Below are 114990 nucleotides of genomic sequence, written 5' to 3'. Positions count from 1 at the left end.
CCGCTGCCCGCCCGGATCGCCGCGCGCCCCGCCATGTTGCTCAACCTGCTGGGGGATCTCTGGCAAAACGGCACGCCTGACTGGGCCGCCCTGCTGGTACTGCCCGGCGTGCATCTGCACCTCTACGGCAAGGGAGAGCCCCGCCCCGGCCGCAAGATGGGCCATGTCACCATCACCGCCGCCGACTGGCCAACGGTGGAAGAGACCTGCCAGCGGGTGCGCCAGCTGTTGGGGCTGCCGCTACGCTGAGCCATGAGCCGCGCACAAAAAAAGACCCGGGCCAGGCCCGGGTCTTTTCATTGCTTGCTGCGGTAAGAAGGTGATCAGGCCCGCTCCACCGATACCGGCGCCGGCAGGCGGATGGTGAGGGAGAGCACCAGCGCCACCACCAGCAACACCAGGATCAGGTTGAAGGTCGCCATGAAGCCGCCGAACAGGGAGGCGACGATGGAGCCGATGATGCTGCCCAGACCAAAGCCCAGATAGATGACGCCGTAGTTCTTGGTCAGGTTGTTGAGACCGAAGAAGTCGCTCACCAGGGAGGGGTAGACGGTGATGGTGCCACCGAAGCTGAACGCCACGCAGGCCACCGCCACGAAGAAGAGGTTGGCGTTGAGCGGCACGAACAGCAGCAGCGCCATGCCCGCCAGGGTAATCAGCTGGGCGATGGTGATGACCCGGATGCGGGACATCTTGTCGGAGAGGATGCCCAGCACCAGCCGGCCACCCAGGTTGGCCATGGCGATGATGGCGACGGCGTTGGCGGCGACCACGGCCGGCAGGCCCACCATGTTCTCGCCGATGTCCTTGGCCACGCCGATGACGTAGAGACCGCTCATGCAGGCGGTGAGGAACATCAGCGCCAGCATCCAGTACTGCGGCTTGCGCATCGCCTCGGCCAGGGTGAAGTCGCGGCTCTCGCTCTGCTGCACGGCGGTGGCCTGCTTGGGCGCATCCTTCATCAGCATGCCGCCCACCAGTACCATGGACATGGCGATCAGCCCCCACAGCTGGAAGGTGGTCTCCAGGCCGTTGCTGGAGAGCAGCAGCAGGTTGATGTACTTGAAGCCCAGGCTACCGAGGCCATAAGCACCGATGGAACAGGCGGAGATCAGTCCCTTGCGCTCCGGGAACCACTTCACGCAGTTGGAGAGGGTCATCAGGTAGCCGGTACCGTCGGCAAAACCGACCAGGATGCCGGCGCAGAGGTAGAGCATCGCCAGGTTGCTGGCGTGGGCGGTGAGGAAGAAGCCGATGCCGAGCAGCACGCCGGCACCCAGGGTGACGTTGCGCACCCCGAACCGCTCCTGCAGCTTGCCCGCCAGGGAGGAGGCCACCGCCAGCGAGAGGCTGAGCAGGCCGAAGGCGAAGGCAACCTGGCTGACCGGCTCGTCCAGCTTGTCGGAGAGCTGGGCGTTGAACAGGCTCCAGGTGTAAACGGATCCCAGCGCGAACTGGGTGATGATGGTCCCCAACAGGGTGAGGTAGCGGGTGCGATTCATCTCTTTGGTCATGATGCGTCTCGGTCAATGGCCTTAAGGAAACTGGGGCCACTATAGGCAAGACGCCACTCCCGCCGACCGATTAAGGCATGAAATGCAGAGCGGCGGGAATGAATGACAATCAGAGCCGCATCAGCTGACGGAACGCCTTGATGTTGCTGCGGCTGACCGGCACCTCGAACGGCAGATCATGGAGCCGGATGAGATAGGTGCTGTTGAACCAGGGCACTATCTCGCGGATCTTGTTGATGTTGACACAGTAGGAGCGATGGCAGCGGAAGAAGCCCTCCGCCGGCAATCGGCTGACGAACTCGCTGAGGGTCATGGTCATCACGTAACGGTCATCGCGGGTGTAGACATAGGTGAGCTTCTCGTCGGCTTCCGCGTAATAGATCTGCTCGCAGGGGGTGACAATGATGCGCTCCCCCTTCACCAGATTGACGGTGCGATTGTGTGGCGTGCCCGGCTCGCTCCCCTGCCCCGTCTGCGACTTGCCCGCCAGCTCGAGCTTTTGCAGCAGGCTGATGAGGCGCGGCTCGTTGTAGGGTTTGAGGATGTAGTCGAACGCCTCCAGCTCGAACGCCTCCACCGCAAACTCCTTGTAGGCGGTAACGAAGACGATGTGGGGCGGATGGCTCGACTTGTGCAGATTCTTGGCCAGCAGCAGGCCGTCGATGGAGGGGATCTGGATATCCAGAAACACCACGTCCACCTCGTGATCCTGCAGGTATTTGAACGCCTCCAGCCCATCCTCGAAGCTCGCCACTATCTCGATCTGGCTGTGCTGATTCACCAGATAGATGAGCTCCTCGCGGGCCAGGTATTCATCTTCCACTATGATGGCTTTCAGCATGGCATCGACTCCTGATCCGGCAGATAGAAACTCACTTCGGTACCCGGCTCCAGCCGCTTGAGGTGCAGGCCATCGCCATAGAGCAGCTTGACCCGCTGATGCACGTTCATCAGGCCGATGCTGCGGCTCTCCACCCGCCCGGCGGCAACCCCGTCGATCACCTCCTGGCTGATGCCGTAACCCGTATCCCGCACCGCTACCCGAATGCCGCCCGCCAGCTGTTTCACCTCGATGGTGACCCTGCCCGGCGCACTGCGGGGCTGGATGCCGTGCAGGATGGCGTTTTCCACCAACGGCTGCAACAGCAGGCTCGGCACCTGGATATGCACGTCGTCCACCTCGAACACCACCTCCAGCTTGTCGCCGAAGCGGGCCTGCTCGATGGCCACGTAGTCGCGCACCTGCTGCAGCTCCTCCTGGATGTCGATGAGGGTGTCCCCCTTGTTGAGGTTGTAGCGCAGGTAATCCGCCAGATTGGCAATGAGCTGGCGTGCCTGCTGGGGACGGATGCGGATCAGCGACGAGATGGCATTGAGGGCGTTGAACAGGAAGTGGGGGTTGATCTTGCTCTGCAGCGCGGTGAACTCCGCCTTGCGGGTCATCTCCTTGAGCTGCTCGATGCGCGACACCTCCATCTGGGTGGAGATGAGCTGGGAGAGACCCACCGCCATCTCCTTGAGGGAGCTGGTGATGCTGTGGGTGCGGCGATAGTAGATCTTGAGGGTGCCGCTGACGGCGCCGTTTTCCCGCAGCGGAATAATGATGACCGAGTGGAAATCGGAGAGGTGATACTGGCGCAGATCGTTGTTGATGATGATCTGGTCCAGCAGCACCGCTCTGTGGGTCATGTCGCTGATGGCGTGGTGCTCGTCCAGCTCGTAGTAATCCTTGCCCACCCCCACATAGGCCAGCACGTCGCGGGTATCGGTGATGGCCACCGCATCGGCGCTGATCTCGCTGCGAATGATGCCGCACACCTGGCTCAGGGAGTGGCGATCGATGTTCTGGAAAAACGGCAACGTCTTGTTGGCGATGTCGAGCGCCAGCTTGGCCTGCTTGGCGGCAATCAGCTCCTTCTCGTCGTCCAGGTCCTGCACCAGCTTGATGATGAGCCCGATACAGAGCGCACCGGCGATCATCGGGTAGGCAATATGACTGACTATCTCCACACCTACCGCATGGGGCTCGGTCAGTTGCCAGATAAGCAGCATGGTCAGCCCCTCGCAGGCCATCCCCGCCAGGATGCCATAGAGCCAGAGCCGCGACTTGCGACAGCGCAGGTGCAGCCAGGTGGCGAGCAGGCCGGCGATGATGCTGGCGATGAGACAGGGAATGGATGTGTGGCCATCCATGTCGATGAGGTAGCGGTGCAACCCCGAGATGACCCCGGCCGGAATGCCGACCCAGGGGCCGAACAGGATGCCGCCCGAGATGATGGCGATGATCCGCACGTTGATGAGGGCCCCCTCCACCGGAATGCCGGTGTAGGTGCTGAACACCGCAAACAGGCAGAAGATGGCCGCCACCAGCACCAGCTCGGCCGGGGTGTGGTCCCGCTTCTGGAACAGCCGCTGGAACGGCCGGGTACGGGTCAGGAAGAACAAGGTCATCAACATCAGCGCCGCCCGTTCGAACACCGCCAACAACATCATCTGATTTTCGAGCATGAGACCATCCGACCGATTGCAACCAGGGAACACAACTGAATTATCTCTCGCCATGACACGTGGAAGGCAAGCATGAGGGACTGATCCCCTCATGATAAAGCGCAGTAGTTTACCCCAGCCGACCGGATAGGGAAGGCCGCGACTCCCCCGGACGGGTGTGGCCCCTTGTCGGGGTCAGGATGACAGCGTGGCCAGCCTGGCGGCGAAGCCCATGAAGAAGAGGCCGATGAGGCCGTTGCCGAGTCTGGCGAGGCGTACCTTGCGCGCAAAGAAGCGCGCCATCAGGGTGCCGCCGAAGATCAGCAGGGTCAGATAGACGAAGCTCATGGCCTCCAGCATGCTCGCCAGCACCAGGTAGGAGAGCCAGGTGTGGGCGTAGTTGAAGTCGACAAACTGCACGAAGAAGGAGACGTAGAACAGGATCGCCTTGGGGTTGGTGAGGCTTAAGGTGAGCGCCTTGGAGAAGTAGCGCTCGCCATGCTCAACCACGGGCGCCTGCCCTTCCCGCCTGGCGATAAAGTTGGCATGCAGGATCTTCACCCCGAGATAGAGCAGATAGAGGGCCCCCAGATAGCGCACCAGGGTAAACAGCAGCGGGGTGGTGCGAATGAGGGAGGCGATGCCCAGATAGGCGCAGAAGATCAGGATGGCGTCGCCGACGAAGACCCCGAGGGCCGCCTGGTAGCCCGGGCCGACGCCGCGGCTCGCCCCGGTACGCAGTACATAAATCGAGTTGGGCCCCGGCGCTATGATGATGAAGAAGAGCCCCACCAGATAGGTCCAGACATTGATGACACCCAGGCTCTCAAACATGGCGCGCCCCTCTGGACTTGGAAAAGAGCCCGCTCAGGCAGGTCCAGACGTTGATGACTCCCAGGCTCTCAAACATGATCCCTCCATGGCGGGTGGCGACCCACATAATGCGACGACGAGGTTTCTATACTAATCCTCCGCCCGCCGAGCACAAGCACCGAGCAATGATCCGTTCGTCTCTGGGCAACCCATCCCCGCACTCACCACTTTGTGGTGTCCAGACGCGTCGGGATCAGGCATGTTAAGCCATATCCAGATTCACAGAACCCGCCCCCATGGAAAAGAGCCTCAGTACCGATCAACCACTCGCCGCTGCTGCCGCGCACGATGCCTTGAATCGCACCAGCTATCCGGTGATCGCCGCCATCAGCTTCTCGCACCTGCTGAACGACATGATGCAGTCGGTGTTGCTGGCCATCTATCCGCTGCTCAAGCTCGGCCTCAACCTGTCGTTCGCCCAGATCGGCCTCATCACCCTCACCTACCAGTTCACCGGCTCGCTGTTGCAGCCGCTGATCGGCCTCTACACCGACCGCCGGCCCATGCCATATTCATTGCCGTTCGGCATGGGATTTACGATGATCGGGTTGCTGTCGTTGTCGCAGGCGGCCAGCTTCGGCTCCGTGCTGTTGTCGGCCATGCTGATCGGTATCGGCTCGTCGGTGTTCCACCCGGAATCTTCCCGGGTCGCCCGCATGGCGGCCGGCAGTCAGCCCGGGCTGGCGCAGTCGCTGTTCCAGATCGGCGGCAACCTGGGGTCGGCCATAGGCCCGCTGCTCGCGGCGCTGATCATAGTGCCACGGGGCCAGGGCAGCGCGGCCTGGTTCTCGCTGTTCGCCCTGGCCGGCGTCATCGTGCTCAGCCTGGTCGGACGCTGGTCCAGCCACCACGCCGCCAACTTCCACAAACGGATGAAGGCGCACCTTGGTCACGGTCTGAGTCGCCGTCAGATAGGCTGGTCGCTGATCATCCTCGGCCTGCTGATGTTCTCCAAATTCTTCTACATGGCCAGTCTCAGCAGCTATTACACCTTCTACCTGATGGACAAGTTCAGCCTGTCGCTGGACAGCGCCCAGCTCTACCTGTTCGCCTTCCTGTTTGCCGTCGCGGCAGGTACCGTGCTCGGCGGGCCGATCGGCGATCGCATCGGCCGCAAGCGGGTGATCTGGATCTCCATCCTCGGCGTCGCCCCCTTCACCCTGCTGCTGCCCCATGTCGACCTGTTCTGGACCTCGGTGCTCTCGGTCATCATCGGCCTGATTCTGGCCTCGGCCTTCTCTGCCATCCTGGTCTACGCCCAGGAGCTGGTGCCCGGCAAGGTCGGCACCATCTCCGGCCTGTTCTTCGGTATCGCCTTCGGCATGGGGGGCATAGGGGCGGCTCTGCTCGGCCAGCTGGCGGATGCCACCAGCATCGAAACCGTCTACCAGGTCTGCGCCTATCTGCCGCTCATCGGCCTGCTGACCGTGTTCTTGCCAACCCTTAGAAAGGGATAGCGGGCCACCCCGCGAGGAATGCAACCCATAAAAAACGCGGCCTGAGCGGCCGCGTATGACGTGGATGAGAGCAAGGGGTAGTCAGCAGTACTGGCCAGCCACCCAGCCGGAGGACCAGGCCCACTGGAAGTTGTAGCCACCGAGCCAGCCGGTCACGTCCACCACCTCGCCGATGAAGTAGAGGCCGGCCACCTTGCGCGCCTCCATGGTCTTGGAGGAGAGTTCGTTGGTATCCACCCCCCCTAAGGTCACTTCGGCGGTGCGATAGCCCTCGGTGCCGTTGGGCAGGATCTGCCAATCCCCCAGCAGGGTGGCCACCGCCTCCAGCTCCCGCTCGTTGTACTGGCGCATCGGCTTGCTGACCAGCTGGCCCAACTCCACCAGCTTGTCGACGAAGCGCTTGGGCAGCTCGCGCCCCAGCACGGTTTTCAGCTCCTGCGCCGGATGGGCCTGGGCCCACTCCCTGAGGGTGGCGGCGATATCGAGCTCCGGCAGCAGGTTGATGTGGATCTTCTCCCCCGCCAGCCAGAAGGAGGAGATCTGCAGGATGGCCGGGCCGGAGAGGCCGCGATGGGTGAACAACATGGCCTCCTTGAAACAGGTGCCATCCTCGGCGGTCACCGCCACCGGCAGGCTGACCCCGGCCAGATCGGCGAAGGCCTCTTTATCTGCCTGATGCAGGGTGAAGGGCACCAGCCCGGCACGGGTCGGCAGCACCTTGAGGCCGAACTGCTCCGCCAGCTTGAAGCCGTAGGGGGTGGCACCGAGCTTCGGCATGGAGAGGCCGCCGGTGGCCACCACCAGCGAGTGGCAGGTTATCTCACCCTGACTGGTGGTCAGCACGAAAACCTCGTCGTTCTTGCTGACGGTGAGGATCTCGGTCTGGAACTGCAGGGCCACGCCGGCCCAGTCGCACTCGGTCAGCAGGATGTCGACGATCTCCTTGGCGCTCTCGTCACAAAAGAGCTGGCCCAGGGTCTTCTCGTGATAGTTCAGGCCGTGCCGGTCCACCAGCTCGATGAAATCCTGCTGGGTGTAGCGCGCCAGCGCCGACTTGCAGAAGTGGGGGTTGGCCGAGAGAAAGGCGTGGGGGCCGGCCTGATGGTTGGTGAAGTTGCAGCGGCCGCCGCCACTGATGAGGATCTTGCGGCCCGGCTTCTTGGCATTGTCGAGCACCAGCACGGAGCGGCCCCGATAACCGGCCTGGGCCGCACACATCAAACCGGCCGCCCCGGCGCCGATCACCACCACATCAAACTGCTTCATCATCACTCACTCATCCAAAGAAAAACGGCCCCTGTTCAAACGAGAGACCGTCATTGTACCCGGCAGACACCAGCCCAGCGGTTGCAGGAGATTTGCAACAGAAAACGGCCCCAGTTAAGAGGGGCCGTCATTGTACTGGCTGAACACTAAGTGTCCACGACTATCAGGCGTTGCCATCCATGATGCTGGCCGGGGCGCCCTTGGCCAGCTCGGCCAGCTCCTTGTCGATGAAGTAGAGGCCCTTGCCGTCTTCACCCACCAGGCTCAGACGATCGACGATGCTCTTGAACAGCTTCTCCTCTTCATGCTGCTCGGCCACGTACCACTGCAGGAAGTTGAAGGTGGAGTAGTCCTGGGTGGTGAACGCCACGTGAGCCAGGCCGTTGATGCACTTGGTGATGTGGTATTCGTGTTCGAGGGTGGTGCGGAAGATGTCGCCCAGGGACTTGAACTCGTGGGGAGGGGCATCGATGGCACCCAGCAGTGGCATGGCACCGGTCTCGCTCACGTAGGTGAACAGGCGCTCCATGTGCTGACGCTCCTCAACGGCGTGCTGGCGCAGGAAGGTGGCCGCCCCCTCGAAGCCCTTGTCCTCGCACCAGGCGCTCATCTGCAGGTAGAGGTTGGAGGAATAGAATTCAAGATTAATCTGCTCGTTCAACTTCTCGATCATGGCTTTGGCCAACATGATGATTCTCCACTGTGATTTGGTCACGATTGTCGCCACAGTTGCTGCCCGACGCAACCAGATAGCGCAGCCGAAGATCCCAGTTGTGACAGCTTTTCGCCTCATCCTATCCCCCATACGGTTATAGAGAAGCAAAGAAACATGGTGTAAGCGGATTCAGCCATTATGATGGCGCCAGTGGTCGGGGAAAGGATTCAATGAGATTCATAATGGCACTGGCACTGCTCTGGATGACCCAGTTGCAGGCAGCTCCCTCCTTGCTGAAAGAGGCTGAATTGCAGGCGGCGCGCGATCCCGTCGGCTATCTGCAGCGCCTCGACGCCAGTCCCCAGCAGGATATGGAACTGTTCTACGCCAGGTCCCTGGCCCAGGCCGCGCTGGGGCGCTATCCACAAGCCCTGCTCGACAACGCCCGGGCCCGCGGGCTGGCCAGCGCCCAGCAGGAGACCCTGCGCCTGCTCGACTTTCGCTTGCAGCAGATCGCCCTCACCCTGGATACCGAGGCACCGGATCAGGCGCTCACCCTGCTGGAGCAGCTCAGACCCGCCGTCGCTGGCCATCCGCAACAGACCTCGGAGTGGCACGCCCTGAACGGGCTCGCCCTCTACCGCACCCAGCAACTGAGCCCGGCCATCGCCGAACTCAAGACCGCCTTTCGCCTCAAACAATCGGTACCGGACTCCCCCATCGCCAGCTTGCAGTGTGCCCGCCTGCTGATGACCCTCGGCAACCTCTATGCCGATCTGAACCTGGCGCGGGAAGCCGAAGGCTACTATCTGGAGGCGCTGCAACGCATGGTGCAGCTGGGCGAGCCCAACAGCCAGATCATCATTCGCGCCAACATGGCGCGGCTCTACATCGATACCGATCGACCCACCCAGGCCAGGCGGCTGCTGGACAACCTGCTCAGCAACCCGGATCTGGCGCCGGATTACCGAGCCATCATCCTCGGCTATCAGGCCATGGCGCTCAACGCCCAGCACGACTGGGCCGGCGCCCTGCGCACCCTGGACGAGGCACAGGCGTTGTATCGGCAGCTGGGCTACCCGGAAGCCGGCACGCGCCTGCAGGAGACCCGGGCCCGGGCGCTGCAGGGTAGCGGCGAGAAACAGCTGGCGCTGCAGGTGCTGACCAGCCAGAGGAGCACGGGAGCCGCCAGCAAGGCGCTGCAGGCCAGCCTGCTGGCGGATCAGGGGCGCTACCCGGAGGCCTACCAGGCACTCAGCGAATACGTGAGCGACTACAAGCAGCACTTCAACCAGACCCTGAGCCAGCATGCCGCCGCCTTCCAGGCCGAGATGGATCTGGCCCGCAGCGAGGCCAGCAACCGGGTGCTGCAGCAGGAGAACGAGAACAAGCGCCAGCAGCTGCTGCATCAGCAGAGTGCCCGCCACTACCAGCTGATGCTGGTCGGCCTGCTGGCCGGGGCCCTGCTGCTGCTCGGGCTCACCACCCATCGACTGCACCGCAGCTCACGCCACCTCTACAAGCTGGCCACCTTCGATCAGCTGACCGAGTTGCCCAATCGCCGTGCCCTGCTGGAGCGGCTGGCCAGCCGCTGGCAGCAGGAGGGGCCGCTCACCCTGATCATCATCGACATCGATCACTTCAAGCAGATCAACGACCGTCACGGCCATCAGGCAGGGGACAGGGCTATTCAGCGGCTGGCGCGGGAGCTGAGATCCTGGGCGCCCGACCTGCAACTGGTGGGGCGCTGGGGTGGCGAGGAGTTTCTGGTAGCGGTGCCGCTGCCGGCGGCGGATTGCTGGTATCTGGCGGAGCAACTGCGCCAGCGCATCGGCCAGATCGAACAGCCACGCATGACCATCAGCATCGGAGTGGCCGGCCGCTCGGCCACCGATGACGGGCTGGGCCAGCTCATCCACCGGGCCGACATGGCCATGTATCAGGCCAAACGCCAGGGCCGCAACCAGACCATACTGGCCGCGGAGCCTGGCAGCCCCGAAGAACCGGAGGCACTGGCCAGCAGCGTGGCCTGAGCCGCAACCTCCCCTGACTCAGGGCAGCAGCTCGGTGAGGGAGGCGACATCCACCGGCTCGCCATAGTCCACCCCCGCCAGCTCGAAGCCGTTGAGCTGCATGAAGTCCTGCCGCAGCCCGGCAAAATCCCCCAGCGCGTGGAAGTTGTCCGGCGTCACCTTGGACCAGAGCGCCGAGACGGCGGCCTGCACGGCCGGGTCGAGCTCGTGGTCATCCATCCGGATCAGCCGGTTGCCATCAGCCACCACCCCTTGCGGGCCGTACATCTTGCCGGCGAACAGCCGCTGCATCTGCTCGATGCAGCCTTCGTGCACCCCGCGCTCCTTCATCACCCCCATCAACAAGCCCAGATAGACAGGCAGCACCGGAATATAGGCGCTCGCCTTGGTCACCAGCGCCTTGCAGACCGACACCCAGGCGTGGCCACCGATCTCCGCCAGCTGCAGGTTGATGGTCTCGGCGGTGGCGTGCAGGTGCTCCTTGGCATAGCCGATGGTGCCGTCCCGATAGAGGGGGTAGGTCGATTCGGGGCCGATATAGGAGTAGGCCACCGTCTGGGCGCCGGGCGCCAGGCAATCCGCCTGCTGCAGCGCCTGCAGCCAGAGCTGCCAATCCTCGCCCCCCATCACGCTGACGGTGTCGCGGATCTCCTCCGGGGTGGCCGGGTCCAGCGACTGCTGCACCAGGGTGTCCTGTTCCAGATCCAGCCCCCAGCCGCGAAAGGGCTGCCCGGTGGTCTTGAGCACGGAGCGCACCTGAGTACCGTCAGGCAGTACCCGGATGCCGCTCGCCAGCGAGTAGATCACCAGATCCACCTGCCCGAGCTGCTGGCGGATGACGTCGATGGCCTGCTGACGCATCTGGTCTGAGAAAGCGTCACCGATCAGGTTGATGGCCACGCGGCCAGCCTGTTCCGCCTCCGTGCGAAACCAGATGTTGTTGTACCAGCCGGCGCTGCCCAGCCCCTTGTCGGAGGGGCCGCGCTCGAACGACACGCCAATGGTGTCGGCGCCGGCCCCGAAGGCCAGGGCGATGCGCGACGCCAGCCCGAAGCCGGACGAAGCGCCCAGCACCAGCACCCGTTTCGGCCCGTTGAACGGGCCCGCCGCCCGGATCCGCGCGATCTGCTGCAGCACGGCGGCGCGGCAGCCGATGGGGTGACAGTTGCGGGCGACGCAGCCCTGGATTTGTGGATGAATGATCATCAAGGAGTCTCCGGGAAAGGAACACGACAGCAGGAACGGCCGTGGGACGCAGCGGCGCGCCACGGTTTGCCAAGGGAACTGGCTACAGCATAACCAAGCGGGGCGGGATTACCTTGATGTCGGGCGGAATATCGGCGGGAAGAGGGCAGAAAAACAAAAGGGAGCGCGAGGCTCCCCAAAGCGGTATTCAGATGCTTTTTGTTGTTTTGTGTTCATTGCGAAACACGGGCACATCCTATGCCTGTCACCGGCTACGGGCAAGCCGGCGGGTGTGACCTGCTTCAAACTCCTGTTCGATTTATCGCCAGTTTATTGCCCATCATCGACAGCAAGCTCCATAGGAAACTCTTTTAAATCCCAAAACTGTGCCGGGGACACCATTTTAGTTTCAGCAGACATTGGTATAGTGGACTCAGGATCAGTGAGGAGAACTCCCATGAATGGAACCTATTACAAACACATACTGGCCGCGATCGACCTGTCGGAAGACAACCGCAAGGTGATCGAGAAGGCGGTCGACCGGGCCCGCTCCAACGGCGCCAAGCTGTCGGTGATCCATGTCGATGTGGACCTCAAGGATCTCTACACCGAGATGATCGATATCGACATCGACAACGTGCAGGACCAGGTGATCGCCGAGGCGAAAGAGAAGCTGGAAGCCTTCCTGGCGTCGGTGGACTACCCCATCGAGAAGAAGCTGGTGATCTGCGGCGATTTGAGCGAGCGGGTCAACCAGGCGGTCAGGGATTATCAGATAGACCTGCTGGTGTGCGGCCACCGTCAGAGCTTCTGGAGCCTGCTCACGTCGAGCGCGCGTCAGCTGATGAATACCGTGCCCTGCGATCTGCTGGTCGTCCCCTTGCAGAAGTGATCAAACAGGCGTAGTTTGATTTGCCATGAATATGACCTCATTCAATCACAACTACTGGTGGTGCTGCTCTTAAACAGGCGGCACTGCTTTTCTATGTAAAATTTCCCAAAGAAAACACCGTGACCGCCGAGAGGCGGTCATTGTTTTCATCCCTTTGTCGCCTCCCGGCTCACCCAACTGGAGAGAGTGACATGCACAACCCCGTTATCCTGACCGGCGACCGTCCCACCGGCAAACTGCACATCGGCCACTACGTCGGCTCGCTGCGCCAGCGCGTGGCCGCCCAGCACAATTACCGCCAGTTCGTGATGATCGCCGATCTGCAGGCGCTGACCGACAACGGCCACAACCCGGCCAAGGTGACCGACCACGTGCTGGAGGTGATGGCCGACTACCTGGCCGCCGGCCTCGACCCGGCCAAGACCACCTTCTGCCTGCAGAGCGCCCTGTCCGCCCTCGCCGAGCTGACGACCTATTACCTCAACCTGGTCAGCGTCGCCCGGCTGGAGCGCAACCCCACCGTCAAGGCGGAGATCCAGCAGAAAGGGTTCGAGCGCAGCCTGCCGGCCGGTTTCCTGATCTATCCGGTCAGCCAGGCCGCCGACATCACCGCCTTTCGTGCCACCCATGTGCCGGTGGGCGAGGATCAGCTGCCGATGCTGGAGCAGACCAACGAGATCGTTCGCCGCTTCAACTCTCTGGTGGGCAAAGAGGTGCTGACCGAGTGCCAGCCCATTCTGAGCGACACCGGCCGCCTGCCCGGCATCGACGGCAAGGCCAAGATGTCCAAGTCTCTCGGCAACACCATAGAGCTCGGCATGTCGAGCGACGAGATCAAGCAGGCGGTGTTCGCCATGTATACCGACCCCAATCACCTCAAGGTGAGCGATCCGGGTCAGGTGGAGGGCAATACGGTGTTCGCCTATCTGGATGCCTTCCACCCCGACAAGGCACTGGTGGCCGAGATGAAGGCCCACTACCAGCGCGGCGGGCTGGGGGACATGCGCTGCAAGCAGGTGCTCAACGACTGCCTGCAGACCCTGCTCGCCCCGATGCGGGAACGGCGCGAGGCGGCCATCGCCGACAAGCGCCAGCTGCTGCGCCTGTTGCAGCAGGGCACCGAGCAGGCGCGCGCCCTGACCGACGAGGTGCTGGCCGAGGTGAAGGGAGCGATGGGGCTCGACTACTTCGCCGGATTGAACTGATCCGCCCCGCGCTGCGCCGGGCTGCCGAGCGCATCCGCGCCGTAGCGCTCGAACGCCAGCCGGTGCAACAGCCCCTTGAACCAGCCGATCGCCTCGTCGTGAGCGGTGAGCGGGTGGCCCGCCATCAGATAGACGATGGGGATGGCGGGGTCCAGCTGGTGCAGCCGCAGCGGATAGTAGCGGCAGAAGTGGCGCCCGATCATCTCGGGCACCACCACCAAATAGCGGCCGGTGGCCATCAGCGGCGGCACCGCCATAAAGCTCGGCAGGCGGACACCCAATTCCCGCTCCACCCCGAAGCGGGCCAGCCAGAGATCCACCATGGCCTGGCTGTGACCCCAGCTGGAGGTGTGGATATGGGGCCGGCTGACCAGATCGTCCGGCCCCAGCACGTCCGGCAGCTCACTGCCAAGGGGCGACAGACAGACCAGCGGGTTGTTGAACCAGGGTTCGCGCCACAGCCGGGGCGAGAGGTGGTTGGCATCGGCGAAGCCGATCACCAGATCCAGCTCCCCCTTCTCCAGCTCCCGCTCGTAGTCGCTATTGGCCAGCTCGCACACCTCCAGCCGGCAGTGAGGGGCATGCCGGTGCAACCGCTCCACCAGCGCCGGCACCAGGCCGTGTTCCACCGAACCCGGGGTGGCGATGCGAAAGATCCGCCGCGCACTGGCGGGATCGAACCCCTTGGCCTGCCGCAACCCCTGCTCCAGCATGGCCAGCGCCTGGCGCACCGGGCCAGCCAGCGCCTTGGCGCGCTCGGTCGGCATCATCTCGCGCCGGCTCATCACGAACAGGGGATCGTCCAGCGCCGTACGCAGCCGCCCCAGCGCATGACTGACGGTGGACTGGGAGAGGTGCAGCCGCTCGGCGGCACGGGTGACGTTGCGCTCCTGCATCAACATGTCGAACACGGTGAGCAGGTTGAGGTCTAGGCGGGAAAGGGGCAGTTCCATCGATATTGGCCATGGTTGAATGACGACAATTCATTTTTGGCATAGTAGCAGATTGCATAGAATGCGCAGGCGAATTACATCGGAGATTAAAATGCGTAGCTATCTGTTGTTGCTGGCGATTGGCCTGTTGTGGGGCTCCCAGTTCATTTTCATGCATCAGGCCGTGACCGAATTGCCCCCCATCATGGTGGCAGCCGGTCGCGCCTTGTGTGGCAGCCTGACCCTGGGTCTGCTCTGCCTGTTCATGCGTCTCAAGAGCGAGCACACCCCGTGGCGTACCTACATGTTGATCGCCCTGCTCGATGCCACCCTGCCCTTCATCATGGTGGCCTGGGGTCAACAGTATGTGGATAGCGCCATCGCCGCCGTGGTAATGGGTTGTATCCCGTTTGTCACCATCCTGATGGCACCCTTGTTGGTTTCCGGTGAAAAAATCACCAAGGGCGGTCTCGTCTCCGTGATCATCGGCTTCGTCGGCGTACTGGTGCTGTTCTGGCCGAAACTGGCCAGCGGCATGAATGCCGGCCTGCTCGGCGCCATGGCCATCCTGTTCGGTGCCAGCTGCTTCGCCATCGGCCTGCTGATGATCAAGCGCTTCGCCAAGGACCACCCGGTGGTCGTGGCACGCAACATCCTGATCTCCTCGGCCATCCAGCTGCTGCTGGCCGCACCGTTCGTCACCGATCTGAGCGCGCTCACCCTGCCGAGCCAGCAGGCCATCGGCGCCGTCGCGGTGCTCGGGGTGTTCTGTACCGGTCTGGTCTACTTCCTCTACATGGCGCTGATCCAGAAGGCGGGCCCGACCTTCGCCTCCTTCAGCAACTACCTGGTGCCGCTGTTCGGCGTCATGCTGGGTGCCCTGTTCCTCGGCGAGCAGATCCAGTCCACCACAGGTGTGGCACTGGCCCTGATCCTGGGCTCGGTCGCCCTCAACCAATGGGCCCAGCAGCGCCGCGTCCAGCGGGAGGCTGCCCTATGTCAGGCATCCTGACCACGCTCTGCGGCGGCCTGGTGGTGATCGCCGGCTGGCAGTATCGCCGGCGGCTGGTAGGTCTGCTCGGGCTGTTGATGGTGCTGCTGCCCTGGTTCTTCGACAGCAAGCTGCAAGCCATGCTGAGCTATGCGTTGAGCGCCTGACGTCTGTTTCTGAATGTGTGACGAGAGTGTATCTCTCCTGTTTTTGGGACCGTTTTAAAAAAACCTCCGATTTGTCCCCTCTACCGGCGCTCTGCGCCGGTTTTTTTATGCCTGCCGCCCTTCACACCCGATAGCGATAACTCAGCCGCTCGTTCTTGCGCGGACCGGTGATCTGCCAGCCGAGCAAAAAACCGCCCTCGGTCGGCGTCAGCTCGGCGCTGTAGTGATCCTGGCCACACAGATGGGGTTCGGCGGTAAGCCAGCGACCATCCGTCTGAGGCAGCAGCTCGAACAGCACCACCGGCTGTTCATAGCGCAGATGAGAGAGCCGGATCCCCTGCTCGCCGCGCTGCCACCAGAAGCGGTTGTGCATGGTCAGCACCCGGCCATGGGGCGTGGTGTAGCGACCCGTCTCGACAAACAACCAGCCGCCCTGGTGATCGGTCACCACCACCTCCCCCTCGCCGCTGCCGCACCAGTCGGTGGCGGAGCCTGCCCCGTTGCTCGCGCTAAAGGCAAATGCTCCGATCTGTGGCAACTGGCGCCATAAACGCTGGATCACGGCTTCCTTCTCGGCCATCATAGCCCCCTTCAAAATTGACAACTGACGACAAATCAACCACATGAACTACTTGATAGGGGTTACCCTGCTCTGGTCATTCTCCTTCAGCCTGATCGGGGTCTATCTCGCCGGCCAGGTGGATGCCTACTTTTCGGTGCTGACCCGCATCGTGCTCGCCAGCCTGGTGTTCCTGCCCTTCCTGCGCCGCCGCTGGCTGCGGCCCGATCTGGTGGCCAAGCTGATGGCCCTCGGCGCCACCCAGCTCGGCATCATGTATCTGTTCTACTACCACTCCTTCCTGCTGTTGACGGTGCCGGAAGTGCTGGTGTTCACCATCTTCACCCCCATCTACGTCACCCTGATCCACGATCTGCTAGAGCGGCGCTTCAAGCCGGTCTATCTGTGGGGAGCACTGCTGGCGGTGCTGGGGGCGGCCGTCATCCGCTTCGACGGGCTGACCGAAAGCTACGTGCTGGGCTTCCTGGTGGTGCAGGGTGCCAACGTCTGCTTCGCCCTGGGTCAGGTGGGCTACAAGGTACTGCTGGCACGGGAGGAACAGCAACCGCCGCAACTGGCGGTGTTCGGCTGCTTCTATCTGGGCGCCCTGGCCGTGGCCCTGCCCGCCTGGTGGCTGCTCGGCACGCCGCAATACCCCACCAGCACCCTGCAGTGGGGCATATTGCTGTGGCTGGGGATCGGTGCCTCTGGCCTTGGTTACTTCCTGTGGAACAAGGGGGCGACCCAGGTCAGCAGCGGCGTGCTGGCAATCATGAACAACGCCCTGATCCCGGCGGGCCTGCTGGTCAACCTAGTGCTATGGGGCAAGGATACCGACCTGCTCAGGCTCAGCCTGGGCGGCCTGCTGATGCTGGCCTCCCTCTGGGTATGCCAGCGTCATGGGGTAAGTGAGCGCTGACTAAAAATCAGCCAACGACTGTGTTGTGCTCCCGTCTGGCCTGACCGTGACAGGTGGCCAGCCGGGCCAGCAGGTGATCGATCTGCTCGCCGGCCTGACTCTGCACCAGCCCGATGCTGACGGTCACCGGCCGCTGCGGCAACAGGCTGGCATCTGCGATCTCCATCCGCAGCCGCTCGGCAATCTCGAGGCCGCTCAGCCGGTCGGTCTGGGAAAGCATCAGGATGAAGCCGTCTTCGTCCCAGCGGGCGAAGGGGTCTTCCCGCCGCAGTTCATGGCGCACGATGCGGGCCAGCTTGGCCAGCATGGCGTCGCAGGCCGCCTCGCCAAACAGCTGCTGGATCTTGGCCCTGTGATCGACGGTGAATTGCAGCAGGCTGAAGCTGCCACTGGCGCTGGCCAGTCGCTCATCGAGCAGCTGTTCGAAGCGGCTGCGGCTCTCCAGCCCAGTGAGGGGATCGGTACCGTGCCGCTCCTCCACCAGCACCGCCTGCGGTTCGAGCAGACGCACCACCCCCAGCACCTGGCCGTGGACATCGCGCCTGGCTCGCTCTTCCAGCCGAACATAGTGGCCATCGTGATGCAGGATCCGGTATTCGAGCCGGATCTGGGCCACCCGCCCGCTCTGGCAGGCAAGCTGCGCCTCCTGCAGGCTCCCCAGGTCGTCGGGGTGCACCCGCTCCAGCCAGCCGAGATCATCGAGGCCGGCTTCGTTCAATCCCAGCAGCCGCAGACAGGAGAGATCCCGCTGCACGCCCTGCTGCGGACTCCAGCTCCAGAGCCCTGCCTCCAGCAAGGCGATGGCATCCGCCATCAGCGCCAGATCAAACCGGGTAATTGCCTCCCTGAGGGGAGCCTTGAGCATGTCCATCGAGCGCCTCGACACCGAATCTGAAGACCTTCTCAATAAGTAACATTGGCTCTCGCGCCGAGCAACAGGGTCAGCTCGCTTTTCCTTGATAGCCGTTCATCAGGGCCTGCCAGTTCTCCGGCACGAAATGAAAACTGGTATGCAGCTGGGACTCCTTGTTGAAGGAGCGCAGCAAGCGTTCCAGGTTGGCCTGCTGCCAGTTGCCGGGCGAGCGGATGGCCCCCTTGTCGAAGTCGATCACCCACACCTTGCCCTCCTTGTCGAGCAACAGGTTGTGGCTGTTGAGATCGGCGTGATAGACCCCGGCATCGTGCAACTGGCGCACCGTCTGGCCCACCTTGTGCCACACCTCGCCGGCGATCGGCCCCTGCTTGAGCAGGGCGACCAGATCCTTGGCGCCGCGAATGCGCTCGATCAGGATGTCGGCCCGGTAGAAGGGGCCCTGTTTGGCCATGCGGGCGGCAAACGGGCGCGGCACCGGCAACCCCTGGGCGCTCAACTTGGCCAGCAGGCTGTATTCGGCCATGGCCCGACTCGACTCCACCCCCTCGAACCAGAAGCGATCCCGCACCACCTTGCCCACCATGCCGCCGCGATAGTAGTGACGCAGCACCAGGTGGCGCGACTCGTCCTTCACGAACCAGGTCACGCCGCGGCCGATGGAGGTACCCACCACCTGCCGGTTGTTCTGCCACCAGGCCGGATCAAACAGCTCGGGAGAAGGGTCGCGAAACGCCCCTTCGGCATACCAGCAGATCTGGTTGTGTTCGGTCTGAATTTGCATCTTGGTCATTCCGGTCGGTCATCGCTACGGGTTGGCGCTCAGGGCCAGGGCAACAGGGGCCCGATGGGGCCGGCTGCCAGTCGTGCGCAATTTTACAATCCACAGGGGAGTTTGCATAATGCCATCCATCCATTTTGCCATCGTTGCGCCACATCATGCCGCTGTTCCAAACGCCGCCCTCCTCCATCTGCATCCTGCGGCTCTCCGCCATCGGCGACTGCTGCCACGCGCTGGCGCTGGTGCGCGTCATCCAACGGGCCTGGCCCCAGACCCGTATCACCTGGATTACCGGCAAGATTGAGGCGACCCTGTTCGCCGATCTGCCCGGGATCGAGGTCATCCCCTTCGACAAGAGCAAGGGCTGGCGCGGCTATCGCGAGCTCTGGCAGGCCCTCAGGGGGCGCCAATTCGATGCCCTGCTGCACCTGCAGGCGGCCATGCGGGCCAGCATCGCCACCCTCGGCATCAAGGCCAAGGTCAAACTCGGGTTTGATCGGGAGCGGGCCAGCGACGGTCAGTGGCTGTTCACCAACCACAAGGTGCCATCCCCCGCCTCGCCTCACGTGCTGGACGGTTTCCTCGCCTTCGCCAAAGAGCTTGGCATCCAGGATCTGACCCCGGACTGGCAACTGCCCATCAGCGCCGAGCACCAGGCCTGGGCGAAAGAGAAGATCGGCGGCAAGCCGACCCTGCTCATCTGCGCCGCCGCCAGCAAGGCCTTCAAGAACTGGACTGCCGCCGGCTATGCCGCGCTGGCTGATCACGCCGCCAGCAAGGGGTTTCAGGTCTATCTGTGCGGCGGACCGGCCAAGCTGGAGCGGGAACTGGCTGCCAACATTCAGCGCTTAAGCCACAGCAAGCCGATGGATCTGGTGGGGCAGACCAACCTCAAGCAGTTGCTGGCGCTGATCAAGGAGGCCAGCCTGGTGCTGGCTCCCGATACCGGCCCGGCTCACATGGCCACCCTGGTGGGTACGCCGGTGCTCGGCCTCTATGCCCATCACAACCCGGATCGTACCGGCCCCTATCTGTGCCGCGACTACGCGGTCAGCGTCTATCAGGAGCTGATTGAGCAGGAGACCGGCAAGCCGCTGGCCGAGCTTGGCTGGCGCACCCGCCTCAAGGATCCGGACGCCATGGGCAGAATCACCAGCGAACGGGTCATCGCCGCCTTCGACCGGCTCTGCGCCGAGCGCCAACTGCCGCGCTGATGATGCGCGCAACTCGGAAATCCCGAAGCCAGCGGCAGGGATAATCTGCTGGCCCGACCCCGCAACGGCAGGCAGAATGAGGGCTGATGTGGGTTACGCTCCCGCAGCAAGCTACGAATACTTTGATCGGCTGGAATATGATTCCGGCCGTTTTTTTATCCGCCGCCTTCTGTTAAAATTCGCCGCCTTTACATCCCTCTTCTTCAAGAATTTTCCGCGTTTCGGATTTGGCTGTCTCCCTTTCGGGCACAAGACGGCGGCCTCTGCTACAACCAAAACACGGGTTTAGATTAAAGGTACAGACATGGCGCAACAAGGCACTCTCTATATCATCTCCTCCCCGAGCGGAGCGGGTAAATCCAGCCTGCTCAATGCCTTGCTGACCCAGCACAACAGCGCAGGCAAGATGCAGCTGTCGGTCTCCCACACCACCCGCGCCACCCGTCCCGGTGAAGAGCACGGGGTGCACTACCACTTCGTCAAGGTGGAAGAGTTCAAGGCGCTGATCGAGCGTGGCGACTTTCTGGAGTGGGCCGAGGTGTTCGGCAACTACTACGGCACCTCCCGCGCCGCCATCGAAGCCTGCCTGGCGCAGGGCATCGACGTCTTCCTCGACATCGACTGGCAGGGTGCCCGCCAGATCCGCGAGCAGATGCCGACCAAGTCCATCTTCATCCTGCCCCCCAGCCGCGAAGAGCTGGAGCGCCGCCTGATCGGCCGCGGCCAGGACAGTGCCGAGGTGATCAAGGGCCGGATGGATAAAGCCATTGCCGAAATGGTGCACTACGACGAGTATGACTATGTCATCATCAACGAAGACTTTGAGCAGGCGCTGTTCCAGCTCAGGGCCATCATCGAGTGCCAACGGCTGGAATTGCGCCAGCAGCAGCAGGCCCAACAAAACTTGCTGCAACAGCTACTGGCAGAATAGGCCAAAAACAAGTAAACTTTTGCGTCATTTTTAAACACCGCTTTTTTAAACCGAGAAAGCCCAAACACTGGAGTCCTGCATGGCACGCGTTACTGTAGAAGATGCTGTAAAACAGGTAGGTAACCGTTTTGACCTGGTGCTGGTCGCCGCACGCCGCGCCCGTCAAATCGCGGTTCAAGGCAAAGATCCCCTGGTTGACGAAGAGAACGACAAGCCGACCGTGATCGCCCTGCGTGAGATCGAACTGGGTCTGGTGAACAACCAGGTGATGGACACCCAGGACCGTTACGAGCAGCAAGAGCAGGAAGCCGCCGAGCTGGCTGCCGTTGCTGCCATCGCCGAAGGCCGCGGTTAAGTCAGCTGTTTCCTATAGTCGGCGCCCGTCCGGGCGCCGACTGTTCTCCCCCATTTACAACCGCTCGAAAACCTCGCAAACTCAGGACTATACCCTCTATATCCACGGATTGCCGTTTCACCGCTGCGGGGACTGTCTTGTATTTATTTGAAAATCTTAAAGAAATAGCCAGTTCCTACCTGCCCCCCGAGCAGGTGGAGAAGCTCAGGCAAGCCTATGTGGTGGCCCGTGATGCTCACCAGGGACAGATGCGTTCCAGCGGCGAGCCCTACATCACCCACCCGGTTGCCGTTGCCCGTATTCTCGGCGACATGCGCCTCGATCATGAAACCCTGATGGCCGCCGTGCTGCACGACGTCATCGAAGATACTCCTGTCACCAAGGCCGACCTGGCCGAACTGTTTGGCGATGCCGTCGCCGAGCTGGTATCAGGCGTCTCCAAGCTCGACAAGCTGAAGTTTCGCGATCGCAAGGAGGCCCAGGCCGAGAACTTCCGCAAGATGGTGATGGCCATGACCCAGGATATCCGGGTCATCCTGATCAAGCTGGCCGACCGCACCCACAACATGCGCACCCTGGGCTCGCTACGGCCGGACAAGCGCCGCCGCATCGCCCGGGAAACCCTCGAAATCTTCGCCCCCATCGCCAACCGCCTCGGTATTCACACCATGAAGAACGAGCTGGAAGAGCTGGGCTTCGAGGCGCTCTACCCCATGCGCTCGCGGGTGTTGCGCGAATCGGTACGGCGCGCCCGCGGCAACCGCCGCGAGATCATCGACTCCATCCAGAGCGAGATTGAAGGCCGGCTGCGGGAGGCTGGCATCGAATCCCAGGTCAGCGGCCGCGAGAAGAACCTGTTCTCCATCTACAACAAGATGGAGAAAAAAGAGCTGCAATTTCATGAGGTAATGGATATCTACGCCTTTCGCGTGAGGGTGAAGGACATAGATACCTGTTACCGGGTGCTGGGCCAGATGCACAGCCTCTACAAGCCCCGCCCCGGCCGCTTCAAGGATTACATCGCCATCCCCAAGACCAACGGCTACCAGTCGCTGCACACCTCCTTGGTGGGGCCGCACGGGGTGCCTGTGGAGGTGCAGATCCGCACCGAATTCATGGACCAGATGGCCGACAAGGGCGTCGCCGCCCACTGGGCCTACAAGCAGGATGGCGACAGCTCGGGCACCACGGCCCAGATCCGTGCCCAGCGCTGGATGCAGAGCCTGCTCGAGCTGCAGCAGAGCGCCGGCAGCTCCTTTGAATTCATCGAGGGGGTCAAGACCGACCTCTTCCCCGACGAGATCTACGTGTTCACGCCGGAAGGGCGCATCATGGAGCTGCCCGCCGGGGCCACTCCGGTGGATTTCGCCTACACGGTGCACACCGACATCGGCCACGCCTGCGTCGGCTCGCGGGTCGACCGCCACCCCTATCCGCTGAGCAGCCCGCTGCACTCCGGCCAGACGGTGGAGATCATCACTGCCCCGGGGGCCCGCCCGAACGCGGCCTGGCTCAACTTCGTGGTGACCACCAAGGCCCGCTCCAAGATCCGCCAGTTCCTCAAGAACCTGCGTACCGAAGAGTCGGTGGTGCTGGGTCGCCGCCTGCTCAACCATGCGCTCGGCGCCAAGAACATCGAAGACATCCCCGAGCCTCGCATCAAGCAGGTGCTGGCCGACACCAAGCACGAGAACCTGCAGGGCCTGCTGGCCGACGTGGGCCTTGGCAACGCCATGAGCGTGATGGTGGCGCGCCGCATGCTGGGGGATGAACTGCCGCCGGAAGAACAGCCAAAATCCAGCAGCAAGAAGATGCCGATCAAGGGTGCCGACGGCATGCTGGTCACCTTCGCCAACTGCTGCCGCCCCATCCCGGGGGACGCCATCATCGCCCATATCAGCCCGGGCAAGGGGCTGGTGATCCATCAGGAAGCCTGCCGCAACATCAAGGGCTACAGCAAGGAGCCGGACAAGTACCTGCCGGTGCAGTGGGAAGTGGACAAGGAGCAGGAACAGGAGTTCCGTACCGGCATCAGCATCGAGATCGTCAACCACCAGGGCGCCCTGGCGGAGCTGGCCAACGTGATTGCCGCCACCGGCGCCAACATTCACGCCATCAGCACCGAAGAGAAGGATGGCCGGGTCTATCTGGTCACCCTGCTCATCACCACCAAGAGCCGGATCCACCTCGCCAACATCATGCGCAAGATCCGGGTGATGCCGAACGTGCTCAAGGTGAGCCGGCAGAAAAACTGAACACAGGCGGCGCAAGCCGCCTGCTGCTTTTCAAGAGACATGCTGGCCCGGCGCCGGCCCGATTTGACCCTGTGCATGCAAGCGATGCGCGCACCAGCCTCACCCGATAGAAACTGACATGACACCTGAACGCTTCAAACGAATTTCCGACATGCTGGCCCAGCGCCAGCTCGATCTGACCGTCTGCATGGAAGAGGTCCACAAGCCGCACAACCTGGCCGCCATCGTGCGCACCGCCGATGCCATCGGCATCCACCGGGTACACGCGGTCTGGCCCAAGAGCTGGATCCACAAACGCAAGGGTACCGCCCGCGGCAGCCAGAACTGGGTGGACGTGAAGTTGCATCCGGACATCGGCAGCGCGGTGGCCGAGCTCAAGGCCTCCGGCATGCAGATCCTGGCGACTCACCTCTCCGACAGCTCGGTGGATTTTCGCGCCATCGACTACACCAAACCCACCGCCATCCTGGTGGGCCAGGAGAAGCACGGCATCGGCGAAGAGGCGCTGGCCCTGGCCGATCACCATATCGTCATCCCCATGGTGGGCATGGTGCAGTCCCTCAACGTCTCGGTGGCCGCCGCCGCCATCCTCTACGAGGCCCAGCGCCAACGCGAACTGGCCGGCTGTTATCAACGCGGCTGCCCCTTAAGTCTGGAAGAGCAGAACAGCATACTGTTCGAGGGGGGCTATCCCATCTATGCCCAGCTCTGCAAGGAGAAGGAGATGCCCTATCCCCAGCTCGGCCCGGCCGGTGAGATCCTGGCTGACGAGCAGTGGTGGCAGCAGATGCAGCTGACCCGCAAAGGCTGGGCAGCACAGCAAGATGAGCAATTACAGGAGCAATAAGAATGAATAGTCCCTTTGGCAGCTGGCTGGAGTCCCAGGTAATACGGGATCATCTCAGCAACCCCAATATCGAGGCGGGCGACTACAGCTACTACTCCGGCTACTACCATGGCAAGACGTTCGAGGATCACTGCGTACGCTATCTGCTGGGTGACGGCTCGACTCGGGAGACCTGGGAGAGCGGCATCTGGGGCGAGGTGGATCGCCTGCTTATCGGCAGGTTCTGCTCCATCGGCTCGGGTGCCACCTTCCTGCTGGCGGGCAATCAGGGCCATCGCATGGAGTGGGTATCCACCTTCCCGTTCGATCCGGGCACCTTTGGCGACGGGGTGCAGAGCGGCTTCCAACGCAAGGGGGATACCCGGGTCGGCAATGATGTCTGGATCGGCTCGGAAGCCATGATCATGCCCGGCATCACCATAGGCGATGGCGCCGTTATCGCCACCCGCGCCGTGGTCACCCGGGATGTGGAGCCCTACACCATAGTCGGCGGCAACCCGGCCAAGCCGATCCGTCGCCGCTTCGGCGATGAGCAGATTGCCCTGCTGCAAGAGATGCGGTGGTGGGACTGGCCGCTGCCGCGCCTGCAGGCGGCCATGCCGCTGCTCTGCTCGGGCGACATCGAGGGGCTTTACCAGCACTGGCAGCAAGAGTCGGCATCATGAAGCTGATGTCGCCCGCCCTGCTGGCCCTGACCCTGTTTTCCGCCGGAGCCCTCGCCGTGAACAATCCCTACCAGCTGACGCCGGAAGCCGACGTCGCCACCCTCCATCAACAGACGCTCCCCGACTTCTGGCGCCAGCACGCCGTCGAGAGCGCCTTCAAGGACAAGGATGGCGTCACCATCCGCTATGCCGCCCTGCGCCAGGCCAAGGTCGATCGCGCCATCCTCATCGTCAACGGCCGGGTCGAAAGCTACCTCAAGTATCAGGAGCTGGCCTGGGATCTGTGGCGTCAGGGCTACAGCCTCTACCTCATCGACCACCGCGGCCAGGGCTTGTCCGATCGGCTGCTAGCCGACCCGGAGAAGGGATATGTCGACCAGTTCGACGATTATGTGCTCGATCTCAAGCAGTTTCATGACGAGGTGATCACCCCGGACCAACCCGCCAAGCTGTTCCTGCTGGCCCACTCCATGGGCGGCGCCATCTCGGCCCGCTATCTGGAGCGCTGGCCCGGCGACATCGAGGCGGCCGTGCTCTCCTCCCCCATGATGGGCATCAATCTGGGCGGCCTGCCCAAGTGGCTGGCCAAGGGGCTGGCGGCCACCATAGGCACGGTCGGCGGCTGGCTGGGCGAGCCTCCCTACGGCCCGGGTCAGGGCCCGTACGAGAGCCACGCCTTTGCTGACAACGGTCTGAGCCACAGCGAAGCCCGCTATCAGGCCTTCCGCGAGCTCTATGAGCAGCGCCCGCAGATCAAGCTGGGAGGTGCCACCGCCCACTGGATCTATCAGGGGCTGACGGGGGCGGACGCCGCCGTGGCCGAGGCCGGCGCCATCAAGACGCCGCTGCTGCTGCTGCAGGCCGGTGACGACGGCGTGGTGGACAACGCGGCGCAGGATGCCTTCTGCGCGCTCGCTCGCTGCGAAGGGGGCAAGCCGCTGCGTATCGAAGGGGCCTGGCACGAGCTGTTCATGGAGGCCGATCCCCAGCGCCAGGCCGCGCTCAACGCCACCCTGGCCTTCTTCGCGCGCTACTGACGGCTGGTTATTTTTTGTATCCCTAAATAAATGGGGTCGCGGGAGCGGTTGCTGTAAACTGCTCCCGCTTTCATTCGTAACCCCGAGGTGATGATGTATAAGGTCGTTGTATCTGATCTCGATGGCACCCTGCTCAACGGGCAGCACCAGATCTCCCCCCGCACCCGCGATACCCTGCACCGTCTGGTGGATCAGGGAGTCAAGTTCGTGGTGGCCACCGGCCGTCACCATGTGGATGTGCGCAGCATCCGCGACACGCTCGGGCTCGACATCTATCTCATCACCTCCAACGGCGCCGTGGTGCACGACAAGCAGGATCAGCTGATCTTCAACCAGGCCCTGCCGGACAGCGTGGCGGCCGAGCTGATCGCGCTGGAGCGCGACCCCTCCATCCACATCAACCTCTACTACGGCGACGAGTGGCTGGTGGAAGAGGAGATGCCCTGGCTGCTGCAGTTCCATCATGAATCCGGCTTCAGCTATCGCCTGACCGATCTCGCCAGCCACCCGCTGGACAAGGTCAACAAGGTGTTTTACATCGGCGAGCACGAGAAGCTGCTGCAGATAGAGGCAGAGCTGAACCAGCGTTATGGTGATCGGCTCAACGTCACCTTCTCCCTGCCGGACTGTCTCGAGGTGATGCACGCCGGGGTGCACAAGGGCAATGCGGTGCGCGCCGTGCTGGAGCAGCACGGGCTGGAGATGTCCCAGGCGGTGGCCTTCGGCGATGGCATGAACGACTTCGAGATGCTGAGCATGGTCGGCCGCGGCGTGGTGATGGGCAATGCCCACGACCGGCTCAAGCTGGCGCTGGCCAACCACGAGCAGACCCTGAGCTCCGACGAAGACGGCGTCGCCGTCTATCTGGAGCAGCTGTTCGCCCTGCAGGGCGTCGACGTCGCCTGAGACAAGGCGCCATGAGCCACGCTGCGGCTCATGGCGTGCTCCCGCCCGGATAACCTTCCGAACGAGCAGGCCGGCAACCCCTCAGGTGGCCGGCTTGAACTGCTCCTTGTCGAGCTGGTGCTTCTTCATGCGCAGGTAGAGCTTCTTGCGCGGGATGCCGAGGTACTGGGCGGCGTCGGTCACCCGGCCGGAGAAGAGAAACAGGGTATCCTCGATCACCCGTCGCTCGAACTCCTCCACCAGATCGTCCAGCGGCTCCTTGCCGCTGGCCAGCGGCATGGCCCGCTCCGCACCGGCCAGCTTGACGATCCCCACCGCATAGAGCTCGGCCACGTTGCGCAGTTCACGCAGATTGCCGGGCCACTGATGCCGCTTGAGCGTCTCTAGATAGGCCCGATCCACCGCCGGCACCGGCCGGCCGATGCGCTTGCAGCCCTGTCGCAGAAAGGCCCGGAACAGGGGAATGATGTCGCAGCTGCGCTCCACCAGCCGCGGCAGCCTGAGCCGCACCTGGGAGAGGAAGTAGTAGAGCTCAGGCATCAGCTGCTGGCGCTCCACCAGCGCCTCCGGCGACTCCTCGAACAGCGCTATGGTGCGCAGCGACTTGCCTCCCTTGCGCTCCTGATCCAGCAGGTGGTTGCCGAGCCAGCGCTGGCAGTCGGCACTCAGGCGGGCCGGGGATTGCAGCACCAGGGTGCCCTGATCGGCCTGCGCCAGGCTGGCCTGCACCTCGGCCAGATTGGGTGCCGACCCGCAGTCGTGCAGCTGGAAGGCCTGCTCTCGCCGGGCGCTGATCCTGTGCAGCAGCCGGGCCAGGGTGTGGCGGCCAGAACCGGCCGGCCCCTCCAGCAGCAGATCCTTGTCGGTCTGCGCCAGCTGGTTGAGCTGGCCGCGGATCGCCACTATCTGCGGGCTGGTGCCGATCAGTTCGTCATCCACCGTCGCCTGGATCTCGCTGCGGCGCGCCAGCACGGCGCTGCGCTGCTGGCAGGCCCGCTCCAGCAGGCCCAGCAAATCCTGGGGATGAAGCGGTTTCTCCAGAAAGTCGAACGCCCCCTGTTTCACCGCCTTCACCGCCAGCGGGATGTCGCCATGGCCGGTGATCATGATGACCGGGATCTCGGCATCTATCTCGTGCACCCGGGCCAACAGCTCCATGCCGTTCATGGCGGGCATGTAGATGTCAGAGACCAGCACCCCGGGCCACTGGCCGGCCAGCAGCTCCAGCGCCTCGTGGGGGGAGGTGGTCGCCCTCGGCTGGTAGCCGGAGAGCCGCAACAGGTGGCAATAGGACTCCAGCACGTCCTCGTCATCGTCCACCAGCAGCACGTTGGCGGGACGGTTAGCGGGCAACAGCATAGATGGCACTCTCCTCGTTCTGATGGGCGTTCGACCCGGCAGGGTCGGCCACCGCCAATTCCACAATCACCATGGCGCCGCCAGTCAGCGCCGAGCCCAGCATGATCTCGCCGCCGCAGCGGGCCAGCAGGGAGCGGCAGATGGTCAACCCCAGTCCCAACCCGACCTCCTTGGAGGTGGTGAAGGGGGTGAACAGCCTGGGCAGGATCGCCTCGCCGAAGCCGGCGCCGCTGTCGACCACCGCCAGTCGCAGCCGGGCTTCGTTTTGTTCCAGCAACTGCAGCCGGATCTCCCGCCGCGCCAGCCCGGCCACCGCGTCCAGCCCGTTAACCAGCAGGTTGACCAGCACCTGCTCCAGCAGCACTGGGTCGGTCTCGAGCCAGAGCCCCTCCGGCAACTCGTTGCAGAGGGTGCAGCCATCGCGTTTCGCCCGAGTCTCCAGCAGCAACATGGCCTGTTCGGCCAGCGCCCCCAGCTCGAGCCGGACCCGCACCTCCTCCGCCGGCGACTTGCGGGCGAAATGGCGCAGCGCATTGATGATGCGGCTCATGCGCCGCCCCAGCTTGTCGAGCTTGCCCAGGTCCTGGTCCAGCGCCTGCAGCTGGCCGGCGGCGAGGGCCGCACGACTGGTGTAGAGGTAGGTCATCATCGCCGACAGCGGCTGGTTCAGCTCGTGGGCCAGGCTGGTCATCGCCTGTCCCACCACCGCCATCTTGGCCGCCTGGATCAGCTCATCCTGGGTCTGCAGCAGGGTGCGCTCCGCCTGCTGGCGCTGCACCACCTCCTCCGCCAGCAGCCGGTTGTTCTCGGTCAGCTCGCGGGTACGCTCCGCCACCCGCAGGCTGAGCTCCCTGGCCGTTAGCTCCTGGCGGGTGACATCCGTGATGGTGATGATGAATCTGTACCCGCGCCCCTGTTCGAAGCGGCGCAGGTTGAGATGCAGGAAACGGGGCGTCTCATCCTGATCGCAGGCCAGGGTGCACTCGCTGTGGCCGAGCCGGTGCAGCGGCTGGTCCGCCCCGAACTGCTCCGCCAGCATCGCCCTCGCCTCTGCCGGAAAGGCCTGCCACAACGGCCGACCCGGCTCGACGCCGGTCTGCCGGAACAGGGTGAGCGCGCTCGGGTTGACCGACTCTATGGTGCCATCAGGATGGCAGGTGATGAGGCAGGCCTGGGTGTTGTTGATGAGATTGAGGGCATTGGCCCGCTCCATCTGCTGCAACTGCAGGCTGAAGTGGCGCAAACTGTCGCCCAGTCGGCCGATCTCGTCCCGGCCGCTGGTGCTGACCGGCACGTCCAGCCGGCCTGCCGCGACCCTGTCCAGCTCCTGCCCCAGCAGATCGAGCCGCTTGATCAGCCGGCGGCCGATCAGCACCACCAGCACGAAGATGCTGAGCAGCAGGGTGAGCGCCAGCACCACCAGGATCACCAGCTTGCCGGTCGCCACCTGCTGGCTGCTGTCCTCCCCCAGTGCGCTGAGGGAGCGGTTGGCGTCGCTCACCATCAGGCTGACCTTCTGGTGATAGCGCGACACGGCGTCGTCCAGCCGGGGGCGCAGGGCCGTCAGCTGCTGATGGGTCTGCACATCCGCCAGCAGCAGCCGGTGCAGCGGGCCGTCCGGCTTCACCAGGGTGATGATGTCCTGCAGGATCTGGCGGTAGCTCACGGTCGAGGGGTACTCCGCCAACCGCGAGGTCAGCTCGTCTATCTCGTCGATCTTGTAGCCGATGAACAGGAAGGCGCTCTCCAGATCCTGCTGATAACGCTGGGCGATCACCTCGCCGACCAGGGACTGCAGCTCGTTCTCCTTGAAGGTGAGATCCTGCAGGGCGGAGAACTCCTTGATGACATTGCCAAACTCGCTCATGTCGTCCGGGCTGGCCACCATGCCGGTCAGGTGCCACTCCACCTCCTGCAGCAGAGGGGCGGCATCGTCCACCAGATCCTGATGCAGCCAGTTGCTGCGCTTTTGCAGTTGCTGCAGGGTTTCGGCGTGCTCGATCTGCTGCTTGAGGTAGCGCCCGTGATCCGCCACCAGCGCGCTCAGCTCCTCGAACGCCTGGCGTTGCGAGGGTGTCTCCTGATCCCCCGGGGTGCCCAGCCGGTAGGCGCGCTGGATGTCCCCCAGGGTGGTCGACACCGAGTGGGAGAGGCGCTGGTACTGCACCGGATCCCGGGTATCGCGCAACTGGGCCAGCAACAGCAACAGGCGGGAACTGGCCCGCTCCAGCTGATAGGCGTTGTCGATGGCGGGCAGGCTCTCCTCCACGATGAGGTGGATCTGCCGGCCCAGCCGATCCCACATCACATAGGCGGCCATGCCCATGGCGCCGGTCAGGGCGGTGATGGCCACGAAGGCGAGGATGAGCCGCCGCCCCAGGCTGCGCGGCATGGCCAGCAGGTGCCCCAGCCGGCTCATGGCCTGGCCGCCTGTTCGACCAGCCGCTGCGCCTCGTTCAGGCGCGCCTCGGTCGCCTGGCGCCACTGGTGCATCACCCGCTCCGCCTGCGGATTGCCCTGCTCCCGGTCATAGAGGCCGTCAAACAGCGCCAGCAGGGCCGGGTCCTGCGCCTCCTGCTCGCTCAGCGGCGGCATGCTCGCCTTGGCGACGGCCTGTTCCAGCAGTGCAACCCGCCAGGGCTCGCCATGGGTATTCAACCCGTTGATCCCCTGCCAGGTCATCTTCAGCCTGGGCAGCTGCTGGGTGATGGCCTGCTCGAACAGGGCCTTGAGCAGGCCTGCCCGTCGATAGAGCAGCGTCTTGTCGGTGACGTAACGGGTCTGCCTGGCCAGCCCGGGCTGGCTCAGGGTGGCCTTGGCCATGCCGGGTGTGGCGAGGATCCCCTGCCCCTTGTCGGAAAGCAGGTACTGGATGAAGAGGGCGCCACTGTGCGGATTGTCCGAGCGACGGGGTACCCCCAGATAGGTCGGCAGGATCACCGAGTCGGGCATGATGTTGAAGCCGACGTGATCGAAGCGGGCCTGGCTGGTGAGGGCGTAGCTGTCGATCACCGGGCCGGCCCCCGCCAGACCGCGGCTGATGCCGTCGCTCACCCCGAAGCTGCGCGCCGTGATGGCCGACAGGTTGCCACCCAGCCGCATCAGCAGGGCCCAGCCCTGCTGCCAACCATATTGCTGCAGCACGCTCTCCACCATCATGTGGGTGGTGCCGGACTGGGAGGGCGAGCTCATCATCACGTGCCCCATGAAGATCGGGGACGCCAGTTGCTGCCAGTTGGTGGGCTGCGGCAGCTGATATTTGGCCAGATAATGGCGGTTATACATGATGCCACTGCTGGAATAACCGACCACGGCCACTTTATTGCCCAGCCCCAGGGTATGGGGAGCGAGCCATTTGGGCGGCATAGTTTCATTTGGCAAAGCCGCCAACAAACCGGCTTTGTCCAGCGTGTTAAAAAAAGTCGGCGAAGAGGACATGATAATATCGACTTGCGGTGCATCGGCTTCCGTTAATAAGCGCAAGGAGGGAATGGTGCGCCGATAAATAACTTCGACCCGGATCCCGGGATATTGTTCGGCAAAACCCTCGATCACCGCCTTGACCGGCGCCTCCGAAAACGAGGTGAGCACCGTCAGTGAAGCGGCCTGCAGGGTGCTGAATGGCAACAAAACGCAGCCCATGAACAGGGCCAGCCGGCGGCAAAAGAGGTGCATGACTATCGGTCGACTCGCGCGTTAATTCAGGAATATGTGCAGTACATCTAATATTCGGCACATGCCGTAATTTTTATTTTCACGAGGATGAGCCAGTTCTGACTCATTATGCCTCGGCACGCGGCTATTGTTATTCATCGAATATCAATAGGACAGTTCAAATATGTCATTTTTGACTCATGGTTTTCCCATGATTGAGTCAGAGTTGACCCATATCCGGCTTTTTGCCGGCTGAATTTCTCCCTTCATATGATGGCAGCCGCTATCAGAGCTCCCTCTGAAACCATGCTGCCAAAATAGAAACGGAGAACCCCATGTTCAACTTCTTCAAGACGCGAGCCGACCTGCCGGTCATGGATGCCTCGCCCGATAAAATCCGCTCGATTTACCGCAAGTACCAGTGGCAGGTCTTCCTGGGGCTGGTACTGGGCTATGCCATGTTCTATGTCGTGCGCATGAGCCTCAACGTGGTCAAGAAGCCTATGCTGGACTCCGGCGTGGTAACCCTGGAGGAGCTGGGGGTCATTGGCTCCGCCTTCCTGTTCACCTACGCCGTCGGCAAGTTCTCCAACGGCTTCCTCTCCGACTACGCCAACATAGGCCGCTTCATGTCGGTCTCGCTGGGGCTCTCGTCCATCTGCACCATCCTGATGGGCATGAACACCGCCACCTTCTTCCTGGTGCTGATGTGGGGCCTGAACGGCTGGTTCCAGTCCGTCGGCTCCGCCCCCTCCTGCGTCTCCATCTTCCAGTGGTTCTCCCCCAAGCAGCGGGGTTCGGTCTACTCGGTCTGGGGTGGCTCGCGCAACATAGGGGAAGGCATCTCCTGGATCCTCACCGCCACCATCGTCAGCTACTTCGGCTGGAAGGCCGGCTTCATCGGCGCCGGCATCGCCTCCCTGATCGCCGCCCTGTGCATGTATCTGGTGCTGAAAGATCGCCCGCAGACCTATGCCCTGCCGGAGCCGGCCGTCGCCTTTGGTGAAGCCCCCGAGATCGCCAAGAAGGTGGATCCGGCCGAAATCCGCCGCGCCCAGCTGTTCGTGCTCAAGCAGCCCGTCGTCTGGCTCATCGCCGCCGCCTGCGCCTGCATGTACATGTCCCGCTACGCCATGAGCTCCTGGGCCGTGCTCTACCTGCAGGAGCAGAAGGGCTACAGCCTGATCGACGCCGGTTTCGCCATGTCGGCCTACCCCATCGCCGGCTTCCTCGGCGCCATCCTGGCCGGGATCATCTCCGACAAGGTATTCAACGCCAACCGCCACATCCCCACCCTGCTGTACGGGTTGGCCAACGTGGCCGGCATGTGCCTGATGTTCTGGGGCCCGCAGAGCCGCATGATGGATGCCGTCGCGCTGGCCCTGATCGGCTACGCCATCGGTGGTCTGGTGGTGTTCCTGGCCGGCCTGACCGCCTGCGACCTGATGCCCAAGACGGCGGTCGGTGCCGTGAAAGGCTTCATCGGCCTCTGCTCCTACATCGCCGCCTCCATCCAGGAGCTGGTCTCTGCGGCCCTGATCAAGACCAGCGAGATAGACGGCGTGACCCACTATGACTTCAGCAGTGCCCAGTACTTCTGGCTCGGAGCCTCCGTGGTCTCCATGCTGCTCGCCATGACGGTGTGGAACGCCAAAAAAGTCGTCAACTACTGATCCCCGTTCACCGGGACACGCCAAAAAACAATGCCAGTCAGTTGATGCTGACTGGCATTGGCAATCCGGGGTTACTTTCTTCGAAAGCGCTGGTTGTCGCCCCCATGGCACTGCCAGAGGATCAGGGGAGTACCATTGGCACTGCCATCCTTGGATACATCCAGACAGAGGTGACTGCTGCGGCTGACCAGCCGATCCCGCTCCCAACGCCACTGCTGATTGCTGCCGCCATGGCAATCCCAGGCGATCACCCTGGCCCCGGTGTCGCGATCGCCACCGGCCACATCCAGGCACTTGCCGCCGACCTTCACCGCCTTGCCATCCAGACGAAAGCGCTGGTTCTCTCCGCCGTTGCAGTCCCAAAGCTGCAACTGGTTGCCATTGCGCACGCCGCCGGCAATGTCGAGGCATTTGCCATTGGCTGCCAGCAACTGGCCCCCCGACTCTTCTCGCTTGCGGGCTTCCTTCTTCTCCTGCTTGTGGTCGTAGTAGGCGGCAGCGCCTATGGCACCGATCACCACGGCCCCCAGCAGAAAATCCGAAGAGTCCAGACTCTGGCACCCTCCCAGCGAAAGCGAGAGACAGGCGGCAATCAAAGGAGATGGACGCATCACTCAATCCCCCCGACCAGAAAGCTCTGATTGGCACCGCCATAGCACTCTGCCAAACGCAAGGGTGTATTCGGGGTATGACGCCGCCCCGCGACATCCAGACAACGGGAGGCCTTGTTGTTGAACAGCTTGTCCTCCCGCCACACCCACTGGGCATGACCATCGCAGGGAGCCAGGATCAGCTCATTGCCGCTTCTGGCCTGCAAGCATGTCTCCTGCATCTTCAGCTCTCCCAGCGCCCACTCAAACGACCAGGTGTCTTTGGCACCGCACACCTGGGTGACGGCCTGCTGCCCGGCAACACCGACACAGAAGCCGTTGTAGGTCAGCAAGAGGGAGGAGGCAGACTCGCTCTGCGATTGGGAGACCATGGAGTTCATCACCTCATCCATCGGCGGCTTGAGGGTACAACCGCCCAGCAGCAGGGCGGCCATGACTGCGGGTCTGCAGGAGAAAATCGAGATTTTGTTATTCATAAAAAAGCCTGAAAGAGGTCTGTGACATCCGGTCACCAAGGACTCCAGCTGGCAGGATAACTGAAGGGGGGACAAGACTGCCCGGATAGAGTGTAAACAAACGTTACAGCGACGCGGCAAGCCGGGATGATAGGCAAGGCTGAAAGCAAAAAACCCCGCCGAAGCGAGGTTTTTCAGAATGTGGTCGGTGATAAAGGATTCGAACCTTTGACCCTCTGGTCCCAAACCAGATGCGCTACCGGGCTGCGCTAATCACCGAGAATATTTTGATTCTACAAAAAACAAAGACGACCATGCGGTCATCCTCGTTATACAGCAAGTATGGTGCGAAGAGAGGGACTCGAACCCTCACACCCGGGGGGCACTAACACCTGAAGCTAGCGCGTCTACCAATTCCGCCACCTTCGCGTACCTGACAAGCTGTAAAATGGGGTGGCTGATGGGGCTCGAACCCACGACAACCGGAATCACAATCCGGGACTCTACCAACTGAGCTACAGCCACCACAGCTGTTTTCGTTCTTCAACTCGCCCGTTTAACCGGCGCACTTTTGATGGTGCGCCCGACAGGATTCGAACCTGTGACCTCTGCCTCCGGAGGGCAGCGCTCTATCCAGCTGAGCTACGGGCGCTACGCTGTCGAACGGGGCGCAATATTAATGATGAGGGCCCACCTTGTCTACCCTTTTTTTATCAAGCCGAATCAACCGCTTGTTTTTCCATCGCTTCTGGCTTTTTTTAAGCGATTTTGTGTTATTCAGGCCGGTTCCGGCCCCTCCCCGCTACTTTTGACCCCCACCATCTTGCTGACAACGGTGGGCAAAACTTGACTTGCCTCAAAGCCTCCCTAGAATGAATGAACGTTCATTCAGTCGTTGTGATCATCCAATCATGAACAAGAAAGAACGCATTTTCGATGCGGCTCATGAAGTACTCGGCGAACAGGGTTTCCACGGCCTCTCCATTGCCGTGGTGGCCAAGAAAGCCAGAGTGGCGGCAGGCACCATCTATCGCTATTTCAGCGACAAGGATGACTTGATCCGTCAACTCTATCGGCACACCATCCTCCAGTGTCATCCCCTGGTCATGGAAGGTGTGCAGACAGAGGAGGTATCGTTCGAACAATTTCGGCGGCTGTGGCTCAACATCCACGCCATTTTTATAGACGAACCAAACGCGCTCAAATGCAAATTGCAGTATGAAACATCCCCGCTGGGAGCGGAGCTGGAGCAGGACCCGGTCATTCAGGCCGCCTGGGCCCCGCTGGATCGCTTCTACGAACAGGGGCTGGAACAGGGTCTGTTTATCGACCTGCCCGTCCGAGTACTGCAGGTGCTGAGCCTGGACTGTGTGGCAAATCTGGCGTTTCAACGCCAGGTTCACCAATTCGAACTGACGCAAGAGCAGCTGGAAGCCGTGATCCGTGCCAGCTGGCGAGCCATTTTGACCCCTTAAACATTGCACTCATATCTCAGGAGCGAGAGTTCATGAAAAAGTGGATGAGCATCATGTTGCTTATCGCGCTGGCCCTGTTCGGCAGCGTGATTGGCTTCAACCTGTTCAAGCAAAAGATGATAGCCAACTACATGGCCAACATGCCGGAGCCCGAGTTCCCGGTCACCACCCACAAGGTGGAGACCCGCGACTGGGTACCGACCATCGAGGCGATCGGTTTCATCGAACCCAACCAGGGGGTGACCCTGACGACTGAGCAGTCCGGTACCATCGACAGCATCTCCTTCGAATCCGGCGCCACCGTCAAGCTGGACCAGCTGCTGCTGAGCCTGGACGCCAGCGTCGAGAAGGCCAACCTGCGCGCCTCCATGGCCAAGCTGCCGGCGGCCAAGGCCAAGTACGAACGCTACCAGAACCTGTTTACCAAGGGTTCCATCTCCCGCGACCAGCTGGATGATGCCGAGGCGACCTATCGTTCCCTCGAGGCCGATATCGAGAGCCTGAAATCGACCATCGCCCGCCGCGAAGTGCGCGCACCGTTTGCCGGCGTGGTCGGCCTGCGCAACGTCTTCCTCGGCCAGTACCTGCAGCCGGGCACCGACATAGTGCGGCTGGAAGACACCAGCGTGATGCGCCTGCGCTTCACCGTGCCGCAGACCGACATCTCCCGCATCAGCCTGAATCAGGAGATCCGGATCAACGTGGATGCCTACCCGAACCGCCAGTTCAAGGGTCACATCAGCGCCATCGAGCCGGCCGTCAACTACCAGAGCGGCCTGATCCAGGTGCAGGCGAACATCCCCAACAACGACGGCCTGCTGCGCTCCGGCATGTTTGCCCGCGCCAGCATCCTGCTGCCGGCCCAGAAGGACCAGATAGTGCTGCCGCAGACCGCCATCACCTTCACCCTGTACGGCGAGAACGTCTACCTGGTCAAGGAGCAGGACGGCGTGAAGCGCGTCGAGCAGGTGGTGGTCAAGGTGAGCGAGCGCAAGGGCAACGATGCCCACGTGGTCTCCGGCATCAAGGCGGGTGACGAAGTGGTCATGTCCGGCCAGGTACGCCTGAGCAACGGCGCCAAGGTAAAAATCGTGCAGGACCAGGGTCTGAAGGTTCCTGACCAGGCTCCCATGCTGTAAAACGCGGAGAGACAGATGCGCTTTACCGACATATTCATCAAACGGCCCATCCTGGCCATCTCGATCAGCTTCCTGATCGCGTTGCTGGGTTTGCAGGCCGTGTTCAAGATGCAGGTGCGGGAATACCCCGAGATGACCAACACGGTCGTCACGGTCAGCACCAGCTATTACGGCGCGAGTGCCGACCTGATCCAGGGCTTCATCACCCAGCCGCTGGAACAGGCCATCGCCCAGGCGGACAACATCGACTTCATGACATCGTCCACCCAGCTCGGCAGCTCCACCATCACCGCTTACATGAAGCTCAACACCGATCCCAACGCCGCCCTGTCCGACATTCTGGCCAAGGTCAACTCGGTGCGATCCCAGCTGCCCAAGGAGTCGGAAGACCCCTCGGTCACCATGTCCACCGGCTCCACCACGGCGGTGCTCTACATCGGCTTCACCAGCCCAGAGCTCAACGCCAGCCAGATCACCGACTACCTGGAGCGGGTCATCAAGCCCCAGCTCTTCACCGTCGGCGGCGTCTCCAAGGTCGACATGTACGGCGGTACCAAGTACGCCCTGCGGGTATGGCTGGATCCGGCCAAGATGGCGGCGTTCAACCTGACTGCCGCGGACGTGATGAACGTGCTCAACAGCAACAACTATCAGTCCGCCACCGGCCAGGCTACCGGCTACTTCACCCTCTACAACGGCAACGCCGAGACCCAGGTCAACACCACCGAGGAGCTCGAGCGCCTGGTGGTCTCCACCCGTGACGGCAAGGTGATCCGCCTGGCCGACATCGCCAAGGTGACCCTGGAGAAGAGCCACGACACCTATCGCGCCACCGCCAACGGCCGCGAGGCCGTGGTACTGGCCATCAACGCGGCGCCGACCGCCAACCCGATCAACATCGCCCACGACGTGCTGGCGATGCTGCCGAGCCTGAAGAGCAACATGCCGAGCACCATGGAGGCCAACGTCCTCTATGACTCCACCGTGGCCATCAACGAATCGATCCACGAGGTGATCAAGACCATCGCCGAGGCAGCCGCCATCGTGCTGGTGGTGATCACCCTGTTCCTCGGCTCGTTCCGCGCGGTCATCATCCCGATTATCACCATCCCGCTCAGTCTGATCGGCGTGGTGATGGTGATGCAGATGTTCGGCTTCTCCATCAACCTGATGACCCTGCTGGCCATGGTGCTGGCCATCGGCCTGGTGGTGGATGACGCCATCGTGGTGCTGGAGAACGTGGATCGTCACGTCAAGGAGGGAGAAGATCCGTTCCGTGCCGCCATCATAGGCACCCGCGAGATCGCCGTGCCGGTCATCGCCATGACGGTCACCCTGGCCGCCGTGTACGCGCCGATCGCCCTGATGGGGGGCATCACCGGCTCCCTGTTCAAGGAGTTCGCGCTGACCCTAGCGGGCGCCGTGTTCGTCTCCGGCATCATAGCCCTGACTCTGTCGCCCATGATGTGCGCCAAGATGCTCAAGGCCAACGAGGAGCCGGGCAAGTTCGAAAGCACGGTACACCACCTGCTGGAGCGCATGACGGTGCGTTACGACGCCATGCTGCACGCCGTGATGCAAAAGCGCATCGTGGTGGTGCTGTTCGCCGTTATCGTGTTCGCCAGCCTGCCGATGCTGTTCAAGTTCATCCCGAGCGAGCTCGCGCCGAACGAGGACAAGGGCGTCATGGCCGTGCTGGGGACCGCCCCCTCCAACGTCAACCTGGACTATATCCAGGGGACCATGGAGCAGGTGAACAAGGTGCTGGACTCCCAGCCGGAAGTGGCCTTCTCCCAGGTCTTCTCCGGGGTGTTCAACGCCAACCAGGCGTTCGGTATCGCCTCCATGGTGCCGTGGAGCCAGCGTGAAGCGAGCCAGAAAGAGGTGCTGGACCGGGTGGCCGGGCTGGTGAAAGACGTGCCCGGCATGTCCATCACTACCTTCCAGTTCCCGGAACTGCCAGGCGCCTCGAGCGGCCTGCCGGTGCAGTTCGTCATCACCACGCCGAACAACTTCGAGAGCCTCTATCAGGTGGCCAGCGAGATCCTGACCGCAGCCCAGGGGAGCGGACGCTTCGTCTACTCCGAGCTGGACCTGCAGTACGACTCCGCCACCATGAAGATCAAGATCGACAAGGACAAGGCGGGTGCCTACGGCATCACCATGCAGGACATCGGCATCACCCTGGGCACCATGATGTCGGACGGTTACGTCAACCGCATCGACCTGGATGGCCGCTCCTACGAGGTGATCCCGCAAGTCGAGCGCAAATACCGTCTCAACCCCGAGTCGATCAAGGGCTACTACGTACGGGCGGCCGATGGCAAATCCATCCCGCTCGGCAGCCTGATCAGCATCGAGGTGATCGGTGAGCCGCGCTCCCTGCCCCACTTCAACCAGCTCAACTCCGCCACCATAGGTGCCGTGCTGATGCCTGGCACCACCATGGGTGACGCCATCAACTGGCTCAACACCACGGCGGACGAGAAGCTGCCGCAGGGCTACCGTTACGACTTCATGGGCGAGGCCCGCCAGTTCGTGACCGAGGGCAGTGCCCTGTACGCCACCTTCGGTCTGGCGCTGGCCATCATCTTCCTGGTGCTGGCGATCCAGTTCGAATCGGCTCGTGACCCGCTGGTGATCATGGTCTCCGTGCCGCTGGCCATCAGCGGGGCACTGATCGCCCTGGCCTGGGGTGCCGCCACCATGAACATCTACTCCCAGGTGGGTCTGATCACCCTGGTCGGCCTGATTACCAAGCACGGCATCCTGATCTGTGAAGTGGCGAAGGAGGAGCAGCTGCTGCACGGCCGCAACCGGATAGAAGCCGTCATGACTGCCGCCAAGGTGCGTCTGCGCCCCATCCTGATGACCACGGCCGCCATGATCGCCGGTCTCATCCCGCTGCTCTATGCCACGGGGGCCGGGGCTGCCCAGCGCTTCAGCATCGGCATCGTGATCGTGGCCGGTCTGGCCATAGGTACCGTGTTCACCCTGTTCGTACTGCCGGTGATCTACACCTACCTGGCCTCCGAACACAAACCGCTGCCGGTATTTGATGAATCCATTCCGCCCAAGGCGAAAGGGAGTCATTAAAAACCTTTTTGAATCAACAAGGCCCCGTTTCGGGGCCTTGTTTTTATCACGCGAACGAAACACGACATAAGTGCATGAAGCAGTTAAACTAAATGGCAATATATCCAGACCGCAAGGACGCCATGTCAGGACTCTTCTCCAAGACCGCTAGGGCCGTCGGCCGTAACGGACTCTCATACCGCCTGCTCTCCTACATTCTGGTGTGCAGTACCGTATTGGCGATGATCATTACGGTGTTGCAGCTTGCCTGGGATTACCGCAAGGACGTGGCCGTCATCGAGGACAGCATCGGCCAGATCGAGGCCTCCTTCCTGCAGCCCATCGCCGCCAGCCTGTGGAACCTGGATGAAGAGCAGGTGAAGGTGCAGATCGAGGGCATCATGAACCTGCCCAACATGCAGTTCGTGATGGTGAAGGAGATGCTCGGCAACTCGGAAGTGCCGCTGCTGACCCAGGGGGTGGAGCGGGAAAGCTACGACATCTCCCGCGAGTTCAACCTCACCTATCAGGGCGAGGTGGTGGGCAAGCTATTCGTCGCCGCTTCGCTGGAGCAGATCTACCAGCGCCTCATCGAAAAGTCCGTGCTGATCATGGTCAGCCAGACCATCAAGACCCTGGTGGTCTCGTTTTGCATCCTGATCATCATTTATTACCTGGTGGTGCGTCACCTCAACCGCATCGCCCACTACGCCCAGAAGTTGAATCTGGACCGGCTCACCAACGAGCTGACCCTGGAGGGGCGCCAGCTGCCCCGCAAGAAACCCGACGAGCTCGACACCCTGGTCGCCACCCTCAACCAGATGCGCACCCGGCTGCTCGACGAATTTGCGGCGCGCCATCAGGCCGCCGAACAGCTGCAGCAGGAGCGGGACTTCTCCGCCACCCTGATCAACTCCGCCAACATGGTCATCTGCTGCATGGAGCCGGACCTCAACATCGCCAGCATCAACCCGGCGGCCATCCTGCTGACCGGCTACCACCAGCAGGAGATACTGCAGCACAACTGGCTGGATCTGTTCGTCAGCAAGGAGCAGCGCGACCAGCTGGCGGCCACCCTGGCCGATCACGGCTCCATCGAGGACAAAGAGGTCATGATGCATGACCAGCAGGGCCACGAGCTGGTGCTGCAGTGGACCTTCGCCCCCTTCTACGAAGGGCCCAACCTCAAATACCTGATCGGCTTCGGCTACGACATCACCCGCCTCAAGAAGGTGGAGCGGGAGATCATCCAGCTCAACGAACAGCTGGAGGGCAAGGTGGTGGAGCGTACCCGCAGCCTGAGCGATGCCAACGACCAGCTGGGCAAGGCCTACGACGATCTGAAACAAGCCCAGCAGACCCTGGTGGAGTCGGAGAAGATGGCCTCCCTCGGTTCCCTGGTGGCCGGCGTGGCCCACGAGATCAACACCCCTATCGGCATCAGCGTGACCGCCTCCTCCTACCTGCAGGAGCGGGTGGCCGACTTCAAGCAGCACATCGACTCCAAGCAGCTGTCGCGCTCCTATCTCACCGAATTTACCGTCAATCTGGATGAATCCATGCAGCTGTTGCAGGGCAACCTGCGCCGCGCCTCCGAGCTCATTGCCAGCTTCAAGCAGGTAGCGGTGGACCAGTCGTCCGAGGCGCGCTACAACTTCAGCCTCGCCGACAACCTGCATCAGGTGGTGGTCTCCCTCGGTCACAAGCTGAAGAAGGCCCAGTGCGAGGTGGATATCCAGTGCGATCCCAAGCTGTCGATCTTCTCCTTCCCCGGCAGCTTCACCCAGATCTATTCGAACCTGATCCTCAACTCAATCAACCACGGCTTCGACAACTGGGACAAACCCAAGAAGATCACCATCAAGGTGGAACAGCAGGGTGAAGAGCTGCTGATCGACTACAGCGACAACGGCCGCGGCATCCCGCCCGAGATACTGCCACGCATCTTCGATCCCTTTGTCACCTCCAAGCGGGGCCAGGGCGGCAGCGGGCTCGGCACCCACATCATCTACAACCTGGTGGTGCAGCTGCTGCGCGGCCGCATCAACTGCATCAGCGAACCGGAGCAAGGCGCCCAGTTCCATATTCGCCTGCCGATCCAACATAACTGAGTGCTGGCTCTTGTGAGCCAGCCGCTTTATCCCCATCATGCTGTGATTGCATTCTTAATGAGCGGAGAACCTCGCAATGGCACAGCATTTTGACTATATCGCCATCGGCGGCGGCAGCGGCGGCATCGCCTCGGCCAACCGGGCTGCCATGTACGGTAAGAAAGTTGCCCTGATTGAAGCCAAAGAGTTGGGTGGAACCTGCGTCAACGTCGGCTGCGTGCCGAAGAAGGCCATGTGGTATGCCGGCCAGATCGCCGATGCCCTGAAATATGGCGCCGACTACGGCTTCGACACCACTCTCAACCACTTCAGCTGGGCCAAGCTGGTCGAGTCCCGCCAGGCCTATATCGGCCGCATTCATCAGTCCTACCAGAACGTGCTGGGCAAGAACCAGATCACCGTCATCAAGGGCTTCGCCCGCTTCGTCAGCAGCAACACCATCGAGGTGAATGGCGAGCAGTACAGCGCCGATCACATACTGATCGCCACCGGCGGCCGCCCAGAAGTGCCGGCCATCCCGGGTGCCGAGCTGGGCATCGACTCCGACGGCTTCTTCGAGTTGCAAGAACAACCCAAACGGGTTGCCGTGGTGGGGGCCGGTTATATCGCGGTGGAGATCGCCGGCGTGATGCAGGCGCTCGGCTCCGAGACCCACCTGGTGGTGCGCAAGCACGCCCCGCTGCGCAACTTCGACCCCATGATCCACGAGACTCTGGTGGAGATCATGGCGCAGGAAGGACCCAAGCTACACACCCACGCCATTCCGAAAGCCGTGGTCAAGAACGCCGACGAGAGCCTGACCCTGCAGCTGGAAGATGGTCGCCACCTCACCGTCGACTGCCTGATCTGGGCCATCGGCCGTGTCCCGGCCACCGACAACCTCAACCTGGCCGCCACCGGTATCACGCTCGACGAGAAGGGCTTTATCCCGACCGACAAGTTCCAGAACACCGCCGTCGCCAACCTCTATGCTGTGGGTGACAACACCGGCCGCATCCAGCTCACCCCGGTGGCCGTCGCGGCGGGCCGTCGTCTCTCCGAGCGGCTGTTCAACAACAAGCCGAACGAGCACCTCAACTACGATCTGGTGCCGACCGTGGTATTCAGCCACCCACCCATCGGCACCATAGGACTGACCGAGCCGGAAGCCGTCGCCGAATATGGTGAAGATCAGGTCAAGGTCTACCGCAGCCAGTTCACCGCCATGTACTCGGCGCTGACCCAGCATCGCCAGCCCACCCGGATGAAGCTGGTCTGCGTCGGGCCGGAAGAGAAGGTGGTCGGCCTGCACGGCATCGGCTTCGCCATGGACGAGATCCTGCAGGGCTTCGGCGTCGCCATGAAGATGGGTGCCACCAAGGCGGACTTCGACAACTGCGTTGCCATCCATCCGACCAGCGCGGAAGAGTTTGTCACCATGCGCTGAGGGAGCTAGGGCATAGAGGTCAAACCGGCCACTGCGTTCCCACTCCCCATCCCACCAGCGCGGAAGAGTTTGTGACCATGCGATAAGCATGTTTGAAGCTGGCCTATCACTATCAGGTCAGCCTCAGCGACTTGCAACCAAACCCGGCTCAGGCCGGGTTTTTCGATCTTTCCCCTCCCCCAAATAGCGCCCACACCTGCTTTTTTACGCCGATTTTACGCCTGCCAAATCCGGCTTTATGGCGCCTTTACGCCGGTTATTCCTACCATTTGGTCGTCAATTACACCAATGGAGTCGATATGAATTGGCTATATCTGCTGCTGGTCCTCACCCTCGCGGGCTATCTGCTGCGCGCCCTTGCGCGCACCCATGAGTGAGGAACCGGATATGTGGCAAGAGATCATCTATCCCGTCGCGTTCGTACTGCTGGTGCTGCTGCCGGCGCCTCTGCTTGGCAACTACCTGTATCGGGTGTTTGAGGGCAAGAGTCGCTGGCTGGCTCCCGTCGAGCGCGCCACCCTGGCCTGCTGCGGCACGGACGGGCGCGAGCAGGACTGGAAGTCCTACGCCCTCAGCCTGCTGGCCTTCAATGGCGCCGGCTTTGGCCTGCTGTTCCTGATCCTGCTGGCGCAGGGGCTGCTGCCCCTCAACCCGCAACAGCTGCCCGGGCTGAACTGGCAACTCGCCTTCAACACCGCGGTCAGCTTCATGACCAACACCAACTGGCAGGCCTACTCCGGCGAGGCCAGCCTCTCCTACTTCAGCCAGATGGTGGGGCTCACCACCCAGAACTTCGTCTCCGCCGCCACCGGCGCCGCCGTTGCCATCGCCCTGTTCCGCGGCATCGCCCGCCAGCAGACCACCCACCTCGGCAACTTCTGGCAGGATCTGGTGCGCTTCTGCCTCTACGTGCTGTTGCCGATGGCATTGATCCTGGCGCTGCTGCTGGTCTGGCAGGGGGTACCCCAGAGCCTGTCAGCCTACCTGCCGTTCCACGCGCTGGAAGGCCAGGAGCAGCTGTTGCCGCTCGGCCCGGCGGCCTCCCAGATCGCCATCAAGCAGCTCGGCTCCAACGGCGGCGGCTTCTTCGGCGTCAACTCGGCCCATCCGTTCGAGAACCCGACCGCCCTCTCCAACTGGCTGGAGATGGTCGCCCTGCTGACACTGGCCGCCGCCATGGTCTGCACCCTGGGTCGCTACGTGAAGGACCTGGCCCACAGCCGCGCCATCCTTGTCGCCATGACCCTGATGATGGTGATCGGGCTCTTCGTCTCCATCACCCAGGAGCTGAAACCGGACCCAGCCCTCGCCCAGCTCACCACTGACGCCAGCAGCATGGCCGGCAACTGGGAAGGCAAGGAGAGCCGCTTCGGCCCCCTGCTCTCCAGCATCTGGGAAGTGGCGACCACCAGCGCCTCCAACGGCTCGGTCAACGCCATGCACGACAGCTTCACTCCCCTCGGTGGCATGGTCGGCATGATCAACATGCTGCTCGGCGAGGTCATCTTCGGCGGGGTCGGCTCCGGCATCTACGGCATGATGCTGTTCGTGTTGCTGACCGTGTTCCTGTGCGGCCTGATGGTGGGGCGTACCCCGACCTATCTGGGCAAGCGGCTCGGCATCACCGAGATGAAATGGGTGGTCGCCAGCATGCTGGTGATGCCGGTCGGGGTATTGGTGATCGGCGGCATTACCCTGCTGATGCCGGACTCCGCCACCGTCATCGGTCACGACGGCCCCCACGGCCTGTCCCGGCTGATCTATGCCTACGCCTCGGCCGCCGGCAACAACGGCTCCGCCTTCGCCGGCCTGGCCGCCGCCGACAGCTGGCAGTGCATCGCCATCGGGCTGGCCATGCTGCTCGGCCGCTTCGGCTACATCATTCCGGTGCTGGCCATCGCCGGCCAGCTGGCCCGCGCCCCGCGCCAGGAGCGAAGCGAGGGGGACTTCCCCGTCAGCGGCCCGCTCTTCATCACCCTGCTGATCGTCACCGTGCTGCTGATGGGGGGCCTCTCCTTCCTGCCGGTGCTGGCGCTGGGTCCGGTGGCGGAACACCTGAGCCTGCTGGGAGGTGCCTTCTGATGCTGCACACCTCACTGATCGCCGTGGTCAACTATTCGATGCTGGGAGCTTTCCAATGAGCAAGTCCGCTTCAATGAGCACCGACACCCTCAAGGTGAAGGGCAAGAAACAGAAATCACAGATCATGCAGGCCATGGTGGAAGCCCTCTATCGCTTCAACCCCAGGGCGCTGCTCGGCAGCCCCATCCTGTTCACCCTCTGGCTGGCGGCCGTGATGGCCAGCGTGGAGTCGCTGCTGGGGCAGCCTGTCTCCGGCGTCGCCCCTTCGCTGGCCTGGCAGCTGACCGCCTGGCTCTGGCTCACCCTCTGGTTTGCCAACTTCGCCGAGACCCTGGCCGAGGGGCGCGGCAAGGCGCGGGCCGACAGCCTGAAGGCCGGCATGAGCCAGCTCAGGGCGCGCCGGGTCACCCATCCGCAGGATGACAAGGGGGAGTGGGTGCCAGCCACCAGCCTGCGCAAGGGCGATCTGGTGCTGGTGCGCAGCGGCGAGATGATCCCCGCCGACGGCGAAGTGGTCGCTGGCATCGCCTCGGTCAACGAGGCCGCCATCACGGGTGAATCCGCCCCTGTCATCCGCGAGTCGGGCACCGACCGCAGCGGCGTGACCGGCAATACCACCGTCGTCTCCGACGAGATCTGGGTGCGCATCAGCAACAATCCGGGTGAAAGCACCCTGGATCGCATGATTGCGCTGGTGGAAGGGGCCAAGCGCCAGAAGACCCCCAACGAGATGGCGCTGGACGCCCTGCTGGTGGGGCTGACCCTGATCTTCCTGCTGGTGGTGGCCACCCTGCCCTGGTTCCTCGACTACAACGGCACCCAGGTGCCCCGGCTCTACCTGCTGGCGCTGTTCATCACCCTGATCCCGACCACCATCGGTGGTCTGCTCTCCGCCATCGGCATAGCCGGCATGGACCGGCTGGTGAAGCTCAACGTGATCGCCAAGTCGGGCCGGGCGGTGGAAGCCGCCGGCGACGTGCGCACCCTGTTGCTGGACAAGACCGGCACCATCACCTTCGGCAACCGGATGGCGGATGAACTGATCCCGGCCCCCGGTATCGATCCGGCCCTGCTGGCCCAGGCCGCCATGCTGGCCTCGCTCGGTGACAACACGCCGGAGGGCAAGTCCATCCTGACCCTGGCTGGCAAGAGCCACACCAGACCGAGCCAGCTGGAGAGCGACATCCTGATCCCCTTCAGCGCCGAGACCCGGCTGAGCGGGCTGGATCGCAACGGTCATCAATATCGCAAGGGGGCGGTGGATGCGGTGCTGCGCTACCTCTCCCTCGATCGCAAGGCGGTGCCCGAGCCCATTCTCAAGTCGGTGGACAGCATAGCTCGCCAGGGCGGCACCCCGCTGCTGGTCTGCACCCACGAGAAGCTGCTGGGGGTGGTGTTCCTCAAGGACATCATCAAGCCGGGCATCAAGGCCCGCTTCCAGATCCTGCGCCACATGGGGATCCGCACCGTGATGATCACCGGCGACAACCCGCTGACCGCCGCCGCCATCGCCGCCGAGGCCGGGGTGGACGACTTCATCGCCGAGGCGACACCGGAGAAGAAGCTGGCCTACATCCGCCAGGAGCAGGCCGACGGCCGGCTGGTGGCCATGTGCGGGGACGGCGCCAACGACGCCCCTGCGCTGGCCCAGGCCGACGTGGGGCTAGCCATGAACGAGGGTACCCAGGCCGCCAAGGAGGCGGGCAACCTGGTGGATCTCGACTCCAACCCCACCAAGCTGCTGGACGTGGTGCTGGTAGGCAAGCAGCTGCTGGTGACCCGTGGCGCCCTGACCACCTTCTCCATCGCCAACGACGTGGCCAAGTACTTCGCCATCCTGCCGGCCCTGTTCATCGCCGCCTACCCGCAGTTGGGGGCGCTGAACCTGATGCAGCTGGGCAGCCCCGAGAGCGCCATCCTGTCGGCCATCATCTTCAACGCCCTGATCATCGTCGCTCTGGTGCCGCTGGCCCTGCGCGGGGTCAGCCTGCAGGGCACGGCAGCCAGCCTGCTGCGCCGCAACCTGCTGCTCTACGGTGTCGGTGGTCTGATCGTGCCCTTTATCGGAATCAAGTTGATCGACCTGGTTATCACCGGCCTGGGGCTGGTGTAACGGCATTACCGGATGCGGGGCAGACCCGCATCCACTCAACGCATTTGGAGCAAGAGAATCATGATAGCAATCAGAACCCTGCTGACCCTGACCCTGCTGCTGGGGGTGGCTTATCCGCTGGCCGTCACCGGGCTGGCCCAGCTTGTTTTCCCCTGGCAGGCCAACGGCAGCCAGCTCACCAATGACAAGCAGCAGGTGGTCGGCAGCGCCCTGCTGGCCCAGAAGTTCGAGCGGGCCGACTACTTCCACTCCCGCCCCTCCGCCAGCGACTTCGCCACCATAGGTGGCGGTGGCAGCAACCTGGGAATGAGCTCGCCGCTGCGGGCCGAATTTGCCGCAGCGGCGGCCAGGGCGCAGCCGGAAGCCAGGGTCCCCGCCCTGCTGACCCGCTCCGCCTCCGGCCTCGATCCCCATCTGCCGCTCGATGCAGTGCTGGCTCAGGTGGAGCGGGTCGCCGGGCAACGGGGGCTGGATCCCGTTCGGCTGACGGAGCAGGTCAAGTCGGCGGCACAAGCTGGTATCCTTGGCCCGCAGGTGGTCAACATTCTCCAGTTGAACCTGCAACTCGATCATCAAAAGGGCGCCTGAGGGCGCTCCTTGCCGTTCGGGAAGGCTCCCTTTCGACAACGGGGACAAGCATGAGCAATGAGGTCACGGCCGCAGTTCGGCCGATGGAACGGGAGCGCGGGGATGCGTGATGAAGTGAGGGCGGACGCCCTGCTGGCGAGCCTGGAACAGGAGCACAGGGGCAAGCTGAAGGTGTTTCTCGGCGCCGCCCCCGGCGTGGGCAAGACCTACGCCATGCTGCAGGCGGTGCGGGAACAGGCCAAAGAGGGGGTCGACATCCTGATCGGGGTGGTGGAGACGCACGGCCGCCAGGAGACCCTGGCCCTGCTCGACAAGCTCGCCATCCAGCCGCGCAAGCTGCACCTGCACCGCCAGCAGCGGTTGGAGGAGATGGATCTGGACGGCCTGCTGACCCGCAAACCCGCCATCGCCGTGGTGGACGAGCTGGCCCACAGCAACGCCCCCGGCAGCCGCCACGAGAAGCGCTGGCAGGATGTGGAGGAGCTGCTCGGCGCCGGTATCGACGTCTACACCACCCTCAACGTGCAGCACCTGGAGAGCCTCAACGATCTGGTGTGGCAACTGACCGGGGTCAGGGTCAAGGAGACCCTGCCCGACCAGGTGCTGCTGGAAGCCGACAGCCTGGTGCTGATCGACCTCCCCCCCAAGGAGCTGCTCGGCCGTCTCAAGGAGGGCAAGGTCTATGTGCCCCACCAGGCCAAGGCCGCCCTGCAGTCCTTCTTCTCCCTCAACAACCTGACCGCCCTGCGGGAGCTGGCGATGCAGACCGCCGCCAGCCACGTGGAGGGGGATCTGCAACTGCAGTGGCAGGCCGCCGGCAAGACCACGCTGCCGCTAAGAGGCAAGCTGATGGTCTGCCTCGGCGACGAGCACGGCGCCGCCCTAGTGCGCTACGGCCACCGCTTCGCCCAGCGCCGCCAGCTGCCCTGGCTGGTGGTGCACGTCGACAGCAAGGGGCAGCGTTCCGCCGAACAGGAGCAGGCGCTGGCGCTCGCCTCCCAGCTGGGGGCCAAGGTGCTGACCCTCTCCAGCCCGGCGGTGGCCGACGCCCTGCTGGAGACGGCCGAACAGCAGCAGGTGTCGCAACTGCTGCTGGGCAAACCCCACAAGGCGCCGTGGCGCCGCTCGCTGGTGCAGCATCTGCTCAGGCAGGCACAGGGGCTCGAGATCACCCTGGTGGATACCGAGAAACGCAAACCCGGCCTGAACTGGCAGCCGCTTCACCCCAAGGACATTCGCCAGAGCCTGCTGGCGGTGGTCATCATGGGGACCACCTCGGCCGCCGTCTGGGGACTATCCCACTGGCTGCCGCCCGCCTCCCTGCCCATGCTGTTCGTGCTGGGGGTACTGGCCACCGCGCTCACCACCAGCCTGGTGCCCGCCATCCTGGCCGCCGTGCTGGGCTTCGTCGGCCACAACCTGTTGTTCACCGTCCCCTACTTCTCCCTCAGCGTCGCCAGCCACAGCGACCTGCTCACCCTGTTCGTGCTGCTCATCGTCGGCATCACGGCCGGGCGGCTCGCCTCCCGTCAGCGCCAGCAGCTGGTCGGCCTGCGCGAGACCCAGCAGCTGGGCAATGCCCTGCTCTCCCTGAGTCAGGGGTTGGCCACCGCCAGCAGTCCGGTCGAGGTGCTCAGGCAAGGGAGCCAGGCCATCTCGCTGGCACTGGGCCAGCCGGTGTTTGCCCTCGATCGGCACTACCAGTACTGGGCCGGCTCGACCGAGCACAAGCCGGGGCAGACCGACAAGGCGGCCATCGACTGGTGTCTGGCCCAGAAGCAGAGCGCCGGCGCCCACACCGCCACCCTCAACGCGGCCGAGGCCCAGTACCATCACCTCAGCGATGAGCTGGTGCTGGGCATACTGCTGGCCAATCCGCTAGCCTCCTCGGCCGAGCATCAGCTGCAGGCGCTGCTCACCGATATCCGCGCCGCCCTGGCCCGGATCGACCTCAACGAGCGGCTGGCCGACAGCCAGCTGCAGGCAGAGACCGACCGGATGCGCGCCGCCCTGCTCTCCTCAGTCTCCCATGATCTGAAGACGCCGCTCGCCACCATCATGGGCGCCGGTAGCACCCTGCTGGAATATGGTGACCGGATCAGCAGCGAAGACCGCAGCGAGCTGTTGCACTCGGTGCAGGAGGAGGCGCGCCGCCTGCACAGCTATGTGCAGAACCTGCTGGACATGATCCGCATCGGCTCACCCGACTTCCAGCTGAAACGGGACTGGGTCGATCTTGCGGATCTGGTGGAGAATGCCCGCCGCCGGCTCGACTCTTCCTGGCGCCAGCACAAGCTGCTGGTGCACTTCGATCAGCAGATCCCCCGCCTCTATGTGCACGGCGCCCTGATCGAGCAGGTGCTGGTCAACATCCTCGACAACGCCTCCCGCTACTCGCCGGCCGGCACCCCCATCGAGTTCAAGGTGATGCTGGCGGACCCCGACCTCATCATCGACATCATAGATATCGGGGTCGGCATCGCCGAGTCGGACCGCGACAAGATCTTCAACCTCTTCTACACCCAGCCGGTCGGTGATTGCGGCAGCCGTGGCACCGGGCTTGGCCTCGCCATTTCCCGCGCTATGATAGAGGTCCATGGGGGCCGCATCTGGGCCTTTTCCGGCCCCAACGGCAACGGCACCTGCATGCGCATCTCCCTGCCGCTGGCCCTCAATGCTCCGGCGGCCTGATGGTCGCCGCCCTTTTTCATCAGCGAGCTGGAGGTTGAATGGCTCACATACTGGTCATCGACGACGAGGCGGCCATCCGCCGTTTTTTGCGGATCAGCCTGATCGCCGAAGGCCATCAGGTCAGCGAGGCCGTTGGCGTCAACGAGGGTGTGGCGCAGTATCGCCACCTCAACCCCGACCTGGTGATCCTGGATCTAGGCCTGCCGGATGGGGATGGTCTCCAGGTGTTGCAGGCCATTCGCGAGCACCATCAGCATCCGGTACTGGTGCTGTCGGCGCGGGACTCGGAGCAGGAGAAGGTGCGGCTGCTGGATGCTGGAGCCAATGACTACATGAGCAAGCCGTTCGGCGTCGGCGAGATGATGGCCCGTATCCGGGTGCTGCTGCGCCAGCGGGCCGGGGTCAGCAGCGGTGAGTGCCGCCACTTCCCCCAATGCGGGCTGACCCTGGACAGCAGCAGCCACAGGGTCACCCTGGGGGAGGAAGAGGTGGCCCTCTCCCGCAAGGAGTTCGCCCTGCTGCAGGCGCTGGTGTGCCACCCCGGCAAGCTGGTGCTGCAGACCCAGCTGCTCAACGACATCTGGGGGCCGAGCCACAAGGAGGACACCCACTACCTGCGCATCGTCATCGCCAGCCTGCGCAAGAAGCTGGGGGATAACCCTCAAGACCCCGCCCTTATCGAGACCGAATCCGGCATCGGCTACCGCTTTATCGGCAGCTGATGTTTCACGTGGAACGACGCCAGCAACAACACAGGGCCAACAGACCGCATCCACCGAGCAGCAGACCGAGATCCTGCAAGCTGGCTGCAACCGCCAACCCCAGGCTGAGCAGCAGGTAGTAACCGAGCCCGAACAGGGCGCCGGCACTGCCCGCCACCTCCCTATAGGCCAGCAGCGCCTGGCTCAGCACATTGGGGATCGCCAGCCCGAATGCCACTACCACTCCCGTCATGGGCAGCAGAAACCAGAGCGACGCCTGGCTGGCCCACACCAGCCAACCCGAGCCCAGTGCCAACAAGGCGGCAAGCCGGATCAGCGAGGCAGGCGACCAGCCAAGTCCCAACAGACGCTTGTTGACCAGACTCCCCCCCAGGGTCGACAGTGCCAGCACGACACCGGAGTAACCAAACTCGCCCGCGCTCAACCCCAGCCCGGCAAACAGAAACGGCGCCAGACTGTAGTAGCCGAACAGCATGGTGTTGAACAGCGCCACCAGAGCTGCGCTGCGCCACAAGCCGCTATCACGCACCATCCGGCATACCAGCGGCCAGAGTGCCACTCGCTGGGTGGTGATCGGCCGGGTTTCCGGCAACTGCCGGCAGGCAATCAGCAACAAGCCGATTGCCAGTGCCAGCAGGGCGCCAAATACCCCGAGATAACCAAAACCATCGGCCAGCAGGCCGCCGCTCACCAGCCCCAGCACTGGGCTGAGGGAGAGCGCTATGCCCATCACCGAGAAGACCCGCGCCAGATCGCTGCCCTGATAGCTGTCGCGCAGCATGGTCTGGGTCACTACTGAGCCCACGGCGGCACCGAAGGCCGCAATGACCCGGGCCAGCAGCAGGGTTTCAAATTGAGTGGCCAGCAACGCCAGCAGGGTGCCGGCGCCATAGGTCAGCAACCCCGCCAGCATGGCTGGGCGCCGACCGATGAGATCGCACAACCGACCCCAGCAAACCACGCCCGCCGCAAACGCCAGAAAATAGACCGACAGGGTCTGGGATGCCTGCCCCTCACTCACCCGAAACTCAGTGGCGATATGGGTCAGTACCGGGCTGTAGATGGTCTCCACTATCTGGGGAAACATCATCAGCCCGACCACCAGCCAGAGCGGTGGCAACTTGTTGTTCATGACAAACCTCCTTCACTAGAGGCCGTCATTCTAGAGTGACGCCAATTGTCCGATTACAATAAGCAAGACTATAAACATCAATAATCGGACACATGGCCTTTATTCTTCCCGATCACCCTTTTGATCCTGACCAGCACGACGGCAGTGCCATCGGTATCGCCGCCGCCCTCGGCTGGCACGACTCTGGCCGCCACCAGCACAGGCGCCATCAGCTGCTGTTCGCCCAGGCCGGCTGCATGACCATAGAGCTGGACGATCAGGTCTGCCTGCTGCCGCCGACGCGGGCCGCCTGGTTGCCGGCGGGTCTGCCCCATCGGGTGCTGATGCGCGGGGTGGTGGCCTATCGCTCCCTCTATTTCACAACCGAACCCGGCTTGCCGGCCGAGATGGCGGTGCTGGCAGTCAACCCGCTGCTGCGGGAGATCATCGAACGGATGGCGCTCTGGCCGTGGGACAAGCCGGAGGCAGAGCAGACCTGCACGCTGGCATTATTGAAAGAGGAGCTGGCGCAAGCGCCGCGGGAATCCTGGCAGTTGCCGCTGCCGTCAGACGTACGTCTGGTGGGCTGGCTGCAGGAGGTGAAACAGGGCGACGCCCTGCCCGATCGGCTCAACCGGCTGGCCGAACGGGTGGGTGCCAGTGACAAGACCATAGGCCGCATCTTCATGCGGGAGACCGGCATGAGCTACCAGGCCTGGCGTCAGCAGTGGCGACTGCTGCGGGCGCTGGAGCTGCTGGCCGAAGACGAGCCCATCAGCCGGGTGGCGGCTGCGCTGGAGTTCGCCAGCGACAGCGCCTTCATCGCCTTCTTCAGGCAACATACGGGGCAGACCCCGTTGCGCTATCTCAACTCTCGGGGTGAGTCGCATCGGCCGAGCTCGCCTCCACCACCAGGGTCTCCAGCGCCAGCGGCTTGAGGTTGTGAATGGCTTCCGCCACCACGGCATGGGATGCCTGCTGCTGCTGGGCCAATATTTCCTGCTCCAGCTTGACGCTGTCCAGTTCGGGTCTGGGGTATTCGTCGGCCATGACGTTCAGGCTCAGGCTGCTGGCAATCAAGGTTGCGATCAGGATTTTCATCTGGTGTGCTCCGGTGTGGTTGAGATGACCAGATAACTATTCCAATTGTCGTGCCACATCTATAACAGCATGATTTTGTTTAAATTAATTGTTTTTAGATAACAAATGGCTCCAGTTGGAAAACACCCTGTGGTCAGGGTTGAACCAACAAGTGGTTATTTTCACCACACTAGATTTTGCCTGCTGTTCCACGTGGAACGTCCCATTTTTTTGATCGACACCCGCTTTTAAACTGAGCTATGGTGCTAGCTCCCCCGTAACTGACTCTGGATCTGTCACCGAATGGAATTTTCCTTGTTCGGCGAGAAGTTCACTCGCCATGCCGGTATTACCCAACTCATGGATGACCTTAATCAGGGGCTGACCAATCCGGACGCCATCATGCTGGGTGGCGGCAACCCAGCCCCCATCCCCGCCATGCTGGAACGCTTTCAGGCCGAGGCCAAGAGCCTGCTCGACAACGGTGAGCTGGTGAAGGCGATGGCCAACTACGATGGCCCCCAGGGCAAGGACAGGTTCACCAAGGCGCTGGCGGCCCTGCTCAGCAAGGAGCTGGGCTGGGAGATCTCGGCCCGCAACATCGCCCTGACCAACGGCAGCCAGAACGCCTTCTTCTATCTGTTCAACCTGCTGGCGGGCGAATTTGCCGATGGCCGCAAGAAGAAGGTACTGTTCCCGCTCGCCCCCGAGTACATCGGTTATGCCGACTCGGCTCTGGCGGACGACTACTTCGTGGCCTACAAACCCACCATCGAGAAACTGCCCGACGGCCAGTTCAAGTACCACGTGGACTTCGAGAGCCTGCAGGTGGGTGATGACATCGGGGTGATCTGCGTCTCCCGGCCGACCAACCCGACCGGCAACGTGCTGACCGATGAAGAGATCGAGCACCTCGATCAGATCGCCCGCGACAAGGGTATTCCGCTGCTGATCGACAACGCCTACGGCGTCCCCTTCCCTGGCATCATCTTCAGCGAGGCCAAGCCGTTCTGGAACGCCAACACCATCCTCTGCATGAGCCTCTCCAAGCTGGGGTTGCCGGGCACCCGCTGCGGCATCGTCATCGCCGACGAGAAGATCATTCAGGCCATCACCAACCTAAGCGGCATCATCAATCTGGCACCGGGCAGTCTGGGCCCAGCCATCACCATTCCGATGATCGAGAGCGGCGAGATCATCGCCCTCAGCGAACAGGTGGTGAAACCCTTCTATCGGCAGAAGGCGGAGCTGGCGGTGCAGCTGCTGCGCGAGGCGATCCCCGATCCGCGCTTCCACATCCACAAGCCGGAAGGTGCCCTCTTCCTCTGGCTCTGGTTCGAAGACCTACCGATCCACTGCCAAGCACTATACGAGCGACTGAAGGCGAAGAACCTGCTGATCGTGCCGGGCCACTACTTCTTCCCCGGCATCGATGACCCGGAGTGGCGTCACAGCCGGGAGTGCATCCGCCTCAACTACTCCCAGAGCGAGGAGCTGGTGCAGCGCGGCATCGCCATCCTGGCCGACGAGATCAACGCCCTCTACGCCAGCTAATCCGCCCGGCGATACAAAAACAGAGAGGCCTGCAATGCAGGCCTCTCTTCTATCAGCTGGTCAGCGATACTGTTTAGCCGGGCAGCGCCAGCTGCTCGGGTTTGCCGATGGGGATGGCGCGGGGCTTGAGCGCCTCCGGCAGCTCGCGCGCCAGCTCTATGGTAAGCAGGCCATGCTCCAGCTTGGCACCCTGCACTTCCACGTGCTGGCTCAGCTTGAAGGCGAGCTCGAAGTCCCGCTCGGCGATCCCCTGATGGAGGAACTGGCGCTCACCCATGGTGGCGACCTTGCGCCCCTTCACCTTGAGGGTGCCGTTTTCGGTCTCCAGCTCCAGCTCATTGCGCTCGAAACCTGCCACGGCAACCGTGATGAGGTAGCTGTCGTGATCGCGCTTCTCGATGTTGTACGGGGGGGAGGCCGAGGTCTTCTGATCGAACAGGCCTTCCAGCTCACGGGCCATCCGCTCGAAGCCGACGGCATTGGAATAGAGATGAGAAAAATCGAGGTTACGCATGATCCTATCCTTCTATAAAGCAACAGGGTTTACTCTCCACGGGCCCGTCATCGGCACCCGGGAAACATCAACAATGCAACGAGGTCAGACTGTCAGCCGTTGATCTCGATCTTGCGGGGCTTCATCGCCTCGGGCACTTCGCGCACCAGGTCGATGTGCAGCAGACCGTTCTTCAGGTCGGCCCCCTTCACCCGCACATAGTCGGCCAGCTGGAAGCGACGCTCGAAGCCGCGTTCTGCTATGCCTTGATAGAGGTAGTTACGCTCGGTATCGGCCTGCTTGTTGCCCTTCACCGTCAGCAGATTTTCCTGGAAGCTCAGCTCCAGCTCTTCCTGGGTAAAGCCCGCCACTGCCATGCTGATGCGGTAGTCGCTGTCACCCAGTTGCTCGATGTTGTAGGGGGGGTAACCGGCATTGCCATTGCTGGCGGCAGATTCGATGAGATTGGCCAGACGATCGAAACCGATGGCAGAACGATAGAGCGGAGAAAAGTCGATAGAACGCATAGTATTATCCTCTTTTGAGCGATAACGGATTGTTTGCCCTCCTGATGGACGGGCGCCTGGCCGAAACCTCTGTCGAGCGTTCCGGCCTTGTTATCTATATAGGGGCCCACTTTCGGCTTTCAAGGGCCCTGATCGAAAAATCTTCTCTCCGCCCATTTGCTGGCTTTTTCCTTATTGGGCTTCCTCCTCCAGTCACATACATGGCACCCTGAGCGGAGATCTTGAGGAGTCACATCATGTCCCGTTCAGAACGCCTGCTGGCCCTGCTGCAACTGCTGCGCGGCCACCGCTACGCCATCACCGGCAGCGAGCTGGCCAGCCAGCTTGGCATCAGTCTGCGCACTCTCTATCGGGATATCGCCACCCTGCAGGCACAGGGCGCCCACATCGAGGGGGAAGCGGGTATCGGCTATGTGCTGCGCCCCGGCTTCATGCTGCCGCCGCTGATGTTCAGCGAAGAGGAACTGGATGCACTGGTACTGGGCTCACGCTGGGTGGCGGCCCATGCCGATCATGCCCTCAGCACCGCCGCCAGCAGCGCGCTGGCCAAGATAGAGGCCGTGCTGCCCGCCGATTATCGCCAACAGCTGCATGCCAATGCCCTGCTGATCGGCACCGCTCGCGGTGACAGCCCCGTCGATGAGGCTCCGCTGCGCAGCGCCATCCGCCAGCAGCGCAAGGTGACTCTGCACTACCGTGATCTCAAGGAAGCGAGTTCGGAGCGCACCGTCTGGCCCTGTGCCCTCGGCTACTTCGACCAGGTGCGGGTACTGGTGGCCTGGTGCGAGCTGCGCCAGGGCTTTCGCCACTTTCGGGTGGACAGGATCAGCGCGATGCGGCTGGAGGCGGAACCTTATCCTGGCAATCGGGAACGGTTGCTCAAGGAGTGGCGCGCCAGCCAGCAGATCCCGCAGCCCAGATTCATTGCTGACAGAAACTGACAGCAGGCGGCGCCATGCTGATGGGGTCGGCGCCGATGCGCCATCTCATCAGCAAGGAGCATCACCATGTTAGTCCCCCAGTTCACCATCCTCTACGTTGCCAACCCGACCCGCAGCGCCCTCTTTTACCGCGAGCTGTTCGGCCGCCCACCGGTAGAAGAGTCCCCCACCTTTACCATGTTCGTGTTCGAGTCAGGCGCCAGACTGGCACTCTGGTCAAGCGCCACGGTCGAACCCGCCGTGACCCAAACTGCCGGGGCCATGGAGCTGGCCTTCGCCCTCCCCGATGATGCCGCCGTCGATCGCCAGTCTGCGGAGTGGCAGGCGCGCGGGCTCACCCTGATCCAGGCACCGACCCGGATGGAGTTTGGCTACACCTGTATGGCCCTCGATCCGGACGGCCATCGCCTGCGCCTCTACTGCCCTGCACCTGAGCTGGGGTAATCGGGTTCAATGTTTCACGTGGAACGTGCCACCTCCTCCGCCAGAAAAACAAAAAGCCGCTCACAGGGAGCGGCTTTTTTATATCGTACTGACAGCGTCGAATTAGACGTCGAGGTTGGCCACGCGCAGGGCGTTGGTCTCGATAAAGTCGCGACGCGGCTCTACTGCGTCACCCATCAGGGTGGAGAAGAGCTGGTCAGCACCGACGGCATCATCGATGGTGACACGCAGCATGCGACGGGCTTCCGGATCCATGGTGGTTTCCCACAGCTGGTCCGGGTTCATCTCACCCAACCCTTTATAGCGCTGGATGTAGATGCCGCGCTTGCCTTCGCCCATCAGCCACTCGACCGCTTCGACGAAGCTGGCGACCGGCTTCACCTTCTCGCCACGCTTGATGTAACCACCTTCCTCGATCAGGTTGGCAATCTCCTTGCCCAGCGAGACCAGCTGACGGTACTCGGAGGATTGCAGGAAGTCGTAGCTGATCGGGTATTCGCGGTCGACACCGTGCTGACGTACCACGGCGTGCGGCACGAACAGACGGCGCTCTTCATCGCGGCGCACCTGCATCTGATACTGGATGCCATGGTTGCTCTCGTTGAGCACGGCTTCCATGCTCTGGCACCAGGCCTGCAGATCGCTCTCGCTGGTCAGCAGTGCTTCGTTCAGTTCCGGCTGATAGATCAGCTGGGTCAATACCGCTTCCGGCGCACGACGGGACATGCGGGTGATGAGGTGGGTCACGGCGCGATGCTGGTTGACCAGACGCTCCAGCGCCTCGCCACCGATGGCCGGGGCAGACTCGTTGACGTGCAGGGTCGCACCGTCCAGCGCCATGGCGGTCTGGTACTGCAGCAGCGCATCTTCGTCTTTCAGATACTGCTCCTGCTTGCCCTTCTTCACCTTGTAGAGCGGCGGCTGGGCGATGTAGACATAACCACGTTCGATGATTTCCGGCATCTGACGATAGAAGAAGGTCAGCAGCAGGGTACGGATGTGCGCACCATCGACGTCCGCATCGGTCATGATGATGATGTTGTGATAGCGCAGCTTGTCCGGGTTGTACTCGTCGCGACCGATACCACAGCCCAGTGCGGTGATCAGGGTGCCCACCTCCTGGGAGGAGATCATCTTGTCGAAACGGGCCTTCTCCACGTTCAGGATCTTGCCCTTGAGTGGCAGGATGGCCTGGTTCTTCCGGTTGCGACCCTGCTTGGCGGAACCGCCAGCAGAGTCCCCTTCCACTATGTAGAGTTCGGAGAGCGCCGGGTCTTTTTCCTGACAGTCGGCCAGCTTGCCGGGCAGACCGGCGATATCCAGCGCGCCCTTGCGGCGGGTCAGTTCGCGGGCCTTGCGGGCTGCTTCACGGGCACGGGCCGCATCGATGATCTTGTTGACCACGATCTTGGCATCGCCCGGGTTTTCCAGCAGGAAGTCGGCCAGCTTCTCGCCCATCGCCTGTTCGACGGCGGTCTTCACTTCGGAAGAGACCAGCTTGTCCTTGGTCTGGGAGGAGAACTTGGGATCCGGCACCTTGACGGAGATAACGGCAATCAGACCTTCACGCACGTCATCGCCGCTGGCGGCAGACTTGGCCTTCTTGCTGTAGTCCTCTTTGTCCATGTAGGAGTTGAGGGTACGGGTCAGCGCGGTACGGAAGCCCACCAGGTGAGTGCCGCCATCACGCTGCGGAATGTTGTTGGTGAAGCAGTAGACCCCTTCCTGATAGGCGTCGTTCCACTGCATCGCCACTTCGACGCCGATGCCGTCCTGCTCGGTGGTGAAGTGGAACACCTTCGGATGGATCGGGGTCTTGTTCTGGTTCAGGTACTCGACGAACGCCTTGATGCCGCCTTCGTAGCAGAAGTGCGCCTCGCGGCCGTCACGCTCGTCCATCAGACGGATGGAAACGCCGGAGTTGAGAAAGGAGAGCTCGCGCAGGCGCTTGGCCAGGATCTCGTAGTGGAACAGGGTGTCGCTGAAGATGGTCGGGCTCGGCCAGAAGCGCACTTCGGTCCCGGTGGTGGTGGCATCGCCGATCTGCTTGAGCGGGGCCTGTGGCTCACCCAGGTGATAGGTCTGCTCGTAGACGTGACCGTTGCGACGGATGGTCAGCAGCAGCTTGTCAGAGAGCGCGTTCACCACGGAGACGCCCACGCCGTGCAGACCGCCAGACACCTTGTAGGAGTTATCATCGAATTTGCCGCCGGCGTGCAGCACGGTCATGATGACCTCTGCGGCGGAGCGACCCTCTTCCGGGTGAATGTCGACAGGAATGCCGCGGCCGTTGTCACGGACGGAGACGGAACCATCGGAGTGGATCTTGACCTGAATATCGGAGCAGTAGCCAGCGAGCGCCTCGTCAATGGAGTTATCGACCACTTCGAACACCATGTGGTGCAGGCCCGAGCCATCATCCGTATCGCCGATATACATCCCCGGGCGCTTGCGGACCGCATCCAGGCCCTTCAGTACCTTGATATTCGAGGAGTCGTAAGTATTTTCACTCATAGCTTACTCTCTGCCTTCTCTAACGTTTCGGAGATCTTGCCTTGTTCCACGTGGAACAACTTGCAGTCATTCGCATCCATCATGTCTGCGAGCTGACCGGTGTCGATGGCGGTGATGAACACCTGGGACGCACACTGCTTCAGCCTTGCGGCCAGCAAGCGGCGCTTGTCGACATCCAGTTCAGAGGCAAAATCGTCAATTAAAAAAATACAGCCACGGCTGCTATGTTGATTCAAATAGAGCCCTTGGGCCAGTCGCATGGCACAGACCAACAACTTCAACTGACCCCTGGACAAAATATCCTGAGCGGGCACGCCGTTCGCCTTGAGGCGCACATCGGCCTTCTGCGGACCAACGCCCGTGTAACCCAGCGTCCGATCCCGCTCAAACCCCGCCTCTAGCAATTCATTGAGCGGGGTATCTTTTTCCCAGCCTCGATAGAATCCAAGGCTGATGTCGAATTCCGGCAAAAAGTCCGCCGTCATCTCCTTGATCAGGGGGGTAATGGCCTGACAATAACTGGCGCGAAACTCGGCCAGCTCTCCCCCCAACCGCACCAACTCCTGATCCCAGAACGCCAGTTGGCGATACTGGGTGCTCTGGCGCAGCAGTGCATTGCGCTGTTTCAGCAGCCGCCGTACCCGTCCCCACAAGGAGAAGAAGGTCGGTTCCTGATGAAAAACACCCCAGTCGAGCCAGGCTCGGCGAGCCTGGGGCCCGCCGGTCAGCAGGTTGAAGCCATCCGGGTGGATCAGCTGCACCGGCAGCAGCTCGGCCAGGTCGGCCAGGCGCTGGGCCTGGGCACCGGCAATCTTGAGCTGGGTCTCGCCACTCTTGTCCTTGGCGAGACCAATGGGCACCTGGCGCCCTTCCAGTTCGCACTGGGCGAACAGGGTAAACGCCCTCTCCCCCTGGCGGATGACCCGCCCGGTCAGGTGAGTGCGAAAGGAGCGACCGAGACCGAGGTAGTGAATGGCTTCCAGCACGCTGGTCTTGCCGCTGCCGTTGCACCCGACCAGGATATTGAGGCCGGGTGACAGCGCGAGACTGGCCTGCTGGATATTGCGAAAGTCGCTGAGCTGGAGTTTGACCAGGGACACGACTAGATCCGCATCGGCATTACCACGTACTGAGCATCCTGACTGTCAAAATCCTCAATAATGGCGCTGCTGATGGAATCGCTCAGGCTGATCCGGATTTGGTCACATTTTAACGTATTCAGCACGTCCAGCACATAAGAGACGTTGAAACCGATCTCCATCTCGCCGGCTTCGTATTGTACGTCAAGCAGCTCTTCGGCTTCTTCCTGTTCCGGGTTGTTGGCGGTGATGCGCAGCAGGTTTTCCTGCAGATTGAGACGCACCCCACGGAATTTCTCGTTGGAGAGGATGGCGGCACGGGCAAAGGCCTGGCGCAGATCCTCACGGCCGGCGATCAGGGCCTTGTCGCTGTTGCGCGGAATGACGCGGCGCCAGTCCGGGAAACGGCCATCCACCAGCTTGGAGGTGAAGATAAAGCCGTCGAGGGCGGCGCGCAGGTTGCTGCGGCCGATCTGCAGCCGTACCGGCTTGTCTTCCGCTTCCAGCAGACGCACCAGTTCCAGCACGCCTTTACGCGGCAGGATGACCTGATGATCGGGCAGCGATTCGCTCACCACCTCGCGGCGGCAGGTCGCCAGCCGGTGGCCATCGGTGGCCACGGTACGCAGGCCGTGGCCCTCGCTCTCGAACAGCATGCCGTTCAGGTAGTAGCGCACGTCCTGGCTCGCCATGGAGAACTGGGTCGCGTCGATGAGTTTTTTCAGCTCCAGCTGGCCGATGTCGAACTCGAGCACGGACTCCCAATCCTCGATGTTCGGGTATTCGGTGGCCGGCAGGGTCGACAGGTTGAAGCGGGAGCGGCCGGAGCGGATGATCAGGCGCTCGCCTTCGGTATTGAGACGAATGTCCGCCCCCTCCGGCAGACCGCGACAGATGTCCAGCAGCTTGCGCGCCGGTACTGTGGTGCGGCCATCCTGACTGTCGCTGTTGAGATAGACCTGACCGATCATCTCCACTTCGAGGTCGGTACCGGTCAGTGACAACAGACCGTTGCTGACATCAAGCAGCACGTTGCCGAGGATCGGCAGGGTCGGCCGGCCACCGAGGGCACCGGACACCAGTTGCAGAGGACGTAACAGGGCCTCACGGCTAATTTCGAGCTGCATCTGTGCTCTCCGTTGTGATTAGGAGTAAAGGTTTCGGATCAGGTTGGCATGTTCAAGCTGCATCTGTGCACTCAGTTCCGTCATCAGGAAGAAAGGGTACGGATCAGGTTGGAATAGTCTTCCTTGATGTCGTGACTCTCTTCCTTCAGCTGCTCGATCTTGCGGCAGGCATGAAGCACGGTAGTGTGGTCACGACCACCAAAGGCATCACCTATCTCCGGCAAGCTATGGTTGGTCAGCTCCTTCGCCAGTGCCATCGCCAGCTGGCGTGGACGGGCAACGGAGCGGGAACGGCGCTTGGAGAGCAGATCCGCCAGCTTGATCTTGTAGTACTCCGCCACCGTCTTCTGAATATTGTCGATGGTGACCAGCTTCTCCTGCAACGCCAGCAGATCGCGCAGCGCTTCGCGCACGAAGTCGATGTTGATGGCGCGACCGGTGAAGTTGGCATTGGCGATCACCCGGTTCAGCGCCCCTTCCAGCTCGCGTACGTTGGAGCGCAGCCGCTTGGCGATGAAGAAGGCCACTTCGTCCGGCAGGTGGATCTGGTTCTCGTCCGCCTTGCGCATCAGGATGGCGACACGCGTCTCCAGCTCCGGCGGCTCGATCGCCACGGTCAGGCCCCAGCCGAAGCGGGACTTGAGACGATCTTCCACCCCGTTGATCTCCTTCGGATAGCGATCCGAGGTCAGGATGATCTGCTGGTTGCCTTCGAGCAGGGCGTTGAAGGTGTGGAAGAACTCCTCCTGGGAGCGCTCCTTGTTGGCAAAGAACTGGATGTCATCGATGAGCAGGGCATCGACGCTACGGTAATAACGCTTGAACTCTTCAATGGCGTTATTCTGCAGCGCCTTCACCATGTCCTGCACAAACCGCTCGGAGTGCATGTAGATGACTTTGGCGTCCTGCTTGCGCTCCTTGATGGCGTTGCCGACGGCATGCAGCAGGTGGGTCTTGCCCAGACCGGTGCCGCCATAGAGGAACAGCGGGTTGTAGGCCCCGCCCGGATTGTCGGCAACCTGACGGGCAGCCGCACGGGCCAACTGGTTGGACTTACCCTCGACGAAATTCTCGAAGGTATAGTTCACGTTGGTGTTGCTCTTGTGGTTCGGTTCGGGCTTGGCCTCGGCCTTGCTTTCCCAGCTCTTCTGCGAGTTATTCACAGGATCCGCACCCCGTGCCGGCGCCCTGGCCACCGCGACGGGATGGGGACGATTGCCGATGTCAAAACGCAGGGTGGGGCCATCGACCCCGCAGAGCTCATTGATGATGCCGTTCACCCGGATGAGATACTTGTCTCGAACCCAGTCCAGAACGAAACGATTCGGTGCATACAGGGTCAGAGTATTGTCACTCAACTCCGCTTGAAGCGGCCGGATCCACATGCTGAATTCTGCCGAGGGCAACTCATCTTGCAGCCGGTTAAGGCACTGCTGCCATAGCGAAGCAGTCACTCTAAACTCCCGTCGATTGATTAACTAAAGACCGGCTATTCTACGTTTTTAGCGGCTGGATCTCTAGCCGCGACCTCGCGGATCCAGCAAATAAGATCCTTGACTTTCAAGGATCCAGCAGCCGTGGATCTGATTTCATCCCCAAAGTTACCCACAGCCCGATCCCGTCACCGATGCACCAAAGATCCAGACCTGAAGCGGTTATTTTATATAACCAAATATCATTTATTCTTTAGGTTTTATTCCAATAACATCAGCGCAACCCCAGCGTTTACAACTAAAAATACAGAACTACAGAGAGAGAGGAATCACCATGACGTCATCCATCAAGCTGGTCTCCGGCGCAGCCATTCTGCTGGCCGCCCTGTCCGGTCAAGCCATCGCCCAGGAAACCATCAAGGTCGGCATGTCCGGCAAGTACTTCCCGTTCACCTTCGTCAAGCAGGACAAGCTGCAGGGCTTTGAAGTGGACATGTGGAACCAGATCGGCGAGCGCACCGGCTACAAGGTCGAGTTCGTGACCGCCAGCTTCTCCGGCCTGTTCGGCATGCTGGAAACCGGCCGCGTCGATACCATCTCCAACCAGATCACCATCACCGACGAGCGCAAGGCCAAGTACGCCTTCTCCCAGCCCTACGTCTATGACGGCGCCCAGATCGTGGTCCGCAAGGGCAACAGCACCATTCACGGCATCAAGGATCTGGAAGGCAAGAAGGTTGCGGTGAATCTGGGCTCCAACTTCGAAGAGCTGCTGCGCAAGAACGACCCCAACAAGAAGATCGACATCCGCACCTATGACTCCGCCTTCGAGCAGGATGTTGCCCTGGGTCGTATCGACGCCTTCGTGATGGACCGCGTCTCCACTGCCCAGCTGATTAAAGAGTCCAAGCTGCCGCTGCAACAGGCCGGCGCACCGTTCGAAACCATCGAGAACGCCCTGCCCTTCCTGAAGACTCCGGAAAAGCAGGCACTGCTGAAGAAGGTCAATGACGCCCTCACCGCCATGCGCAAGGACGGTTCCCTGCGTCAGATCTCTGAAAAATGGTTCGCTTCCGACATCACCGACAAATAAATGATGGAATTTGACCTCGAATACACGCTGGGGCTGTTTCCCATCCTGCTCAAGTATCTGGGCACCACGATGGAAATGGCCCTGTGGGGATTCGCATTGGCACTCGTACTGTCGCTGGCCCTGGCGATAGTACGGGTCTTTCGCGTTCCCGTGATCCACTGGCTGGCGATGCTCTATATCTCGTTCTTTCGGGGTACACCGCTGCTCGTCCAGCTGTTCCTGCTCTACTACGGGCTGCCGCAGCTGTTCCCCATCTTCGTGGGAATGGATGCCTTCACCGCCGCCATCGTCGGTTTGACCCTGCACTTTGCCGCCTACATGGCCGAGTCGATTCGAGCCTCCATCATTGGCATCCACAAGAGCCAGATGGAAGCAGCCCTCAGCATCGGCATGAGCCGTTACCAGGCAATGCAGCGGATCATTCTGCCGCAGGCGGCCCGCATCGCCACGCCGTCCCTGATGAACTACTTCATCGACATGATCAAGAGCACCTCGCTGGCCTTCACCCTGGGGGTGGCCGAGATCATGGGCAAGGCGCAGATGGAAGCCTCCTCCTCCTTCAAGTTCTTCGAGAGCTTCATGGCGGTGGCCCTGGTCTACTGGGTGGTGGTCATCTTCTTTACCCGCCTGCAGCATCTGCTGGAAGTGCGGCTCAACCGTGCCTATTAGGGGTTTGCCATGACAACGCAACCGACCCGCTTGCAATGCACGCCGGAAGTCCGTTTTAACTCTGCGCCTGTTTAAAGGAGGGCCATCATGATCAAGCTAACCGGCCTCTCCAAGGCATATGACGGCAATCAGGTGCTAAACAGCATCGATCTGGAGGTGAAAAAGGGGGAAATCGTCGTCATCATCGGCCCCTCCGGCACCGGCAAGTCCACCTTGCTGCGCTGCCTCAACCTGCTGGAGACTCCCGATACGGGCACCCTCGCCATCGACGATCTGCAGCTCAACCTGGCCAAGGCCAGCGAGCAGCAAGCCATCGAGCTGCGCAAGCGCGCCTCCTTCGTGTTCCAGAACTACGCCCTGTTTGCCAACAAAACGGCGCTGGACAACATCGCCGAGGGGCTGATCACCGTCTGGAAACAGCCGAAGGCCGAGGCCCGTGCCACCGCCCTCGGCATCCTCAAGGACATAGGTCTCGCCGACAAGCAGGACGCCTATCCTGCCTCATTGTCGGGCGGTCAGCAGCAACGGGTCGGCATCGGCCGGGCCATGGCGGCTCACTCCAAGGTGATCCTGTTTGACGAACCCACCTCGGCCCTCGATCCCGAATGGGTCGACGAGGTACTGGGTCTGATGAAGGAGCTGGCCCGCCAGCACCAGACCATGGTGGTGGTGACCCATGAGATTGAATTTGCTCGAGATGTTGCCGATCGGGTGATCTTCATGGAGGGGGGCCGGATCGTGGAACAGGGCCCGCCGGATCAGATATTGGTCGATCCGCAGGATCCCCGCACCCGGGAGTTCCTGCGCAAAGTGCTTAAATAGCTCTCTCTTTGGCGGCATTGCCGCCTTTTTTATTGGAGGATCCTTGTTAAACCCCGGGTTGCCAGTATAATCCGGAGCCCTTGATCCTTCGGATCCTCACGCTAGCCCAAGACCTTTTCCAGGTCGGGGCAGGATGGGAGGGAACGGCGGATTGACTAAAAGCCGAACTCTGTTTAGAATTCGGCCTCTTTTGCTAGTCGTCACACGCTATAGCTGGCGCGTCGGCTAAGTGTGACAATCAAAACTGTACAGAAATACGGAATCGAATCATGAAACGTACTTTTCAACCGTCCAACCTGAAGCGCAAGCGCTCTCACGGTTTCCGCGCCCGCATGGCAACTGCCAACGGTCGTAAAGTTCTGGCCGCTCGTCGTGCCAAGGGTCGTGCCCGCCTGGTAGTCTAATGCCTACCCAGCACGCCTTTTCTCGGGAGTTACGTCTGTTAACTCCCGAACACTTCAAACGCGTTTTCGCCGAGCCTGTCCGGGCCGCTTCTCCGCAGATTACACTTCTCGCCTCTCCCAATTCGCTCGAACACCCTCGCCTTGGTCTCGCCGTGCCCAAAAAAGCACTCAAGCGTGCCGTCTGGCGCAACCGTGTAAAACGGGTGGTTCGGGAAAGTTTCCGCCTCAATCAAGCCAATCTGCCCGCTATCGACATCGTCGTGATCGCCAAGGCCGGTGTGAAGGAGATGGATAACGAGGAACTGTTCAAGTTACTGGAAAAGCTATGGCGCACTCTGTCACGCCGTTGCAATGGGTAGCTGTCAAACTGATACGCCTGTATCAGCTAATCATTAGCCCTCTGCTCGGGCCGCGCTGCCGTTTCACCCCGACTTGTTCCCAATTTGCGATAGAAGCAATCCGACTTCACGGTTTCATAAAAGGCGTTTGGTTAGCCAGCAAACGTCTATTAAAATGCCATCCCTTATCCGAGGGTGGTTATGACCCGGTTCCGCAACCAAAGCGAAGAAACTGAAGACTATGGAATCACAACGCAATCTCATCCTGATCGGTTTGCTGTTCGTGAGCTTTTTGCTCTGGCAACAGTGGGAGTCCGACAAGGCTCCGAAGCCGGCCCCGACTACCGTGGCCCAAACCGAACATTTCGTACCTGAAGCCGGTCAGACCGGTGATATTCCTCAGGTTTCCGAGCAAGCCAACGCGAACACCGCACGCAAGCTGATCACCGTCACCTCCGACGTGCTCAAGCTGACCCTGGATACCCAGGGTGGTGACATCGTCTCTGCCGAATTGCTGGCCCACAAGCTGGAAGAAGGCAAGGATCAACCGTTCGTACTGCTGACCAGTCAGCCTGAGCACCTCTATGTTGCCCAGAGCGGTCTGGTTGGTCGCAATGGCCCGGACAGCCAGCCCCAGGGTCGTCCCACCTATGAAGCCGCCCAGACCAGCTACCAGCTGGTCGACGGTCAGGATCAAGTCGTCGTTCCGATGACCTGGACCGACAGCAAGGGCGTGGTCTTCACCAAGGAGTTCGTCCTCAAGCGTGGTGACTACGCAGTCGGCGTCGACTACAAGATCGACAACAAGTCTGCCGAGCCGGTCCAGGTGCAGTTCTACGGTCAGCTGAAGCAGACCGTGGCCACGCCGAAAGACCAGCAGGGTCACGCCATGGTGGCCAGCGCCTACCGCGGTGGTGCCTTCTCCAGCGAAGATACCCGCTACAAGAAGTACACCTTCGACGAGATGAAGGATGCCGACCTGAACAAGACCACCAAGGGTGGTTGGGTCGCCATGCTGCAACACTACTTCGTCTCCGCCTGGGCACCGAATGCCGACGACACCAACAGCTTCTACAGCCGCGTGATCCCTGGCAAAGACCAGGCCATCATCGGCTACAAGGCACCGCTGGTTGACATCGCTGCCGGCCAGCAGGCCGAAGTGACCAGCAAGCTGTGGGTCGGTCCCAAGCTGCAAGACCAGATGGCCAAGGTGGCAAACCACCTCGACCTGACCGTTGACTACGGCTGGCTCTGGTTCATCGCCCAACCGCTGCACTGGCTGCTGACCGTGTTCCACGGTTTCGTCCAGAACTGGGGTCTGGCCATCATCATGCTGACCCTGCTGGTGCGTGGCGTCATGTTCCCGCTGACCAAGGCCCAGTACACCTCCATGGCCAAGATGCGCATGCTGCAGCCCAAGCTGGCCGCCCTGCGCGAGCGCTTCGGCGACGATCGCCAGAAGATGTCTCAGGGCATGATGGAGCTGTACAAGAAGGAGAAAGTCAACCCGCTGGGGGGCTGTCTGCCGATCCTGGTACAGATGCCGATCTTCATCGCCCTCTACTGGGCACTGATGGAGTCCGTCGAGCTGCGCCACGCGCCGTTCGCCCTGTGGATCACCGACCTGTCGGTGAAGGACCCCTTCTTCGTGCTGCCGATCCTCATGGGTGCCTCCATGTGGTATCTGCAGAAGATGAGCCCGACCACCATTACCGACCCGATGCAGCAGAAAGTGATGCAGTTCATGCCGATCATCTTCACTTTCATGTTCCTCTGGTTCCCGGCAGGTCTGACCCTGTACTGGCTGGTGAGCAACGTCATCTCCATTACCCAGCAGACCATCATCTATCGTCAGCTGGAGAAGAAAGGCCTGCATACCCGCAGCTAATCGCTCCCGATGGCAAGATGGATGACAAAAGAGGCGGCCTTCGGGCCGCCTTTTTTATTACAATGACCCCACTGCTGTGAACCATCAGCGAACAAATGAGCCAAGCAAGATGACTACAGATACCATCGTGGCCCAGGCCACCGCCCCCGGCCGTGGCGGCGTCGGCATAGTCCGCGTCTCCGGACCCGCCGCCGAACAGGTCGCCGAGATAGTGCTCGGCAAGCTCCCCCGGGTGCGTTATGCCGAATATCTGCCGTTCAGGGATGAGCAAGGCCAGCCGCTGGATCAGGGCATCGCCCTGCTGTTCAAGGCCCCCAACAGCTTCACCGGCGAAGATGTGCTGGAACTGCAGGGCCACGGCGGCCCGGTGATCATGGACATGCTGGTGCGCCGCATCCTGCAGATAAAGGGGCTGCGCCCTGCCCGCCCCGGCGAGTTCAGCGAACGCGCCTTCATGAACGACAAGCTGGATCTGGCCCAGGCCGAGGCCATCGCCGACCTTATCGAGGCTTCCAGCGAGCAGGCCGCCCGCAGTGCCATGCACTCCCTGCAGGGGCAGTTCTCCGGCAAGATCCAGCAGCTGGTGGAGAGTCTCACCCGGCTGCGTATCTATGTGGAGGCCGCCATCGACTTCCCGGATGAGGAGATCGATTTTCTCTCCGACGGCAAGGTGGCGGGCGATCTCTACGCCATCATGGACGAACTGGATGCGGTGCGCGGCGAGGCCAAGCAAGGAGCCCTGCTGCGGGAAGGGATGAAGGTGGTGATCGCTGGTCGTCCCAACGCTGGCAAATCCAGCCTGCTCAACGCCCTGGCCGGCCGCGAGTCCGCCATCGTCACCGAGATCGCCGGCACCACCCGCGACGTGCTGCGCGAGCACATCCATCTGGATGGCATGCCGCTGCACATCATCGACACCGCCGGCCTGCGCGATACCCAGGACAAGGTGGAGCAGATCGGCATCGAACGTGCCTGGGCCGAGATTGAGCAGGCCGATCGGGTGCTGTTCATGGTGGATGGCACCACCACGGCTGCGGTAGACCCGCGGGAGATCTGGCCGGAATTTGTTGATCGGTTGCCAAAAAAGATCGGCCTCACCGTGGTGCGCAACAAGGCCGACCTGACCGGCGAAGATCTGGCACCGAGTCAGGAGCAGGGCCATGCCGTCTATCGCATCTCCGCCAAGACCGAGCTGGGGCTGCCCGCCCTGCGCGAGCACCTGAAAGCCTGCATGGGCTTTCAGGGCAACACCGAGGGAGGCTTCATGGCCCGCCGCCGCCACCTGGATGCGCTGGAACGCGCCGCCGAGCGGCTGCTGGTGGCCAAGGAGCAGCTGGAGGTGTTCGTGGCCGGCGAGCTGGTGGCCGAAGAGCTGCGCCTGGCGCAGGAGTCCCTCTGTGAGATCACCGGCGAGTTCAGCTCAGACGATCTGCTGGGTCGCATCTTCTCCAGCTTCTGCATCGGAAAATAATTCCGGTTCCGTAATGGTCCTGATTATTCCGCAATCAATCCATAAGCCCGCGTAATTGCGGGCTTTTTGTTCTTTTTCTGTCTTGTTCGTTCCGCAGAAATCCACCAATATGTGTTCCCATACTTGTTCCCATGATCAAAAAGTGTGTTCCCATGAATGGTCGGATGTGTTCCCAAGTAGTCTATTTTTGAGATGGAGATATCACTTTTCATGGGAACACATGGAGGATGGGATATCGCTGTATGCCTTATGGATAAAGGCCTGCAGAGATGTGTTCCCATGATGATTGGTGTTCCCGTGGTGATGCAATTTCCATGGGAACACAGGGCTCAAATGGAGGTGCATGATGGCTCTATCGGATACGAAGCTACGAAATCTCAAACCGGGCGAAAAGCCATACACCAAAACCGACGAAGGTGGGCTTCATCTTGACGTCATGCCGGGTGGGTCAATGGTGTGGCGGCTGCGTTACCGAGTCGGTGGACGTGGTAGCAAGCAGGAAAAAATCACATTGGGTAACTACCCTGCCTATTCCCTCTCCGAAGCCCGTAGCTGGCGCGATGACTGCAAGGCATTGGCCGGTCGTGGTCTCTCCCCGATGGCCTTGAAACGTGGCGATCCTATCCCCAACGACACCTCCCCCACAGCCAAGGAACTGGCCCAACTGTTTATCCGCGAATGGTGCTTAAAGGCTATCGAGAAGGCCAAGGCGAAAGAGGAAGCCACCAGAGCGAGTGAGACGGTGGAAGCCTTTGCCTGGTACTGGTATGCCGAGATTGCCGAACCCACGAACAGCAATCCTCGCAACATCAAACGCATTCTGGAGAAGGACGTGATCCCGGCGATTGGTGGCAAGCAAATCGCCGAAGTAACGGTGGCCGATATCCTCGCCATTACCGACAGGATCAAACATCGCGGTGCCGATCAAATGGCGCTGCAAACCCGTAACGTGTTGAAGCGGCTGTTTTCCTATGCCATTGGGCGGCAAAAGATCACCTTCAACCCCGCCACTGCTATCGAGGCGAAATACATCGCCAGAGCGAGAAGCCGGGACATGGCCCTAAGGCCAGATGAAATCGGAATCCTGTTGCGGACCATCTATCACTCCAACATGAAGCGCGCCCATAAGCTGGCCCTACACCTGCTCATCCTGTGCATGGTTCGTAAATCGGAACTGATCGAAGCCCGCTGGGAAGAGTTCAACCTTGAGGGGGCGATGTGGGAAATTCCTGGCGAACGTATGAAGATGAGCAAAGCCCACCTCGTTCCTCTATCTCGGCAAGCGGTCGCGATGTTCGAGGAGTTGAAGGGCTTATCAAGTGGTTCTGAATGGGTATTTCCTAGTCGCAGCGATCTGCACAAGCCCATCTCTAAATCCACCCTCAATGTCGCGGTTCGAACACTGGACATCGAGGTAAGGGACTTTGTCATTCACGACTTCCGCAGAACGGCGTCAACTCAGCTGAATGAATCTGGTCACTTCAATTCCAAGTGGATCGAGAAAGCCTTAGCCCATGAGGTTGGAGGCGTGGCAGGCATCTATAACAAAGCCGAATATCTGGATCCGCGACGGAAAATGCTGCAATGGTGGGCTGACTTCGTGGATAGCCAGATTGAGGATGGTCGCGGCAAGGTCATCATCGGCCCCTTTGGAAAATCGTACCAATCGACAACATAAACCATTATCTCCACTCGCCAGACGCTAACCCCTGTATACAGACCGGAACAGCCGAGGACACCATAACAGAGTGCTTAGATGGACTTTCCAGCATACACCCCGGCAGCGGTCAGGGTATTAATAACAACTTTGATTGAAGGCGATTCATGGGAACAACATGGATGGGCTTCATCCCTCGCTAGTGCGGAAGAAATCTTATCAGGCATCGAACGGACAATTGAATCGTTCCTACAGCGGGGCAGAGAAGACTACCTACCAAATTTGAGAATACAAAGGGCCGAAGCCTTGGCCCATAGGGACAGCGTCGCAGTCGAGGTGGCCTGCCTTTGCCGGTTAGGACAAGATCCGCGAATGGCAGAGCCATTCGCCCTGCTGACGCGTATTTTTAGCGACGATAAGCAGTGGGAAAACTTCATCCGAGCGGCATGGGCTGCGCACCAAGACTTTGCAAAATCACGTGACAAATCGAAGCGGGCTGCGGATCAGGCAGGCGTGGTAGTCAACTCAATAGAGACTGTGATTAACACAATTGACCGCTTTTCGGATATTGGCATCAGCGGCCCAGATGAGCTCTATTCAATCCCAGCTTTACTACGGCAAACCGACAACCACGAAGATCGGGGACGTAATCTGCATATGTGGCGTGGCCTGCGGGGCTATCTACTAGGCGACCAGCCGGAGCGAGAGATGCCCAAGGCAAAACCAGCATTAGTCAGCGACGAGCCCTTCCCCACCCTTAACGTGCAATTTATGTCTCCTGACGAAAGTATGGTGATCGACCCGGCAGAAGAGCTTAGGAATAGCTTGCGCTATGCATGGGATACAGCCCCCACACTCACTGCATTGCTTGGTACGCTGGCAAACGTGATGCGTGATTTCAAACCTGAGAAGTCAGGCATGGTTGCGGCTGCAACTTCATCTCGCAAGCAAAACCCCAAAACAGAATACATACGAGCATTTGGGTACCAACTTACCGAGCAATACCATTTCACACTAGCGCAGCCAATCATGCTCGCTATGGCGCACGTGTAGTGGTCTAATCATTCCGCACATCAATTTAGGTGGCTGAGTCACAGTTAGAGAAGTGGCGGATGAATAAACTGTGAGTGATTATCGAGTCCAGTTGTCTGGTGATTTTGAATTGGACCTAGTCAATCTTGCCATCAGTTGTAGGTATTGGCTGGTTGACCGAGAGAGCAGGGATTAACTACGGGTTGATACTATCGTGCTCCTGAGCGTTGCAATGTGGCGACAGACCAAATACGACAAGTCAGGAAAAATGTCACAAAAACTATGTCACCTACCTTCAAGGTGACAAGGTCAAAAATCTGCCCTGAATAGCAAAAACAACTTTGAGGTGCCATGCCCCGGTCGCTAGCTTACGAGCGTGAAAACGCGCTTAATGCCATTTGTCCTTATTTCACAATGTTTCCCCTTGAGTACCCTCTAGGTGTGCTCCAGGCACATAAGAATCAGTCTCCTGTCATCATGGACCCGTTCTGTGGACGCGGGACGACTCTCTTTGCTGCTCGAAAGCTTGGACTAAACGCCCGCGGAATTGATTCGTCCCCAATTGCGGTAGCAATTGCTCGCGCAAAGATGGCTTCATTTGATACCGAATCTGTACTCAAGCTCGCGAAGAAATATGTGGAAAGACATTCGCATGTTCCTGTGCCAGATTCAGAGTTTTTCCAGCATGCATATGCGCCTACCGTCCTACGCACTGTTTGTGCGATTCGGCATGGACTGCTATGCGTCTCGCGCGATACGGATAACACTGTTGTCCTTCGTGCTGCAATGCTCGGGTGTCTACATGGTCCTCTGAACAAGTCACTTGAAAATCTTTCATACTTCTCGAACCAGATGCCCCGCACTTTTGCTCCCAAGCCTGACTACTCTGTTCGGTACTGGGCAACAAAGCAGTTGCATGCGCCTACAGTTGATGTCCTAAAGATCCTACGAAAGAAACTTGAGCGTATACAAGAGCACCCGCTTCCTAAGACTGGAACGTTCACTTATGTGCGACATGGGGATTCTCGTCTCGCAACCTCCTTGCCAGCATCGTCCCTCGATTTCAATGTCGTAGTGACATCACCTCCGTACTACGGCATGAAGACCTACGTGGAGGATCAGTGGCTACGTAACTGGTTCCTTGGTGGGGCAGACCATGTGAAATACGGCAATGACTTCCAACTACAGCACACTGGTACGGACATATTCGCGAAGTCGCTTGGCCAAGTATGGCGAAACATGGCGAGAACGAAATCAGATGAACTCGATATGTACATCCGCTTCGGAATCATTCCTTCTTGCAAGATTGATGCAAAGGCTCTGGTTCAGGCGTCTCTCGAAGAGTCCGGCGTGACATGGGACGTTGTGCGAATAAAAACTGCCAAGACCGCGTCCTCTGGTAAAAGGCAAGCTGATCAAATGGCATCAGACTCGTCTGCAGCAGTGGAGTATGACTTCCACGTCAGAAGAATATAGGGATAAATTCAATGGCTATATCTCCAACGCTTGTTGCTCTTAAAGTTTCCAAGAAAACGCTTTCCACGTTTCTGCGTACTCGATGTGACAAGGAACTGTTCTTATCGTTGCATGACCCAAAAGGAATGGTTACTGCTGGCCTTCCTGAACCGATCAAGCGTCCAGGAATCGGCCTCCTCTCCGTTCAAGGTGTAGAGTTCGAGACTGACCGAAACGACCAGTTGATCCAAATATTCTCTGGCATAACCAAGTACACTAAATCCAGAAGTAAGTACCAAGACAGAGACCTGCTGGCAGAGCTCACAGCACTCACCTCTGCTCCTGCCCTGATTCTTCAAGGGCACTTTTCGATTGGTACTCACCAGACAACAGTCTTGGGACACATTGGCCTTTCTGCAGCCGATATCCCAACGGTTCCACCGTTGGCTGACTTTATCCCAGATGTCGTCTACGTAAGGCATCCAAATTCTGATGATATGGAAGTGCGGCCTGACGGAACACGGCGAACAATCGACCCAGCCTCCGAGCAACGGATGGCATTGAGCATCATTGACATCAAGCACACAGCAGAGGCCAACCCAAGCTACTGCTCGGAAATCGCGATGTACGCGCTGATGATGGCGAACTGGTTATGCTTACACCCCACACTGAGTAGCCGATACTTCGTAACAACAAACTCATTCCTTTGGACTCGATCAAGGCAGGGTGACAGCCAGCTCGAGAGACTTCAGCACCAAGCAGGAGTGACCACACAGAAGCGATTAGATGCACTCATAGCGGACTCGGAAGATGCTCACTTGCGTTTTTATTTACCTTCCATCCGAGGATTCTTCGAAAACATAGTGAAGGTTATCCAAATTGGTTACTCTCGATCAGATGGGTGGAAGGATCTGGATTGGCATGTTACAAGCTCGTGCGGAAGCTGCGACTGGCTAGGAGACAAGAGACACATGGGGCAGCGAGACCGAGGCAAGGTCGATGCACAGCCCGGCCACTATTGTATGCTTTTGGCAGAAGCCGACGGCCACCTGTGCTTAGTCCCTGGGGTGACGCGAGGCGCTAAGAAAGTGCTTTGTCAGCACACAGTTCAGAACACGCTCGGTCTTGCCGCTGCAACGGGTCATCCAGCGTTACAGGAACATACTCTGCTGAAGCGCGAAGCAAAAACATTACCTGCTCGGTCTACAGCCATCACGACTGGAAACCTATCCCGCGACCAGGGTGCCACTATCGCGTCACTGGTACCCAGCGCCAACCTTCTTTTGTACGCAAGCGTAAATTTCGACTCCAGTTCGGGGCTGCTCACAGGGCTATCACTTTCCGGTATCGCGACGAACTTTACTGCTGGCCAGCCCCCCCGCCGTTTTCAACCAGTTCCCTTTGTCGTTGACCAAAAAAATCTTGCTGCTGAGTGGGTTGCTCTTGAGGGGTTCTTGACACAGATAGCCAGCCACATCGACGTTGCCGAAGCAATGGTGACTGGTTCACTGTCCGGTCAAATCCACTTCTGGGAACAGAGGCAGTTCCAAGAACTATGCAATGCAATGGGGCGCCACCTCCCTCGGGTGATGGCCCTTTCAGCCCGGAAGGCGAAAGCTTTGGCTTGGGTATTCCCTGCTGAAGAAATGGTGGCTCGCCCTGATTCAATAGATGCGGCCACTATAGTTGCGGTCGATGACATTGTGAGAAGGTTGGTGTTCGCGCCAACCCGCCATGTCATCACGTTGTTCGACACGGCAGAACACTACAGGGGCGGCCCTTCGTCGCCTGCCGTTTATGACTCCTACTATCGAGAATATTTAAGCAATGGTATTCCTCGAGAGCGCATCTACGAAATTTGGTCGAACTTACCGCAGGTAAAACGGGGGGCAAGTAACATTCCTAGAAATACCGTCATTGCTCAATACTCCGATGCTTTGGGCAAACAGAGTAAAGCGCTTGAGGTTGTGTGTGAGAAATTGCGGCAGGACTACCGTGGGCAATTTCGATCGCGAGCGGCGCGTATTCCGACCTCCATCCCTCAAGGTGCCCGCGGTGTAGCATTTGACAGCAAGCTCTGGCTATGGTGGGACGAACTTGATTTCAGCACAAGTCAGCTTGAAGCCCATATCAAGTTGTCAATGGACGGTGAAAGACTTGAAGCTACCTACGAAGCTATTATTCTGAAAAATGGCATTCATGTTGGAGGGGATGAGTACGAATTTGATGTAGCTCCAACCTCAACCGAAGCCAAATTCAAAGAGGAATCATTGCTCACCTTAGGCAAGCTTGGTCGGCCGGGAATGCCACTTGGAAAACCTACTGGCCTACTGCGTGCAGGAGCGCCAACATACACCGGAAACATAGATCTCCTGATGCGTCCGTTCTGGTCTATTGTAGCGGCCAAACTCGTTTATTTCGACCGTCAGCAGGCACGAGCTCGTGTACAACTGCGGGTGAGGAATGAGCCACAGTTAATTCCTTACCTCATTGCGAATGCAGCATTTCCGCTGCTTGACGATGTTTTTTTGGTGGAAGCCAAGAAACCTGCGCCATTCAATTGGGCTGAACACAGCACACCCATCTTCTCAGCTATTGGCGATCCGCGGATTGCTCTTCCCGACCAGAACGCGGCGAAAGCAATGGGCATCAAGCTTCCTGCCCACCGTCGTGGTACTGGCTCCCCCGAAACGCCAGCAGCCAGGGTCCTCTGGAATCCAGCAGCTATGGAGCAGAAGGTTGTTGTTCCAACCCATACCGCACAGTCCTTGGCAAGCCATGTTAAAGTACTGCACAACCTAAACATTTCACAAGAAGCTGCCGTAGCACATGGCATTGAGCGCGGACTAACACTCATTTGGGGTCCACCAGGCACAGGGAAGACGAACACCCTTGCGGCCATGATCCATGCGATGGTTGCCCACGCAGTCTCTCAGAGTCAGCCGCTTCGTATCCTCGTCACCGGACCGACCTACAAAGCAGTCGAGGAGGTGATCCATCGAGCGACAAAACTTCTCAATACGGACCGCACCTCGTCATGCACGGTATACCTAGGTTACTCGCAGGGCCGCACCCCGACTCCGCCCCCTGCCGGTTTGCAGAGCCACTTGGACTACCAGACGATGTTCGTCACTCGCGACTCCACGGAGTATCAGAGCTGTCTTGCTAAACTCGCTGGCGGTAATGATGTGACGCTGGTGGGATGCCAGGTACGCCAAGCACGCCAGTTTGCCAAACAACTTGCCAATGCGCCGCTTCACGAGGTATTCGATGTCGTCATCATCGACGAGAGCTCTCAGGTGCCGGTGTCTCATGCCATAGCCGCCTTCTCTGGTTTAAAGACTGACGGGCGGCTCATAATCGCAGGTGACCACCTGCAGATGCCCCCGATTACGTCCATTGAGCCACCGGCGGAAGCTGCGTACCTTGTGGGGAGCATACAGACCTACCTAAGCAAGCGCCCCTTCCCGCATCCTGTTCAGCAAAGCGTGCTCGAGAGAAACTACCGATCCAATGAACACGTCGTGGAATTTGCGCGAAGCATCGGATACCCAAACACCCTTATCGCTGAGTACCCCCAGACTTCCCTTCACTTTGTGCAGCCCCTCCCAGCACAAAGCACATATCCCACTCATCTGCCATGGTGCGGTGCTTTTGACGATCTCCTGCGACCTGATTCCAAAGTTGCCACCTTACTGCATGAGGACGATATCTCATCTCAAGGTAACCGGTATGAGGCGCAACTCGTCGCAGGCATGGTTTGGATGCTCAGGAATACGGTCAGTGCTGAGCTGGACGGACGCAATAGCACAGCAGTTCATAGAGCAGTGACAGCACAAGAATTCTGGAAGGGATCTATAGGCATCGTAACCCCTCACCGCGCACAACGTGCGCTTGTAATTCAGGAGCTAGAGAATCTCTGGCCTGCAGAGGCTAATCTCATTGCCGATGCGGTCGATACGGTCGAACGATTCCAAGGTGGTGAGCGGCACACCATCATTGTGACATTTGGTGTGGCTGATGTGGATATCATCGGGGGAGAAGAGGCGTTCCTGATGCAGTTGGAGCGCACTAATGTTGCCGTATCTCGTGCAATGGCCAAGTGCATTGTTGTTATGCCTGATGCGCTCGCAGCTCACATCCCAGAAGACAAACGGGCACTGCAAACAGCATATGCTCTGAAGAACTACGTGGAAGAGTTTTGTAACCAACGAGTGACGACGACTTTGTCGCTTGGAGGGAACAGTAGGTGGGCTCAGGTGAGATTCAAGGGGTGAGTTTAGGTGACTCACAAGCTTTGCAGTTTTGTGACTTATGGCAGCCTGCAGGTGTGGCTGCACTACAGACCAGCTGGTGCTTGCAGACCGAGAGCTTGTGTGAGGTGTGGTGCTGAGTGGGGGAGCGTTCAACAAGTGTTCCCATATTTGTTCCCATGTGGATAAATAGAAAAACTTAAAGCCCAATATTTACATATAGTTATATGTATTTTCTAGCTTCTGCATCGATAACGCCGCACGGCAGGCAATAAAAAGCCCGGGTTCATCCCGGGCTTTTTTTGTGCACTTTTCATCCACCAACCTAGAGGCGGCGCAGGCACCACATGAAGTAAGCGCCCCCTAACAAGGTGGAGACCAGCCCCACCGGCACCTCCTGCGGGAACAGGATCTGCTGGCCGATCCAGTCCGCCGACACCATCAGCAGGGCGCCGGAGACGGCGGCACCGAGCAGATGCCAGCGTGCCCGCACCAGCCCCATCAGTTTGGCCATGTGCGGTGCCAGCAGGCCGACGAAGGAGAGCGGCCCCACCACCAGGGTCGCGCTGGCGGTCAGCACGGCCACCAGCAGCAGGATGGCGAGCTGGGCCCGGTTGAGCCGAATGCCGAGCGCGGCGGCCACCGCCGGCCCCATCGGCAGCAGATCGAGCCAGCGGCTGAGCAGCAGGCAGGCCGCCAGCAGCGTCAGCGCCAGCACGACCAACCCGCCAGCAATCGGCAGGGTGACGTAATAGGTGGAGCCGGACATCCAGGAGAGCAGTTGCTGCACCCGCAGGTCACCGTTGGCCAGCGCGATGGCCTGCAACGGCTCGAACAGCGCCGTGATGGCGATGCCGGAGAGCAGCAGCCGCTCCGGCTGGAAGCCGTGGCTGCGATTGACCAGCAGCAACAACAGCAGACAGCCGAAGGCACCGAGCAGGCCGCCGGCCAGCATCATGGGCAGCGGCAGGGCGGGTAGCAGCAGCGCCGTGGCAATCACCCCCATAAAGGTGCCACCACTCACCCCCAGCAGCTCGGGGCTCGCCATGGGGTTGCTGCTGACCCGTTGCAGCAGGGTGCCCGCCAGCGCCAGCAGCATGCCCGCCGCACCGGCCGCCAGGGTGCGCGGCAGCCGCCACTCCAGCTGGGCCTGCCAACGCAGCCAGCTCGGCCAGTGCCAGCCGTCCATCCCCTGTCCAAACAGCAGGGAGGCGATCACCGCCACTACCAGTCCCATCAACATCAGGCCGACAAGGCGGGCTGGCGCCGGGTGGCGGGCCATCAGCAGGGCGGCATTCGCCTTCGGCGTGCCCGACTTGATACCCAGGCGCGGGATCAGCCACAACAGCAGTGGCGCTCCCAACAGGGCCGTCATGGCACCGGTCGGAATAAGCGCAGAGCCGCTGCGGCTCAGGGATTGCAGCAGCAGATCGGTGGCCGCCAGCAGCAGAGCACCCAGAGCCGGGGCCCACAGCAGTCGCAGGGCCAGTTTTCTCACCCCCAGCAAGCGCACCAAGGCGGGCGCCGCCAGCCCGATGAAGCCGATCAGCCCCACCACGCTCACCACGCAGGCAGTGACGAACACCGCCAGCCCCAGTCCGGCGAAACGCAGGTGTTGAAGGGAGATCCCCAGACTGCGGGCGCTGGCATCGTCCAGCTCCAGCACCGCCAGCGGGCGCACCAGTACTGCGGCCAGCACGCCGGCCAGCAGCAGACGGGGCAGCAGGTAGCTCACGCCGCTCCAGCTGTTCTGCACCAGCGAACCACTGCCCCACACCAGCAAGCCTTTCAGCTCCTCCTGAAAGAACAGCAGGAGCCCCATGCTGATGGCTGCCAGATAGAGGTTGATCACCAGCCCGGCAAAGACGATGACCACCGGATTGAGCTGGCGACGCCAGGCCAGGGCAAACACCAGCCCCATGGCGAGGCTGCCGCCGGCCATGGCGATCCACTCTCGCCCCAGTAGTAGCCAGGAGGGGGCAAACAGGGTCACCATCATCAGCGCCAGCTGGGCGCCGGAGGCCACCCCCAGGGTGGTGGGCGAGGCAAGCGGATTGCGCAGCACCTGCTGCATCAGGGTGCCGGCCAGCCCGAGGGCGGCGCCGGCCAGCAGGCAGACGGCAAGGCGCGGCAACCAGCTGAAGTGGACCACCGCCTGGCTGGCATCGGTCAGATCCGGCGACAACAGGGTCGCCAGCCAACGCGCTACCGGCAACTGATCGGCCAGCTCCCAACCGGCAAGCGCAAGCGTCAGCCCCAGCAGCAGGCTGACGGGAAGCCGCAGCGGCGATGGAAAAATCCGGTTCATTGCAGCCCCTCCCCGCTTTGCCCATCCCGCTGCAGCGCAGTACTGAGCTGCACGGCAAAGCGGCGCGCCGCCAGCACGCCGCCAAAACTCCACACCGCGGGCAGATGCAGCACGGCCGCCGCCCTCACCTGTGGCAACTGTTGCCACAGACCGGGCTCCTGCAGCCGCTCGCTCACCCCCACCGGGATCGGATCGACCACCACCAGCCGCGCTTGCGGCAGCTCCATCAACTGCTCCAGGCTGGCCACGGCAAAGCCCCAGGCATTGGTTTCCCCCTGCCAGCCATTGCGCAGGCCAAGCCGCTGCATCACCGCCTCGAACAGGCTGTGGCGGCCAAATACCCGCACATGGCGCTCATCGATAAACTGCACCACCAGCAGGGGCGGCAGATCTTCGGGTAATGTGGCCCGCATCTGCGCCAGATCCTGGTCCAGCCTGGCCAGCAGTTGTTCGGCCTCGGCGGTTTTGTTCACCAGCGCGGCTATGGTCAGGGTCGCCTCGTGTAGCCGCTGCCACAGATCGGCATCCGGCTCGTAGAGCTCTATGGATTGTACCGGCGCGATGCGGGAGAGGGTCGGCGCCAGCGGGGCCGCCAGCGGCGAGATGAGGATGCGATCGGGTTTGAGCTCGGCCAGCAGCTCGCGGTTGGGCTGGGCACGCTGGCCGATATCCACCACGGCGGCCGGCAGCAGCGGCTCGCCGACCCAGGCGCGGTAGGAGCCGACATCCCCCACCGCCAGCGGCGTCACCCCGAGCGCCAACAGGGTTTCGGCTATGGTCCAGTCGACGGTGGCGATGCGGGGTACCGACTTCACAGCATCGGCTTGAGGGTGGTCTGCAGCGGCAAGCATCGCTGGCTCGGCCTGCAACATGAGCGGAGCCAAGAGGCAGCAGAACCAGCCAACTTTCTTGAATAAAAGCATCGAGATAACAAGCCTTGTCTAAACGATGGCGATGGCGTGGTCATGGGCCGGGTGGCGAATGACCTCCATCGGGATGCCATAGATGGCGTGCAGGGTCTCGCCGGTCATGATCTGTTCGGGTTCGCCGTGGGTCAGCAGGCGGCCGGAGTGCAGCGCCACCAACCGATCGCAGAAGCGGGAGGCCATGTTGATGTCGTGAATGACGATGATGACCCCGAGCTTGAGCTGACGGCTCAACTGCTTGACGAGCGTGAGCACCTCCACCTGATGGGCCACGTCCAACGCGGCCAGCGGCTCGTCCAGCAGGATGAAACGGCTCTCCTGGGCCAGCAGCATGGCCAGCCAGACCCGCCCCCGCTCGCCACCGGAAAGCGTGTCCACCAGCCGGTCGGCAAAGCGTTCGGTATGGGTCAGCGCGATGGCCCGTTCGACCTGGCGGTGATCCTCCGCCCCCATCCGGCCCAGCAGGCCGCGCCAGGGGTAGCGGCCCATCTCCACCAGCTCCCGCCCGAGCAGGTTTTCGGCGCTCGGCAGATGCTGGGGCAGATAGGCCACCTGACGGGCGAAGTCGCGCGCCCCCCACGCCGGCAGCGGCTTGTCATCGAACCGGATCTCGCCGTCACTGAGCGGCTGCTGGCGTGCCAGCAGCTTGAGCAGGGTGGATTTGCCCGAACCGTTGTGGCCGATGAGGCCATAGACCTTGCCCTGCTCGAAACAGAGATCGGTGGGGTGCAGCAGCGTGCGGTCATTGACCGCGAAGCTGGCTGATTTCATCTCAAACATAAGCGGTTCCTGTTGGCCGGGTTCAAACCGGCACCTCTGCATTCAAGTCACAATCCAGATGGGCGACCGCATCGCGGCTCACCTGCTCGCGCCGCTCGCCGGTCAACTCGCTGAGCCGGCCCTGGCGCATCTCCAGCAGCCGGTCGGCCTGGGAGAAGTAGAGATCGTCGTGGCTGATGGCGATCACCGTTTTGCCCATCTCCTTCAAGCGCGGCAACAGCAGCTGATAGAAGATCCGGCGGAACTGGGGATCCTGATCCGCGGCCCACTCGTCGAACAGCATCACCTCGCGCTGCTCGGCCAGCGCCAGCAGCAGGGCGACTCGCTTGCGCTGCCCCTGGGAGAGGTCGATATCGGCGATGAAGCCATCTTCGATGGTGAGCTTGCTGCCCATCTGCAGCCGCTCCAGCCACTCGGCCACCAGCTCATCCTTGGGTTCCGGCCCCAACAGGTGCTGGAACAGGTGATAGTCGGTGAAGATGGCGGAGAAGAGCGCCAGATAGGCGTTGCGATCGGTAACCGGATCCCCATCCAGCAGGATCCGGCCCGATACCGGCTGATAGAGGCCGGTCAGCAGCATGGCCAGGGTCGACTTCCCGGAGCCGTTGCCACCTATGATGAAGATTTGCTCCCCCCGCTCGATCACCAGGTTGATGGGACCCACTGCGAAACCGCCCTCCCCCTGATAGTGAAAGCTCACCTGCTCCAGCTCGATGCGCTGCCAGGCGCGGGGTGCGGACGGCAGCGGGAACTCGGCGTCCGGCGCGGCCAGATTGAGGGCCGCTATCTTGTCGAACGCCACCTGGGCCGAGAGCAGGGTCGGCAGCGCGCCAATGCCCTGCAACAAGGGGGTACGCAAGAACAGCAGGGTCAGCGCGAAGGTGGCGGCCACCTGGGTGTCGGCCCAGCCCAGCCCGTTGGCCAGGAAGAAGACCAGACCGATGGCCCCCAGCATCATGATATTCGACCAGTTCACCGCGCTCAGGTGATAGGTGTCGGCGCGGATGATCTGCTGGCGGTACTCCTGCGCATTCTGCTGATAAAGCTGGTGGTAGACGAAGTGGGCCCGCTCGCGGTTGAGCGCCAGCTCCTTGCTGCCGGCAATGATGGCCTGATAGTTCTGATAGAGCCGATCCTCGGCCTGACGCATGTGGGAGAGATGGCGATAGACCCGGTTCACCAGCAGCCAGCCCACCACCATGGTGAAGGTGACCCAGAGGGTGGTGACGCCGAGCAGGGCCGGCGACAGCCAGCCAAGATAGAGGGCCGACCCCAGGGTGAGCACCAGCCCCTGCACCAGCTCGGGCAGGCGCACGAAGGCGATGGTGATCTGGCCGATGTCGCTGGAAAGGGAGGCCAGCAGCGGCCCCTGGCCAATCTGGCGCAGGCGGGCGACATCGGTATCCAGCAACTGCTTGAGCAGGCGGCCGCGCAGCCGGTAGACGAAATGATGGCCGAGGGTGGTCAGCGCCAGCTGAGAGCCGAGCGTGATCACCAGCAGCAATAAGATGAGGCCGATCAGCTGGCCGAGCACCGGCAGCGGATCGCCGACGGATTCGACGAGAGACTGATTGATAAAGGCAATGACACCAATCCCGCTGACGGCACTGAGCAGGCTGAGCAGGGTAATGGCGATGAAGGGCCAACGATATTGGCGATAAACCAGAGACAAGAGTTCCATAACGGACCGGTATTCCAGAGAGATCAGAGCAACTGCAGATGAAAAGAAGGGCGGGAACCCGGTTCCCGCCCCACTCCGATTACCAGCGGTAGTTGATGCTGCCCACTACGCTGCGCGGCTCGCCGTAGTAGCAGTAGTAGTCGCAGCTGGCCACGTAGGTATCACCCAGCAGGTTGTTGACGTTGAGCTGAGCCCGCCAGTTCTTGGCAAAGTCATACCCGATCATCGCATCCCACACGGTATGGGCCGGCACCTGGGCCGAGCCGTAGATGGGGGTGTAGTCCGCATTCACGGCACCGATGCCGACGCTGGAACCGACGTAGCGCACACCGCTCCCCAGCTCGAGACCGGAGACCGGCCCCTGCTGCACCTTGTAGTTGCCCCAGAAAGAGGTCTGGTGGCGCGGGATCAGGCTGGCACGGCGATCGCCATTGCCGGTGTCGTTGGTCTTGGCATCGGTATAGGTGTAGGCGGCGGTCAGGCGCAGCGCCTCGGTGGCCTGCACGCTCCCTTCCAGCTCGACACCCCGGGAGGTTACTTCGCCGGCCTGCGTCTGCTGGCCGGAACCGGTGGAGACCAGCGAGTTGGTCTGCTCCAGATCGAACAGTGCCAGGTTGATGTAGCCATCGAGGAAGCTCGGCGCGTACTTGACGCCGGTCTCGTACAGGGTGCCCTTGAGCGGCTTGTAGGATTCGCTGGTGTTGGGGTCGATCCCCGGCAGCACCTCGAACGACTCGGCATAGGCAACATAAGGAGAGAGACCATTGTCGGCCAGGTACATCAGGCTGCCGGAGAGGGAGAGCTCGTGATCATACTGCTTCTCGTTCTTGCCCTTGGCTTCGCTGATGTTGTGGGTCTCCACGTAGTCGAAGCGACCGCCGCCGGTCAGCAACCAGCGATCGTCCCAGCGGATCTGGTGCTGGGCATAGAGGCCGCTCTGGCCCTTGGTGCTCTTCTGGTGGGTGGCGGTGGATTCATCAAAACCGGGGAAGCCGCTGTAATCCGGGTTCATGGTATTGATGGAGCCCATGCCGTAGTTGTCGGCTTCCTGGCCTTCATTGACATGGCGCTGCAGATCCACCCCCAGCAGCAGGGTCTGCTCTGTGCTGTCGGTGTTCCAGTAACCCACCATCTGATTGTCCATGGTGGCGCTCTTGGTGGTGCCGTCGCGATAGATCAGGCCGCGGAAGGCGGTGGTGCCTTCATAGGTCGGGAAGATATAGGTCTGACGCAGCAGCAGATCGTTGTAGTTGAAGCGGACGTTCTGCTTGAACTCCCAGGTCTGGTTGAGCTGGTGGGCCAGCTCGTAACCGGTGGAGAGCTGGGTATTGCGGTTGCGATCGTAATCCGGCTGGCTCAGGTTGGTACTGGGATCGATCTGGCCACCGCTGGTATTGAGGGTGCCGTAAACCGGGAAGAAACCGTTGGTTGGCACCCCTTCGTCGTGCAGGAAGCTGGCCAGCAGGGTCAGGCTGGTGCGATCCGAGAGATCGAAGGTCACGCTCGGCGCCAGATAGACGCGATCGTTGTAGGTGCCGTCCAGCACGCCGTCACGCTCCTTATAAAGAGCAACCATGCGGTAGCGGCTGTTGTCGGTCAGTGCATCGGAGACATCCACCCCGATCTGGCGGTGATCCCGGCTGCCCAGCTGCAGATCCAGCAGCCCCTGCGGGGTGGCGGTCGGCCGTTTGCTGATGGCATTGATCACGCCGCCGGGAGGCGCCTCGCCGTAGAGGATCGAGGCCGGGCCTTTGAGCACTTCCACGCTCTCCAGGCCGAACGGCTCCGGCGTCCAGAGATAATAGCCGGTGCCGAACAGGCGGTTGCCATCCAGATAGGACGCGGCATCGAAGCCGCGCACCTTGAACCAGTCGGTATTGTTGTCGGAGCCATAGAGGCCGGTGAGCACGCCGGAGCGGTAGCGCAGGGACTCGTCAAGCTGCTGCACGGCACGCTGATCCAGCTCCTCGCGGTTGACCACGGAGACGGCGCGAGGCGTCTCGGCCATGGGCACTTCCACCTTCATGGCGGTGCCGGTGACCACCATGGTCTCGCTGGCTTTGGGCAGTTCTTTCGGTTGTTCGGCCGCCAGCACGGGCAGGCTGGCCAACAGGCAGGAGAGCGGCAGCAGTTGCTGTGCCCCTCTCTTTCGCATCGCTGCGATGGGGGTGTTTTTTTGCGCAATCATAGTAAGTGTCTCAAATATCAATGAGTTGTTTCTGATTTCTTATTATTGGTAGCCGGTCATGCCGGTAGCCCGGTTCCTCAGGCGAATAAAGCAGCGACATGCTACTACAGGAGCCATGATCGAATCGATTCAATAATTGCTAATCATTTGCATCTGCATTGTTACTTAACGTATCAAGAGCCGAGCGGAGAACACACAAGAGGAGGAAACGGCCCCTTTTCGACACGATCGCAAGACTGGGCTGGATCGGTGGGCGGGGATCCCTTTTTTCCGTACAAAAGCAGCGAGGATCCATTATCCCCAAGCTTTATCCATATTTATCCACACCCTTTGGCGGTAGAATCCGGCTTTCTCTTGCTTCGTCTGAAATCAGGATCCATTCCATGGCCAAACTCAATCTCGTCGTCGGCTCCATGCTGGGCGCCTCTGAATATGTCGCGGACCACATCGCCGGCCTGCTGGAACAAGCGGGCCATCAAACCGAGATCCACAACCCCGCCAGCCTGGCCAGGGTGCTTGCCGAGCCGGAGGCCATAGTGCTGGTGGTCACCTCCACCCACGGTGCCGGCGATGTGCCCGACAATCTGCAGCCTTTCGCCAAGGATCTTGCCGAGCAGCGTCCGGATCTTGATGGCTGGAAATACGGGGTGATCGCGCTGGGAGACAGCAGTTATGACACCTTCTGCCAGGGTGGCAAGACGCTGGATCGACTGCTGGCCGAGTGCGGCGCCAGCCGGATTGGGGATCGTCTCGACATCGACGTGACCCGGCACGAGATCCCGGAAGATGCAGCCGAAATCTGGATCCGGGACTGGTTGGCCCTGATCGCCTGAACCGGGAGCGGGAGATCCGGCAAGAACGGCTCGATCTCCCCGCTTATCCCCAGATCGCTATCCACCAGGTTATTAACAGGTGGATCCGGAGAAGTTGTTCCAAGGGTTCCCCTAGAATGCTCCGAGAAATTGTGAATAACTCCTGTGTGAAACTCTGTAAAACCTATAGTTATCCATGTATTAGATCTAAACCAAAGGGTGTCTGTGCATAAAAACCCTTGTTATCCCCCTGTTCACGGGGCCAGGATCCAAGCTTTTCCACAACCAGAGATCGTTCTTAAGACGATGATCTTTATGATCAAAAAGTGCTTATCAACAGAAGCGGCGGATCCTAATAAAAGATCCAATAAAAGATCGATCTAAAGATCCTTAAGATCTATTTAGTGGATCCTCCCTCCATACTGAACGTTAAGTAGACGTTCCCCTCAGGACGCTAAACAGATAGAATGTTCCGCCCTCGAGCACAGGCAAACAAAGATCTTCAGGCGTGCAGATCAAGGTGATCCCCAATGCAATACCATGAACAATTTGATGTGATCGTCGTCGGTGGCGGTCATGCAGGAACCGAAGCGGCAACAGCGGCAGCCCGGATGGGCCTCAATACACTGTTGCTGACCCACAATATCGATACGCTGGGACACATGTCCTGCAACCCGGCGATCGGCGGGATCGGCAAGGGACACCTGGTCAAGGAAGTTGACGCTCTCGGCGGGATCATGGCGCGTGCCATCGATCTTGGCGGGATCCAGTTCCGTACCCTCAACTCTTCCAAGGGCCCGGCGGTTCGCGCCACTCGTGCCCAGGCGGATCGTCTGCTGTACAAGGCGGTCGTGCGCCAGATGCTGGAGAACTACCCTAACCTGAAGATCTTCCAGCAGGCCTGTGACGATCTCATCATGGACGGGGATCGGGTTGCCGGCGTGGTCACCCAGAGCGGGATCCGCATCAGCGGCAAGACGGTCGTGCTGACCGTGGGTACCTTCCTGAACGGCCTGATCCACATCGGCATGGAAAACTACAAGGGCGGCCGCGCCGGGGATCCTCCCTCGATCGCACTCGCCCAGCGCCTGCGGGAACTGCCGCTGCGCATCGATCGCCTCAAGACCGGTACGCCGCCCCGCATCGATGCCCGCAGCGTCGATTTCTCGGTGATGCAGGCCCAGCACGGTGACGATCCGCGTCCGGTCTTCTCCTTCATCGGCGATGCCAGCCAGCATCCGCGTCAGGTGCCCTGCTACGTTACCCATACCAACGAGCGCACCCACGAGGTGATCCGCAACAACCTGGATCGCAGCCCCATGTACGCCGGGGTGATCGAGGGGATTGGTCCGCGCTACTGCCCATCGATCGAGGACAAGATCACCCGTTTTGCCGACAAGACGGCGCACCAGATTTTCGTCGAGCCGGAAGGCCTGACCACCCACGAACTCTATCCGAACGGGATCTCCACCAGCTTGCCGTTCGACGTGCAGGTGCAGATCGTCCGCTCTGTGCGTGGCTTCGAGAATGCGCACATCACCCGCCCGGGTTATGCCATCGAGTACGATTTCTTCGATCCGCGGGATCTCAAGGCCAACATGGAGAGCAAGTGCATCGGCAACCTGTTCTTCGCCGGCCAGATCAACGGCACCACCGGCTATGAAGAGGCGGCAGCCCAGGGCCTGCTGGCCGGTCTGAACGCCGCCTTGCGTGCGCAGGGCAAGGATCCCTGGCATCCGCGCCGGGATCAGGCTTACATCGGCGTGATGATGGACGATCTCTCCACCCTGGGAACCCGCGAACCCTACCGCATGTTCACCAGCCGTGCCGAATATCGCCTGCTGCTGCGGGAAGACAACGCCGATCTGCGCCTGACCGCCGTCGGCCGCGAGCTGGGCCTGGTGGATGACGAGCGCTGGAGCAAGTTCAACGCCAAGATGGAACAGGTGGAGCAGGAGCGTCAGCGCATGCGCTCGACCTGGATCCACCCGCAACATCCGTCGCTGGAGGCGGTCAACGCCCTGGTCAACACCCCGCTGACCCGCGAGCAGAGCCTGGAAGAGCTGCTGCGTCGCCCCGAGGTGACCTACGATGCGCTGATGGCCATCGAGGGGGTCGGGCCTGCGCTGAGCGATTCGGCCGCCGCCGATCAGGTGGAGATCCAGATCAAGTACGCCGGCTACATCGAACGCCAGCACGACGAGGTGGAGAAGCAGCTGCGCAACGAGAACACCCTGCTGCCGCTGGACATGAACTACCGCGACGTCAACGGCCTCTCCAACGAGGTGATCGCCAAGCTCAACGATGCCAAGCCGCAGACCATAGGTCAGGCGTCCCGCATCTCCGGCATCACCCCGGCGGCCATCTCCATCCTGCTGGTTCATCTGAAAAAACACGGCCTGCTGCGTAAAACCGCCTGAGGATCCTACCGTTGCAAAACATGCTGGAAAGATTGAACGGCCTGCTCATGCAGGCCGGAATTGTTATCACCGAGACCCAAAAGACCCAGTTGGTTCGGCTTGTCGAGTTGCTGCACAAGTGGAACAAGGCTTACAATCTCACCTCGGTACGAGATCCGGACGCCATGCTGGTCAAGCACATCCTCGACAGCCTGGTGGTGAGCCGGCACCTGCACGGTGAGCGCTTCATCGATGTGGGCACAGGCCCGGGTCTGCCCGGACTGCCGCTGGCGATCATCAATCCGGACAAGCAGTTCGTGCTGCTGGACAGTCTGGGCAAGCGGATCAACTTCATCCGCCAGGTGATCCTGGAGTTGGGCTTGACCAACGTGACTCCCGTCAAATCCCGGGTCGAGGAGTATCAGCCCGAGGTGGGATTTGACGGCGTGCTGAGCCGGGCCTTCGCCTCGCTGGAGGACATGCTGGGCTGGTGTCACCATCTGCCGTCGGCCCAGGGCAGCTTCCTCGCGCTCAAGGGACAGTATCCCGAGCAGGAGCTGGCCCAGTTGCCCGCCAACATCCGTCTGGTCGCCTCCCATCAACTGGTGGTGCCGGAGCTGGAAGGCGAACGTCATCTGCTGGAATTCAAACATATCCAGCCCTAATAGGGTCGCAGTTTCATTTAGGGGACAGTGTGGGAAAAGTCATCGCCATAGCCAACCAGAAGGGTGGAGTGGGTAAAACCACCACCTGTGTGAATCTGGCCGCCTCCATGGCCGCTACCCGCCGCAAGGTGCTGGTGATCGATCTGGATCCGCAGGGCAATGCCACCATGGGCAGCGGTGTCGACAAGTACGAAGTCGAGCGCACCGCCTATGAGCTGCTGATCGAGGACGCCCCCATCGGCGAGGTGATCATCCCCGAAACCTCCGGGGGCTATCACCTGATCGCCGCCAATGCCGACGTGACCGCGGCCGAAATTCGTCTGATGGAGTTCTTCGCCCGCGAGATCCGCCTGCGCAACGCGCTGGCCGCTGTGCGGGACAAGTACGACTACGTCTTCATCGACTGCCCGCCTTCTCTCAACATGCTGACCGTCAACGCCATGGCCGCCGCCGACTCCGTGCTGGTGCCCATGCAGTGCGAATACTATGCGCTGGAAGGGCTGACCGCCCTAGTCGACACCATCAGCAAGCTGGCAGCCGTGGTCAATCCGGATCTTAAGATCGAAGGGGTGCTGCGCACCATGTTCGATCACCGCAACCGGCTGGCCAATGATGTGTCCGATCAGCTTAAACAGCACTTCGGGGACAAGGTCTATCGCACCATCATTCCCCGCAACGTAAGACTGGCGGAGGCTCCGAGTTTCGGCGCCCCGGCCATGCACTATGACAAATCATCGGTGGGCGCCAAGGCCTATCTGGCTCTGGCTGGCGAGATCCTGCGTCGCCAGGAGCAGGAGCGCCAGGTGACCATCGCAGACCGAGAGAGCATATGACGCCGAAAAAACGTGGGCTGGGCAAGGGGCTGGACGCTCTGCTCAGCACCAGCACGGCCGCGCGCCAGAAGCAGGTGATGAGCGATCAGCGCACCGAGCAGGCCATGGCCCCGACCCCGACCAATCAGGGCGAACTGCGCAAGCTGCCGGTGGAGTGGTTGCAGTCCGGCAAGTACCAGCCGCGCAAGGACATGTCGCAGGATGCGCTGGAAGAGCTGGCCAATTCCATCCGTGCCCAGGGGGTGATCCAGCCCATCGTGGTGCGCCCCCTCGGCGAGCAATCCTTCGAAATCATCGCCGGTGAGCGGCGCTGGCGCGCCTCCCAGCTGGCCCGCCTCGAGGTGGTGCCCTGCCTGGTCAAGGATGTGCCTGACGAGGCTGCCGTCGCCATCGCGCTCATCGAGAACATCCAGCGTGAAGACCTCAATGCCATCGAGGAGGCGGTCGCCCTGCAGCGGCTGCTGACCGAATTCGAACTGACCCACCAGCAGGTGGCCGATGCGGTGGGCAAGTCCCGCACCACGGTGACCAACCTGCTGCGCCTCAACCAGCTCAACGACGACGTGAAGCGCTTCGTCGAGCACGGTGACCTCGACATGGGCCATGCTCGTGCCCTGCTGGCCCTGAGCGGCCAGGCCCAGTCCGAACTGGCCAAACTGGTTGCCCAGAAGGGGCTGACCGTGCGAGATACCGAGAAGTTGGTGCAAAAGGCGCTGGAACCGGCAAAAGCCAGGGTCGAGCCCGTCCGCGATCCCCAGTTTGGTTATCTCGAGCGCCAGATTTCAGAAAAAATTGGCAATCAGGTACAACTTCAGCCGGGAAAACAGGATAGCGGCAAGTTAGTAATTAGTTACGAGAACTTGGCGGATTTGGACCGGGTATTGAGCTATTTTGGCCTGTCAGAATCGTGATTTTTACGCTTTTTGTAGTAATAAAACATCCATTCCTTTTGATATGAACATAACCTTAATTCTGTGCGGAAAGCCGCAAAAATTAAGGATTTTTGCCATGTTGCAATAGCTGTCTTCAAGGGTATAATTTGACCGGCTTTTTGGGCTGTAAACGCGGGGTCTTCGGATCCCGATTTTTTACAGTTCTGTAATGTTCAGGGGTAGGTTGGTGAAGCAGAAAATAGCCTTGGAAGGTTTAACGCTGGCCTTGGCTATGCTCGTTTGTCAGCTCGTCCTGATCCTGGCGATCAGTACCGTCTGGTTTTACCAGGCCGGTGCGTTTGCCGGACGCTCCTCTCTCTACGGGGGGAGCATGTACTGGGTTCCTCAAGCCCTGTTCACGCTTTGGGTTCTGCGCCGCAAGGTGACGAAAGAGAGCGTGGGCCTGGTTCTGCGGGACTTTTATGGTGGGGCAGGGATTAAGCTCATTACTACAACAGGACTTTTCGCCCTGATGTTTGGCGCCGGGATCGAGGTCGATACCGTCTCGTTCTTTGCCACTTATATCCTCGCCCTCGTTGTACAGTGGATAGTCTCATTCACGCTTAACAACCACTATTAGGAAAACTCATGTCTGCAACCGGAGAAGTCCTGACTCCTCAGGGATATATCTCCCACCATCTGACCCATCTGCAAGTCGGGTCTGGGTTCTGGACAGTCAATGTCGACTCAATGATATTTTCTGTTCTGTTGGGCGCTCTGTTTATCTGGTTGTTCCGCCGCGTAGCCGTCAACGCTACCAGTGGTGTGCCCGGTAAACTGCAGTGCTTTGTGGAGATGCTGGTCGAGTTTGTGAGTGGTAACGTCAAGGACATCTTTCACGGTCGCAACAAGGTCATCGCACCTTTGGCCCTGACGGTGTTTGTGTGGATCTTCCTGATGAACCTGATGGATCTGATCCCCGTTGACTTTATCCCCCACGCTGCACAGTTGATGGGTGTTCCCTATCTGCGTGTGGTTCCCTCTGCTGACGTTAACATCACCATGTCCATGGCTTTGGGCGTGTTCTTCTTGATCCTGTACTACAGCATCAAGGTCAAGGGTATCGGCGGGTTTGTGAAGGAGCTGACGCTTCAGCCTTTCAACCACCCGGCGGCCATCCCGGTTAACCTCATCCTGGAAACTGTTACGCTGATTTCCAAACCTGTTTCTCTGGGTCTTCGACTGTTCGGCAACATGTATGCTGGCGAACTGATCTTTATCCTGATTGCGGGTTTGCTACCCTGGTGGTCTCAGTGGATCCTGTCCGTGCCTTGGGCAATTTTCCACATCCTGATCATCACTTTGCAGGCGTTTATCTTCATGGTGCTGACCATCGTCTATCTGTCGATGGCTCAAGAAGACCATGGTTGATGCAACTCAAATAATCCTTTTTATACAATCAATTACATCTAAATAAATGGAGATCCTCATGGAAAACTTGAACATGGACCTGCTGTACATCGCTGCTGCAATGATGATGGGTCTGGCGGCTATCGGCGCTTCCATCGGTATCGGTATCCTGGGTGGCAAATTCCTGGAAGGTGCAGCTCGTCAACCGGACCTGATCCCTGTTCTGCGTACCCAGTTCTTCATCGTGATGGGTCTGGTGGATGCGATCCCGATGATCGCCGTTGGTCTGGGTCTGTACGTGATGTTTGCGGTTGCCGGCTAAGTCATAGCGACCTCCGGACATAACCCATTAACTAACTAAGAGGACACAGGCTGTGAATATCAACGCCACCCTCCTCGGCCAAGCAGTTGCTTTTTTCTTCTTCGTAGTGTTTTGCATGAAGTACGTGTGGCCGCCGCTGATGGCTGCCATCGAAGCCCGTCAGAAAACCATTGCTGACGGCCTCTCTTCTGCCGAGCGTGCCAAGAAAGATCTGGATTTGGCCAAGGCCAACGCCACCGATCAGCTGAAAGAAGCCAAGCTCCAGGCTGCAGAAATCATTGAACAGGCCAACAAACGCAAGGCCCAGATCATTGATGAAGCTGCTGCCGGTGCCCAATCTGAGCGGGAAAAAATCCTGGCTCAGGGCCGTGCCGAGATTGAAGCTGAACGTCATCGTGCCAAAGAAGAACTGCGTAAGCAGGTTGCTGCTCTTGCCATTGCTGGTGCAGAGAAGATCCTGGCGCGCCAAATCGACCAGGCTGCCAACAGCGACATCGTCGACAAGCTGGTAGCAGAACTGTAACGGGAACGGGGCTATGTCTGAACTGACTACAATCGCTCGCCCCTACGCCAAGGCTGCTTTCGAGTTTGCCGTTGAGCACAAGGCGGTTGACCAGTGGCTGGGGATGCTCGGCTTCGCTGCACAAGTAGCGGAGAACGAGACCATCCACAACCTGGTAAACGGCTCTGTGGCTGCCGAAGAGCTGGCAAAGTTGTTTGTCGGCATCTGTGGTGAGCAACTCGACGAGCATGGTCAGAACCTGATCCGGGTGATGGCCGAGAATGGTCGCTTGGGTGTGCTGCCGGCGGTCGTTGCCGAATTCGTCGCGTTCAAGGCTGAACTGGATAAAGAAGTTCAGGCTGACGTGATTTCGGCGATCGAACTGACCGACCAGCAGAAAGCCAATATTCAGGCTTCTCTGGAACAACGTCTCGCGCGCAAAGTGAAGCTGAATTGCAGCATGGATGCGTCCTTGATGGCCGGGGTGCTCATCAAGGCCGGTGACCTGGTTATCGACGGCACGGTCCGCGGTAAGCTGGATCGCATGGCTGACGCGCTGCAATCTTGATTGGGGTATTAGAGCATGCAACTGAATTCCACTGAAATCGCCGAGCTGATCAAGCAGCGCATTGCGCAGTTTGATGTAAAGAGCGAAGCGCGTAACGAAGGTACCATCGTCTCTGTGAGCGACGGTATCATTCGTATTCACGGCCTGGCCGATGCCATGCAAGGTGAGATGATCGAGCTGCCGGGCAACCGCTACGCTCTGGCATTGAACCTGGAGCGTGACTCCGTCGGTGCGGTGATCATGGGTTCCTATGACGGTCTGTCAGAAGGAATGAAAGTAAAAGGGACTGGCCGCATTCTGGAAGTGCCGGTCGGTCGTGGTCTGTTGGGCCGGGTGTTGAACACCCTGGGTCAGCCGATCGACGGTAAAGGTCCAATCGACAACGACGGCTTCTCGCCGATCGAAGTGATTGCACCGGGCGTTATCGAGCGTAAGTCTGTTGACCAGCCGGTCCAGACCGGTCTGAAAGCCATCGATGCCATGATCCCTATCGGTCGTGGCCAGCGTGAGCTGATCATCGGTGACCGTCAGGTGGGTAAGACTGCCATCGCCATCGACACCATCATCAACCAGAAAGACTCCGGCATTAAGTGTGTCTACGTTGCGATCGGCCAGAAGGCCTCCACCATCGCCAACGTGGTGCGCAAGCTGGAAGAGCACGGCGCCCTGGCCAACACCATAGTGGTGGTTGCCTCTGCCTCCGAAGCGGCTGCCCTGCAGTACCTGGCTCCGTATGCCGGCTGCTCCATGGGTGAGTACTTCCGTGACCGCGGTGAAGACGCGCTGATCATCTATGATGACCTGTCCAAGCAGGCCGTAGCTTATCGCCAGATCTCCCTGCTGCTGCGCCGTCCGCCAGGACGCGAAGCCTACCCGGGCGACGTTTTCTATCTGCACTCCCGTCTGCTGGAGCGTGCTGCTCGCGTCAACGCCGAGTACGTAGAGAAGTTCACCAACGGTGCCGTGAAAGGCCAGACCGGTTCTCTGACCGCCCTGCCGATCATCGAAACCCAGGCTGGTGACGTATCCGCGTTCGTTCCGACCAACGTGATCTCCATCACCGATGGCCAGATCTTCCTGACTTCACAACTGTTCAACTCCGGTATCCGTCCGGCCGTTGACCCGGGTATCTCCGTATCCCGTGTAGGTGGTGCCGCTCAGACCAAGATCGTCAAGAAGCTGTCCGGTGGTATCCGTACCGCGCTGGCCCAGTATCGCGAACTGGCTGCATTCGCCCAGTTCTCTTCCGACCTGGACGATGCGACCCGCAAGCAGCTGGACCACGGTCAGAAAGTGACCGAGCTGATGAAGCAGAAGCAGTACTCTCCGCTGAGCGTGGCTCACCAGTCTCTGGTGCTGTTCGCCGCGGAAAAAGGCTATCTCTCCGATGTCGAGCTGAACAAGATCGTCGACTTCGAAGCCGCTCTGCTCTCTTACGCCAATACCCAGCATGCCGAGCTGATGGCTGAAATCAATGCCAAGGCCGACTACAACGACGCGATCGTTGGCAAGCTGACTGCGTTGCTGGACAACTTCAAGGCAACCCAGACCTGGTAAGCGTGTGTGGCAGCGCGAGCTGCCACCTGATGGAGAGTAAGAGATGGCCGGCGCAAAAGAGATACGTAACAAGATCGCGAGTGTGAAAAACACTCAGAAGATCACCGGCGCTATGGAAATGGTGGCAGCAAGCAAGATGCGCCGTGCGCAAGATCGCATGTCTGCCAGCCGTCCGTACGCTGAAACCATGCGCAAGGTGATCGGCCATATCGCTCAGGGGAACCTGGAATACAAGCACCCCTACCTCATCGAACGTGAGGTCAAGCGAGTGGGTTACATCGTCGTCTCCACCGACCGTGGCCTGTGTGGTGGTCTGAACATCAACCTGTTCAAGGCTGCCCTCAATGACATGAAGCAATGGAGCGCGAAAGGAGCCAAGGTTGACCTAGCTCTGATCGGCAACAAGGCCTCCAACTTCTTTGAACGGCACGGCGCCAAGGTGAAAGCTCACGTCGCAGGACTGGGCGATAACCCGAGCGTCAATGACCTGATTGGTTCAGTCAAGGTCATGCTGAAGGCTTACGACAACGGTGAGATTGACAGGCTGTATCTGGTGTACAACAAGTTCGTCAACACCATGGTTCAGCAACCACGAGTCGATCAACTGCTGCCTTTGCCCGTAACTGAAGACAGCAAGCTCGCCAAGAAACACCACTGGGATTACCTCTATGAGCCGGATCCCAAGCAACTGCTGGATACCCTGCTGATTCGCTACGTCGAATCCCAGGTCTACCAGGGGGTAGTGGAAAACTTGGCAAGTGAACAGGCAGCCCGAATGGTTGCCATGCAAGCCGCGACTGACAACGCCGGTAACCTGATTAACGATCTGCAACTGGTATACAACAAGGCCCGTCAGGCCAGTATTACCCAGGAACTGACAGAGATCGTGTCCGGTGCTGCTGCGGTGTAAGGCAAGGGTTATCAAAGGTTTAGAGGATTTGACATGAGTAACGGTTTCATCGTCCAAATCATCGGCGCTGTGGTGGACATCGAGTTCCCGCAAGATGCCGTGCCCCAGGTGTACGATGCACTGAAGGTTGTCAGCGAAGGTCAAGGCCAGGGTCTGGTGCTGGAAGTTCAGCAACAGATCGGTGGCGGCGTCGTTCGTTGCATCACCATGGGCTCCTCCGACGGTCTGCGTCGTGGGTTGGAAGTAGTGAATAGCGGTAAATCCATCCAGGTGCCGGTCGGCGTATCGACTCTGGGTCGGATCATGAACGTACTGGGCGATCCGATCGACGAAAAAGGTCCGATCGGTGAAGAAGAGCGTTGGTCCATCCACCGCGCGGCTCCCAGCTACGAAGATCAGTCCAACAGCAACGACCTGCTGGAGACCGGTATCAAGGTTATCGACCTGGTATGCCCGTTCGCCAAGGGGGGTAAGGTTGGTCTGTTCGGTGGTGCCGGTGTAGGCAAGACCGTAAACATGATGGAGCTGATCCGTAACATCGCGATCGAACACAGCGGTTACTCCGTGTTCGCCGGTGTAGGTGAGCGTACCCGTGAGGGTAACGACTTCTACCACGAGATGATGGAGTCCAACGTACTGGACAAAGTATCTCTGGTTTACGGTCAGATGAACGAGCCGCCCGGAAACCGTCTGCGCGTGGCGCTGACCGGCCTGACCATGGCCGAGAAGTTCCGTGACGAAGGTCGTGACGTGCTGTTCTTCGTGGACAACATCTACCGTTACACCCTGGCCGGTACCGAAGTATCCGCACTGCTGGGCCGTATGCCCTCTGCAGTAGGTTACCAGCCGACCCTGGCCGAGGAGATGGGTGTTCTGCAGGAACGCATCACCTCCACCAAGACCGGTTCCATCACCTCCGTACAGGCCGTTTACGTGCCTGCGGATGACTTGACCGACCCGTCTCCGGCGACCACCTTCGCCCACCTGGATGCGACCGTGGTACTGTCCCGTCAGATCGCGGCACTGGGTATCTACCCGGCCGTTGACCCGCTGGACTCCACCTCCCGTCAGCTGGATCCGCTGGTGGTTGGCAAGGAGCACTACGAGACTGCTCGTGGCGTTCAGACCGTACTGCAGCGCTACAAAGAGCTGAAGGACATCATCGCCATCCTGGGTATGGATGAACTGTCAGAAGAAGACAAACTGACCGTAGCCCGTGCCCGTAAGATCGAGCGTTTCCTGTCCCAGCCGTTCTTCGTGGCCGAAGTGTTTACCGGTTCTCCGGGCAAATACGTGCCGCTGAAAGAGACCATCCGTGGTTTCCAGGGCATCCTGAAAGGCGAGTACGACGATCTGCCGGAGCAGGCGTTTTACATGGTTGGCAGCATCGACGAAGTTGTCGAGAAAGCCAAGAAACTGTAAGCCTCGATAGGAGGGCCCATGGCTGAGATGATCTCCTTTCACCTGGATGTGGTTAGCGCCGAAGGAAAACTGTTTTCCGGTCGCGTGCAGTCCGCTCAGGTATCAGGCTCCGAAGGTGAGCTGGGTCTCCGCCACGGTCATGCTCCGTTGCTGACTGCCATCAAGCCGGGCCTGGTCCGCTTGGTGAAGCAGAACGGAACTGAAGAGGTGCTGTACATCTCCGGCGGCATGCTGGAAGTGCAACCCGAAGCCGTGACCGTGCTGGCGGACACCGCGATTCGTGCCGACGATTTGGATGAGGCGAAAGCCCAGGAAGCCAAACGCGCGGCGGAAGAGCGGATCCACAGCTCCCATGGTGATATCGACTACGCCCAGGCTGCCACCGAGCTGGCCAAGGCGATGGCTCAACTGCGGGTCATCGATATCGTCAAAAAGAATTACCGTTAATAACGGTGAGGTAAAAAGCGACCTGCGGGTCGCTTTTTTTTTACTCGTTGGATAGACTCCGCCCAGCATTTCCACCTGTTTCAAAGGCTAGCTATGTCTCTCAATGTCGTGATCCTGGCTGCGGGTAAAGGCACCCGTATGCGTTCCTCCCTGCCCAAGGTACTGCACCCGGTCGCCAACAAGCCCATGGTCTCCCATGTGATCGATACTGCCCGCCAAGTGGGGGCCGAGCAGCTGCACCTGGTCTATGGCCACGGTGCCGAACTGCTGAAGGAGCGGATCCAGGCATCCGACCTGAACTGGGTGCTGCAGGCCCAGCAACTGGGTACCGGCCACGCCGTCGCCCAGGCCATCCCGTTCTGGAACGATGAAGACGACGTGCTGGTGCTGTACGGCGACACCCCGCTGATCCAGCCCGAGACCCTGCAGCGGCTGCTGGCCGCCAAGGCAAGCGATGGCATGGCGCTGCTGACCGTGGTGCTGGACAACCCGACCGGCTATGGCCGCATTGTGCGCAGCAATGGCCAGGTGGTCGGCATCGTCGAGCAGAAGGATGCCAACGCCGAACAGCTTGCCATCAGCGAAGTGAACACCGGCGTGCTGGTGGCCAACGGTGGCCAGCTGCGCAGCTGGCTCTCCCGTCTGGACAACAAGAATGCCCAAGGCGAGTTCTATCTGACCGACGTCATTGCCATGGCCCACGCCGACAACTGCCCCATCGCCGCGGTTCACCCGGACAGCGCCATGGAGGTTGAAGGGGCCAACAACCGGGTGCAGCTGGCCCAGCTCGAGCGCAGCTATCAGCAGATGCAGGCCGAGAAGCTGATGATCGCCGGTGCCACCCTGATCGACCCGGCCCGCTTCGATCTGCGTGGCACCCTGGAGATCGGGGAAGAGGTGGTGATCGACGTCAACGTCATCATTGAAGGCAAGGTAGTGCTGGGCAACCACGTCCTCATCGGGGCCGGCAGCGTGCTGAAGGATTGCGTGATCGGCGATCACACCGAGGTGAAACCCTACTCCGTCATCGAAGGCGCGCAAATCGCCGACCAGTGCTCGGTCGGTCCTTTTACTCGCCTGCGCCCGGGTGCCGTACTGGAGCAGGATGCCCACGTCGGCAATTTCGTCGAGATGAAGAAGGCACGCCTCGGGGTTGGCTCCAAGTGCGGTCATCTGACCTATCTGGGGGATGCCGAGGTGGGTGCCAAGGTGAACATCGGGGCCGGCACCATCACCTGCAACTACGACGGGGTGAACAAGTTCCAGACCATCATCGAGGATGACGTCTTCGTCGGCTCCGATACCCAGCTGGTGGCGCCGGTGCGGATCGGCAAGGGGGCGACCCTGGGGGCCGGCTCCACCATCACCAAGGACGTGGCCGAGAACGAGCTGGTGATCACCCGGGTGGCTCAGCGTCATATTCCGAACTGGCCTCGCCCGGTCAAGAAGAAGTGATGCCCGATCAATGAAATGCAAACCGGCGCCTGATGGCGCCGGTTTTGTTTTCAGCTCTCCTGCCCGCTGGCGGGGGGCGTCGGGGCGTTCCCCATCACCCGATACCAGTCCAGCTTGCGGGTCAGCACCATGATCAGCGCCAGGATGGCGAACAGCAGCAGGGCGCCGAGCAGCAGGGCTATCTCCTCGGCCTGCAGCAAGCCGAACAGGATGGCGTAGACCAGCCCCAGCAGGGCCGCGAAACCGAGCCCCTGTTTGGGGCCACCCAGCACATGGCTGAGGTAGAAGCCGTTGAGGGCCACGCTGGCCAGGGCGGCAATCAGATAGGCCCAGGCAAAGCCGAGGTGTTCGGTCAGTGCCAGCAGCACCAGATAGAAGATGGCCAGCCCCATGCCCACCAGCGCGTACTGGATCGGGTGCACCCGCAGCCCCTTGAGCAGCTCGAACATGAAAAAGCTGAGGAAGGTTAGGCCGATGAACAGCAGCGCATACTTGGCGGCCCGCTCGTTCTGCTGATAGTGATCCACCGGCTGCACCAGGCTGACGCTGAAGGCGGGCAGATCGCCGCTGGCACCCTTCATCATCCGGTTGAAACGGCTCTCCATGTCGGTGGCAAACCAGCTGCTCTGCCAGCTCGCCTCGAAACCGCTGGCGGTAAGGGTGCGGCTGCCCGGCAGAAAGTCGCCGATGAAGTTGGGGTGGGGCCAGTTGCTGGCGAGGTTGAGTCTGCTGTCCTGGCCAAGCGGCACCACTTCCAGCTGGTTCATCCCCTGCAGGTCCAGTTCGATGTGAAAAGCGCCACCCTCCCCCGGCAGGGCCGCGAGCGGCGCATGGATGCCGGCCAGTCCGTCACCCAGCAGGGCGCCGGGGGCGAATGGGATGCGCTGCTCACCCAGTTGCAGCTCGGGTACCCGGTTGATGCCGCGGGCATCGGACAGCACCAGGCTCAGATAGGGTTTGCCTGCCACCAGGGCGGGATCTGTCCCATCGACGGTCAGATCCGGTTCGCCGCTGATCAGGGTTTTACCGTTCAGTTCGGCAGGCAATCGCCCGGAGAGGGAGAGCCGGGTGTGATAGACCTGGGCCTGGTAGATGCCGAGCTTGCGCGGGGTCACCTCCATGCTGGCCTGTACGTCCAGCTGTTCCGGCAGCAGGTAGCGGTAGAGCTGCAGCTTGCGCTCGAAGCGCTTGCCATCCTGCTCCACCGTGATGGTGCGGGTATAAGGCTGCACCACGACCGGCCCCAGCAGCCGCTGCGGGCCGCTGCTGCTGGCCATGATGCTGTGGATGGCCTGGCTGCGATAGGCCTGGCGCTCCCGGTTCAGCTCCATGATGGATTGCACCGGCACCATCAGCAGCAGGCTGAGCAACAGCAGCAGAAAGATCTTGTGGCTGAATATCTGTTTGACCATGACACGTCTCCTTGTTGATGGAGCGAGTGTGGCTGGGTCGGGTGAAGGGGGGATGGGGCTGTGTGAAGCGGCGGTGAAGGGGGATAAAAAAACCGGCGCAGAGCGCCGGTCTCGGTGTCACAGGGTTTTCAGTTTGGCCGGCAGGGCGGCCAGCACCTCTTCCTTGGCCTTGAGGGAGGCGAACTGCTTGCCGGGTTTTTGCACCACGGTATGGACGAAGATGAGTTGCTTGCCCGCTTTGCTGGCCCAGCCGACGAACCAGCCGATCTGCTGATCCCGGTTGAGGCTGCCATCCAGCTTTTTCGGATAGCCCATGCCGGTCTTGCCGTGGATCTGCCAGCCGTCGATCTCGCTCACCTTAAGGATGTTGGCGGTGTACTGCAGGGTCTGCGCCGACACCGGCAGCTTGCCGCTCACCATCTTGCCGAGGAAGCGGGCCTGCTCCTCTGGACTGATGGCCAGGCTGGTGCTGAGCCAGGCCTGGGTCAGACCGTCGTGTTTGCCGGGGTTGCCGGAAAGATCCCGGTTGCCGTAGTCGAAACGATCGACGTACTGCTGGAAGCGATCCATCCCCAGCCATTCGGTGATCTGCTGGGAGAACCAGACCACCGAGTAGGTTTCCCAGCGGCGCGGAGTGGTGGTCTCCCGCCAGGCGGGCAGCCAGTCGTCGTAACCCGGTTTGAAGGGCAGCGCCGGGTGCTCTTCGTCTACCAGAAAGCCGCTGTCATAACCCATCAGCGCCAGCGGGATTTTGAAGGTGGACGCGGGTGGCAACTGGCTTGAACAATCCCCTTCGCTGGAGAGGGTCTGGCCGTTGCCGTCGGCATAGAGAAAGCAGCCGGTGGCGGCGCTGGTCGGCAGCGAAAACAGCAGGCCTGCGCCGAGCAGGCCGGATAACAGAAGGCGGGACATGGGGGCTCCTTGAGCACATAAAGTTCGCTGGGAAAACACCAGCATAGCGCCGCTTTATGTGCCCAGTGTGAAGTGTCAGCCCGCTGGCAACCAGAGCTCGGCCAGCACTCCGCCGTCAGCCTGGTTGGTGAGGGTCAGCCGGCCGCCGTGTTGGCGCGTCACCTCCATGGCGAAGCTGAGCCCGAGGCCGCTGCTCTTGCCCTTGTCGGGTCTGGGCAGGGAGTAGAAGCGCTCGAAGATGCGCGGCAGGGCATAGTCCGGAATACCAGGCCCCTGATCCCGCACCCGGAAGCAGTAACCCCCCTCCTCCATGGCGCCGCTCAGCCTGAGAGTGCTGCCGACGGGGGAGAAGTCGAGGGCGTTGTCCAGCAGGTTGCCGAGGGCCTGCTCCACCAGCAGGGGATCCCACTTCTGTTTCTGGGTTTCCCCCAGCTCGGCGTGCAGGGTGATCTGGCGGCGCTGGGCCAGGATCTGGCGGGCGTCGAGCGCCCGTCTGCCCAGCCTGGCCGGCTCGACCGCCTGTCTGTCCAGCCCCTGCCCCGACTCCAGTTTGGCCAGCTGCAGCATCCGCTCGATCAGCTGCTGCATGCGGGCCGTCTCCAGATTGATGTTGCCGATAAAACGAGTGGCGACGTCGGGTGGCGGCGCTTCGGTCAGTATTTCCCCTGCCCCGCGGATGGCGGCCAGCGGGCTCTTGAGCTCGTGGGTCAGGCTGTGCACATAGGCTTCGATGTAGGCCTTGCCGTCCAGCTGGCGGCGCATGGTCTCAAGGGAGCGGCCGAGCCGGTCCAGCTCCGGGCTGTAGAGGCGTGGCAGAGTGGCGGGCTGGCCCTGGCTGACCGCATCGGCATAGTGCACCAGCTTGCCGATGGCGCGGTTGAGCCACCACACCAGCAGGGCACCGATGAGCAGTGAGATGAACAGCAGCAAGGCAGCCCCCTGCAGCAGCTGGTGCTCGCTGCGTTCTATCATGGGCAGCAGGGTGCGGTTTGGTTTGGCGACGGTGAGGGAGCCGAGGATGTCGTCCCCCTCCCGCAGCGGGGCGGCGACGTGCATCACCGAGCTGGTGGGATCGTCGGGATCGCTGCGGGTGCTGCGGGCGCCGTATTCACCGCGCAGGGTCAGATAGACGTCGTTCCAGCGCGAGTAGTCCTTGCCCAGGTCCACCCCGTCCGAGTCGTAAACCACCTTGCCCCAGCGGTCGACCACATAGATGCGGTACTCCGCCTGCTGCTTGAGGTGGCCGTCGATGAGGGCGTTGATGGGGCTCTGGTTGAGGCGGGCGAAGGCGCTGGCCAGCCGGCCGTCGGCCATCTTCCCCTCCTGCAGGTCATCCAGCGCGAGCGGGGCCAGCATCTGGGCCATGTCCACCAGGGTATCTTCGGTGGCGCTGCGCACCCCGGGTTTGATCTCCTCGACGAAGATCTCCAGCACGAACCAGGCGGCCAGCGCAAAGATCAGCACCAGCCCGCACAGCAGTTGCAGTCCGATTCTCATGTCATCCCCCAGCCGTGACCCGGCAACCGTCTGTTCATGCCAGCTCCAGGCTGTAACCCAATCCGCGGTGAGTCAGGATCAGGTTGGCGTCCGGATCCCGCTCTCGCAGCTTGGCGCGGATGGTCTTGATGTGGGTGTCGACGGTGCGATCCAGGCTCTCTTCCGCCCCGCTCCACACCAGATCCATCAGCTGCTGGCGGGAGTAGACCCGGCCCGGCGTCAGCATCAGGGTCTTGAGCAGCAGGTACTCGTAGCGGGTGAGCGCCAGCGGCTGGCCGTGAAAGCTGATGCGGGCCCGCTCCTCGTCCAGGGTGAGGGTCTGGTTTGGCTGGGGGGCGGCTGGCTGGCTGCGGCGCAGGATAACCCGCACCCTGGCGCACACCTCGCGGGGCGAGAAGGGCTTGGCCACGTAGTCGTCGGCCCCAATCTCCAGCCCGATCAGCCGGTCTATCTCTTCGCTGCGGGCGGTGAGGAACATCAGGGGAACGTCGCAGCGGGCTCGTACCTCCTTGCACAGCTCGAAGCCGCTGATGTCCGGCAGACCCACATCCAGGATCAGGAAATCGGGGCGCGACTGGGCAAGTCGCGCCAGCAACGGCTGGCCGAGGGAAAACCACTCCACCTCGAAGCCATCGGTTTGCAGGGCATAGATCAGGGTGTCGGCGATGCTGGCTTCATCTTCTACCAGCCAGATGGTTCGTTTTTGCATGGCATCCTCGTCGCAAATCAGCCCCCATTCTGGCATCGAACCATAACGGATCCTATTTGCCGTTTGATTTTTCCAGAAAAGGCATTAATATTTCGACATTCTTTCGAATCGAAACTTTAAAATGACCAAACGTAATACTCAGCAGCGCCGTCACACCATCGTCAGCCTGGTGCAGGAGCAGGGTGAAGTGAGCGTCGATGCCCTGGCCAAGCACTTCTCCACCTCCGAGGTGACCATTCGCAAAGATCTGGCCGTGCTGGAGACCGGTGGCCTGTTGCTGCGTCGTTACGGTGGCGCCGTGCCCCTGCCCAGCGAGATGGTGGTGGACGGCAATCCAGAGCAAGTTTCGAAACGAAAGCTGGCTATCGCCAAGGCGGCGGCCGAACGGATCCGCGATCACAACCGCGTCATCATCGACAGCGGCACCACCACCAGCGCCATGATTCCGCTGCTCGGCAACAAGCGCGGTCTCATCGTGATGACCAACTCCCTCAATGTGGCCGGCGCCCTGCGCGAGCTGGAAAACGAGCCTACCCTGTTAATGACGGGAGGCACATGGGACCCCCACTCCGAATCCTTCCAGGGTCAGGTGGCGGAGCAGGTGCTGCGCTCCTATGACTTCGACCAGCTGTTCATCGGCGCCGACGGCATCGATCCGGAACGCGGTACCACCACCTTCAACGAGCTGGTGGGACTGTCCCGGGTGATGGCCGAGGTGTCGCGGGAGGTCATCGTCATGGTGGAGTCGGAAAAGATCGGCCGCAAGATCCCCAATCTCGAACTGCCCTGGTCCAGCATCCATACCCTGGTGACCGATGACGGGCTGGCCATCTCGGCCAGAGAACGAATTCAGGCCAAGGGGATCCAGCTGGTCTGCGCCCCCGTGGCAGTCTGACCTGAACAAATGATTATCCAACCGAATCAATAGCGTCTTAAGGAGAAGTGTATGTGTGGCATCGTCGGGGCCGTCGCCCAACGTGATGTGGCTGAAATTCTGGTAGAGGGTCTGCGCCGTCTGGAATACCGCGGCTACGACTCGGCCGGTGTGGCCGTGTTCAGCGCCAGTCAGCCGCTGCAGCGGGTGCGTCGCCTCGGCAAGGTGGCCGAGCTGGCCAAGGCGCTGGACGAGCAGTCCGTGCACGGCGGTACCGGCATTGCCCACACTCGCTGGGCCACTCACGGCGAACCGTCCGAGCGCAATGCCCACCCTCACGTCTCCGAGCATATCGTGGTGGTGCACAACGGCATCATCGAGAACCACGAAGAGCTGCGGGAAGAGTTGAAGGCGCTGGGCTATGTGTTCAGCTCCGACACCGACACCGAGGTGATCGCCCACCTGGTGCACCACGAGCTGAAATCCGCCCCCAGCCTGCTGGCTGCCATGCAGGTCGCGGTGAAGCAGCTGCGCGGCGCCTACGGCACCGTGGTGATGGACAGCCGTGACGACAGCCGCGTGGTGGTGGCCCGTTCCGGCTCCCCGCTGGTGATCGGCCGCGGCATCGGCGAGAACTTTATCGCTTCCGACCAGATGGCGCTGCTGCCGGTGACCCGTCGCTTCATCTTCTTGGAAGAGGGTGACGTGGCCGAAGTGACCCGTCGCGACGTGCACATCTTCGATACCCACGGCGAGGCCGTGGTGCGTGAAGAGCAGGAGTCCGAACTCTCCCACGACGCCGGTGACAAGGGCGAGTACCGCCACTACATGCTCAAAGAGATCCACGAGCAACCCAAGGCCATCACCAACACCCTGGAAGGGCGTCTGGGCGGTGATCACGTGGTGGTTGAGTCGTTCGGCAACGGTGCGCGCGCCATCTTCGACAAGGTCGATCACGTGCAGATCGTCGCCTGTGGCACCTCCTATCATTCCGGCATGGTGGCTCGCTACTGGTTCGAAGAGATCGCCGGCGTCTCCTGCGACGTGGAGATCGCCTCCGAATTCCGCTACCGCAAGTCGGTGGTGCGCCCCAACAGCCTGCTGGTGACCCTCTCCCAGAGCGGCGAGACCGCCGATACCCTGGCCGCCCTGCGCCTGGCCAAGGAGTCCGGCTACATGAGCTCGCTGGCCATCTGCAACGTGCCGGGCTCCTCCTTGGTGCGCGAATCGGATCTGGCCTTTATGACCCGAGCGGGGGCTGAAATTGGCGTGGCCTCTACCAAGGCGTTCACCACCCAGCTGGCCGGTCTGCTGATGCTGGTGGCCTCCATCGGTCGTTGCCGCGGCCACCTGAGCACCGCCGCCGAAGCTGAGCTGGTCAAGGCGCTGCAGGCCCTGCCGCTGCGCATCAAGGAGAGCCTGGCGCTGGCCAAGGATATCGAAGCCCTGGCCGAAGAGTTTGCCGACAAGCACCACAGCCTGTTCCTGGGTCGCGGCAGCCAGTACCCCATCGCCATGGAAGGGGCGCTCAAGCTGAAAGAGATCTCCTACATCCACGCCGAGGCCTATGCCGCCGGTGAGTTGAAGCACGGTCCGCTGGCGCTGATCGATGCCGAGATGCCCATCATAGTGGTGGCGCCGAACAACGATCTGCTGGAGAAGCTCAAGTCCAACGTGGAAGAGGTGCGTGCCCGTGGCGGTATCCTCTACGTCTTCGCCGATGCCGATACCGGCTTCAAGAGCGACGAGACCATGCGGGTGATGAGCCTGAACCACGTGGAAGAGGTGATCGCGCCGATCGTCTATACCGTGCCGCTGCAGCTGCTCTCCTACCATGTTGCCCTCATCAAGGGCACCGACGTGGATCAGCCGCGCAACCTGGCGAAATCCGTGACCGTGGAATAAGCCGTCGCCGGAAATGAAAAAAGAGCCGCATTGCGGCTCTTTTTTATTGGCTGTGCTGCCGGGCTGGCGTCACGACAACCGCAGGTTGGTGATAGTCACGTCGTCCAGCGAAGGTACTATGATGCCGCTGGAGATGCTCTTGGCGATCGCCTGGTTGCGGTTCTTCGAGTCGGTCTTGTTGGTGACCTGATTGAGGTGGAAGTTCACGGTCCGCTCGCTGATGCCGAGGATGGTGGCGATCTCCCAGGAGGTCTTGCCCTCGCTGGCCCAGAACAGGCACTCCTTCTCCCGATCGGACAGTTCGGTCAGATACTTCATCAGATCCGGCCTGCTCTTTATCAGCTGCAGCGCCGAGTTGAAGATGTAGCTGGCGCAGAACGACAGCAAGGGAACGTTTTCAAACATCAGATCGGAATTGGACTTCTCCTTGCTGATGAAGGAGAGGATGCCGTGTTCCCCCTGCGGCGTGTGCAGCGGGAAGGAGACGCCGTTTCTCACCCCGAAGTCGGCGGCCAGGTTCATCACCTCCCGGCTGGCGCTGGGCAGCCAGGGGGAGTCGCAGTCGAGCTTGTTCCAGAAGATGGGCTGGGTCTGTTTCAGCCCCAGGAAGACGACCGGATCCTGGGTCAGGTAGTGCCGCTCCGAATAGGCATCGAACCAGCTGGTGGGGCAGTTGTTGAACAACGCCACATGGGATTTCTGCATGCTGATGGGGAAAATAATCAGCAAACGAAAGTAATCAAAGCCCATCTGGTGACTGAAGCGCTCCAGCTGCTGCTGGATGTCGCTGGTCTTCTTGGCCTTGGTGAACCGATCGATATGTTCCCAGATCGCATCGTTGAACATGAACTTCTCCTTTTTCGATCTCTATCACATTGATCGAAAAGATATTTTTTATTTATTAATTTGGTGTTGTGACGAACAACGCCAGTGACTCCCGTGCTTGCTTAAAAATTATCCTGTTTTTTCAGCCGAAGGCCAACAAAATCATCTGATTGCCACTGACCCTCCACTCTGAGACAATGAGAATAGTTATCATTGTTAAGATTTATATCATGAACAAGTTTTGGGGTTTGGCCTTGTTGCCACTGTCAGTCCACTTCGCTGCCGGCGCCGACGAGCTGGTCGCGCCGGCACTGAAAAACAGCATAGCTGCCGGGAAAGCCTCCCAGCAGCGCGTGGAGAAAGCCGCCGATGCGGCCGTTGCCGCCAGGCTGGAGCTGCAGAATGCGCAGCTGCAACTGCGCGATCTGGAAGCCTACAACCGCTACATGCAGTCTCTGGTGGCCGATCAGCAAAATGAGCTGGGCAAGCTGAATCAGCAGCTGGAGGCGGTACAGGAGACCCGGCAGGGCCTGATCCCGCTGATGCTGCAGATGCAGGCCGAGCTGGAACAGCTGGTGGAGAGCGACATTCCGCTGCGCAAGGAAGATCGCCTGGCGCGGGTTGAACAGCTGAAAGCCACCCTGGCCCGAGCCGACGTGAGCGAGGCGGAGAAGTTCCGCCAGCTGCTGCAGGCCTACCAGATCGAAGCCGAATATGGCAGTCGGCTCGACAGCTATGCCGCCGAACTGGTGCTGGACGGCGCGCCGCGCCGGGTCGACGTGCTGGCGGTGGGTCGGGTCTCCCTGTTGGCGATGACCGCCGATCGTTCCCAGGCGTGGCGCTGGTCCGGGCAGAACAAGCAGTGGCAGCCCCTCGACAGCCAGTGGCTCTCCCCCGTCGCCGAGGCACTGGAGATGGCCGCCGACAAGAAGGTTCCCCAGTTGTTGAATGTCCCCCTTTCCGTCAGCCGTGGTCAGGAGGCCCAGTCATGAGCGTCACCATGAAGTGGTTCCCCCTCGCCCTCGCCCTCGCTCTGGGCACCACTGCCGCCGTGGCCGATGAAGCCTGGCAGCAGCAGGAACAGGCCCGTGAACAGCAGGCGCAGCAGGATCTGGCGTCCGTTTCCAAGGAGCTGAACAGTGCCCGCGCCAAGCTGGCCGAGGCCCAGCGCCTGAGCAAGGAGCTGGCCAGCCAGTTCGCTACCAATGAGAAGCAGCTGGTGGAGCTCAATGCCCAGTGGGAGCAGGCCTCCGGCGACATGAACGAGATCTTTGCGGTCACCCGTCAGGGGGCCAGCGATGCGGTCAAGCTGCTGAGTGAATCCGCGGTCGAAGGTCAGTACCCCGAGCGCCTCGCGCCGCTCAAGGCGATGGCACAGGAGAAGCAGGTACCGGATCGCGCCGCCCTCGCCCTGCTGCCTGCCACCTTGCTGCAGGAGATCCGCGAGTCGGGCCGGGTTGCCCAGTTCAACGGCAAGGTGCTGGATGCCCAGGGGGCGGCCAGCGAGCAATCGCTGACCCGGGTCGGCAGCTTCGCGCTGTTTGGCGAGCAGGGGTTCCTGCAACCCACTGCCGAAGGCCTGAGCCCGGTGCTGGGCCTGCCCGGCAACGTGCTCTCCGCCGCGGCCGCCTATCAAGGCCAGGAAGGAGAAACGCTGCCGCTGGATCCCTCCCACGGCACCCTGCTGGCAATGCTGGCGCAAGCCCCTACCTTCTGGCAGCAAGTCCAGCAGGGCGGCCAGGTCGGCGCCATCATAGTGCTGCTGGCCGCCATCGGCCTGGGGATCGCCGGGGTGCGGCTGTGGAGCCTTTCCCGCGAACTGGGTCGGGTTCGTCGCCAGCTCAAGAGCGGTGAATATCATGCCGACAACGCCCTCGGCCGGGTGCTGACGGTGGCTGACAAGCATCCCGAGCTGAGCATGGAGACCCTCGAACTGCGTCTCGACGAGGCGATCCTGCAGGAGACCCCCCGCATGGAGCGCGGCATCGGCATGGTCAAGGTGATCGCGGCCATTGCCCCCATGCTGGGGCTGCTCGGTACCGTGACCGGGATGATCGGCACCTTCCAGGCCATCACCCAGTTCGGCACCGGCGATCCCAAGATCATGGCGGGCGGCATCTCCATGGCGCTGGTCACCACGGTACAGGGTCTGGTGGCGGCCATTCCGCTGATCCTGGCCCACAGCCTGCTGCAATCCCGCTTCACCGAGCTCTCCAACGTGCTGGAGCAGCAGGTGGCCGGCATTCTGGCCGAGCGGGCCGAAAGCAACCGTGACGGGATGGAGCGGGCGGCATGATGCTCGACATCTGGCAACAGCTGCAGAGCTTCATGGGTCGTGGCGGCCCGGTGCTCTGGGTCATTCTGGCCCTGCTGGTGCTGATGTGGATTCTGATGATCGAGCGGCTGCTCTACCTCAACCTGGGGTTTGCCCCGCTGCAGCGCCAGCTGCTCGGCCGCTGGCAGGCCCGCAGCGAGCGCCACAGCTGGCACGCTCGGGCGATTCGCGGGCGCTGGCTGGCCGAGGCCGAGCTTGAGCTCAACCGTCATCTGATCTTCATCCGCACCCTGGTCGTGCTCTGCCCCATGCTGGGGCTGCTGGGTACCGTGACCGGCATGATAGGCGTATTCGATGCGTTGGCCGCGGCCAACCGCTTTAACCCGGAGAGCATGGCGGGCGGGATCTCCCGTGCCACCATCCCCACCATGGCTGGCATGGTGGTCGCGCTCTCCGGCGTGTTGTTACTCAGCCGGCTCGAGAGCCAGGCCAAGCGTGCGCTGGCCAAGACCCGGGACGGCCTGCGAGAAGAGAAGGTAATGCAATGAGACGGCAATCCAAACGCCAGCGCGACGAAGTGCAGATCGACATGACCCCCATGCTGGATATCGTATTCATCATGCTGATCTTCTTTATTGTCACCACCTCCTTCGTGCGCGAAGCCGGGCTCGAGGTGCACAGGCCCCAGGCCAGCCAGGCCAAGGCGCAGAAGTCCTCCAGCATCATGCTGGCGATCGGCCCTCAGGGGCAGATATTCCTCGACCGCAAGCAGATCGACGTGGAGCGAGTGCAGGCCAGCGTCGCCCGCCTGCTGGCGGAACAGCCCGATGCCAGCCTGGTGATCCAGGCCGACGAGCGGGTACCCCACGGCAAGGTGGTGCGGGTGATGGATGAGGCCAAGGCGGCAGGCATCGCCAACATCGCCGTGGCGGTGGCACCGAAATGAAATACAAGCTGATGAGCCTGGGACTGGGAATTGCCCTCAGTCTGGGGATCCTGCTGTTCATGGCCACCCTGGTGGAGCCGCCCAGAGGGGAGAAGGCGAGCGCCGAGCAGAAGTCCATCGTCATCAACATGCAGAACGAGGTGACCGAGGTGCAGGTGCGTGAGCGCCCGGTACCCCAGGAGCCGGAACCCCTGCCGGAGCCGCCTGCCGCGCTGGCCTCGACGCCGCTGCCTATGCCTGCGGCGGCCCCGCTGCCCTCGGTGCAGCCGAGCCTGGATCTGGTCTCCAGCCTCAGCGCGGTGCAGGTCTATGCCCCTGGCGTTGCAACCAGCCCCAACCCGGTCGCGAGCGGCAACTTCCATGGCCAGCAGCAAGGTGCCGGGATCGGCGCCGGTGACATGCTGATGCCGTTGCAACGGATCGAGCCTGTCTATCCCTATCGGGCCCAGCAGGCCGGCATCGAAGGGTCGGTGACCCTGCGTTTCAGCGTCGATGCCGACGGTCGGGTACAGGATGTGGAAGTGGTCGAGGCCAAGCCGAAGCGTCAGTTCGAGCGGGCGGCCATTCAGGCGATCAACAAGTGGCGCTATCAACCGAGACCCGGCGCCACCGACAAGCTGGTGCAAGTCATCACGCTCAAATTCAAACTGGAGTCATAACTATGTTGCGGATCTGGATCTGTGTGCTGGCCCTGGTCAGCCAAGCCTGTCTGGCGATGGAGGTGAGCCCTCTTTTCTCCCGCCAGCTGGAGCCCGTGATGAAGCTCTATCAGTCCGGCCAGTGGCAACAGGCCCAGAGCAAGGCATCCGGCCTCAAACCAAATAGCGAGGCTGAGCGCGCTTGGCTGGCCCAGTTGCAGGCGTCCCTGGCCGCCAACCTGCAGCAGACCGCGCAGGCCAGCCGTTACGTGGAGCAGGCGCTGGCCTATAAAGAGTGGCCCGAGCAGCAACAGCTGCAACTGCTGCGGCTGCGCGGCGACATCCAGGCCCAGCAGTCCAACTGGACCGGCGCCATTGCCAGCTACAAGGCCGCGTTGGCCATCAAGGCTGATGATGCTTTGCGCCTGCGTCTGGCCGGCCTCTATTACCACAACAAGCAGTACGGTGAGGCGGCCAGCCAGAGTGAACAGCTGTTGAAGAAGAGCTGGCAGAAGCAGGCAGCCATCATCCGCCTCTCCGCTCTCACCGCGCTGCAGCGCTACACTGTGGCCGCCGATCAGGCCGAAGAGCTGATCCGTCACGAGCCGACAGAGAGCAAGTGGTGGCAACAGGCGGTGTCCCTCAACCTCTCCGCCAAGCGCGGCGATCAGGCGCTGGCTCTGCTGCAAACCGCCATCGACCGTCAGCTGATGGATGATGCCGCCGCCCGTAACCAGCTGATCCGCCTGTATGCCTGGCAGGGGCTGCCCTATCGCGGCGCCCGCCTGCTGGAAGCTGCCATGGTGAAGGGACAGATGAAGCAAAGCGCTGAGAACCGTCAACTGCTGGCCCAGTTGTGGGAAGGGGCGCGCGAGTGGCCGAAGGCTGTCGACAGCTGGCAACTGCTCGCCCGTGAGCATGCTCATCCCAAGGCGGCCATGCGCGCCGCCGAGCTGCTGTTGCAACAAGGCAAAACAGATGCCGCCATGACTCAGCTCGCGGCCATCAAGTCGGTGAAAGGGGAGCAAGGCAACAGGGCCAAGGCTCTGCTGGTGCAAGCACACCTTAATAAGGAGCAGTATGCCGAGGCGCTGGTGCTGGCCCGTGAGCTGCAGCAGCAGGGCAACTGGCAGCAGCGGGCGACCAGCTGGGTCAACTATATCCAGGCTCAAAGCGAAGAGTTGAGCAAAAAAGCGGCGTGAAACCGGGTGGAAACCTGTGATTAGAGGGTTTTAGTCTGCTTTTTCAGCAAACGAACGCATTTTTGCAAAAATCCCTTGTCATCGCGGCGCGCCTCCCTATAATGCGCCCTCACCAGCACGGCAGAACACGCCAACCTGATGAGCTCGCTTCCTCGTGAAGCCAGCGCCGAAAGAAAAGCGAA

101 protein-coding genes, 4 tRNA genes and 1 pseudogene (1 of these 106 only partly in view) are annotated in these 114990 nt (G+C 61.2%); 68 read left to right on the top strand and 38 right to left on the bottom strand.

Translation table 11 applies throughout. The features are described from left to right. On the top strand, positions 1-249 hold the final stretch of the coding sequence (locus AB5Y98_RS12325; RefSeq protein WP_368231988.1) for a 5-(carboxyamino)imidazole ribonucleotide synthase. The gene continues 876 nt to the left of window position 1, outside the view; the window shows 249 of its 1125 coding nt (coding positions 877-1125); its start codon lies off the left edge, out of view; the stop codon is at positions 247-249. A 74-nt stretch (positions 250-323) separates the two neighbouring features. Here AB5Y98_RS12325 and AB5Y98_RS12320 read toward each other — a convergent pair whose 3' ends face one another. The 4 genes from AB5Y98_RS12320 to leuE all read right to left on the bottom strand — a co-directional run bounded on the left by AB5Y98_RS12320 (position 324) and on the right by leuE (position 4835). Continuing rightward, positions 324-1514 (bottom strand): MFS transporter, encoded by a 1191-nt coding sequence (locus AB5Y98_RS12320; RefSeq protein ID WP_042051584.1) that lies wholly within the window; start codon positions 1512-1514, stop codon positions 324-326. A 109-nt stretch (positions 1515-1623) separates the two neighbouring features. Further along, positions 1624-2355, bottom strand: a complete 732-nt coding sequence (locus tag AB5Y98_RS12315) for a LytTR family DNA-binding domain-containing protein (RefSeq protein ID WP_017785110.1) — start codon at positions 2353-2355, stop codon at positions 1624-1626. Next, positions 2349-4022 carry a LytS/YhcK type 5TM receptor domain-containing protein gene (locus AB5Y98_RS12310; protein WP_368231987.1) on the bottom strand — a complete coding sequence of 558 codons (1674 nt, stop codon included), beginning with the start codon at positions 4020-4022 and terminating at the stop codon, positions 2349-2351. Before AB5Y98_RS12310 ends, AB5Y98_RS12315 begins: the two co-directional genes overlap by 7 nt. A gap of 174 nt (positions 4023-4196) precedes the next feature. Continuing rightward, positions 4197-4835, bottom strand: coding sequence for a leucine efflux protein LeuE (leuE, locus tag AB5Y98_RS12305; protein WP_024942362.1), 639 nt, complete (start codon positions 4833-4835; stop codon positions 4197-4199). Positions 4836-5110: 275 nt separating this feature from the next. Here leuE and AB5Y98_RS12300 point away from each other — a divergent pair, with 275 nt between their 5' ends. Next, the gene (locus tag AB5Y98_RS12300; protein WP_368231986.1) at positions 5111-6331 is read left to right on the top strand and encodes an MFS transporter; all 1221 of its coding nucleotides are present in this window, start codon (positions 5111-5113) and stop codon (positions 6329-6331) included. Between the two features lie 81 nt (positions 6332-6412). Here the strand turns inward: AB5Y98_RS12300 and AB5Y98_RS12295 are convergent, their stop codons facing one another. Beyond that, positions 6413-7597, bottom strand: coding sequence for an NAD(P)/FAD-dependent oxidoreductase (locus AB5Y98_RS12295; protein ID WP_025202473.1), 1185 nt, complete (start codon positions 7595-7597; stop codon positions 6413-6415). A 163-nt stretch (positions 7598-7760) separates the two neighbouring features. After that, the gene (gene ftnA / locus AB5Y98_RS12290) at positions 7761-8285 is read right to left on the bottom strand and encodes a non-heme ferritin (protein ID WP_005307011.1); all 525 of its coding nucleotides are present in this window, start codon (positions 8283-8285) and stop codon (positions 7761-7763) included. 209 nt (positions 8286-8494) lie between these two features. Between ftnA and AB5Y98_RS12285 the strand changes: the two genes are divergently transcribed. Further along, the gene (locus AB5Y98_RS12285; RefSeq protein ID WP_368231985.1) at positions 8495-10285 is read left to right on the top strand and encodes a diguanylate cyclase; all 1791 of its coding nucleotides are present in this window, start codon (positions 8495-8497) and stop codon (positions 10283-10285) included. Between the two features lie 18 nt (positions 10286-10303). Here AB5Y98_RS12285 and fabV read toward each other — a convergent pair whose 3' ends face one another. Beyond that, positions 10304-11491, bottom strand: coding sequence for an enoyl-ACP reductase FabV (fabV, locus tag AB5Y98_RS12280; RefSeq protein WP_005307017.1), 1188 nt, complete (start codon positions 11489-11491; stop codon positions 10304-10306). Between the two features lie 436 nt (positions 11492-11927). Here fabV and AB5Y98_RS12275 point away from each other — a divergent pair, with 436 nt between their 5' ends. Then, on the top strand, positions 11928-12362 hold the full coding sequence (locus AB5Y98_RS12275; RefSeq protein ID WP_010635648.1) for a universal stress protein: 435 nt from the start codon (positions 11928-11930) through the stop codon (positions 12360-12362). A 191-nt stretch (positions 12363-12553) separates the two neighbouring features. Next, positions 12554-13567, top strand: a complete 1014-nt coding sequence (gene trpS / locus AB5Y98_RS12270) for a tryptophan--tRNA ligase (RefSeq protein WP_368231984.1) — start codon at positions 12554-12556, stop codon at positions 13565-13567. Here trpS and AB5Y98_RS12265 read toward each other — a convergent pair. Further along, on the bottom strand, positions 13546-14520 hold the full coding sequence (locus tag AB5Y98_RS12265; protein WP_095591711.1) for a LysR family transcriptional regulator: 975 nt from the start codon (positions 14518-14520) through the stop codon (positions 13546-13548). The two genes, trpS and AB5Y98_RS12265, sit on opposite strands and share 22 nt — an antisense overlap. A gap of 91 nt (positions 14521-14611) precedes the next feature. Here AB5Y98_RS12265 and AB5Y98_RS12260 point away from each other — a divergent pair, with 91 nt between their 5' ends. Both AB5Y98_RS12260 and AB5Y98_RS12255 read left to right on the top strand, forming a co-directional pair. Continuing rightward, complete coding sequence (locus AB5Y98_RS12260) at positions 14612-15511, top strand: DMT family transporter (RefSeq protein ID WP_010635645.1); 900 nt, start codon at positions 14612-14614, stop codon at positions 15509-15511. Further along, entirely contained in the window at positions 15496-15657 is a 162-nt protein-coding gene (locus AB5Y98_RS12255) for a hypothetical protein (RefSeq protein ID WP_017780345.1), read from the top strand. Before AB5Y98_RS12260 ends, AB5Y98_RS12255 begins: the two co-directional genes overlap by 16 nt. 121 nt (positions 15658-15778) lie before the next feature. On the opposite strand, the gene AB5Y98_RS12250 is transcribed toward AB5Y98_RS12255, so the two are convergent. After that, complete coding sequence (locus AB5Y98_RS12250; protein WP_368231983.1) at positions 15779-16237, bottom strand: DUF6314 family protein; 459 nt, start codon at positions 16235-16237, stop codon at positions 15779-15781. A 43-nt stretch (positions 16238-16280) separates the two neighbouring features. Between AB5Y98_RS12250 and AB5Y98_RS12245 the strand changes: the two genes are divergently transcribed. Then, positions 16281-17135: a carboxylate/amino acid/amine transporter gene (locus tag AB5Y98_RS12245; RefSeq protein WP_024942369.1), complete on the top strand. Its 855-nt coding sequence runs from the start codon at positions 16281-16283 to the stop codon at positions 17133-17135. Between the two features lie 7 nt (positions 17136-17142). On the opposite strand, the gene AB5Y98_RS12240 is transcribed toward AB5Y98_RS12245, so the two are convergent. Both AB5Y98_RS12240 and AB5Y98_RS12235 read right to left on the bottom strand, forming a co-directional pair. Continuing rightward, the gene (locus tag AB5Y98_RS12240; RefSeq protein ID WP_336290090.1) at positions 17143-18006 is read right to left on the bottom strand and encodes a sensor domain-containing diguanylate cyclase; all 864 of its coding nucleotides are present in this window, start codon (positions 18004-18006) and stop codon (positions 17143-17145) included. A gap of 70 nt (positions 18007-18076) precedes the next feature. Then, positions 18077-18790 (bottom strand): 3-deoxy-D-manno-octulosonic acid kinase, encoded by a 714-nt coding sequence (locus AB5Y98_RS12235; protein ID WP_026141425.1) that lies wholly within the window; start codon positions 18788-18790, stop codon positions 18077-18079. Between the two features lie 155 nt (positions 18791-18945). Here AB5Y98_RS12235 and AB5Y98_RS12230 point away from each other — a divergent pair, with 155 nt between their 5' ends. From AB5Y98_RS12230 to AB5Y98_RS12195, 8 genes are all read left to right on the top strand, one after another. Then, a complete protein-coding gene (locus AB5Y98_RS12230; RefSeq protein ID WP_368231982.1) occupies positions 18946-20001 on the top strand; it encodes a glycosyltransferase family 9 protein in 1056 nt (351 codons plus the stop codon). Between the two features lie 304 nt (positions 20002-20305). Beyond that, positions 20306-20932 (top strand): guanylate kinase, encoded by a 627-nt coding sequence (gene gmk, locus AB5Y98_RS12225; protein WP_017766485.1) that lies wholly within the window; start codon positions 20306-20308, stop codon positions 20930-20932. Positions 20933-21011: 79 nt separating this feature from the next. Further along, on the top strand, positions 21012-21287 hold the full coding sequence (rpoZ, locus tag AB5Y98_RS12220; protein WP_005307060.1) for a DNA-directed RNA polymerase subunit omega: 276 nt from the start codon (positions 21012-21014) through the stop codon (positions 21285-21287). A 137-nt stretch (positions 21288-21424) separates the two neighbouring features. Beyond that, complete coding sequence (gene spoT / locus AB5Y98_RS12215) at positions 21425-23542, top strand: bifunctional GTP diphosphokinase/guanosine-3',5'-bis pyrophosphate 3'-pyrophosphohydrolase (protein WP_005307064.1); 2118 nt, start codon at positions 21425-21427, stop codon at positions 23540-23542. 118 nt (positions 23543-23660) lie between these two features. After that, entirely contained in the window at positions 23661-24389 is a 729-nt protein-coding gene (trmH, locus tag AB5Y98_RS12210) for a tRNA (guanosine(18)-2'-O)-methyltransferase TrmH (RefSeq protein WP_017780340.1), read from the top strand. Between the two features lie 2 nt (positions 24390-24391). Further along, positions 24392-25054 carry a CatB-related O-acetyltransferase gene (locus AB5Y98_RS12205; RefSeq protein WP_368231981.1) on the top strand — a complete coding sequence of 221 codons (663 nt, stop codon included), beginning with the start codon at positions 24392-24394 and terminating at the stop codon, positions 25052-25054. Next, positions 25051-26091 (top strand): alpha/beta fold hydrolase, encoded by a 1041-nt coding sequence (locus tag AB5Y98_RS12200; RefSeq protein ID WP_368231980.1) that lies wholly within the window; start codon positions 25051-25053, stop codon positions 26089-26091. The genes AB5Y98_RS12205 and AB5Y98_RS12200 overlap by 4 nt, the downstream gene beginning before the upstream one ends. Before the next feature lie 93 nt (positions 26092-26184). Continuing rightward, entirely contained in the window at positions 26185-26997 is an 813-nt protein-coding gene (locus AB5Y98_RS12195) for a Cof-type HAD-IIB family hydrolase (RefSeq protein ID WP_017783517.1), read from the top strand. Positions 26998-27078: 81 nt separating this feature from the next. On the opposite strand, the gene AB5Y98_RS12190 is transcribed toward AB5Y98_RS12195, so the two are convergent. From AB5Y98_RS12190 to AB5Y98_RS12180, 3 genes are read right to left on the bottom strand one after another with little or no spacing between them, the layout of a single operon-like run. Beyond that, positions 27079-28356, bottom strand: coding sequence for a sigma-54 dependent transcriptional regulator (locus AB5Y98_RS12190; RefSeq protein ID WP_017785122.1), 1278 nt, complete (start codon positions 28354-28356; stop codon positions 27079-27081). Continuing rightward, positions 28340-30775 (bottom strand): ATP-binding protein, encoded by a 2436-nt coding sequence (locus AB5Y98_RS12185; RefSeq protein WP_368231979.1) that lies wholly within the window; start codon positions 30773-30775, stop codon positions 28340-28342. The genes AB5Y98_RS12190 and AB5Y98_RS12185 overlap by 17 nt, the downstream gene beginning before the upstream one ends. Further along, positions 30772-31998: an ABC transporter substrate-binding protein gene (locus tag AB5Y98_RS12180; RefSeq protein ID WP_368231991.1), complete on the bottom strand. Its 1227-nt coding sequence runs from the start codon at positions 31996-31998 to the stop codon at positions 30772-30774. Before AB5Y98_RS12180 ends, AB5Y98_RS12185 begins: the two co-directional genes overlap by 4 nt. A 347-nt stretch (positions 31999-32345) precedes the next feature. Here AB5Y98_RS12180 and AB5Y98_RS12175 point away from each other — a divergent pair, with 347 nt between their 5' ends. Beyond that, positions 32346-33683, top strand: a complete 1338-nt coding sequence (locus tag AB5Y98_RS12175; protein WP_005307086.1) for an MFS transporter — start codon at positions 32346-32348, stop codon at positions 33681-33683. Between the two features lie 71 nt (positions 33684-33754). Here the strand turns inward: AB5Y98_RS12175 and AB5Y98_RS12170 are convergent, their stop codons facing one another. From AB5Y98_RS12170 to AB5Y98_RS12145, 6 genes are all read right to left on the bottom strand, one after another. Beyond that, positions 33755-34294 (bottom strand): lectin, encoded by a 540-nt coding sequence (locus AB5Y98_RS12170; protein WP_005307089.1) that lies wholly within the window; start codon positions 34292-34294, stop codon positions 33755-33757. Continuing rightward, positions 34294-34770 carry a ricin-type beta-trefoil lectin domain protein gene (locus AB5Y98_RS12165; RefSeq protein WP_368231978.1) on the bottom strand — a complete coding sequence of 159 codons (477 nt, stop codon included), beginning with the start codon at positions 34768-34770 and terminating at the stop codon, positions 34294-34296. Before AB5Y98_RS12165 ends, AB5Y98_RS12170 begins: the two co-directional genes overlap by 1 nt. Positions 34771-34951: 181 nt before the next feature. Then, positions 34952-35028: transfer RNA gene (locus AB5Y98_RS12160), tRNA-Pro, on the bottom strand. Between the two features lie 64 nt (positions 35029-35092). Then, a tRNA-Leu gene (locus AB5Y98_RS12155) sits at positions 35093-35178 on the bottom strand. Between the two features lie 20 nt (positions 35179-35198). Further along, positions 35199-35274: transfer RNA gene (locus AB5Y98_RS12150), tRNA-His, on the bottom strand. A 50-nt stretch (positions 35275-35324) separates the two neighbouring features. Further along, positions 35325-35401 (bottom strand) — tRNA-Arg (locus AB5Y98_RS12145). A 259-nt stretch (positions 35402-35660) separates the two neighbouring features. On the opposite strand from AB5Y98_RS12145, the gene AB5Y98_RS12140 reads away from it, so the two are divergent. From AB5Y98_RS12140 to AB5Y98_RS12090, 11 genes are all read left to right on the top strand, one after another. After that, a complete protein-coding gene (locus tag AB5Y98_RS12140) occupies positions 35661-36224 on the top strand; it encodes a TetR/AcrR family transcriptional regulator (protein ID WP_368231977.1) in 564 nt (187 codons plus the stop codon). 32 nt (positions 36225-36256) lie between these two features. Then, positions 36257-37363, top strand: a complete 1107-nt coding sequence (locus tag AB5Y98_RS12135; RefSeq protein WP_139399065.1) for an efflux RND transporter periplasmic adaptor subunit — start codon at positions 36257-36259, stop codon at positions 37361-37363. Between the two features lie 15 nt (positions 37364-37378). Further along, positions 37379-40459, top strand: coding sequence for a multidrug efflux RND transporter permease subunit (locus AB5Y98_RS12130; protein ID WP_010635626.1), 3081 nt, complete (start codon positions 37379-37381; stop codon positions 40457-40459). A 122-nt stretch (positions 40460-40581) separates the two neighbouring features. Then, a complete protein-coding gene (locus AB5Y98_RS12125) occupies positions 40582-42549 on the top strand; it encodes an ATP-binding protein (protein WP_195879599.1) in 1968 nt (655 codons plus the stop codon). A 76-nt stretch (positions 42550-42625) separates the two neighbouring features. Further along, positions 42626-43975, top strand: coding sequence for a glutathione-disulfide reductase (gene gorA / locus AB5Y98_RS12120; protein WP_024942377.1), 1350 nt, complete (start codon positions 42626-42628; stop codon positions 43973-43975). Between the two features lie 92 nt (positions 43976-44067). Beyond that, a complete protein-coding gene (locus AB5Y98_RS12115; RefSeq protein WP_368231976.1) occupies positions 44068-44352 on the top strand; it encodes a hypothetical protein in 285 nt (94 codons plus the stop codon). A 10-nt stretch (positions 44353-44362) separates the two neighbouring features. Further along, positions 44363-46057, top strand: a complete 1695-nt coding sequence (gene kdpA, locus AB5Y98_RS12110; RefSeq protein ID WP_017783524.1) for a potassium-transporting ATPase subunit KdpA — start codon at positions 44363-44365, stop codon at positions 46055-46057. Between the two features lie 55 nt (positions 46058-46112). After that, positions 46113-48170 carry a potassium-transporting ATPase subunit KdpB gene (gene kdpB, locus AB5Y98_RS12105; protein WP_017787854.1) on the top strand — a complete coding sequence of 686 codons (2058 nt, stop codon included), beginning with the start codon at positions 46113-46115 and terminating at the stop codon, positions 48168-48170. Between the two features lie 60 nt (positions 48171-48230). Continuing rightward, on the top strand, positions 48231-48758 hold the full coding sequence (locus AB5Y98_RS12100) for a potassium-transporting ATPase subunit C (RefSeq protein ID WP_368231975.1): 528 nt from the start codon (positions 48231-48233) through the stop codon (positions 48756-48758). Between the two features lie 102 nt (positions 48759-48860). Beyond that, positions 48861-51449 (top strand): DUF4118 domain-containing protein, encoded by a 2589-nt coding sequence (locus tag AB5Y98_RS12095; RefSeq protein ID WP_368231974.1) that lies wholly within the window; start codon positions 48861-48863, stop codon positions 51447-51449. A 38-nt stretch (positions 51450-51487) separates the two neighbouring features. Next, positions 51488-52171, top strand: coding sequence for a response regulator (locus AB5Y98_RS12090; protein WP_017780324.1), 684 nt, complete (start codon positions 51488-51490; stop codon positions 52169-52171). Between the two features lie 4 nt (positions 52172-52175). On the opposite strand, the gene AB5Y98_RS12085 is transcribed toward AB5Y98_RS12090, so the two are convergent. Next, the gene (locus AB5Y98_RS12085) at positions 52176-53303 is read right to left on the bottom strand and encodes a multidrug effflux MFS transporter (RefSeq protein WP_368161114.1); all 1128 of its coding nucleotides are present in this window, start codon (positions 53301-53303) and stop codon (positions 52176-52178) included. A gap of 92 nt (positions 53304-53395) precedes the next feature. Between AB5Y98_RS12085 and AB5Y98_RS12080 the strand changes: the two genes are divergently transcribed. Further along, positions 53396-54220, top strand: coding sequence for a helix-turn-helix domain-containing protein (locus AB5Y98_RS12080; RefSeq protein ID WP_368231973.1), 825 nt, complete (start codon positions 53396-53398; stop codon positions 54218-54220). On the opposite strand, the gene AB5Y98_RS12075 is transcribed toward AB5Y98_RS12080, so the two are convergent. Further along, the gene (locus AB5Y98_RS12075; RefSeq protein ID WP_082791915.1) at positions 54150-54383 is read right to left on the bottom strand and encodes a hypothetical protein; all 234 of its coding nucleotides are present in this window, start codon (positions 54381-54383) and stop codon (positions 54150-54152) included. The genes AB5Y98_RS12080 and AB5Y98_RS12075 overlap by 71 nt on opposite strands. A gap of 282 nt (positions 54384-54665) precedes the next feature. On the opposite strand from AB5Y98_RS12075, the gene AB5Y98_RS12070 reads away from it, so the two are divergent. Next, positions 54666-55916 carry a valine--pyruvate transaminase gene (locus AB5Y98_RS12070; RefSeq protein WP_216973606.1) on the top strand — a complete coding sequence of 417 codons (1251 nt, stop codon included), beginning with the start codon at positions 54666-54668 and terminating at the stop codon, positions 55914-55916. A gap of 73 nt (positions 55917-55989) precedes the next feature. Here AB5Y98_RS12070 and AB5Y98_RS12065 read toward each other — a convergent pair whose 3' ends face one another. Beyond that, a complete protein-coding gene (locus tag AB5Y98_RS12065) occupies positions 55990-56430 on the bottom strand; it encodes an Hsp20 family protein (RefSeq protein WP_368231972.1) in 441 nt (146 codons plus the stop codon). 92 nt (positions 56431-56522) lie between these two features. Continuing rightward, positions 56523-56936 carry an Hsp20 family protein gene (locus AB5Y98_RS12060; RefSeq protein ID WP_010635612.1) on the bottom strand — a complete coding sequence of 138 codons (414 nt, stop codon included), beginning with the start codon at positions 56934-56936 and terminating at the stop codon, positions 56523-56525. A gap of 236 nt (positions 56937-57172) precedes the next feature. Between AB5Y98_RS12060 and AB5Y98_RS12055 the strand changes: the two genes are divergently transcribed. Together AB5Y98_RS12055 and AB5Y98_RS12050 are read left to right on the top strand one after the other, a co-directional pair. Further along, positions 57173-57877 carry a helix-turn-helix transcriptional regulator gene (locus AB5Y98_RS12055; protein WP_368231971.1) on the top strand — a complete coding sequence of 235 codons (705 nt, stop codon included), beginning with the start codon at positions 57173-57175 and terminating at the stop codon, positions 57875-57877. A 66-nt stretch (positions 57878-57943) separates the two neighbouring features. Then, complete coding sequence (locus AB5Y98_RS12050; protein ID WP_042051610.1) at positions 57944-58321, top strand: VOC family protein; 378 nt, start codon at positions 57944-57946, stop codon at positions 58319-58321. Positions 58322-58423: 102 nt separating this feature from the next. Here the strand turns inward: AB5Y98_RS12050 and gyrB are convergent, their stop codons facing one another. From gyrB to dnaA, 4 genes are all read right to left on the bottom strand, one after another. After that, positions 58424-60835, bottom strand: a complete 2412-nt coding sequence (gene gyrB / locus AB5Y98_RS12045) for a DNA topoisomerase (ATP-hydrolyzing) subunit B (protein WP_017766631.1) — start codon at positions 60833-60835, stop codon at positions 58424-58426. Next, a complete protein-coding gene (recF, locus tag AB5Y98_RS12040; protein WP_017787844.1) occupies positions 60832-61935 on the bottom strand; it encodes a DNA replication/repair protein RecF in 1104 nt (367 codons plus the stop codon). The genes gyrB and recF overlap by 4 nt, the downstream gene beginning before the upstream one ends. Before the next feature lie 2 nt (positions 61936-61937). Beyond that, complete coding sequence (gene dnaN, locus AB5Y98_RS12035) at positions 61938-63041, bottom strand: DNA polymerase III subunit beta (RefSeq protein WP_005307138.1); 1104 nt, start codon at positions 63039-63041, stop codon at positions 61938-61940. 83 nt (positions 63042-63124) lie between these two features. Further along, entirely contained in the window at positions 63125-64495 is a 1371-nt protein-coding gene (gene dnaA, locus AB5Y98_RS12030) for a chromosomal replication initiator protein DnaA (protein WP_005307141.1), read from the bottom strand. Between the two features lie 313 nt (positions 64496-64808). Here dnaA and AB5Y98_RS12025 point away from each other — a divergent pair, with 313 nt between their 5' ends. From AB5Y98_RS12025 to AB5Y98_RS11965, 13 genes and pseudogenes are all read left to right on the top strand, one after another. After that, a complete protein-coding gene (locus AB5Y98_RS12025) occupies positions 64809-65567 on the top strand; it encodes an amino acid ABC transporter substrate-binding protein (protein ID WP_211030782.1) in 759 nt (252 codons plus the stop codon). Further along, positions 65568-66236, top strand: coding sequence for an amino acid ABC transporter permease (locus tag AB5Y98_RS12020; RefSeq protein ID WP_005307147.1), 669 nt, complete (start codon positions 65568-65570; stop codon positions 66234-66236). An 87-nt stretch (positions 66237-66323) separates the two neighbouring features. Then, on the top strand, positions 66324-67058 hold the full coding sequence (locus AB5Y98_RS12015) for an amino acid ABC transporter ATP-binding protein (protein ID WP_005307149.1): 735 nt from the start codon (positions 66324-66326) through the stop codon (positions 67056-67058). A gap of 269 nt (positions 67059-67327) precedes the next feature. Beyond that, on the top strand, positions 67328-67462 hold the full coding sequence (rpmH, locus tag AB5Y98_RS12010) for a 50S ribosomal protein L34 (RefSeq protein WP_005307156.1): 135 nt from the start codon (positions 67328-67330) through the stop codon (positions 67460-67462). After that, on the top strand, positions 67462-67821 hold the full coding sequence (gene rnpA / locus AB5Y98_RS12005) for a ribonuclease P protein component (protein WP_005307159.1): 360 nt from the start codon (positions 67462-67464) through the stop codon (positions 67819-67821). Before rpmH ends, rnpA begins: the two co-directional genes overlap by 1 nt. Continuing rightward, positions 67788-68036, top strand: coding sequence for a membrane protein insertion efficiency factor YidD (gene yidD / locus AB5Y98_RS12000; RefSeq protein ID WP_010635605.1), 249 nt, complete (start codon positions 67788-67790; stop codon positions 68034-68036). The genes rnpA and yidD overlap by 34 nt, the downstream gene beginning before the upstream one ends. Before the next feature lie 5 nt (positions 68037-68041). Then, a complete protein-coding gene (gene yidC / locus AB5Y98_RS11995) occupies positions 68042-69688 on the top strand; it encodes a membrane protein insertase YidC (protein ID WP_368231970.1) in 1647 nt (548 codons plus the stop codon). A 109-nt stretch (positions 69689-69797) separates the two neighbouring features. Next, positions 69798-71159: a tRNA uridine-5-carboxymethylaminomethyl(34) synthesis GTPase MnmE gene (gene mnmE / locus AB5Y98_RS11990; RefSeq protein WP_368231969.1), complete on the top strand. Its 1362-nt coding sequence runs from the start codon at positions 69798-69800 to the stop codon at positions 71157-71159. Positions 71160-71502: 343 nt separating this feature from the next. Next, positions 71503-72837, top strand: a complete 1335-nt coding sequence (locus AB5Y98_RS11985) for a tyrosine-type recombinase/integrase (RefSeq protein ID WP_368231968.1) — start codon at positions 71503-71505, stop codon at positions 72835-72837. A gap of 351 nt (positions 72838-73188) precedes the next feature. Continuing rightward, positions 73189-73869, top strand: coding sequence for a hypothetical protein (locus AB5Y98_RS11980; RefSeq protein ID WP_368231967.1), 681 nt, complete (start codon positions 73189-73191; stop codon positions 73867-73869). Positions 73870-74199: 330 nt separating this feature from the next. Next, positions 74200-74415: pseudogene (locus AB5Y98_RS11975) on the top strand (DNA methyltransferase); the annotation flags it as partial. 21 nt (positions 74416-74436) lie between these two features. Next, positions 74437-75324, top strand: a complete 888-nt coding sequence (locus tag AB5Y98_RS11970) for a hypothetical protein (RefSeq protein WP_368231992.1) — start codon at positions 74437-74439, stop codon at positions 75322-75324. A gap of 11 nt (positions 75325-75335) precedes the next feature. Further along, positions 75336-79580 carry an AAA domain-containing protein gene (locus AB5Y98_RS11965; RefSeq protein ID WP_368231966.1) on the top strand — a complete coding sequence of 1415 codons (4245 nt, stop codon included), beginning with the start codon at positions 75336-75338 and terminating at the stop codon, positions 79578-79580. 301 nt (positions 79581-79881) lie between these two features. On the opposite strand, the gene fhuB is transcribed toward AB5Y98_RS11965, so the two are convergent. The 5 genes from fhuB to AB5Y98_RS11940 form a co-directional block, all read right to left on the bottom strand. After that, on the bottom strand, positions 79882-81864 hold the full coding sequence (gene fhuB, locus AB5Y98_RS11960; protein ID WP_368231965.1) for a Fe(3+)-hydroxamate ABC transporter permease FhuB: 1983 nt from the start codon (positions 81862-81864) through the stop codon (positions 79882-79884). Further along, a complete protein-coding gene (locus AB5Y98_RS11955; protein ID WP_368231964.1) occupies positions 81861-82787 on the bottom strand; it encodes an ABC transporter substrate-binding protein in 927 nt (308 codons plus the stop codon). Before AB5Y98_RS11955 ends, fhuB begins: the two co-directional genes overlap by 4 nt. An 18-nt stretch (positions 82788-82805) precedes the next feature. Beyond that, complete coding sequence (locus tag AB5Y98_RS11950) at positions 82806-83570, bottom strand: ATP-binding cassette domain-containing protein (RefSeq protein WP_005307174.1); 765 nt, start codon at positions 83568-83570, stop codon at positions 82806-82808. Between the two features lie 22 nt (positions 83571-83592). Continuing rightward, a complete protein-coding gene (locus AB5Y98_RS11945) occupies positions 83593-85251 on the bottom strand; it encodes a multidrug ABC transporter permease/ATP-binding protein (RefSeq protein WP_368231963.1) in 1659 nt (552 codons plus the stop codon). 79 nt (positions 85252-85330) lie between these two features. Beyond that, on the bottom strand, positions 85331-87439 hold the full coding sequence (locus tag AB5Y98_RS11940; protein ID WP_368231962.1) for a TonB-dependent siderophore receptor: 2109 nt from the start codon (positions 87437-87439) through the stop codon (positions 85331-85333). 383 nt (positions 87440-87822) lie between these two features. Between AB5Y98_RS11940 and mioC the strand changes: the two genes are divergently transcribed. The 15 genes from mioC to glmU all read left to right on the top strand — a co-directional run bounded on the left by mioC (position 87823) and on the right by glmU (position 101613). Beyond that, positions 87823-88272, top strand: a complete 450-nt coding sequence (gene mioC, locus AB5Y98_RS11935; protein ID WP_005307185.1) for an FMN-binding protein MioC — start codon at positions 87823-87825, stop codon at positions 88270-88272. A gap of 509 nt (positions 88273-88781) precedes the next feature. Beyond that, positions 88782-90671: a tRNA uridine-5-carboxymethylaminomethyl(34) synthesis enzyme MnmG gene (mnmG, locus tag AB5Y98_RS11930; protein ID WP_252602901.1), complete on the top strand. Its 1890-nt coding sequence runs from the start codon at positions 88782-88784 to the stop codon at positions 90669-90671. Positions 90672-90691: 20 nt separating this feature from the next. Then, complete coding sequence (gene rsmG / locus AB5Y98_RS11925) at positions 90692-91315, top strand: 16S rRNA (guanine(527)-N(7))-methyltransferase RsmG (protein ID WP_242761652.1); 624 nt, start codon at positions 90692-90694, stop codon at positions 91313-91315. Positions 91316-91344: 29 nt separating this feature from the next. Then, positions 91345-92148: a ParA family protein gene (locus AB5Y98_RS11920; RefSeq protein ID WP_005307193.1), complete on the top strand. Its 804-nt coding sequence runs from the start codon at positions 91345-91347 to the stop codon at positions 92146-92148. Next, positions 92145-93059 (top strand): ParB/RepB/Spo0J family partition protein, encoded by a 915-nt coding sequence (locus AB5Y98_RS11915; protein ID WP_010635594.1) that lies wholly within the window; start codon positions 92145-92147, stop codon positions 93057-93059. Before AB5Y98_RS11920 ends, AB5Y98_RS11915 begins: the two co-directional genes overlap by 4 nt. Positions 93060-93249: 190 nt before the next feature. Further along, the gene (locus AB5Y98_RS11910; protein WP_010635593.1) at positions 93250-93660 is read left to right on the top strand and encodes an ATP synthase subunit I; all 411 of its coding nucleotides are present in this window, start codon (positions 93250-93252) and stop codon (positions 93658-93660) included. 8 nt (positions 93661-93668) lie between these two features. Further along, positions 93669-94451 (top strand): F0F1 ATP synthase subunit A, encoded by a 783-nt coding sequence (gene atpB / locus AB5Y98_RS11905; protein ID WP_005307200.1) that lies wholly within the window; start codon positions 93669-93671, stop codon positions 94449-94451. A 58-nt stretch (positions 94452-94509) separates the two neighbouring features. Next, positions 94510-94752, top strand: coding sequence for a F0F1 ATP synthase subunit C (gene atpE, locus AB5Y98_RS11900; RefSeq protein WP_005307205.1), 243 nt, complete (start codon positions 94510-94512; stop codon positions 94750-94752). 52 nt (positions 94753-94804) lie between these two features. Further along, complete coding sequence (gene atpF / locus AB5Y98_RS11895) at positions 94805-95275, top strand: F0F1 ATP synthase subunit B (protein ID WP_005307207.1); 471 nt, start codon at positions 94805-94807, stop codon at positions 95273-95275. A gap of 13 nt (positions 95276-95288) precedes the next feature. Beyond that, entirely contained in the window at positions 95289-95822 is a 534-nt protein-coding gene (atpH, locus tag AB5Y98_RS11890; protein ID WP_005307208.1) for a F0F1 ATP synthase subunit delta, read from the top strand. Between the two features lie 15 nt (positions 95823-95837). After that, positions 95838-97379 carry a F0F1 ATP synthase subunit alpha gene (gene atpA, locus AB5Y98_RS11885; RefSeq protein ID WP_010635591.1) on the top strand — a complete coding sequence of 514 codons (1542 nt, stop codon included), beginning with the start codon at positions 95838-95840 and terminating at the stop codon, positions 97377-97379. 43 nt (positions 97380-97422) lie between these two features. Further along, positions 97423-98289, top strand: coding sequence for a F0F1 ATP synthase subunit gamma (gene atpG / locus AB5Y98_RS11880; RefSeq protein WP_005307212.1), 867 nt, complete (start codon positions 97423-97425; stop codon positions 98287-98289). Between the two features lie 33 nt (positions 98290-98322). Next, a complete protein-coding gene (gene atpD, locus AB5Y98_RS11875) occupies positions 98323-99711 on the top strand; it encodes a F0F1 ATP synthase subunit beta (RefSeq protein ID WP_005307215.1) in 1389 nt (462 codons plus the stop codon). An 18-nt stretch (positions 99712-99729) separates the two neighbouring features. Beyond that, on the top strand, positions 99730-100158 hold the full coding sequence (locus AB5Y98_RS11870) for a F0F1 ATP synthase subunit epsilon (RefSeq protein ID WP_005307217.1): 429 nt from the start codon (positions 99730-99732) through the stop codon (positions 100156-100158). A 93-nt stretch (positions 100159-100251) separates the two neighbouring features. Then, positions 100252-101613 (top strand): bifunctional UDP-N-acetylglucosamine diphosphorylase/glucosamine-1-phosphate N-acetyltransferase GlmU, encoded by a 1362-nt coding sequence (glmU, locus tag AB5Y98_RS11865; RefSeq protein WP_368231961.1) that lies wholly within the window; start codon positions 100252-100254, stop codon positions 101611-101613. Between the two features lie 50 nt (positions 101614-101663). Here glmU and creD read toward each other — a convergent pair whose 3' ends face one another. The 4 genes from creD to blrA form a co-directional block, all read right to left on the bottom strand. Next, positions 101664-103025 (bottom strand): cell envelope integrity protein CreD, encoded by a 1362-nt coding sequence (gene creD / locus AB5Y98_RS11860; protein ID WP_368231960.1) that lies wholly within the window; start codon positions 103023-103025, stop codon positions 101664-101666. A gap of 117 nt (positions 103026-103142) precedes the next feature. Beyond that, positions 103143-103937: an OXA-12 family class D beta-lactamase gene (gene blaOXA / locus AB5Y98_RS11855; RefSeq protein ID WP_368231959.1), complete on the bottom strand. Its 795-nt coding sequence runs from the start codon at positions 103935-103937 to the stop codon at positions 103143-103145. 75 nt (positions 103938-104012) lie between these two features. Continuing rightward, positions 104013-105434 (bottom strand): beta-lactam sensor histidine kinase BlrB, encoded by a 1422-nt coding sequence (blrB, locus tag AB5Y98_RS11850; RefSeq protein ID WP_368231958.1) that lies wholly within the window; start codon positions 105432-105434, stop codon positions 104013-104015. A 34-nt stretch (positions 105435-105468) separates the two neighbouring features. Continuing rightward, positions 105469-106143 carry a beta-lactam response regulator transcription factor BlrA gene (gene blrA, locus AB5Y98_RS11845; RefSeq protein WP_368231957.1) on the bottom strand — a complete coding sequence of 225 codons (675 nt, stop codon included), beginning with the start codon at positions 106141-106143 and terminating at the stop codon, positions 105469-105471. Between the two features lie 121 nt (positions 106144-106264). On the opposite strand from blrA, the gene AB5Y98_RS11840 reads away from it, so the two are divergent. Continuing rightward, positions 106265-107038 (top strand): DeoR/GlpR family DNA-binding transcription regulator, encoded by a 774-nt coding sequence (locus tag AB5Y98_RS11840; RefSeq protein ID WP_368231956.1) that lies wholly within the window; start codon positions 106265-106267, stop codon positions 107036-107038. A 51-nt stretch (positions 107039-107089) separates the two neighbouring features. Continuing rightward, positions 107090-108922, top strand: coding sequence for a glutamine--fructose-6-phosphate transaminase (isomerizing) (gene glmS, locus AB5Y98_RS11835; RefSeq protein ID WP_017785154.1), 1833 nt, complete (start codon positions 107090-107092; stop codon positions 108920-108922). Positions 108923-108991: 69 nt separating this feature from the next. Here the strand turns inward: glmS and AB5Y98_RS11830 are convergent, their stop codons facing one another. Next, positions 108992-109768, bottom strand: a complete 777-nt coding sequence (locus AB5Y98_RS11830) for a LuxR family transcriptional regulator (protein ID WP_016352388.1) — start codon at positions 109766-109768, stop codon at positions 108992-108994. Positions 109769-109977: 209 nt separating this feature from the next. Between AB5Y98_RS11830 and AB5Y98_RS11825 the strand changes: the two genes are divergently transcribed. Genes AB5Y98_RS11825 through AB5Y98_RS11800 form a run of 6 tightly spaced genes read left to right on the top strand, consistent with a single transcriptional unit; the run spans position 109978 to position 114808 of the window. Continuing rightward, positions 109978-110739 carry a DUF3450 domain-containing protein gene (locus tag AB5Y98_RS11825; protein ID WP_201971875.1) on the top strand — a complete coding sequence of 254 codons (762 nt, stop codon included), beginning with the start codon at positions 109978-109980 and terminating at the stop codon, positions 110737-110739. Further along, positions 110736-112043, top strand: a complete 1308-nt coding sequence (locus tag AB5Y98_RS11820) for a MotA/TolQ/ExbB proton channel family protein (protein WP_368231955.1) — start codon at positions 110736-110738, stop codon at positions 112041-112043. The genes AB5Y98_RS11825 and AB5Y98_RS11820 overlap by 4 nt, the downstream gene beginning before the upstream one ends. After that, positions 112040-112570, top strand: a complete 531-nt coding sequence (locus tag AB5Y98_RS11815) for a MotA/TolQ/ExbB proton channel family protein (RefSeq protein WP_005307253.1) — start codon at positions 112040-112042, stop codon at positions 112568-112570. The genes AB5Y98_RS11820 and AB5Y98_RS11815 overlap by 4 nt, the downstream gene beginning before the upstream one ends. Further along, positions 112567-112968 (top strand): biopolymer transporter ExbD, encoded by a 402-nt coding sequence (locus AB5Y98_RS11810; RefSeq protein WP_010635580.1) that lies wholly within the window; start codon positions 112567-112569, stop codon positions 112966-112968. Before AB5Y98_RS11815 ends, AB5Y98_RS11810 begins: the two co-directional genes overlap by 4 nt. Then, entirely contained in the window at positions 112965-113627 is a 663-nt protein-coding gene (locus AB5Y98_RS11805; RefSeq protein WP_017766612.1) for an energy transducer TonB, read from the top strand. The genes AB5Y98_RS11810 and AB5Y98_RS11805 overlap by 4 nt, the downstream gene beginning before the upstream one ends. 2 nt (positions 113628-113629) lie before the next feature. After that, positions 113630-114808 carry a hypothetical protein gene (locus AB5Y98_RS11800; RefSeq protein ID WP_368231954.1) on the top strand — a complete coding sequence of 393 codons (1179 nt, stop codon included), beginning with the start codon at positions 113630-113632 and terminating at the stop codon, positions 114806-114808. Positions 114809-114990 lie beyond the last annotated feature (182 nt).

It is taken from the genome of Aeromonas sp. s3, assembly GCF_040907805.1.
Taxonomy (GTDB): Bacteria; Pseudomonadota; Gammaproteobacteria; order Enterobacterales; family Aeromonadaceae; genus Aeromonas; species Aeromonas dhakensis.
This window is presented reverse-complemented; position numbering and strand designations above follow the sequence as displayed.

Excerpts from the sequence above, each read along its gene's own strand:
- mnmE (WP_368231969.1), top strand. The coding sequence starts at position 69,798 with ATGACTACAGATACCATCGTGGCCCAGGCCACCGCCCCCGGCCGTGGC.
- AB5Y98_RS11915 (WP_010635594.1), top strand. The coding sequence starts at position 92,145 with ATGACGCCGAAAAAACGTGGGCTGGGCAAGGGGCTGGACGCTCTGCTC.
- AB5Y98_RS12315 (WP_017785110.1), bottom strand. The coding sequence starts at position 2,355 with ATGCTGAAAGCCATCATAGTGGAAGATGAATACCTGGCCCGCGAGGAG.
- AB5Y98_RS12320 (WP_042051584.1), bottom strand. The coding sequence starts at position 1,514 with ATGACCAAAGAGATGAATCGCACCCGCTACCTCACCCTGTTGGGGACC.
- AB5Y98_RS12165 (WP_368231978.1), bottom strand. The coding sequence starts at position 34,770 with ATGAATAACAAAATCTCGATTTTCTCCTGCAGACCCGCAGTCATGGCC.
- AB5Y98_RS11980 (WP_368231967.1), top strand. The coding sequence starts at position 73,189 with ATGGCAGAGCCATTCGCCCTGCTGACGCGTATTTTTAGCGACGATAAG.
- AB5Y98_RS12090 (WP_017780324.1), top strand. The coding sequence starts at position 51,488 with ATGGCTCACATACTGGTCATCGACGACGAGGCGGCCATCCGCCGTTTT.
- yidC (WP_368231970.1), top strand. The coding sequence starts at position 68,042 with ATGGAATCACAACGCAATCTCATCCTGATCGGTTTGCTGTTCGTGAGC.
- kdpA (WP_017783524.1), top strand. The coding sequence starts at position 44,363 with ATGTGGCAAGAGATCATCTATCCCGTCGCGTTCGTACTGCTGGTGCTG.
- AB5Y98_RS12025 (WP_211030782.1), top strand. The coding sequence starts at position 64,809 with ATGACGTCATCCATCAAGCTGGTCTCCGGCGCAGCCATTCTGCTGGCC.
- AB5Y98_RS12065 (WP_368231972.1), bottom strand. The coding sequence starts at position 56,430 with ATGCGTAACCTCGATTTTTCTCATCTCTATTCCAATGCCGTCGGCTTC.
- blrB (WP_368231958.1), bottom strand. The coding sequence starts at position 105,434 with ATGAGAATCGGACTGCAACTGCTGTGCGGGCTGGTGCTGATCTTTGCG.
- fabV (WP_005307017.1), bottom strand. The coding sequence starts at position 11,491 with ATGATCATTCATCCACAAATCCAGGGCTGCGTCGCCCGCAACTGTCAC.
- AB5Y98_RS11800 (WP_368231954.1), top strand. The coding sequence starts at position 113,630 with ATGTTGCGGATCTGGATCTGTGTGCTGGCCCTGGTCAGCCAAGCCTGT.
- AB5Y98_RS11825 (WP_201971875.1), top strand. The coding sequence starts at position 109,978 with ATGAACAAGTTTTGGGGTTTGGCCTTGTTGCCACTGTCAGTCCACTTC.
- glmU (WP_368231961.1), top strand. The coding sequence starts at position 100,252 with ATGTCTCTCAATGTCGTGATCCTGGCTGCGGGTAAAGGCACCCGTATG.
- dnaN (WP_005307138.1), bottom strand. The coding sequence starts at position 63,041 with ATGCAGCTCGAAATTAGCCGTGAGGCCCTGTTACGTCCTCTGCAACTG.
- rnpA (WP_005307159.1), top strand. The coding sequence starts at position 67,462 with ATGCCTACCCAGCACGCCTTTTCTCGGGAGTTACGTCTGTTAACTCCC.
- blrA (WP_368231957.1), bottom strand. The coding sequence starts at position 106,143 with ATGCAAAAACGAACCATCTGGCTGGTAGAAGATGAAGCCAGCATCGCC.
- AB5Y98_RS12125 (WP_195879599.1), top strand. The coding sequence starts at position 40,582 with ATGTCAGGACTCTTCTCCAAGACCGCTAGGGCCGTCGGCCGTAACGGA.
- gyrB (WP_017766631.1), bottom strand. The coding sequence starts at position 60,835 with ATGAGTGAAAATACTTACGACTCCTCGAATATCAAGGTACTGAAGGGC.
- AB5Y98_RS11805 (WP_017766612.1), top strand. The coding sequence starts at position 112,965 with ATGAAATACAAGCTGATGAGCCTGGGACTGGGAATTGCCCTCAGTCTG.
- atpA (WP_010635591.1), top strand. The coding sequence starts at position 95,838 with ATGCAACTGAATTCCACTGAAATCGCCGAGCTGATCAAGCAGCGCATT.
- AB5Y98_RS12140 (WP_368231977.1), top strand. The coding sequence starts at position 35,661 with ATGAACAAGAAAGAACGCATTTTCGATGCGGCTCATGAAGTACTCGGC.
- gmk (WP_017766485.1), top strand. The coding sequence starts at position 20,306 with ATGGCGCAACAAGGCACTCTCTATATCATCTCCTCCCCGAGCGGAGCG.
- mnmG (WP_252602901.1), top strand. The coding sequence starts at position 88,782 with ATGCAATACCATGAACAATTTGATGTGATCGTCGTCGGTGGCGGTCAT.
- AB5Y98_RS12265 (WP_095591711.1), bottom strand. The coding sequence starts at position 14,520 with ATGGAACTGCCCCTTTCCCGCCTAGACCTCAACCTGCTCACCGTGTTC.
- AB5Y98_RS11820 (WP_368231955.1), top strand. The coding sequence starts at position 110,736 with ATGAGCGTCACCATGAAGTGGTTCCCCCTCGCCCTCGCCCTCGCTCTG.
- atpH (WP_005307208.1), top strand. The coding sequence starts at position 95,289 with ATGTCTGAACTGACTACAATCGCTCGCCCCTACGCCAAGGCTGCTTTC.
- yidD (WP_010635605.1), top strand. The coding sequence starts at position 67,788 with ATGGCGCACTCTGTCACGCCGTTGCAATGGGTAGCTGTCAAACTGATA.
- mioC (WP_005307185.1), top strand. The coding sequence starts at position 87,823 with ATGGCCAAACTCAATCTCGTCGTCGGCTCCATGCTGGGCGCCTCTGAA.
- AB5Y98_RS12170 (WP_005307089.1), bottom strand. The coding sequence starts at position 34,294 with ATGCGTCCATCTCCTTTGATTGCCGCCTGTCTCTCGCTTTCGCTGGGA.
- kdpB (WP_017787854.1), top strand. The coding sequence starts at position 46,113 with ATGAGCAAGTCCGCTTCAATGAGCACCGACACCCTCAAGGTGAAGGGC.
- AB5Y98_RS11950 (WP_005307174.1), bottom strand. The coding sequence starts at position 83,570 with ATGTTTGAGATGAAATCAGCCAGCTTCGCGGTCAATGACCGCACGCTG.
- AB5Y98_RS12080 (WP_368231973.1), top strand. The coding sequence starts at position 53,396 with ATGGCCTTTATTCTTCCCGATCACCCTTTTGATCCTGACCAGCACGAC.
- fhuB (WP_368231965.1), bottom strand. The coding sequence starts at position 81,864 with ATGAACCGGATTTTTCCATCGCCGCTGCGGCTTCCCGTCAGCCTGCTG.
- AB5Y98_RS12255 (WP_017780345.1), top strand. The coding sequence starts at position 15,496 with ATGTCAGGCATCCTGACCACGCTCTGCGGCGGCCTGGTGGTGATCGCC.
- AB5Y98_RS12085 (WP_368161114.1), bottom strand. The coding sequence starts at position 53,303 with ATGAACAACAAGTTGCCACCGCTCTGGCTGGTGGTCGGGCTGATGATG.
- AB5Y98_RS12245 (WP_024942369.1), top strand. The coding sequence starts at position 16,281 with ATGAACTACTTGATAGGGGTTACCCTGCTCTGGTCATTCTCCTTCAGC.
- rpoZ (WP_005307060.1), top strand. The coding sequence starts at position 21,012 with ATGGCACGCGTTACTGTAGAAGATGCTGTAAAACAGGTAGGTAACCGT.
- atpE (WP_005307205.1), top strand. The coding sequence starts at position 94,510 with ATGGAAAACTTGAACATGGACCTGCTGTACATCGCTGCTGCAATGATG.
- AB5Y98_RS11840 (WP_368231956.1), top strand. The coding sequence starts at position 106,265 with ATGACCAAACGTAATACTCAGCAGCGCCGTCACACCATCGTCAGCCTG.
- AB5Y98_RS12240 (WP_336290090.1), bottom strand. The coding sequence starts at position 18,006 with ATGGACATGCTCAAGGCTCCCCTCAGGGAGGCAATTACCCGGTTTGAT.
- blaOXA (WP_368231959.1), bottom strand. The coding sequence starts at position 103,937 with ATGTCCCGCCTTCTGTTATCCGGCCTGCTCGGCGCAGGCCTGCTGTTT.
- leuE (WP_024942362.1), bottom strand. The coding sequence starts at position 4,835 with ATGTTTGAGAGCCTGGGTGTCATCAATGTCTGGACCTATCTGGTGGGG.
- creD (WP_368231960.1), bottom strand. The coding sequence starts at position 103,025 with ATGGTCAAACAGATATTCAGCCACAAGATCTTTCTGCTGCTGTTGCTC.
- AB5Y98_RS12250 (WP_368231983.1), bottom strand. The coding sequence starts at position 16,237 with ATGGCCGAGAAGGAAGCCGTGATCCAGCGTTTATGGCGCCAGTTGCCA.
- AB5Y98_RS11870 (WP_005307217.1), top strand. The coding sequence starts at position 99,730 with ATGGCTGAGATGATCTCCTTTCACCTGGATGTGGTTAGCGCCGAAGGA.
- AB5Y98_RS12275 (WP_010635648.1), top strand. The coding sequence starts at position 11,928 with ATGAATGGAACCTATTACAAACACATACTGGCCGCGATCGACCTGTCG.
- AB5Y98_RS11955 (WP_368231964.1), bottom strand. The coding sequence starts at position 82,787 with ATGCTTTTATTCAAGAAAGTTGGCTGGTTCTGCTGCCTCTTGGCTCCG.
- AB5Y98_RS12230 (WP_368231982.1), top strand. The coding sequence starts at position 18,946 with ATGCCGCTGTTCCAAACGCCGCCCTCCTCCATCTGCATCCTGCGGCTC.
- AB5Y98_RS12050 (WP_042051610.1), top strand. The coding sequence starts at position 57,944 with ATGTTAGTCCCCCAGTTCACCATCCTCTACGTTGCCAACCCGACCCGC.
- AB5Y98_RS12260 (WP_010635645.1), top strand. The coding sequence starts at position 14,612 with ATGCGTAGCTATCTGTTGTTGCTGGCGATTGGCCTGTTGTGGGGCTCC.
- AB5Y98_RS11910 (WP_010635593.1), top strand. The coding sequence starts at position 93,250 with ATGTTCAGGGGTAGGTTGGTGAAGCAGAAAATAGCCTTGGAAGGTTTA.
- AB5Y98_RS12070 (WP_216973606.1), top strand. The coding sequence starts at position 54,666 with ATGGAATTTTCCTTGTTCGGCGAGAAGTTCACTCGCCATGCCGGTATT.
- AB5Y98_RS12190 (WP_017785122.1), bottom strand. The coding sequence starts at position 28,356 with ATGCTGTTGCCCGCTAACCGTCCCGCCAACGTGCTGCTGGTGGACGAT.
- trpS (WP_368231984.1), top strand. The coding sequence starts at position 12,554 with ATGCACAACCCCGTTATCCTGACCGGCGACCGTCCCACCGGCAAACTG.
- AB5Y98_RS11970 (WP_368231992.1), top strand. The coding sequence starts at position 74,437 with ATGGCTTCATTTGATACCGAATCTGTACTCAAGCTCGCGAAGAAATAT.
- AB5Y98_RS12175 (WP_005307086.1), top strand. The coding sequence starts at position 32,346 with ATGTTCAACTTCTTCAAGACGCGAGCCGACCTGCCGGTCATGGATGCC.
- AB5Y98_RS12310 (WP_368231987.1), bottom strand. The coding sequence starts at position 4,022 with ATGCTCGAAAATCAGATGATGTTGTTGGCGGTGTTCGAACGGGCGGCG.
- AB5Y98_RS11965 (WP_368231966.1), top strand. The coding sequence starts at position 75,336 with ATGGCTATATCTCCAACGCTTGTTGCTCTTAAAGTTTCCAAGAAAACG.
- AB5Y98_RS11830 (WP_016352388.1), bottom strand. The coding sequence starts at position 109,768 with ATGTTCAACGATGCGATCTGGGAACATATCGATCGGTTCACCAAGGCC.
- AB5Y98_RS12285 (WP_368231985.1), top strand. The coding sequence starts at position 8,495 with ATGGCACTGGCACTGCTCTGGATGACCCAGTTGCAGGCAGCTCCCTCC.
- AB5Y98_RS12095 (WP_368231974.1), top strand. The coding sequence starts at position 48,861 with ATGCGTGATGAAGTGAGGGCGGACGCCCTGCTGGCGAGCCTGGAACAG.
- atpB (WP_005307200.1), top strand. The coding sequence starts at position 93,669 with ATGTCTGCAACCGGAGAAGTCCTGACTCCTCAGGGATATATCTCCCAC.
- AB5Y98_RS11815 (WP_005307253.1), top strand. The coding sequence starts at position 112,040 with ATGATGCTCGACATCTGGCAACAGCTGCAGAGCTTCATGGGTCGTGGC.
- AB5Y98_RS11945 (WP_368231963.1), bottom strand. The coding sequence starts at position 85,251 with ATGGAACTCTTGTCTCTGGTTTATCGCCAATATCGTTGGCCCTTCATC.
- AB5Y98_RS12300 (WP_368231986.1), top strand. The coding sequence starts at position 5,111 with ATGGAAAAGAGCCTCAGTACCGATCAACCACTCGCCGCTGCTGCCGCG.
- AB5Y98_RS12075 (WP_082791915.1), bottom strand. The coding sequence starts at position 54,383 with ATGAAAATCCTGATCGCAACCTTGATTGCCAGCAGCCTGAGCCTGAAC.
- AB5Y98_RS12205 (WP_368231981.1), top strand. The coding sequence starts at position 24,392 with ATGAATAGTCCCTTTGGCAGCTGGCTGGAGTCCCAGGTAATACGGGAT.
- glmS (WP_017785154.1), top strand. The coding sequence starts at position 107,090 with ATGTGTGGCATCGTCGGGGCCGTCGCCCAACGTGATGTGGCTGAAATT.
- AB5Y98_RS12020 (WP_005307147.1), top strand. The coding sequence starts at position 65,568 with ATGATGGAATTTGACCTCGAATACACGCTGGGGCTGTTTCCCATCCTG.
- AB5Y98_RS12200 (WP_368231980.1), top strand. The coding sequence starts at position 25,051 with ATGAAGCTGATGTCGCCCGCCCTGCTGGCCCTGACCCTGTTTTCCGCC.
- trmH (WP_017780340.1), top strand. The coding sequence starts at position 23,661 with ATGACACCTGAACGCTTCAAACGAATTTCCGACATGCTGGCCCAGCGC.
- AB5Y98_RS12235 (WP_026141425.1), bottom strand. The coding sequence starts at position 18,790 with ATGCAAATTCAGACCGAACACAACCAGATCTGCTGGTATGCCGAAGGG.
- ftnA (WP_005307011.1), bottom strand. The coding sequence starts at position 8,285 with ATGTTGGCCAAAGCCATGATCGAGAAGTTGAACGAGCAGATTAATCTT.
- atpG (WP_005307212.1), top strand. The coding sequence starts at position 97,423 with ATGGCCGGCGCAAAAGAGATACGTAACAAGATCGCGAGTGTGAAAAAC.
- AB5Y98_RS12180 (WP_368231991.1), bottom strand. The coding sequence starts at position 31,998 with ATGGGCTGCGTTTTGTTGCCATTCAGCACCCTGCAGGCCGCTTCACTG.
- AB5Y98_RS12295 (WP_025202473.1), bottom strand. The coding sequence starts at position 7,597 with ATGAAGCAGTTTGATGTGGTGGTGATCGGCGCCGGGGCGGCCGGTTTG.
- rpmH (WP_005307156.1), top strand. The coding sequence starts at position 67,328 with ATGAAACGTACTTTTCAACCGTCCAACCTGAAGCGCAAGCGCTCTCAC.
- AB5Y98_RS11985 (WP_368231968.1), top strand. The coding sequence starts at position 71,503 with ATGATGGCTCTATCGGATACGAAGCTACGAAATCTCAAACCGGGCGAA.
- AB5Y98_RS11810 (WP_010635580.1), top strand. The coding sequence starts at position 112,567 with ATGAGACGGCAATCCAAACGCCAGCGCGACGAAGTGCAGATCGACATG.
- AB5Y98_RS12060 (WP_010635612.1), bottom strand. The coding sequence starts at position 56,936 with ATGCGTTCTATCGACTTTTCTCCGCTCTATCGTTCTGCCATCGGTTTC.
- AB5Y98_RS11940 (WP_368231962.1), bottom strand. The coding sequence starts at position 87,439 with ATGATTGCGCAAAAAAACACCCCCATCGCAGCGATGCGAAAGAGAGGG.
- AB5Y98_RS12135 (WP_139399065.1), top strand. The coding sequence starts at position 36,257 with ATGAAAAAGTGGATGAGCATCATGTTGCTTATCGCGCTGGCCCTGTTC.
- AB5Y98_RS12055 (WP_368231971.1), top strand. The coding sequence starts at position 57,173 with ATGTCCCGTTCAGAACGCCTGCTGGCCCTGCTGCAACTGCTGCGCGGC.
- gorA (WP_024942377.1), top strand. The coding sequence starts at position 42,626 with ATGGCACAGCATTTTGACTATATCGCCATCGGCGGCGGCAGCGGCGGC.
- atpD (WP_005307215.1), top strand. The coding sequence starts at position 98,323 with ATGAGTAACGGTTTCATCGTCCAAATCATCGGCGCTGTGGTGGACATC.
- AB5Y98_RS12185 (WP_368231979.1), bottom strand. The coding sequence starts at position 30,775 with ATGAGCCGGCTGGGGCACCTGCTGGCCATGCCGCGCAGCCTGGGGCGG.
- AB5Y98_RS12100 (WP_368231975.1), top strand. The coding sequence starts at position 48,231 with ATGATAGCAATCAGAACCCTGCTGACCCTGACCCTGCTGCTGGGGGTG.
- AB5Y98_RS12015 (WP_005307149.1), top strand. The coding sequence starts at position 66,324 with ATGATCAAGCTAACCGGCCTCTCCAAGGCATATGACGGCAATCAGGTG.
- AB5Y98_RS12195 (WP_017783517.1), top strand. The coding sequence starts at position 26,185 with ATGTATAAGGTCGTTGTATCTGATCTCGATGGCACCCTGCTCAACGGG.
- rsmG (WP_242761652.1), top strand. The coding sequence starts at position 90,692 with ATGCTGGAAAGATTGAACGGCCTGCTCATGCAGGCCGGAATTGTTATC.
- AB5Y98_RS12130 (WP_010635626.1), top strand. The coding sequence starts at position 37,379 with ATGCGCTTTACCGACATATTCATCAAACGGCCCATCCTGGCCATCTCG.